The organism is Xanthomonas chitinilytica (genome assembly GCF_026107455.2).
Lineage (GTDB): Bacteria > Pseudomonadota > Gammaproteobacteria > Xanthomonadales > Xanthomonadaceae > Stenotrophomonas > Stenotrophomonas chitinilytica.
Genome location: NZ_JAPCHY010000009.1, coordinates 57672 through 173014, shown reverse-complemented (window position 1 = coordinate 173014; position 115343 = coordinate 57672). Strand labels below are relative to the sequence as shown.

At 69.1% G+C, this 115343-nt stretch carries 95 protein-coding genes and 2 pseudogenes (2 of these 97 cut by a window edge); 53 read left to right on the top strand and 44 right to left on the bottom strand.

The annotated features are described in order from the left end of the window. From OK345_RS11700 to dnaA, 5 genes are all read right to left on the bottom strand, one after another. Positions 1-752, bottom strand: the 5' portion of a protein-coding gene (locus OK345_RS11700; protein WP_265128155.1) for a CPBP family intramembrane glutamic endopeptidase. 103 nt of this gene lie to the left of the window's left edge; the window shows 752 of its 855 coding nt (coding positions 1-752); the start codon lies at positions 750-752; its stop codon lies off the left edge, out of view. 79 nt (positions 753-831) lie between these two features. Then, complete coding sequence (gene gyrB / locus OK345_RS11695) at positions 832-3270, bottom strand: DNA topoisomerase (ATP-hydrolyzing) subunit B (protein WP_265128154.1); 2439 nt, start codon at positions 3268-3270, stop codon at positions 832-834. Positions 3271-3386: 116 nt separating this feature from the next. Further along, positions 3387-4484 (bottom strand): DNA replication/repair protein RecF, encoded by a 1098-nt coding sequence (gene recF, locus OK345_RS11690; protein WP_265128153.1) that lies wholly within the window; start codon positions 4482-4484, stop codon positions 3387-3389. Between the two features lie 898 nt (positions 4485-5382). Further along, entirely contained in the window at positions 5383-6483 is a 1101-nt protein-coding gene (gene dnaN / locus OK345_RS11685) for a DNA polymerase III subunit beta (RefSeq protein WP_265128152.1), read from the bottom strand. A 275-nt stretch (positions 6484-6758) separates the two neighbouring features. Then, positions 6759-8090, bottom strand: coding sequence for a chromosomal replication initiator protein DnaA (gene dnaA / locus OK345_RS11680; protein WP_265128151.1), 1332 nt, complete (start codon positions 8088-8090; stop codon positions 6759-6761). 253 nt (positions 8091-8343) lie between these two features. Between dnaA and rpmH the strand changes: the two genes are divergently transcribed. The 6 genes from rpmH to OK345_RS11650 all read left to right on the top strand — a co-directional run bounded on the left by rpmH (position 8344) and on the right by OK345_RS11650 (position 16214). After that, positions 8344-8484, top strand: coding sequence for a 50S ribosomal protein L34 (gene rpmH, locus OK345_RS11675; RefSeq protein WP_265128150.1), 141 nt, complete (start codon positions 8344-8346; stop codon positions 8482-8484). Between the two features lie 5 nt (positions 8485-8489). Continuing rightward, positions 8490-8978, top strand: coding sequence for a ribonuclease P protein component (gene rnpA / locus OK345_RS11670; RefSeq protein ID WP_425510968.1), 489 nt, complete (start codon positions 8490-8492; stop codon positions 8976-8978). A 2-nt stretch (positions 8979-8980) separates the two neighbouring features. Then, positions 8981-10675 carry a membrane protein insertase YidC gene (gene yidC, locus OK345_RS11665; protein WP_265128148.1) on the top strand — a complete coding sequence of 565 codons (1695 nt, stop codon included), beginning with the start codon at positions 8981-8983 and terminating at the stop codon, positions 10673-10675. Between the two features lie 198 nt (positions 10676-10873). After that, a complete protein-coding gene (locus tag OK345_RS11660) occupies positions 10874-13477 on the top strand; it encodes a polysaccharide deacetylase family protein (RefSeq protein WP_425510967.1) in 2604 nt (867 codons plus the stop codon). A gap of 139 nt (positions 13478-13616) precedes the next feature. Continuing rightward, positions 13617-14963, top strand: a complete 1347-nt coding sequence (gene mnmE / locus OK345_RS11655) for a tRNA uridine-5-carboxymethylaminomethyl(34) synthesis GTPase MnmE (RefSeq protein WP_265128192.1) — start codon at positions 13617-13619, stop codon at positions 14961-14963. A gap of 174 nt (positions 14964-15137) precedes the next feature. Beyond that, positions 15138-16214, top strand: coding sequence for a glycerophosphodiester phosphodiesterase (locus tag OK345_RS11650; protein WP_265128146.1), 1077 nt, complete (start codon positions 15138-15140; stop codon positions 16212-16214). A 6-nt stretch (positions 16215-16220) separates the two neighbouring features. Here the strand turns inward: OK345_RS11650 and OK345_RS11645 are convergent, their stop codons facing one another. After that, entirely contained in the window at positions 16221-17003 is a 783-nt protein-coding gene (locus OK345_RS11645; protein ID WP_265128145.1) for a rhomboid family intramembrane serine protease, read from the bottom strand. A 94-nt stretch (positions 17004-17097) separates the two neighbouring features. Then, positions 17098-18057, bottom strand: coding sequence for a TerC family protein (locus tag OK345_RS11640; RefSeq protein WP_265128144.1), 960 nt, complete (start codon positions 18055-18057; stop codon positions 17098-17100). Between the two features lie 279 nt (positions 18058-18336). Between OK345_RS11640 and OK345_RS11635 the strand changes: the two genes are divergently transcribed. Further along, positions 18337-19506: a class I SAM-dependent rRNA methyltransferase gene (locus OK345_RS11635; protein ID WP_265128143.1), complete on the top strand. Its 1170-nt coding sequence runs from the start codon at positions 18337-18339 to the stop codon at positions 19504-19506. 245 nt (positions 19507-19751) lie between these two features. Then, a complete protein-coding gene (locus OK345_RS11630) occupies positions 19752-20996 on the top strand; it encodes a dipeptidase (RefSeq protein WP_265128142.1) in 1245 nt (414 codons plus the stop codon). A 236-nt stretch (positions 20997-21232) separates the two neighbouring features. Here OK345_RS11630 and OK345_RS11625 read toward each other — a convergent pair whose 3' ends face one another. From OK345_RS11625 to OK345_RS11610, 4 genes are all read right to left on the bottom strand, one after another. Continuing rightward, positions 21233-22666, bottom strand: a complete 1434-nt coding sequence (locus OK345_RS11625; RefSeq protein ID WP_265128141.1) for an amino acid permease — start codon at positions 22664-22666, stop codon at positions 21233-21235. A gap of 238 nt (positions 22667-22904) precedes the next feature. Next, positions 22905-23264, bottom strand: coding sequence for a DUF488 domain-containing protein (locus OK345_RS11620; protein ID WP_265128140.1), 360 nt, complete (start codon positions 23262-23264; stop codon positions 22905-22907). Between the two features lie 30 nt (positions 23265-23294). Next, on the bottom strand, positions 23295-23918 hold the full coding sequence (gene leuE, locus OK345_RS11615; RefSeq protein ID WP_265128139.1) for a leucine efflux protein LeuE: 624 nt from the start codon (positions 23916-23918) through the stop codon (positions 23295-23297). A gap of 18 nt (positions 23919-23936) precedes the next feature. Further along, on the bottom strand, positions 23937-24497 hold the full coding sequence (locus tag OK345_RS11610; protein ID WP_265128138.1) for a nucleoside 2-deoxyribosyltransferase domain-containing protein: 561 nt from the start codon (positions 24495-24497) through the stop codon (positions 23937-23939). A 62-nt stretch (positions 24498-24559) separates the two neighbouring features. On the opposite strand from OK345_RS11610, the gene OK345_RS11605 reads away from it, so the two are divergent. The 3 genes and pseudogenes from OK345_RS11605 to OK345_RS11595 all read left to right on the top strand — a co-directional run bounded on the left by OK345_RS11605 (position 24560) and on the right by OK345_RS11595 (position 27400). Next, positions 24560-26113 carry a DNA recombination protein RmuC gene (locus tag OK345_RS11605; RefSeq protein ID WP_265128137.1) on the top strand — a complete coding sequence of 518 codons (1554 nt, stop codon included), beginning with the start codon at positions 24560-24562 and terminating at the stop codon, positions 26111-26113. A gap of 75 nt (positions 26114-26188) precedes the next feature. Beyond that, positions 26189-26728 (top strand): annotated as a pseudogene (locus OK345_RS11600) (glutathione peroxidase); the annotation flags it as partial. An 18-nt stretch (positions 26729-26746) separates the two neighbouring features. Next, entirely contained in the window at positions 26747-27400 is a 654-nt protein-coding gene (locus OK345_RS11595) for a DUF2625 family protein (protein ID WP_306332096.1), read from the top strand. 244 nt (positions 27401-27644) lie between these two features. On the opposite strand, the gene OK345_RS11590 is transcribed toward OK345_RS11595, so the two are convergent. The 7 genes from OK345_RS11590 to OK345_RS11560 form a co-directional block, all read right to left on the bottom strand. Continuing rightward, complete coding sequence (locus OK345_RS11590) at positions 27645-28688, bottom strand: MlaA family lipoprotein (RefSeq protein ID WP_265128136.1); 1044 nt, start codon at positions 28686-28688, stop codon at positions 27645-27647. A 1-nt stretch (position 28689) separates the two neighbouring features. Next, positions 28690-28995: an STAS domain-containing protein gene (locus OK345_RS11585; RefSeq protein ID WP_265128135.1), complete on the bottom strand. Its 306-nt coding sequence runs from the start codon at positions 28993-28995 to the stop codon at positions 28690-28692. Next, on the bottom strand, positions 28985-29650 hold the full coding sequence (locus OK345_RS11580; protein WP_265128134.1) for an MlaC/ttg2D family ABC transporter substrate-binding protein: 666 nt from the start codon (positions 29648-29650) through the stop codon (positions 28985-28987). The genes OK345_RS11585 and OK345_RS11580 overlap by 11 nt, the downstream gene beginning before the upstream one ends. Next, positions 29647-30171, bottom strand: a complete 525-nt coding sequence (gene mlaD / locus OK345_RS11575; protein WP_265128133.1) for an outer membrane lipid asymmetry maintenance protein MlaD — start codon at positions 30169-30171, stop codon at positions 29647-29649. The genes OK345_RS11580 and mlaD overlap by 4 nt, the downstream gene beginning before the upstream one ends. Positions 30172-30236: 65 nt before the next feature. Further along, positions 30237-30986, bottom strand: coding sequence for an MlaE family lipid ABC transporter permease subunit (locus OK345_RS11570; RefSeq protein ID WP_265128132.1), 750 nt, complete (start codon positions 30984-30986; stop codon positions 30237-30239). Then, positions 30986-31774 (bottom strand): ABC transporter ATP-binding protein, encoded by a 789-nt coding sequence (locus OK345_RS11565; RefSeq protein WP_265128131.1) that lies wholly within the window; start codon positions 31772-31774, stop codon positions 30986-30988. The genes OK345_RS11570 and OK345_RS11565 overlap by 1 nt, the downstream gene beginning before the upstream one ends. Before the next feature lie 122 nt (positions 31775-31896). After that, positions 31897-33747, bottom strand: a complete 1851-nt coding sequence (locus OK345_RS11560) for a Na/Pi cotransporter family protein (protein WP_265128130.1) — start codon at positions 33745-33747, stop codon at positions 31897-31899. 120 nt (positions 33748-33867) lie between these two features. Between OK345_RS11560 and recC the strand changes: the two genes are divergently transcribed. From recC to OK345_RS11530, 6 genes are all read left to right on the top strand, one after another. After that, positions 33868-37278 carry an exodeoxyribonuclease V subunit gamma gene (gene recC, locus OK345_RS11555; protein ID WP_265128129.1) on the top strand — a complete coding sequence of 1137 codons (3411 nt, stop codon included), beginning with the start codon at positions 33868-33870 and terminating at the stop codon, positions 37276-37278. A gap of 112 nt (positions 37279-37390) precedes the next feature. Continuing rightward, positions 37391-41248 (top strand): exodeoxyribonuclease V subunit beta, encoded by a 3858-nt coding sequence (gene recB, locus OK345_RS11550; protein WP_265128128.1) that lies wholly within the window; start codon positions 37391-37393, stop codon positions 41246-41248. A gap of 514 nt (positions 41249-41762) precedes the next feature. Beyond that, the gene (gene recD / locus OK345_RS11545; protein WP_265128127.1) at positions 41763-43694 is read left to right on the top strand and encodes an exodeoxyribonuclease V subunit alpha; all 1932 of its coding nucleotides are present in this window, start codon (positions 41763-41765) and stop codon (positions 43692-43694) included. A gap of 96 nt (positions 43695-43790) precedes the next feature. Beyond that, positions 43791-44696, top strand: coding sequence for a hypothetical protein (locus tag OK345_RS11540; protein WP_265128126.1), 906 nt, complete (start codon positions 43791-43793; stop codon positions 44694-44696). A gap of 172 nt (positions 44697-44868) precedes the next feature. Beyond that, entirely contained in the window at positions 44869-45273 is a 405-nt protein-coding gene (locus tag OK345_RS11535) for an immunity 22 family protein (protein ID WP_265128125.1), read from the top strand. A gap of 285 nt (positions 45274-45558) precedes the next feature. After that, positions 45559-46011, top strand: coding sequence for a hypothetical protein (locus OK345_RS11530; protein WP_265128124.1), 453 nt, complete (start codon positions 45559-45561; stop codon positions 46009-46011). A gap of 306 nt (positions 46012-46317) precedes the next feature. On the opposite strand, the pseudogene OK345_RS11525 reads toward OK345_RS11530, so the two are convergent. After that, positions 46318-46590: pseudogene (locus tag OK345_RS11525) on the bottom strand (IS4 family transposase); the annotation flags it as partial. A gap of 852 nt (positions 46591-47442) precedes the next feature. Beyond that, positions 47443-48339, bottom strand: a complete 897-nt coding sequence (locus OK345_RS11520) for an AraC family transcriptional regulator (RefSeq protein WP_265128123.1) — start codon at positions 48337-48339, stop codon at positions 47443-47445. Between the two features lie 141 nt (positions 48340-48480). Between OK345_RS11520 and OK345_RS11515 the strand changes: the two genes are divergently transcribed. Then, complete coding sequence (locus tag OK345_RS11515; protein WP_265128122.1) at positions 48481-49236, top strand: SDR family NAD(P)-dependent oxidoreductase; 756 nt, start codon at positions 48481-48483, stop codon at positions 49234-49236. 147 nt (positions 49237-49383) lie between these two features. On the opposite strand, the gene OK345_RS11510 is transcribed toward OK345_RS11515, so the two are convergent. After that, positions 49384-50475 (bottom strand): alpha/beta hydrolase, encoded by a 1092-nt coding sequence (locus tag OK345_RS11510; RefSeq protein WP_265128121.1) that lies wholly within the window; start codon positions 50473-50475, stop codon positions 49384-49386. Positions 50476-50740: 265 nt separating this feature from the next. On the opposite strand from OK345_RS11510, the gene OK345_RS11505 reads away from it, so the two are divergent. The 4 genes from OK345_RS11505 to OK345_RS11490 all read left to right on the top strand — a co-directional run bounded on the left by OK345_RS11505 (position 50741) and on the right by OK345_RS11490 (position 54978). Further along, positions 50741-51289, top strand: a complete 549-nt coding sequence (locus OK345_RS11505) for a DUF1905 domain-containing protein (RefSeq protein ID WP_265128120.1) — start codon at positions 50741-50743, stop codon at positions 51287-51289. A gap of 114 nt (positions 51290-51403) precedes the next feature. Further along, a complete protein-coding gene (locus tag OK345_RS11500; protein WP_265128119.1) occupies positions 51404-52537 on the top strand; it encodes a serine hydrolase domain-containing protein in 1134 nt (377 codons plus the stop codon). A 157-nt stretch (positions 52538-52694) separates the two neighbouring features. Continuing rightward, a complete protein-coding gene (locus tag OK345_RS11495) occupies positions 52695-54218 on the top strand; it encodes an amidohydrolase family protein (RefSeq protein WP_265128118.1) in 1524 nt (507 codons plus the stop codon). Between the two features lie 223 nt (positions 54219-54441). Continuing rightward, the gene (locus OK345_RS11490; protein ID WP_265128117.1) at positions 54442-54978 is read left to right on the top strand and encodes a DUF2501 domain-containing protein; all 537 of its coding nucleotides are present in this window, start codon (positions 54442-54444) and stop codon (positions 54976-54978) included. A 51-nt stretch (positions 54979-55029) separates the two neighbouring features. Here OK345_RS11490 and OK345_RS11485 read toward each other — a convergent pair whose 3' ends face one another. The 3 genes from OK345_RS11485 to OK345_RS11475 are packed head-to-tail and all read right to left on the bottom strand — an operon-like array spanning position 55030 to position 56711. After that, on the bottom strand, positions 55030-55518 hold the full coding sequence (locus OK345_RS11485) for a nuclear transport factor 2 family protein (protein ID WP_265128116.1): 489 nt from the start codon (positions 55516-55518) through the stop codon (positions 55030-55032). A gap of 41 nt (positions 55519-55559) precedes the next feature. Beyond that, on the bottom strand, positions 55560-56294 hold the full coding sequence (locus OK345_RS11480) for an SDR family oxidoreductase (RefSeq protein WP_265128115.1): 735 nt from the start codon (positions 56292-56294) through the stop codon (positions 55560-55562). A 48-nt stretch (positions 56295-56342) separates the two neighbouring features. Then, positions 56343-56711: an Atu4866 domain-containing protein gene (locus tag OK345_RS11475; protein ID WP_265155037.1), complete on the bottom strand. Its 369-nt coding sequence runs from the start codon at positions 56709-56711 to the stop codon at positions 56343-56345. 101 nt (positions 56712-56812) lie between these two features. Here OK345_RS11475 and OK345_RS11470 point away from each other — a divergent pair, with 101 nt between their 5' ends. Further along, positions 56813-57715 (top strand): LysR family transcriptional regulator, encoded by a 903-nt coding sequence (locus OK345_RS11470; protein WP_265128114.1) that lies wholly within the window; start codon positions 56813-56815, stop codon positions 57713-57715. 325 nt (positions 57716-58040) lie between these two features. Here OK345_RS11470 and OK345_RS11465 read toward each other — a convergent pair whose 3' ends face one another. Together OK345_RS11465 and OK345_RS11460 are read right to left on the bottom strand one after the other, a co-directional pair. Next, positions 58041-60170 (bottom strand): catalase, encoded by a 2130-nt coding sequence (locus OK345_RS11465; RefSeq protein WP_265128113.1) that lies wholly within the window; start codon positions 60168-60170, stop codon positions 58041-58043. 365 nt (positions 60171-60535) lie between these two features. Beyond that, the gene (locus OK345_RS11460) at positions 60536-61453 is read right to left on the bottom strand and encodes an AraC family transcriptional regulator (protein WP_265128112.1); all 918 of its coding nucleotides are present in this window, start codon (positions 61451-61453) and stop codon (positions 60536-60538) included. 98 nt (positions 61454-61551) lie between these two features. Between OK345_RS11460 and OK345_RS11455 the strand changes: the two genes are divergently transcribed. The 5 genes from OK345_RS11455 to OK345_RS17760 all read left to right on the top strand — a co-directional run bounded on the left by OK345_RS11455 (position 61552) and on the right by OK345_RS17760 (position 64543). After that, positions 61552-62319, top strand: coding sequence for an SDR family oxidoreductase (locus tag OK345_RS11455; protein ID WP_265128111.1), 768 nt, complete (start codon positions 61552-61554; stop codon positions 62317-62319). Between the two features lie 7 nt (positions 62320-62326). Beyond that, positions 62327-62890 carry a hypothetical protein gene (locus tag OK345_RS11450; RefSeq protein WP_265128110.1) on the top strand — a complete coding sequence of 188 codons (564 nt, stop codon included), beginning with the start codon at positions 62327-62329 and terminating at the stop codon, positions 62888-62890. Between the two features lie 207 nt (positions 62891-63097). Beyond that, complete coding sequence (locus OK345_RS11445) at positions 63098-63478, top strand: hypothetical protein (protein WP_265128109.1); 381 nt, start codon at positions 63098-63100, stop codon at positions 63476-63478. A 272-nt stretch (positions 63479-63750) separates the two neighbouring features. Beyond that, positions 63751-64341 (top strand): hypothetical protein, encoded by a 591-nt coding sequence (locus tag OK345_RS11440; RefSeq protein ID WP_265128108.1) that lies wholly within the window; start codon positions 63751-63753, stop codon positions 64339-64341. Then, entirely contained in the window at positions 64331-64543 is a 213-nt protein-coding gene (locus tag OK345_RS17760; RefSeq protein ID WP_425510966.1) for a zeta toxin family protein, read from the top strand. The genes OK345_RS11440 and OK345_RS17760 overlap by 11 nt, the downstream gene beginning before the upstream one ends. Positions 64544-64552: 9 nt before the next feature. On the opposite strand, the gene OK345_RS11435 is transcribed toward OK345_RS17760, so the two are convergent. Next, positions 64553-65652 (bottom strand): IS3 family transposase gene (locus tag OK345_RS11435; RefSeq protein ID WP_265128107.1). Its coding sequence is split into 2 segments (ribosomal slippage): positions 64553-65394 and positions 65394-65652, totalling 1101 coding nucleotides; the frame shifts between segments, so codons are not numbered across the junction. A gap of 41 nt (positions 65653-65693) precedes the next feature. Between OK345_RS11435 and OK345_RS11430 the strand changes: the two genes are divergently transcribed. Beyond that, positions 65694-66953, top strand: coding sequence for an XVIPCD domain-containing protein (locus OK345_RS11430; protein WP_265128106.1), 1260 nt, complete (start codon positions 65694-65696; stop codon positions 66951-66953). A 25-nt stretch (positions 66954-66978) separates the two neighbouring features. On the opposite strand, the gene OK345_RS11425 is transcribed toward OK345_RS11430, so the two are convergent. From OK345_RS11425 to OK345_RS11415, 3 genes are all read right to left on the bottom strand, one after another. Further along, the gene (locus OK345_RS11425) at positions 66979-67884 is read right to left on the bottom strand and encodes an NAD(P)/FAD-dependent oxidoreductase (protein ID WP_265128105.1); all 906 of its coding nucleotides are present in this window, start codon (positions 67882-67884) and stop codon (positions 66979-66981) included. Next, a complete protein-coding gene (locus OK345_RS11420; protein ID WP_265128104.1) occupies positions 67871-68338 on the bottom strand; it encodes an Rrf2 family transcriptional regulator in 468 nt (155 codons plus the stop codon). The genes OK345_RS11425 and OK345_RS11420 overlap by 14 nt, the downstream gene beginning before the upstream one ends. A 119-nt stretch (positions 68339-68457) precedes the next feature. After that, positions 68458-70317 carry a DUF885 domain-containing protein gene (locus tag OK345_RS11415; protein ID WP_265128103.1) on the bottom strand — a complete coding sequence of 620 codons (1860 nt, stop codon included), beginning with the start codon at positions 70315-70317 and terminating at the stop codon, positions 68458-68460. A 193-nt stretch (positions 70318-70510) separates the two neighbouring features. On the opposite strand from OK345_RS11415, the gene folE reads away from it, so the two are divergent. Continuing rightward, positions 70511-71107 carry a GTP cyclohydrolase I FolE gene (gene folE, locus OK345_RS11410; RefSeq protein ID WP_265128102.1) on the top strand — a complete coding sequence of 199 codons (597 nt, stop codon included), beginning with the start codon at positions 70511-70513 and terminating at the stop codon, positions 71105-71107. 97 nt (positions 71108-71204) lie between these two features. Here the strand turns inward: folE and OK345_RS11405 are convergent, their stop codons facing one another. From OK345_RS11405 to OK345_RS11395, 3 genes are all read right to left on the bottom strand, one after another. Next, positions 71205-71798 carry a cysteine dioxygenase family protein gene (locus tag OK345_RS11405; protein ID WP_265128101.1) on the bottom strand — a complete coding sequence of 198 codons (594 nt, stop codon included), beginning with the start codon at positions 71796-71798 and terminating at the stop codon, positions 71205-71207. Between the two features lie 217 nt (positions 71799-72015). Further along, positions 72016-73659: a carboxylesterase/lipase family protein gene (locus tag OK345_RS11400; RefSeq protein ID WP_265128100.1), complete on the bottom strand. Its 1644-nt coding sequence runs from the start codon at positions 73657-73659 to the stop codon at positions 72016-72018. Between the two features lie 5 nt (positions 73660-73664). Then, the gene (locus OK345_RS11395; RefSeq protein WP_265128099.1) at positions 73665-74645 is read right to left on the bottom strand and encodes an alpha/beta hydrolase; all 981 of its coding nucleotides are present in this window, start codon (positions 74643-74645) and stop codon (positions 73665-73667) included. A gap of 146 nt (positions 74646-74791) precedes the next feature. Here OK345_RS11395 and OK345_RS11390 point away from each other — a divergent pair, with 146 nt between their 5' ends. From OK345_RS11390 to OK345_RS11345, 10 genes are all read left to right on the top strand, one after another. After that, positions 74792-75613, top strand: coding sequence for a 2-keto-4-pentenoate hydratase (locus tag OK345_RS11390; RefSeq protein ID WP_265128098.1), 822 nt, complete (start codon positions 74792-74794; stop codon positions 75611-75613). Positions 75614-75653: 40 nt separating this feature from the next. Continuing rightward, positions 75654-76655 carry a TRAP transporter substrate-binding protein gene (locus OK345_RS11385; protein WP_265128097.1) on the top strand — a complete coding sequence of 334 codons (1002 nt, stop codon included), beginning with the start codon at positions 75654-75656 and terminating at the stop codon, positions 76653-76655. Positions 76656-76667: 12 nt separating this feature from the next. Beyond that, positions 76668-77186, top strand: a complete 519-nt coding sequence (locus OK345_RS11380) for a TRAP transporter small permease (RefSeq protein ID WP_265128096.1) — start codon at positions 76668-76670, stop codon at positions 77184-77186. A gap of 3 nt (positions 77187-77189) precedes the next feature. Further along, the gene (locus OK345_RS11375) at positions 77190-78473 is read left to right on the top strand and encodes a TRAP transporter large permease (protein WP_265128095.1); all 1284 of its coding nucleotides are present in this window, start codon (positions 77190-77192) and stop codon (positions 78471-78473) included. 129 nt (positions 78474-78602) lie between these two features. Continuing rightward, positions 78603-80201, top strand: coding sequence for a family 43 glycosylhydrolase (locus tag OK345_RS11370; RefSeq protein WP_265128094.1), 1599 nt, complete (start codon positions 78603-78605; stop codon positions 80199-80201). Between the two features lie 43 nt (positions 80202-80244). Then, positions 80245-81303, top strand: a complete 1059-nt coding sequence (locus OK345_RS11365; protein WP_265128093.1) for a LacI family DNA-binding transcriptional regulator — start codon at positions 80245-80247, stop codon at positions 81301-81303. Between the two features lie 225 nt (positions 81304-81528). Beyond that, positions 81529-82377, top strand: a complete 849-nt coding sequence (gene kduI, locus OK345_RS11360) for a 5-dehydro-4-deoxy-D-glucuronate isomerase (protein ID WP_265128190.1) — start codon at positions 81529-81531, stop codon at positions 82375-82377. A 63-nt stretch (positions 82378-82440) separates the two neighbouring features. Continuing rightward, positions 82441-83196 (top strand): 2-dehydro-3-deoxy-D-gluconate 5-dehydrogenase KduD, encoded by a 756-nt coding sequence (gene kduD / locus OK345_RS11355; RefSeq protein WP_265128092.1) that lies wholly within the window; start codon positions 82441-82443, stop codon positions 83194-83196. Between the two features lie 118 nt (positions 83197-83314). Further along, positions 83315-83953, top strand: coding sequence for an RpiB/LacA/LacB family sugar-phosphate isomerase (locus OK345_RS11350; protein WP_265128091.1), 639 nt, complete (start codon positions 83315-83317; stop codon positions 83951-83953). 111 nt (positions 83954-84064) lie between these two features. Then, positions 84065-85234 (top strand): GDSL-type esterase/lipase family protein, encoded by a 1170-nt coding sequence (locus OK345_RS11345; RefSeq protein ID WP_265128090.1) that lies wholly within the window; start codon positions 84065-84067, stop codon positions 85232-85234. A gap of 345 nt (positions 85235-85579) precedes the next feature. Here OK345_RS11345 and OK345_RS11340 read toward each other — a convergent pair whose 3' ends face one another. The 5 genes from OK345_RS11340 to phhA form a co-directional block, all read right to left on the bottom strand. After that, positions 85580-86227 carry a DUF2894 domain-containing protein gene (locus tag OK345_RS11340; protein ID WP_265128089.1) on the bottom strand — a complete coding sequence of 216 codons (648 nt, stop codon included), beginning with the start codon at positions 86225-86227 and terminating at the stop codon, positions 85580-85582. Further along, a complete protein-coding gene (locus tag OK345_RS11335) occupies positions 86217-86864 on the bottom strand; it encodes an OmpA family protein (RefSeq protein ID WP_265128088.1) in 648 nt (215 codons plus the stop codon). The genes OK345_RS11340 and OK345_RS11335 overlap by 11 nt, the downstream gene beginning before the upstream one ends. Further along, the gene (locus OK345_RS11330; protein ID WP_265128087.1) at positions 86861-89263 is read right to left on the bottom strand and encodes a DUF802 domain-containing protein; all 2403 of its coding nucleotides are present in this window, start codon (positions 89261-89263) and stop codon (positions 86861-86863) included. Before OK345_RS11330 ends, OK345_RS11335 begins: the two co-directional genes overlap by 4 nt. Positions 89264-89273: 10 nt before the next feature. Next, entirely contained in the window at positions 89274-90008 is a 735-nt protein-coding gene (locus tag OK345_RS11325; protein WP_265128086.1) for a DUF3348 domain-containing protein, read from the bottom strand. A 264-nt stretch (positions 90009-90272) separates the two neighbouring features. Beyond that, positions 90273-91163 (bottom strand): phenylalanine 4-monooxygenase, encoded by an 891-nt coding sequence (gene phhA / locus OK345_RS11320; protein ID WP_265128085.1) that lies wholly within the window; start codon positions 91161-91163, stop codon positions 90273-90275. Positions 91164-91292: 129 nt separating this feature from the next. On the opposite strand from phhA, the gene OK345_RS11315 reads away from it, so the two are divergent. The 4 genes from OK345_RS11315 to OK345_RS11300 all read left to right on the top strand — a co-directional run bounded on the left by OK345_RS11315 (position 91293) and on the right by OK345_RS11300 (position 95687). Further along, positions 91293-91781, top strand: a complete 489-nt coding sequence (locus tag OK345_RS11315) for an Lrp/AsnC family transcriptional regulator (protein ID WP_265128084.1) — start codon at positions 91293-91295, stop codon at positions 91779-91781. 107 nt (positions 91782-91888) lie between these two features. Beyond that, positions 91889-93124, top strand: a complete 1236-nt coding sequence (locus OK345_RS11310) for an alginate export family protein (protein ID WP_265128083.1) — start codon at positions 91889-91891, stop codon at positions 93122-93124. Between the two features lie 358 nt (positions 93125-93482). Continuing rightward, the gene (locus OK345_RS11305) at positions 93483-94328 is read left to right on the top strand and encodes a hypothetical protein (RefSeq protein WP_265128082.1); all 846 of its coding nucleotides are present in this window, start codon (positions 93483-93485) and stop codon (positions 94326-94328) included. 150 nt (positions 94329-94478) lie between these two features. Then, positions 94479-95687: an XVIPCD domain-containing protein gene (locus OK345_RS11300; RefSeq protein ID WP_265128081.1), complete on the top strand. Its 1209-nt coding sequence runs from the start codon at positions 94479-94481 to the stop codon at positions 95685-95687. 201 nt (positions 95688-95888) lie between these two features. Here OK345_RS11300 and OK345_RS11295 read toward each other — a convergent pair whose 3' ends face one another. Then, a complete protein-coding gene (locus tag OK345_RS11295) occupies positions 95889-96437 on the bottom strand; it encodes a porin family protein (RefSeq protein ID WP_265128080.1) in 549 nt (182 codons plus the stop codon). A gap of 178 nt (positions 96438-96615) precedes the next feature. Further along, a complete protein-coding gene (locus tag OK345_RS11290) occupies positions 96616-97656 on the bottom strand; it encodes a patatin-like phospholipase family protein (RefSeq protein WP_265128079.1) in 1041 nt (346 codons plus the stop codon). Positions 97657-97784: 128 nt separating this feature from the next. Between OK345_RS11290 and OK345_RS11285 the strand changes: the two genes are divergently transcribed. Then, positions 97785-98342, top strand: coding sequence for a hypothetical protein (locus OK345_RS11285; protein WP_265128078.1), 558 nt, complete (start codon positions 97785-97787; stop codon positions 98340-98342). 52 nt (positions 98343-98394) lie between these two features. Here the strand turns inward: OK345_RS11285 and OK345_RS11280 are convergent, their stop codons facing one another. After that, complete coding sequence (locus tag OK345_RS11280; protein WP_265128077.1) at positions 98395-99414, bottom strand: TIGR00266 family protein; 1020 nt, start codon at positions 99412-99414, stop codon at positions 98395-98397. A 166-nt stretch (positions 99415-99580) separates the two neighbouring features. Here OK345_RS11280 and OK345_RS11275 point away from each other — a divergent pair, with 166 nt between their 5' ends. Beyond that, positions 99581-101842 carry a TonB-dependent receptor gene (locus OK345_RS11275; protein ID WP_265128076.1) on the top strand — a complete coding sequence of 754 codons (2262 nt, stop codon included), beginning with the start codon at positions 99581-99583 and terminating at the stop codon, positions 101840-101842. Between the two features lie 316 nt (positions 101843-102158). Here OK345_RS11275 and OK345_RS11270 read toward each other — a convergent pair whose 3' ends face one another. Further along, a complete protein-coding gene (locus OK345_RS11270; protein ID WP_265128075.1) occupies positions 102159-102398 on the bottom strand; it encodes a hypothetical protein in 240 nt (79 codons plus the stop codon). Positions 102399-102704: 306 nt separating this feature from the next. On the opposite strand from OK345_RS11270, the gene OK345_RS11265 reads away from it, so the two are divergent. From OK345_RS11265 to OK345_RS11235, 7 genes are all read left to right on the top strand, one after another. After that, positions 102705-104999 (top strand): TonB-dependent receptor, encoded by a 2295-nt coding sequence (locus tag OK345_RS11265; protein ID WP_265128074.1) that lies wholly within the window; start codon positions 102705-102707, stop codon positions 104997-104999. A 62-nt stretch (positions 105000-105061) separates the two neighbouring features. Further along, positions 105062-106333 carry a spinster family MFS transporter gene (locus OK345_RS11260; protein WP_265128073.1) on the top strand — a complete coding sequence of 424 codons (1272 nt, stop codon included), beginning with the start codon at positions 105062-105064 and terminating at the stop codon, positions 106331-106333. After that, a complete protein-coding gene (locus OK345_RS11255; protein ID WP_265128072.1) occupies positions 106330-107970 on the top strand; it encodes a carboxylesterase/lipase family protein in 1641 nt (546 codons plus the stop codon). The genes OK345_RS11260 and OK345_RS11255 overlap by 4 nt, the downstream gene beginning before the upstream one ends. Further along, the gene (locus OK345_RS11250) at positions 107958-109562 is read left to right on the top strand and encodes an AMP-binding protein (protein ID WP_265128071.1); all 1605 of its coding nucleotides are present in this window, start codon (positions 107958-107960) and stop codon (positions 109560-109562) included. The genes OK345_RS11255 and OK345_RS11250 overlap by 13 nt, the downstream gene beginning before the upstream one ends. A 150-nt stretch (positions 109563-109712) precedes the next feature. Beyond that, entirely contained in the window at positions 109713-110348 is a 636-nt protein-coding gene (locus OK345_RS11245; protein ID WP_265128070.1) for a TetR/AcrR family transcriptional regulator, read from the top strand. Between the two features lie 46 nt (positions 110349-110394). Continuing rightward, on the top strand, positions 110395-111285 hold the full coding sequence (locus OK345_RS11240) for an SDR family NAD(P)-dependent oxidoreductase (protein WP_265128069.1): 891 nt from the start codon (positions 110395-110397) through the stop codon (positions 111283-111285). 216 nt (positions 111286-111501) lie between these two features. Then, positions 111502-112671: a serine hydrolase domain-containing protein gene (locus OK345_RS11235; protein ID WP_265128068.1), complete on the top strand. Its 1170-nt coding sequence runs from the start codon at positions 111502-111504 to the stop codon at positions 112669-112671. A 426-nt stretch (positions 112672-113097) separates the two neighbouring features. Here the strand turns inward: OK345_RS11235 and bktB are convergent, their stop codons facing one another. Together bktB and OK345_RS11225 are read right to left on the bottom strand one after the other, a co-directional pair. After that, complete coding sequence (bktB, locus tag OK345_RS11230) at positions 113098-114276, bottom strand: beta-ketothiolase BktB (protein WP_265128067.1); 1179 nt, start codon at positions 114274-114276, stop codon at positions 113098-113100. Positions 114277-114858: 582 nt separating this feature from the next. Further along, a protein-coding gene (locus OK345_RS11225; protein WP_265128066.1) for a TetR/AcrR family transcriptional regulator crosses the window boundary here: on the bottom strand, positions 114859-115343 show its 3' portion. The gene runs 217 nt beyond the window's last position; the window shows 485 of its 702 coding nt (coding positions 218-702); the start codon falls outside the window, past its right edge; its stop codon occupies positions 114859-114861.

The following is a 115343-nucleotide window of genomic DNA, read 5'->3' as shown; positions in this document are numbered from 1 at the left end:
GCGAACGCGGCGCCCATGCCGCCGTAGATCAGCCACAGCTGCAGGATTTCCAGCGGACCGTTGCCGCTGCTGCCGGGAATTTCGTGCACCAGCGCAAACGCGGCGCTGCTCAGCACCATGCCCAGCAGCGGCCGGCCGGCGGCCCACAGCCGTCCGAACAGCACGCGCCGGAACAGCAGTTCCTCGTAGGCCGGCGCCAACAGCACCGCGAACACCACCAGGAACACCGGATACTGGCTGATGGCCTGTTGCATCAGCGGCAGGTTGGTCGGCAGCGGCTCGACGCCTCCCTGCTTGGCGAGCCAGCCGATCAGGCTGCTGCCGGTGAACACCGCCGCGGCGATCAGCAGGGTCCAGCCCCAGGTGGCAGGACGCCGGGCCGCGCGATGGGAGGCCTGGCGTTCGGCGGCGCTGGCGCGACGACGCCAGAAGTACAGCAGCAGTGCCGCCGAGGAGGTGGCGATCAGCGCCATCAGGATCTGCGCCAGCGCACCGGGTTGTCCCATCTGCGTGGCGATGTCGGCCGGGTCGACGGCGCCGCTGCCGGCCGCTTCGATCCCGATCATCACGCCGCGGTACAGCCCCCAGACGATGCCGCAGACGATGCTCACCCCCAGCAGGGTGACGATGCCGATGCCGAGGTCGATCCAGAAGCCGGCGACCGGCGAGGCGGTTTTCAGCGGTGGCGAAGCGGCGGGCGGAAACGGGGGCGGGGACGACAGCGGGGCAGGGGCCTGGGGCGGTACGGACATCGCGTTCCTGACATTGGGCGGAAGAAGGGGATGCACCGGCGCCACTCCCCGTGGTGCCGGTGCCTGCCGCCCGATTGTGTCAGATATCCAGGTTGGCGACCTTCAGCGCGTTGTCCTCGATGAAATCGCGACGCGGCTCGACCACATCGCCCATCAGCGTGCTGAAGATCTGGTCGGCGGCCACCGCGTCCTCGATCCGCACCTGCAGCAGGCGACGGGTGTCGGGATTGACCGTGGTGTCCCACAGCTGTTCCGGGTTCATTTCGCCCAGGCCCTTGAAGCGCTGGATCTGGCGGCCCTTCTTGGCCTCTTCCAGCAGCCAGTTCTGCGCCTGGGCGAAGCTGGTGACCTCGATCGACTTGGCGCCGCGGCTGATGCGCGCACCCTCGCGGATCAGCCCGTGCAGCAGCAGCGAGGACTGGTGCAGCGCCCGCAGCTCGCCGGTTTCGAACGCGGCCAGCGGCAGCACCTGGATCAGCTCCTCGCCCATGTGCCGGCGCTTGACCAGCACCGCGGCCGGACGCTGGTCGTTGGGTTCCTGCAGTTCCAGGCTGAAGCGCGGGGTGCCGAGGCTGCCCTGGTTCAGGCGCGCGGCCAGCGCCGGCAGGCCTTCGCCTTCGCCGGCCCGGCGCAGGTGCTCCAGGTCCATCGGAGTGAAGTCGACCAGCGCTTCGAGCAGCTGGCGGTCGTAGCGGTGGGCGTTGCGCTGGATCGCCTCCTGCGCGGTCGCGTAGGTCAGCAGCAGCTTTTCCAGGCCCACGCCCTCGATCGCCGGTTCGCCTTCGGCCGGGATCAGCGCCGCGTTCTCCACCGCGCTGCTGGCCAGGTAGGCGTCCAGCGCCGGATCGTCCTTCAGGTACAGCTCCTGCTTGCCCTGCTTGATCTTGTACAGCGGCGGCAGGCCGATGTAGACGTGGCCGCGCTCGATCAGCTCCGGCATCTGCCGGTAGAAGAACGTCAGCAGCAGGGTGCGGATGTGGGCGCCGTCGACGTCGGCGTCGGTCATGATGATGATGCGGTGGTAGCGCAGCTTGTCCGGGTTGTACTCGTCGCGGCCGATGCCGGTGCCCAGCGCGGTGATCAGGGTGCCGACCTGGTCGGAGGACAGCATGCGGTCGAAGCGCGCGCGTTCGACGTTGAGGATCTTGCCGCGCAGCGGCAGCACCGCCTGGTTCTTGCGGTTGCGGCCCTGCTTGGCCGAGCCGCCGGCCGAGTCGCCCTCGACGATGAACAGTTCGCTCAGCGCCGGATCCTTCTCCTGGCAGTCGGCCAGCTTGCCGGGCAGGCCGGCGATGTCCAGCGCGCCCTTGCGGCGGGTGAGGTCGCGGGCCTTGCGCGCGGCTTCGCGGGCGCGGGCGGCATCGACGATCTTGCCGGCGATGGCCTTGGCCTCGTTCGGGTTCTCCTGCAGGAACTCTTCCAGCTTGGCGCCGAAGGTGCTTTCCACCGCCGGCTTGACGTCGGAGCTGACCAGCTTCTCCTTGGTCTGCGAGGAGAAGCTCGGGTCGGGCACCTTCACCGACAGCACCGCGATCATGCCTTCGCGCATGTCGTCGCCGGTCAGGCTGATCTTGGCCTGCTTGGCGATGCCGTTCTGCTCGATGTAGTTGGTCAGGGTACGGGTCAGCGCGGCGCGGAAACCGGCCAGGTGGGTGCCGCCGTCCTTCTGCGGGATGTTGTTGGTGAAGCAGTACATCGTTTCCTGGTAGGCGTCGGTCCATTGCAGGGCGACGTCGACCACGATGCCGTTGGCTTCGCCGGTCACCGAGATCACGTTGGGGTGCAGCGGGGTCTTCAGCGCCGACAGGTGTTCCACGAAGCTGCGGATGCCGCCCTCGTAGTGGAAGTCGTCGCGGCGGCCGTCGCCGCGCTCGTCGACCAGGGTGATCTTGACCCCGGAGTTGAGGAACGACAGCTCGCGCAGGCGCCGGGCCAGGATCTCGTAGTGGAATTCGACGTCGCTGAAGATCTCCTGCGCCGGCTTGAAGCGCAGCGTGGTGCCGCGCTTGTCGGAAGGCTCCAGCCGCTTGAGCGGGTAGAGCGGCTCGCCCAGCGCGTATTCCTGCTGGTAGTGGTGGCCATCGCGCCAGATGTCCAGCCACAGGTGTTCGGACAGGGCGTTGACCACCGACACGCCGACGCCGTGCAGGCCGCCGGACACCTTGTAGCTGTTGTCGTCGAACTTGCCGCCGGCATGCAGCACGGTGAGGATGACCTCGGCCGCCGACACGTTCTCCTCCTTGTGGATGTCCACCGGGATGCCGCGGCCGTTGTCCGACACCGACACCGAGCCGTCGTTGTGGATCTTCACCACGATGTCGTCGGCATGGCCGGCCAGCGCTTCGTCGACCGAGTTGTCGACCACCTCGAACACCATGTGGTGCAGGCCGGTACCGTCATGCACATCGCCGATGTACATGCCCGGACGCTTGCGTACGGCCTCCAGGCCGCGCAGCACGGTGATCTTGCTGGAATCGTAGTTGCCGTTGTTCGGCGGGGTGTTCTGTTCTTCGGTCATTGCGCTCGCCGTTTGCTCCACAGGCCGGAGCAGTGGCGGAAAGACCGCCCCTGCTTCGAGGGATAGGGAATAGCGTCAAAATTATACCAGCCGGGCCCCCTCCCGCCCTGCGGCCGTCACTCCGGCCGCGAGATCCGCCCATGTTCCACGTGGAACCGGGCGACCCTGGCGGGTCCAGCCTGCAGCGCGGCGGGGACTTCGGTGGCGGTGATGAAGACCTGTGCGGCACTGTCCGCCAACCGCTGCAGCACCCGCTGCTGGTGATTGCGATCCAACTCCGAGCCCAGGTCATCCAGGGCGATGACCGGCCACTCCCCGCGCAGCGCGGCATAGTCCTCGGCCTGGGCCAGCAGGCAGGCCAGCGCGGTCAGCTTGGCCTGCCCGCGCGACAGCGCCTCGCGGCCGGGAAGCCCGGCAAACCCCACGCTCCAGTCGGCCCGGTGCGGCCCGACCGAGGTGTAGCCGGCCAGCCGGTCGCGCTCGCGCGCCAACAGCAGGGCATCGGCCAGCGGCAGCTCGTTGCGGCGCCAGCCGGGCTGGAACTCCAGCGACTGCAGCCCCAGCCCCGGTGCCAGCGCCGCGGCCAGGTCGACGGCGCGATCCTGCAGACGCTCCAGGTACTGCTGCCGGCGCGAGGACAGCGGCTCGCCGGCCTCGGCCAGTTCCCGGTCCCAGGCATCCAGCGCTGCGGCCGCACCACCTTGCTTCAGCAGGGCGTTGCGTTGCTTCAACGCCCGCATGTAGCGGCGCCAGAGACCGAGGAAGTCAGGTTCCACGTGGAACAACCCCCAATCGACGAAGCGCCGCCGGGGTTCGCCGCCGCCACTGACCAGCGCGTGGCTGCCCGGTTCGAAGGTCACCACCGCCAGCGCCGCGCACAGGTTGCCGAGCTGGGCGACGTCCTCGCCGTCGAGCCGGCCTTTCCAGTCCTGGCCACTGTGGCGGAGCCCGGCCCGCCGCCGCAGCGGGTTGCCCGCAGCCGCCTTCTCGTCCCATTCGACGAAGATCTCCAGCGCCTCACAGCCCTGCCGTACCAGCCCATCGCGCACCCGGCCGCGGAAACTGCGGCCGTAGGCCATCAGGTGCAGGGCTTCGAGGATGCTGGTCTTTCCCGCACCGTTGTCGCCGGTAATCAGGTTCATCCCCGGCTGCGGCGCCAGTTCCTCCGAATCGAAGCGGCGCAGGTGGTGCAGGGCAAGACGGACGATTTGCATGGAGTCGCAGGAAAAAGCGCAACACGCATCAAGCGTGCACAACCGCGCCGGGCCGCCAGCTTAAAGCATCGGCGCCCGGCAGGAGGGACCCACCTCGGCGATCGCTCCGCCTTCCGCTCCATCCGCCGGGAAAGCGCGATTCCGGAGCGGAACTCCCCTGAACAGCAGGGTGGAGCACAAGCTCTGGACAAGATGTGGACAGAAAAGCGACCTTCCTTTGCCCATAAAGTTGTCCACAGGTTTTCCCGGGCTTGCAGCCGGCTTTTCCCGGGGGTTTCAGCGCATAAAAACCGTTTTAAAACATACACATAATGCATTTCTACATGAAATCCACCCCTACCATCACCACCAAACCTTTGATTTTTTACTGATCTTAAGAGCTTTGGAAGCTGGGAAAAGCGCAGGCAAGAGGGTCCGAAACAGATCGCCCAGCAACCTCTGGCAGAGGAACTCCGCCTGCGCCATCCGGAGCGATCTTGAGGGGGAAAACCGCGCCCGACGTTCATCGAATGCAACGGCGGAAGCCGCCCCGAGCGAAGCCGCGCTCCCCGCAGCATGTCGCCGTCACCGCAGACCTCGGGATGCTGCATCCTCGCGGTTCCTGAAATCGGACGAGCAACGCAGGGAACTGGTACTCCCAACCAGGCATCGCTTCGAAGGGCACGACCCGGATGCCCCTGATGCATCTCAGGGTTCAACCCTGCGCCCGCGAGCTGCCCGGCCAGAATGCGGGTGTCCGGGAGCGAACATGTCCCAAGCGGGCATCGGGAAAATGATCGCGGGTTACGGAACCCGGCCAGGCTTCACAACCGTCCTCCGCTGCACAACAAAAAGCCCGGCCATGGCCGGGCTTGTGCTGCATCGATTCCGTGTTCCACGTGAAACACGACGCGGCCGGTCACAGCCGCAGCGGCATCACCACGTGGCGCGACTTCTCGCTGCTGGCTTCGCGTACCAGCGCCGAGGAGTTGGAATCGCGCAGCTGGATCACCACGTGCTCGTCGCGCAGCGCGGACAGCGCGTCCAGCAGGTAGTTGACGTTGAAGCCGATGGCCAGGTCGCTGACCGTGGTGTCGGCCTCGATCTCTTCCTGCGCCTCTTCCTGCTCCGGATTGTGTGCGCTGATCTTCAACTGGCCGGGGGTCACTTCCACCCGCACGCCGCGGTACTTCTCGTTGGACAGGATCGCCGCACGCTGCAGCGCGGCGCGCAGCACCTCGCGGTCGACCTTGACCTCGCGATCGGCGCCGATCGGGATCACCGCCTCGTAGTCCGGGAAGCGGCCATCGATCAGCTTCGAGGTGAAGGTGACATCGTCGCGCTTCATCCGCACATGGCTGCGGCCGACTTCCAGCTCGATCTCGCGATCGCCGCTTTCCAGCAGGCGCTGCAGCTCGGTCACGCCCTTGCGCGGCACGATGATCTGGCGCTTGGCGCCGGCGCTGTTCTCCAGCTCGGTCTCGCACAGCGCCAGGCGATGGCCATCGGTGGCCACGCAGCGCAGGGTCTTGTCGCGCAGGTCGAACAGCAGGCCGTTGAGGTAGTAGCGCACGTCCTGCTGCGCCATCGCGAACGCGGTGCGCTCGATCAGTTCCTTCAATCCGGCTTCCGGCACCGCCACCCGCTCGGTGGCCTCGACCTCGTCGACCGACGGGAAGTCGTTGGCGGGCAGGGTGGCCAGGGTGAAGCGGCTGCGCCCGGCCTGCACGGTGATCTTGTCGCCGTTCTGCGAGACGGTGATGCGGCTGCCGTCGGGCAGGGCACGGATGATCTCGAACAGCTTGCGCGCCGGAATCGTGGTTTCGCCGTCCTGGGCATCCTCCACTGCAATGCGCGAGACCATTTCCACTTCCAGGTCGGTACCGGTCAGCGACAGCTGCCCGTCCTGTACCTGGACCAGGAAGTTGGCCAGAACCGGCAGGGTCTGGCGGCGTTCGACCACATTGACGACTTGCGCCAACGGCTTGAGAAAGGCTTCGCGCTGCAGTGTGAAACGCATGTGGTTCCGTGCCCCTATGCTTTAAAAGATGTGGGTTAAATCAAAAGCTTGGTGGTGATGGTAGCGCCAGATTTGGTGCAAAACACATTCAAGTATTTGTATTACAAGGGTTTTTATGCCGCGAAACCCTCTGTACTACTGCCCCCCAAGCGGTGGGAAAAGCTGTGGATAGTTTTCGCCCCGTGGCGGCGGCCGTTCTTATCCACAGATTCTCCCGCATTTCTTCCCGAATGATGCACCGTTTTATCCGGTGACGCCTGTGCGGCGTGCGTGCATCATTCGCTCAGCTTGCGGATCAGCTTGTCCCAGTCCTCGCGCAGCTTGCCGTCGGTCTCCATCAGGGTGCGGATCTGGCGGCAGGCATGCAGCACGGTGGTGTGGTCGCGGCCGGCGAAGGCGTCGCCGATCTCCGGCAGGCTGTGCTCGGTCAGCTCCTTGGTCAGGGCCATGGCGACCTGGCGCGGCCGGGCCAGCGAGCGGGTGCGGCGCTTGGACAGCAGGTCCTTGATCTGCAGGCCGTAGTAGTCGGCCACGGTCTTCTGGATGTTGGGGATGCTGATCGCCTGCTGCTGCGCGCGCAGCAGGTCGCGCAGGGTTTCCTGGGCGAACTCGGTGGTGATGGCGCGGCCGGTGAAGTTGGCGCGCGCGGTCAGGGTGTTGAGCGCGCCCTCGAGGTCGCGCACGTTGGAGCGCATCTTCTTGGCGATCAGGAAGGCGACGTCGTCGGGAATCTCGGCGCCGCGCTCGCGCGCCTTGGCCAGCACGATCGCTGCGCGGGTCTCGAAGTCCGGCGGCTCGATCGCCACCGACAGGCCCCAGGCCAGACGCGACTTCAGCCGCGCTTCCAGCCCTTCGACCTCGCGCGGGTAGCGGTCGCAGGTCAGGATGATCTGCTGCTTGCCGTCGAACAGCGCGTTGAAGGTGTGGAAGAACTCTTCCTGGGTGCGGTCCTTGCCGGCGAAGAACTGGATGTCGTCGATCAGCAGCGCGTCCACCTGCTGGAACTGGCGCTTGAACTGGTCCATGGTCTTTTCCTGCAGCGCCCGGATCATCGCGCTGAAGAACTGTTCCGAACGCAGGTACAGCACCTTGGCGGCCGGATTGGCCTGGCGCATCGCGTTGCCGGCGGCAAACATCAGGTGGGTCTTGCCCAGGCCGGTGCCGCCGTACAGCAGCAGCGGGTTGTGCGCGCGGTCGCCCGGCTTCTGCGCCGCCTGGAATGCCGCGGCCAGGCCCAGCTGGTTGCTGCGGCCCTCGACGAAGTTGGCGAAGGTGTAGTGCGAATCCATGTTGCCGTTGAACGGCACCACCGGCGCGGCGGCAGCGGCCGCCGTGCCATTGGCAGGCGCGGCGGGGGCCGGTTCCGGTGCCCGCGGCCGCGAGCCGATTTCCAGCGCGACCTCGCTGCTGCCGGCGAAGTGGGCCAGCAGTTCGCTGATCCGCGGCAGGTAGCGCTCGCGCACCTGCTCGACGATGAAGGCGTTCGGTGCGTACAGCACCATGCTGTCCGGGCGCTGATCGGCCTGCAGCGGTTTCAACCAGGTGTGGACGTCTTCGGGCGGGAATTCCGCCTCGAGACGTTCGAGACAACGGGGCCAGGCATCCATCGGGAATAATTGCTCTCGGGCTGTCGACAGGGCGCACGAAGCCGCCGGGCCGCAAGCCGGAATCAGGGGAAATGGATGCGCCAGACTACCACCGCCGGCCGGGGGCGGGAATGCTTGTCCCGCGTTTATTCACAGGATCATCCACAAGCCGCCGCCATCACCGCACAACCGGCAACGAGACAACAGTTGACCGCAGGGGGGGAACCTCTATAGAATTTCCGGTTCTTTCCGTCCCATTCATACAGGTGCCCCCATGGCCACCAAGCGCACGTTCCAACCCAGCAACCTCAAGCGCAAGCGCGATCACGGCTTTCGCGCACGTATGAAGACCGCTGACGGCCGCAAGATCCTGTCGCGTCGTCGCGCCAAGGGCCGCAAGACCCTTAGCGCTTGATTGCTGTGCCGCTCCGTGCGGCAACCGCAATTCAGATCGTGAGCAGTTCCGGCCCGCGTAGGCGATTCCCTCGCTCTGCGCGGGTTCGTACGCGTGCCGAATATACAACGGTCTTCGACGGCGCACGCCGTGTGTCCGACCCGCTGATGACCCTGCACTGGCTGAAAGGCGATACGCCTGCGCGGCTGGGGCTGGCCGTCTCGCGCAAGGTCGACCCGCGGGCAGTGGGCCGCAACCGCATCAAGCGTGTGCTGCGCAATGCCACACGCCACGCCCGGCCGTGGATGGCCGGTGGCGATTACGTGGTGGTGGCCCGCGCCGCTGCCCGTGAGGCCAGCAACGAACAGATCCGCCAGGCCTTCGAACGCCTGCTGCGCCGCGCCGGCGCATTGCCCGCACCGGGCGCGGACGGCACAATGCCGCCGCCCGAGGGCACCGAACCCTTTCCATTGACCGCGCCCGGACCCCGTCCCGGCCGAGCCGAGCCTGCCTGACGATGAACCAGACCCGCGTATTCCTGATCTTTGCCTGGCTGATGGTGGCGGTGCTGCTGTGGATGGAATGGAACCGCGAGAAGAGCGCGCCGGAAGCGCCCACCGTCGCCCCCGAGCTGGCCATTCCCGCCGCCAACGACGCCGACCTGGCGCCGGGCGTGCAGGTGCCGCAGGCCACCGTGCCGGGGCAGGCGACGCCGGAACCGGCGCAGGTGGCGCAAGCCGCCGCCGGCGCACCGCGGGTCACCGTCACCACCGACGTGCTGCGCCTGGTGCTGGACGGCCGCAGCGTGCTCGATGCCGAACTGCTGCAGTTCCCGCAGACCAAGGACGCCGGCAGCCCGCCGGTGCAGCTGCTGACCGAGAACGCCGCCCACCCGTACAGCGCCACCAGCGGCTGGGCCAGCGGCAACGGCTCGGCGGTGCCGGGCGCGGCCGGCTTCCGGCTGCTGCAGCCGGCGACCGAACTGGCGCTGGGCGACGGCCAGCAGGAACTGCAGATCCCGTTCGTGTGGGACGGCCCGGACGGCGTCAGCATCCGCCGTACCTACACCGTCAGCCGCGGCGACTATGCCGTCCGGGTCAAGGACGAGGTGGCCAACAGCGGCAGCGCGCCCTGGAACGGCTACGTGTTCCGCAAGCTGGACCGGGTGCCGCCGACGATCAAGAAGGGCATGACCAACCCGGATTCCTTCAGCTTCAACGGCGCCACCTGGTACAGCCCGGCCGACGGCTACGAGCGCCGCGCGTTCGCCGACTTCCTGGATGACGGCAATCTCAACCGCACCATCACCGGCGGCTGGCTGGCGATGCTGCAGCACCACTTCTTCACCGCCTGGATCCCGCAGGCCGACCAGGCCTCGCTGTACCTGCTGGCGCAGAACGGCCCGCGCCACGTGATCGAGGCCCGCGGCCCCGGTTTCACCGTGGCCCCGGGGCAGACGGTGTCGACCGAGGCGCGGCTGTGGGTCGGCCCGAAGCTGGTGGACCAGATCGCCAAGGAAGACGTGAAGGGCCTGGACCGCGTGGTCGACTACAGCCGCTTCTCGCTGATGGCGGTGATCGGCCAGGGCCTGTTCTGGGTGCTGAACCAGGTGCACAAGCTGGTGCAGAACTGGGGCTGGGCGATCATCGGCCTGGTGATCCTGCTCAAGCTGGTGCTGTACCCGCTGTCGGCCGCGCAGTACAAGTCCGGCGCCAAGATGCGCAAGTTCCAGCCGCGCATCGCGCAGCTCAAGGAACGCTATGGCGACGACCGCCAGAAGTTCCAGACCGCGATGATGGAGCTGTACAAGAAGGAAAAGATCAACCCGATGGGCGGCTGCCTGCCGATCCTGATCCAGATGCCGATCTTCTTCGCGCTGTACTGGGTGCTGGTGGAATCGGTGGAGCTGCGCCAGGCGCCGTGGTTCGGCTGGATCCAGGACCTGACCGCGCGCGATCCGTACTTCATCCTGCCGGTGATCAACGTGGCGGTGATGTGGGCCACGCAGAAGCTGACCCCGGCGCCGGGCATGGACCCGATGCAGCAGAAGATGATGCAGCTGATGCCGCTGGTGTTCGGCGTGATGATGGCCTTCATGCCGTCCGGCCTGGTGCTGTACTGGGTGGTCAACGGCGGCCTGGGCCTGCTGCAGCAGTGGTGGATGACCAAGAAGCACGGCCAGGATCTGCCGGCCAAGGTCGAAGCCAAGTAAGCACGAAGGCCCGCCGCAAGGCGGGCCTTTCGCATGCGGCGATAGAATCGACCGGCATCCGCACCGTTCCTCCGCATTCCTCCGTTGCCGCACACGAGCCTGCCCATGCGCCGTCGCGTACGTTCCTGCCCAGCCCTGCTGCCCCTGCTTCTGCTGTCGTTGCTGGGACTGGCGGGATGCCGCGGCCCGGCCGCGGACATGCCCGGCGAAGCGGCGGGCGGGAAGCCGGCCGCGGTCGTCGAAGAGGATGCCGACGCGGCCGCGGTGCTGGCCGGGCTGCACCAGCAGCTCGACAACTACCGCCGCATCATCGTGCTGCTGGCCGACGAGGAGACGCAGAGCCAGAGCGCACAGGACCGCGCCGTTTCCGGGCACGTCGGCCAGCAGCTGTTCCACGACGGGCTGGAGCAGCGCGAGGCGCTCTCGCAGCAACTTGCCGCGGTGCTCGGCAACGGCCGTCCGCAGCGCTTCGCCACCCTCGGCGCGGTGCTGGACTACATCGAATCGGCGCCCGAGCTGTACGACGCCGACCGCCTGGCGTTCCGCGAGGTGCTGCGCGACCTGCACGAGCGCGTCGGCGCCGATTCCTCGCTGCCGGCGGTGAAGCTGCACCAGCGCATCGGCGAGGACCTCGACGCGCTGGACGAGATCGAGCGCAACTACAACCAGGAGATCACCCGCATCTTCAGCCGCTTCGACCGCACCCGCGCGATCGAGCTCAAGCGCGAGAAGTGGGACGACTACGTGGCGCACCTGCGCAAGCTCTACCAGCGCGAGGCGATCCTGCGCGACTACGGCGTGATCGAGCCGTACCCGATGTCGATGAAGGACAGCGAGCGCGAGATCTTCGGCCGCGACCTGCCGCGCAAGACCGTGGTGCTGACCTTCGACGACGGCCCGCACCGCGCCCATACCGACGAGATCGTGGCGATCCTCAAGCGCTACGACGTGCCCGGCGTGTTCTTCGAGGTCGGCCGCAACCTGGGGTCGCTGGAGGCCGACGGCGCGGTGAAGCTGGGGCCGATGGCCGGCATCAGCCGCCAGTTGATGGCCGACGGCTATGCGGTGGGCAACCACAGCCTGACCCACGCCCAGCTCTCGCGCACCAGCGGCGATGCCCTGCGGCAGCAGGTGATGGGCACCGATGCGCTGCTGCGCCACATCGACGACAAGCGCGCGCCGCTGTTCCGCTTCCCCTACGGCGCCCGCAACGCCGAGGGCCTGCAGCTGCTGGGCGAGGCCGGGTTGAAGTCGATCATGTGGAACATCGACTCGATGGACTGGGCCGACCCGGTGCCCGAATCGATCGTGCAGCGCGTGCTGGACCAGGTGGAGAAGGAGCAGCGCGGGATCATCCTGTTCCACGACATCCACGACCGCGCGGTCAAGGCGCTGCCGCGGATCCTGGACCGGCTGATCGCCGAGGGCTACCAGTTCGCCGGCTGGAACGGCCGCGACTTCAGCGTCAGCCGCGCGCGCGCCACCGCCACGACGGATACGACGGTCACCAGCGGCTACGAGAAGTCGTGGGCCATCGTCATCGGCATCGACGACTACGCCAAGTGGCCGAAGCTGGAATACGCCAGCCACGACGCGCAGGCCATCGCCGACACCCTGACCGGGCAGTTCGGCTTCCCGTCCTCGCAGGTGATCGTGCTGAAGAACCGCGAGGCCACCCGCAACAACATCCTGGCCGCGTTCCACGACCGCCTGGCCGATGGCCGCACGCAGAAGAACGACCGCGTGTTCGTGTTCTTCGCCGGCCATGGCGCCACCCGCCGGCTGGCCTCGGGCCGCGACCTGGGCTACATCATCCCGGCCGATTCGGACCCGGGCGAGTTCGCCACCGACGCGATCGCCATGACCGATATCCAGAACATCGCCGAGAGCCTGCAGGCCAAGCACGTGCTGTTCGTGATGGACGCCTGCTACAGCGGCCTGGGGCTGACCCGCAGCGGCCCCGGCTCGTCGGCATTCCTGCGCGAGAACGCGCGCCGCACCGCGCGGCAGATGCTCACCGCCGGCGGCGCCGACCAGCAGGTGGCCGACAGCGGCCCCAACGGCCACTCGGTGTTCACCTGGGTGCTGCTGCAGGCGCTGTCGGGCAAGGGCGACCTCAACGGCGACGGCCTGATCACCGGCACCGAACTGGCCGCCTACGTGGCGCCGGCGGTCTCGGCGGTGTCGCGGCAGACGCCGGCGTTCGGCAGCCTGCCCGGCTCGCAGGGCGGCGAGTTCGTGTTCCAGGTGCCGGACAGCCAGGAGTTCCTCAACGCCGACACCGCACAGCTCTCGGCCGACGCCATCGCCCTCAACGGCCGCGTGGAAGCGGCGCAACCGGTCGCTGCACAGAGTGGTGGCGAGGCCGCGCGACCGGTGACCGTGGCCGACCTGCAGGGCGGCCGCAGCACCCTGGTGCTGCCGGCGGCGGTGCCGGTGTCCGACCGCCAGCGTGCGCAGCAGGCCAACGACCGCGGCCTGCAGCTGTACCGCGAGAAGCGCTACGACGACGCGGTGGCGCAGTTCACCGAAGCGCTCAAGCTGCGCCCGGATTTCGCCCAGGCGGCGAACAACCTCGGCTTCGTCTACTACCGCCAGCAGCGCTATGCCGAGGCGGCGCGCTGGCTGGAGAACACGCTGAAGATCGACCCTTCGCGCGCGGTGGCCTACCTCAACCTCGGCGACGCCTACTTCCATGCCGGCGAGCGCGACAAGGCGAAGCAGGCCTATACCACCTACCTGGAGTTGCAACCGCAGGGCAGCGGCGCCAACCAGGCGCGCGCGCAATTGCAGAAGCTGTAGCGCATGTCGTGCGTCGGGAGGCGCATTTCCGCGCGACCGGACCAGGGCTGGACGGCCGGCCTCGGCGGAACCTGCACCGCCTCGCACCACCTCGATCACGCCGATGACACCCCCTGAAATCCCCGATGCGTTCCAAGCCATGAACAGCTCCACCTCCAACGACACCATCGTTGCCATCGCCAGCGGCGCCGCGGCCGGAGGGGTCGGCGTGCTGCGCATCTCCGGCCCGCTTTCGCGGCGGATCGCCAGCGGTCTGAGCTGCGCCGACCTGCGGCCGCGCCACGCGCATTACGCGCGCTTCCGCGATGCGCAGGGCGAGGTGATCGACGATGGCCTGGCCCTGTACTTTCCCGGGCCGCACAGCTTCACCGGCGAGGACGTGGTCGAACTGCAGGGCCACGGCAGCCCGGTGGTGTTGCGGCAGCTGCTGGCGCGCTGCATCGAACTGGGCGCACGCCAGGCCCGGCCCGGCGAGTTCAGCGAGCGGGCGTTCCTCAACGGCAAGCTCGACCTGGCCCAGGCCGAGGCCATCGCCGATCTGATCGCCGCCGGCGACGTGCGCGCCGCCCGCGCCGCCCGTCGTTCGCTCGACGGCGTGTTCTCGCGCCGGGTGGAAGAAGCCGCCGAGCAACTGGTGCTGCTGCGCATCCATGTCGAGGCGGCCATCGACTTCGCCGACGAACCGCTGGACACGCTGGGCGGTGCGCAGGTGCACGCCGGGCTGCAGCAGGCGCGTGCGACGCTGGAACGGCTGCGCATGGATGCCGAGCGCGGCCGCAAGCTGCGCGACGGCCTGCACGCGGTGCTGATCGGCCCGCCCAACGCCGGCAAGAGCTCGCTGCTCAACGCCCTGGCCGGCAGCGAACGCGCCATCGTCACCGACATCGCCGGCACCACCCGCGACACCCTGCGCGAGACCATCCGCATCGACGGCCTGGAACTGACCCTGGTCGACACCGCCGGCCTGCGCGAAGGCGGCGACGCCATCGAGCGCGAAGGCATGCGCCGCGCGCGCGAGGAAATGCAGCGCGCCGACCTGGCGATCATCGTGCTCGACGCGCGCGATCCGCAGGCCGGCCGCGCCGCCGTCGGCGATGCCGTCGCGCAGGTGCCGCAGCAGCTGTGGATCCACAACAAGTGCGACCTGCTGCAGGCCGTTCCGGCCGACGCCGGCGACGCGGTGCTCGTGTCCGCGGTCACCGGCCACGGCCTGGAGGCGCTGCACGCGCGGCTGCGCGAACTGGCCGGCGGCAGCGCCGGCGAAAGCGTGGACGGCGAGTTCTCCGCGCGCGCGCGCCACGTCGAGGCCATCGTCCAGGCGCTGGAACACGCCGCCGCGGCCGCCGCCGAACTGGAGCACGAACACCTGGAACTGGCCGCCGAGGAACTGCGCCTGGCCCACGACGCCCTCGGCGAAATCACCGGCCGCATGAGCGCCGACGACCTGCTGGGGCGGATCTTCTCCAGCTTCTGCATCGGCAAGTAACTACCTCCGCCAGCGCCGCTCGATGATCGCGACAAGAAGGGACGTTTTCCGCAAGGAATCGGCGTACCCGCACCACCCGCTTTCTTCGCTCCGTCACATCCGCACCGGACAATACCGCCTCGTTTCATTGCCGCTGCCGTGCGCGACAGCGGTGCATCAGGAGGAAGTTCGGTGTTGAAAGGTTTGGGAATGGCGGTGCTGCTGGGGCTGGGCGTGGCACCATCGCTGGCGATGAGTGCCGAGAACGCGCTACCCGCGGCCCGCAAGGCCGCCGTCTACGCCCATCGCGGCGCCAGCGCGCTGTTGCCCGAGCACACCCTGGCAGCCTACGCGCAGGCCATCGCCGACGGCGCCGACTACATCGAGCCGGACCTGGTGATGACCCGCGACGGGGTGCTGGTGGCACGCCACGAGAACGAGATCGGCAGCACTACCGATGTCGCGCAGCGGCCGGAGTTCGCCGACCGCAAGACCGTGAAGACGATCGATGGGGAGCGCATCGAAGGCTGGTTCACCGAGGACTTCACCCTGGCCGAGCTGAAGACGCTGTACGCGCGCGAGCGCCTGCCGCAGCTGCGCGGCACAGCCTTCGACGGCCAGTTCCGCATCGCCACGCTGGACGAGATCATCGCCTTCCTGGTGCAGCAGGCGGCGCGCGCCGGGCGCGGCATCGGCCTGGCGCCGGAGATCAAGCACGGCAGCCATTTCCGTTCGATCGGGCTGCCGATGGAGGACGCGCTGCTGGCGGCGCTGCGCGCGGACTCGTACACCAACGTGGCGCCGATCACGATCCAGTCGTTCGAGGTCGGCAACCTGCGCTACCTGCGCCAGCGCATCGGCCGCGATTCCAACATCCGCCTGCTGCAGCTGCTGGGCGAACCGCAGGAGCGGCCGGCCGATGCGCAGCAGGACTATGCGGCGATGATGACCGCCGCCGGCCTGCGCGAGGTGGCCGGCTACGCCGACGGCATCGGCCCGTACATGCGCAGCGTGATCCCGCTCGATGCGCAGGGACGCCTCGCCGCGCCGACCACGCTGGTGGCCGATGCCCATGCCGCCGGGTTGATGGTGGTGGCCTATACGTTCCGTCCGGAGAACGTCTACCTGGCCGCCGATTTCCGCCAGGGCGATGATTCTGCGCGCAATCCGGCCGGCTCGATCGCCGAGATCCGCGCCTACCTGGCCGCCGGCATCGATGGCTTCTTCGCCGACGATCCGGCGCTGGGGCGACAGGCGCTGGACGCGCCCTGAGCGGGATCAGTCCTCCGGCTGCGGCCGGGGACGCAGCGGCACCACCACCGGCCGTTCCGGCTCCTGTCCGCGTTGCCACAGCACCGGCACCTGCTGCGGGGAGGGCGGCTCCAGTTCCGGGTCGACGTCGGAGGCGCTGTCCAGTTCGTCGTCCTCTTCGTCCTCCCAGCTGTAGCGCCTGCGCGGCGGCAACGGGTCGCTCAGCCGGAACAGCAGCGCGGCGACGATGCCGGCCACCGCGCCGCCCATGTGCGATTGCCAGGACACGCCGGGTTCGTGCGGCAGCACGGTCATCAGCATGCCGCCGTAGAACAGCAGGCCGATCATGCCGGCGGCGATGGCCGCGCGGTCGCGGCGCAGCAGGCCCAGCACGAACACCAGGAACATCAGCCCGTGGGTGATGCCGCTGGCGCCGAGGTGACGGCTGCCGGGATCGCCCAGCATCCATGCGCCCAGGCCCGAACCCAGCCACAGCAGCGGGAACGCGCGCAGGCTGGCGCGCGGATACACGCTGCCGGCCAGCGTGCCCAGGATCAGCAGCGCCACCGCATTGGCGGCCAGGTGCTCGACCGAGCCGTGCAGCAGCGGCGCGCCGAGGATGCCCTGCAGGCCGGCCGTCTCCAGCGGCGCCACCGCCCAGGGCCGCCAGTCGAACCAGCCTTGCGCGGTGAACGTCGCCACCAGCACCAGCACGAAGCCCAGGCTCAGGTTGAACGCGCGCAGCACCCGTGCGCGGTCGCTGCGGGCGGGCGGAACGGTGGCGGTCGAAGAGTGCGTCGAGGAGTCCATGCACTTGTGGATAGCGGTGCCGGCGCCGATTGCAAGGGCGCCGGGGTGGGAGAATGCGGTGCGCGGGACGGGACAATCCGCCCCGCTCGCCGGTTCAGGCATCCTTGTCCGGGTGCGCCGGCCGCGCCAGGCTCAGCGCCACGGTGACGCCGATGATCGCCGCCACCACGCCCAGCGACAGCAGCACCGGGATATGGAACACCCCGGCCAGCAGCATCTTGAAGCCGATGAAGCCCAGCACCAGCGCCAGTCCGTACGGCAGCAGGTGGAAGCGGTCGGCCATGCCGGCCAGCAGGAAGAACATCGCGCGCAGGCCCAGCACCGCGAACACGTTGGAGGTCAGCACGATGAACGGGTCGGTGGTGATGGCGAAGATCGCCGGGATGCTGTCCACCGCGAAGATCACGTCGGTCACCGCGATCAGCACCAGCACCACGAACATCGGCGTGAAGTACTTCACCCCGTCCTTCATCACCATCATCCGGTTGCCGTTGTACTGCGGGCTGATGCGCAGGTGCCCGCGCATCCAGCGCAGCGCGGGGTTGCCGTCCAGGCTGGGTTCCTCGCCGGCGGCGAACCACATCTTCCAGCCGGTGAAGACCAGGAACGCGCCGAACACGTACAGCAGCCAGCTGAACTTGGTCAGCAGCACCACCCCGGCGAAGATCATGACCGTGCGCAGCGCGATGGCGCCGAGGATGCCGATCACCAGCACCCGCTGGCGCTGGATCTCGGGCACGGCGAAGTAGCTCATGATCAGCAGGAACACGAAGATGTTGTCCACCGCCAGCGCCTTTTCGATCAGGTAGCCGGTCAGGAACTCCAGGCCCACCCGGTTGGCCACCGCGGCGCCGGCGGTCTCGTTCAGGTACCACCACAGACCGGCGTTGAAGCTCAGCGCCAGCAGCACCCAGCCCGCGCTCCACCACAGCGCTTCCTTGAACGTCACCTTGTGCGGCCCGCCATGGCGCATCAGCACCAGGTCCGCCAGCAGCGCGGCGATCACCACGATCGCGAAGCCGCCCCACAACCACATGTTTCCTATCGTCTGCATGGGAATTCCCGTCGGAGAAAATGGATGCCTCAAGCCGGAGGGCGAGGGATCTGCAACGGAGAATCGGGGGATTCAGGGAGCAGACGCTTCGCCGGGCCGGCGAAGGTCTCGCTCGCAGCCGGCGGGCCGGCTGCCGTTGCACCGGAGCCTGCGGGCTCGAATTGACGGCGACAACGTATGGGAGCTACTCCCCTTCTGGCGGCGATTCTGCGGCCGTGGCCGGCTGCGGTCAAATCCGGGTCTCCGGCCCGGGGGCATGCGGCGGATACAATGACGGCCATGAATACCCCCCTTCCTGTTGTGCGTCTCAAGAACGCCTGGCGCTCCAGCCACCCGTGGATCTTCCAGAAACTGGTCGAAAAGCCGACCGTCCGCCCCAAGCCCGGCGCCATCGTCGACGTGGTGGGCGTGGACGGGGAGTGGATCGGCCGCGGCTTCTACAACGGCCATTCGCGCATCGCCGTGCGCATCCTGGAGACCCGCCAGGAGGTGCCGGTCGACGCCGGCTGGTTCGCGCGCAAGATCGCCCAGGCGGTGTCGCTGCGCCGTGACGTGCTCAAGCTGGATGCGGTGTCCGACGCCTGGCGCGTGGTGCACAGCGAGGGCGACGGCCTGTCCGGGCTGGTGGTGGACCGCTACGGCGACCTGGTGGTGGTCGAGTTCTTCGCCGCCGGCATGTTCCGCCACCGCGAATGGATCTACGACGCGCTGCGCGAGCAGTTCCCCGGCTGCCGTTTCCACAGCTTCGCCGACGAACACGTGCAGAAGCAGGAAAGCTTCGACTTCCACGGCAATACCACCACCGAAGCGTCGATCATCAGCGAATACGGGGTGAAGTTCCGCGCCGACCCGGCCGGCGCGCACAAGACCGGCTTCTTCGCCGACCAGCGCGAGAACCGGCAGTGGCTCAGCCAGCAGGTCGAGGGCAAGACGGTGCTCGACCTGTGCTGCAACACCGGCGGCTTCGCGGTGTACGCGGCCGCGCGCGGGGCTGCGGACGTGCTGGGCATCGACATCGATGAAGACGTCATCGCCATCGCCAAGGGCAATGCGCGCCTGAACAACGTGCGCCCGAAGTTCGTGCAGTCGGACATCTTCCCGTGGCTGCGCGATGCCGCCAACCGCGGCGACCGCTTCGACGTGGTGATCCTGGACCCGGCCAAGATGACCCGCGACCGCGACCAGGTCATCACCGCGCTGAAGAAGTACCTGGACATGAACAAGCTGGCGCTGGGCGTGGTCAAGCCCGGTGGCCTGTTCGCCACGTTCTCGTGCACCGGGCTGGTGTCCGAGGAGCAGTTCCTGGACATGCTGCGGCGGGCGGCGTACTTCTCCGGCCGCACCATCCAGATCCTCAAGGTGGCCGGCGCCGGTCCGGACCATCCGTTCATGGCCCACGTGCAGGAGTCGCGCTACCTCAAGGCGGTGTTCTGCCGGGTGCTGGACTGAGCAAACCTGGGACCCCCTTGTAGGAGCGACGTGAGTCGCGACGAGGCTTTCCCGGCTGCTCACAACCACAGGTAGAGCCGGAGGAGTTCCTGCGCAAGCTCCTGTCGCGACTCACGTCGCTCCTACAAGGAGAATGACGGGAGCCGGCCGCGACCCGCGAACGTGGTCCGGCCGACGCGCGGTGCTACCGTTTTGCATCGCGGTGGCGGTATGGTCGAGGTCTTTCCCCGAATACCGAGGTCCGCATGTCGTTGCGTCGCCTGTCGCTGGTGCTTGCGTTGGCACTGTGCGCCCCGTTGTCCGCCCAGGCGGTGGATTTCACCGATGCCGAACTGGCCCGCGCCAAGGCCCTGCAGCAACGCCTGCTGACCCTGGACAGCCACCTGGACACGCCGGCCAATTTCGCCCGTCCCGATTTCGACATCAGCCACCGCCACGACCACAACGCGCTGTCGCAGGTGGACCTGCCGCGGATGCGGGAAGGCGCGCTCGATGGCGGCTTCTGGGTGATCTACACCGGCCAGGGCGACCGCACCCCGGAAACCCTGCGCGCCGATCGCGATGCCGGCCTGCTGCGGCTGATGGACATCCACCGGCTGCTGGCCGCGCACCCGGAGCAGTTCGAACTCGCGCTCAACGCCGACGATGCGGCGCGGATCAAGGCCGCCGGCAAGCGCGTGGTGTTCATCAGCATGGAGAACGCCAGCCCGCTGGAGCACGATCCCAGTCTGCTCAGCCACTACCAGCAGGCCGGGCTGCGCATGCTCAGCGTCACCCACTTCGCCAACAACGGCTTCGGCGATTCGGCCACCGATCCCGAGGGCGCCGAGTGGAACGGCCTGAGCCCGGCCGGCAAGGCGCTGGTGGCCGATGCGGTCGCGCGCGGCATCGTCATCGACCAGTCGCACGCCTCCGATGCGGTGTTCGACGACCTGATCGCGATCATGCCGGTGCCGTTCGTGCTCTCGCACAGCTCGGCCAAGGCGGTGTACGACCATCCGCGCAACCTCGACGACGCGCGCCTGCGCCGGCTGGCGGCCGCGGGCGGCGTGGTCCAGGTCAACGCCTATGGCGGCTACCTGCTCGATCCGCAGGCCACGCCCGAGCGCAAGGCGGCCGAGGACGCGCTGGAGAAGCGGCTGGGCGGCTGGACGCACATGGACATGGCCGCCGGCGAGGAACTGGCCCGGGGCATGGCCGAGATCGACCGCCAGCATCCGGTGCGCAAGGCGACCCAGGACGATTTCTTCCGGCACCTGGAGCACATCCTCGGCGTGGTCGGCCCCGAGCACGTCGGCATCGGCATGGACTGGGACGGCGGCGGCGGCGTGACCGGGCTGGAAGACGTGAGCGACCTGCCGAAGATCACCGCCTGGCTGCAGCGCAAGGGTTACAGCGAGCAGCAGATCGCCGGCATCTGGGGCGGCAACCTGCTGCGGGTGATGCGCCAGGCGCAGGCCTACACCGCCAAGCACAACACCAGCCCGTGAAACCCGTCCTGTAGGAGCGACGTCAGTCGCGAAGCCGGCGACGCGTGACGCAGCGGTCGCATTGATATGAGGCGATGCCGAACAGCGGCCGTGGGTTGGCCAGGTTGTCGACATCGCCGTGGCCGGTTGCTGCCCCGGTCTCGCGACTGACGTCGCTCCTACAACGGCGGTGCACAGCGCAGCAACGCAAAAGGCGGGCCGAAGCCCGCCTTTTGCGTTTCCAACAGGGTTTGGCCTCAGCTCCTGCCCAGCACCGCGTTGCGGCGGCTGTAGGCCACGTACACCACCAGCCCGAGCACGTTCCAGGCCAGGAACCACAGCTGGGTGCTGCGCGGCAGGCTGAAGAACAGGTACAGGCAGCCGCCGATCGCGATCGGGCCGACGATCCACGCCAGCGGCGTGCGGAACTTGCGCTCGCGTCCCGGTTCGCGCCGGCGCAGCACCAGCAGGCACAGGCCCACCGCGGTGAACGCGGCCAGGGTGCCGGCATTGGCCAGCGCGGCGATCTCGTCCAGGCGGGCGACGCCGGCCAGCGCGGCGACCAGCACCGCGGTGAACACGGTGATGGTGACCGGGGTGCCGGTGCGCGGGTTCACCTTGGACAGCCCGCGCGGCAGCAGGCCGTCGCGCGACATCACGAAGAAGATCCGGCTCTGGCCGTAGAAGAACGCCAGCAGCACCGTCGGCAGCGCGATGATCGCCACGATGCCGATCACCAGCGCCGCGGTGCCGTGGCCCAGCTCGCGCATGATCAGCGCCAGCGGCTCGGCGCTCTTGCCGAACACGGCGAAGCTCATCGCGCCCACCGCGGCCAGCGCCACCAGGATGTAGATCAGGGTGCAGCCGATCATCGAGCCGATGATGCCGATCGACAGGTCGCGGCCGGGGTTCTTGGTCTCCTCGGCGGCGGTGGAGATCGCATCGAAGCCGTAGAAGGCGAAGAAGATGATCGCCGCGGCCGCCATCACCCCACGCTCGACGCCGTCCGCTCCCATCGACTTGGGGAAGCCGTAGGGCATGAACGGCTGCAGGTTGGCCGGGTCGAAGGCCGGCAGCGCCACCGCGATGAACACCCCCAGGGCGATCAGCTTGAACACCACCAGCACCGCGTTGACCGTGGCGCTCTCGCGGGTGCCGGCCATCAGCAGCCCGGCCACCGCGAAGGTGATCAGGATCGCCGGCACGTTGAGGAAGCCGCCTTCCACGTGCGGGCCGGCGGCCAGCGCCGCGGGCAGGGTGACGTTCCAGCCGAACTGCTGCTGCATCCATTCCAGGAAGCCGACGAAATAGCCCGACCAGCCCACCGCCACGGTGCTGACCACCAGCGAGTACTCCAGGATCAGGCTCCAGCCCACCACCCAGGCGATGGTTTCGCCCAGCGCGCTGTAGCTGTAGGTATAGGCGCTGCCGGCGGCCGGCATCATCGTCGACAGCTCGGCGTAGGCCAGCGCCGCGCAGGCACAGACCAGGCCGGCGATGGCGAAGGACAGCAGCACCGCCGGGCCGGCCTTGTCGGCGCCGACGCCGATCAGGGTGTAGATGCCGGTGCCGACGATGGCGCCGATGCCCAGTGCGATCAGGTGCGGCCAGCTCAGGGAGGGAACCAGGCGCCGGCCGGCTTCGTGGACGGTGACTTGGTCGATGGACTTGCGCCTGAGCCAGGATTGCATGCGGGCCTCGCGGGTCGTCGTGGTTTGGGAAAGGGGCCGAGTTTCGCCGAACGCAGCGCAGCAAAGCCAGAAATTCCCGCGGTTTCCACAGGGTTTGGCGATGGCCGCTGGCCACGGTGGAGAATTCGGCACAAAACGGCCGGAGCAGGGCCGGGGGCTGCGAGGGAGCACCGTAGGTGTGGGGCTTGCCCCACACGGGGTTTTCCCGATGAAGCCCGGTACGGGGCAAGCCCCGTACCTACGGCGTGCGGCGCGGATGCGACAGCAGGTACTCGCGCAGCGCGACGGCCTGGTTGTGCTCGATGTCGCGGGCGCCGTAGACCAGCGTCACCGGGCCGGCGGCGATGGCGTCGCGCAATGGCGCCAGCCGCCGCGGATGCGCGGCCAGTTCCTGCCCGTAGCGCCGGCGGAAGGCGTCCCAGCGTTCGGCCCGGTGATCGAACCATTGCCGCAGTTCGTTGCTGGGCGCCACGTCCTTGAGCCATTCGGCCTTCAGGGCCTCGCGGCTGACTCCGCGGGGCCACAGCCGGTCCACCAGGAAACGCCGGCCATCGCCGGCGACGGCGGGTTCGTAGGCGCGTTTGCAGTGGATCGTCATTCCGACCTCCGGACAGGGCCGGAAAGCGCGTCAGCCGTCCAGTCCCAGTCGCAATCCGAACCCGAGCAAGCATACGCCGACCGCGCGCCGCAGCCACCGGCCGAGCCGCGGATGGCCGGCCAGGCGCCGTGCGATCAACTGCCCGCCGAAGATCAGCAGCGAGCACCAGGCGATGCTCGACAGCGCGATCAGCGCCGCCATCGTCGCCAGCGTCACCACACTGCGCGGCGTGGCCGGGTCGATGAACAGCGGGAAGAAGGCCATGTAGAACAGGATCGCCTTGGGGTTGAGCACGCCCACCAGCAACGCCTGGCGGAACCAGCGCCGCCCCTGCCGCAGCGATGGCGCGGCGGCGGCCGCCGCGGGTTCGCGCAGCAACTGGATGCCGACCCAGCCCAGATAGCCGGCGCCCACGCAGCGCAGTGCCGCGAACAGCGCCGGATGCGCCTGCAGCAACGCTGCCACCCCGGTGGCGGCGGCAGCGATCAGCAACTGGTCGCCCAGCATCAGCCCGGCCAGGGTGGCGTAGCCGGCACGGACGCCGCCGCGGGCGGTGGCGGTCAGCAGGGTGAAGGTGCCCGGCCCGGGCAGCATCAGGAACAGAAGGACGGCCACCACGAAGGTGCCCAGGTCGTTGATGCCCATCCACGGCATGGCGTCGTTCCGGCGGGATCAGGGCGCGCGCTGCGCGGCCAGGCGCTGCTTCACCGCGGCGACCAGCGCCGGCAGGTCGTCGTAGCGCGGCACGCCATAACGGTCGCCGGTGATGTCCAGGTTGCCCTTGCGCCAGAAACCGGCCGGCGCGGCCACCAGCAGCTTGCCCGAGCGGGCATACAGGCCGAACTCGAGCAGGGTGATCGGGCTCTGCGTGCCCGGCGCGAAATACATCAGCACGATGTCGGCCTGTTCCAGTGCAGCCAGCTCCCATTCCACCTGGCGGCGGAACTCCGGCTCGTCGGCCTCGGCGCGCCAGGCCGGGTTCCAGTCGCTGCGGCGCGGATTGAGCAGCAACACGTCCTCGTCGGCCAGCGCCTGCCGCACCTGCTGCTGCCAGTCGCCGGCCTTGCCCATCTCGATGCTGCCGGCCAGGAACACCCTGGGCCGCGCGTCTCCTTCCGGAATGGCGGTGGGCGCGGTGATGGTCTGCGAACCGGCCGTTGCCGCCGTGAACGGCAGCAGCTGCAGCAGGCCCGCCAGCAGCAATGGCAGCGGCTTCATGGCAGGGGAAGGCATGGGGGCCCACATGATCGCAGATGCGGCGCAGCCGATGAGACGCAGGGGGCTACACTTTCCCCATGCAAATCGAAACCCTGATCCTGGCCGGCCTGCTGCTGGCCGTCATCGTGCTGTTGGTGTTCCTGTTCCGCCGCACCGGCGGCAATGGGGGGGCCGAGGCGCTGGCCCGCGAACTCGATGCCGAGCGCCAGCGCGCGAACAGCGCGGCGGTCGAGGCCGGGCAGCTGCGAGGCCGGCTGGAATCGCTGTCGGCCGAGATCGCGCACGAACGCGGCCAGCAGGCCGAGCAGGCGCGCGCGCTGGCCGCGTTGAACCAGCGTGTCGAGCGCGAGGCGACGCAATCGGCCGAGGCCGAGGTGCGGCTGGGCGAACGCGATGCGGCGCTGGCCGCGGCGCGGGCGCGCATCGCCGAGCTGGAGGAAGCGCTGGAGCGCCAGCGCGAAACCCTGCACGCGGCCCAGGCCGGCAACGCGCGGCTGCAGGCCGAGCTGCAGCACGCACGCCAGGCCCAGGCCGAACTGCGCGAGTGGGTCGGCGCGGCGCGGGAAAACCTGTCGGCCGCCTTCACCGAGCTGGCCGGCAAGGTGTTCGACGAGAAGGGCCAGCAGTTCGAGAAGAACGTGCGCCTGGCCACCGGCCAGTCGCGCACCGACATCGAGGCCATGCTCAAGCCGTTCGCCGACAAGCTCGGCGAGTTCCGCCAGCGCGTGGACACGCTGTACGGCGAGGAAGCGCGCGAGCGCGCCAGCCTGCTCGGTGCGGTGGGCGAGCTGAAGACCCTCAACCAGGACATGGCCGCACAGGCCGCGGCGCTGACCAGCGCGCTGAAGGGCAGCGCCAAGGTGCGCGGCGACTGGGGCGAGCTGATGCTCGACAACGTGCTGCGCGGCTCCGGGCTGGAGGAAGGCGTGCACTACGAGCGCCAGGCGCATGCCACCGACGACGAGGGCGCCAGCCTGCGCCCCGACGTGGTCGTGCGCTTCCCCGACCAGCGCAGCGTGGTGATCGACAGCAAGGTCAACCTGATCGCATGGCAGGAGGCGATGAACGCGGCCACGCCCGAGCAGCAGGACGAAGCGCTGCGCCGCCATGCCATCGGCCTGCGCCAGCACGTCAAGGAACTGGGCGACAAGAACTACCCCAAGGCCATCGGCGGCGACGCGCTGGACGTGACCATCGCCTTCGTCCCGATCGAAGGTGCGTTGTCGGCCGCGCTCGGCGTGGACATGGACCTGCAGTCCTACGCCTTCGACCGCCGCGTGGTGTTCGCCTCGCCGAACACGCTGATGGCCCTGCTGCGCGTCACCGAGCGGTTGTGGACGCGCGACAAGGTGCAGCGCCAGGCGCTGGAAATCAGCGATACCGGCGGCAAGGTACTCGACGCGCTTTCCGCCTTCCTCGCCGATTTCGATGGTGTTGGCAAGAAGCTGGAAGACGCCGGCAAGGCCTTCGCCCAGGCCCGCAACCGCCTCACCGACTCCCCGCAATCGCTGTCCAACCGCGCCCGCCGGCTGGCCGAACTCGGCAGCAAGGCGCGCAAGGCGCTGCCGCCGGAGTTGCAGCCGGAGACGCTGCGCTCGCTGGCCGCGGAGGACGACGAAAGCCCGACTTGATGGTGCCTCCCTCCCTGCGGGAGAGAGCTGCTCCAGAGAGGTTTATGCCCACCGTTTGCCCCATCCCAAGGAACCATGATGACCGCTCTCCAGAACATTCCCCTGACCACCATCGACGGCGCCCCGGCCACGCTGGGCGACCATGCCGGCAAGGTGCTGCTGGTGGTCAACGTCGCCTCCAAGTGCGGCCTCACCCCGCAGTACGAGGGGCTGGAAAAGCTCTATCGCGAGAAGAAGGACGCCGGGCTGGAAGTGCTGGGTTTCCCGGCCAACGACTTCAACGGCCAGGAGCCGGGCAGCGAGGACGAGATCAGGCAGTTCTGCTCGCTGACCTACGACGTGACCTTCCCGATGTTCGCCAAGATCGCCGTCACCGGCGAGGCCACGCACCCGCTGTACCGGGCGCTGATCGCGGCGCAGCCGGCCGCCACCGGCGAAGGCCCGATGCGCCAGAAGCTGGTCGGCTTCAACATCGAACCCAACCCGGCGCCGGGCATCCTGTGGAACTTCGAGAAGTTCCTGGTCGGCAGGGACGGACAGGTGATCGGCCGCTTCGCGCCGGACGTGGCCGGCGACGATGCGCGCCTGCGCGAGGCGGTCGAGGCCGCGCTGGCCGGGGGATCGGGGCCGGGCATGGGGTCCATGCGTAGCGTGGAAGAGCTGATCGACAACGAGGATCCGGGGATTTCCCTGATCCGGGAATGGGTCGAGGCTTCGGACATTCCCTGCAGGATCCTTCCCCCCTCCGATGCCCGGGGCGAGGTCCTCTCCAGGCTGCAGGTGACGACACGGTCCCCGTTGGGGGCCGTGGCCCACGACACCGGCGGAATCCTGATCCAGAACGGCTGGGTCCGCTTCCTGGGTTCGGGGCACGAGGCCCTGCCGCGAAGGCTGGACCGCTGGAACGAGGGGCGCCCGGACGGATACCTGCTGATCGCGGACGATGCCGTCGGAGGGTTTTTCGCCCTGAATGGCGGTGCCCTCGGGAACGATCCGGGGCAGGCCTACTACGCGGCCCCGGACGATACCGGCTGGATCGCCCTGGACATGGGCTATGCGGAACTGCTCGGTTCGCTGCTGACCCGGCGGATCGACGATTTCTACCGGGACCTGAGGTGGCCGACCTGGCAGGAGGACCTGGCCGGCCTGCCGCCGGACAGGGCGTTCGTCTTCTATCCGTTCCTGTGGTCGAAAGAAGGCTCGGTCGGGTCCAGCCACCGCTCCACCGCGCCCGTCGAGGAAATCTACGCGCTCAGGAAGGAGCTCGTCGGGCAGTTGCGTGCGTGACGGCCCATCCCGGTCGCCTTGGCCGGGCACGGGAGATGTTCGGGGGATGTTTCCGATGCCCGGGTGGTGTCGGCGATGCGGAAGGATGCGGGGCGCAGGATCCGGGGCGGCGGCGGGGTCGTTGGTGCCCCGATGGTCGCGAGCGTTTCGAGTGGCACAAGGCGGCCCATGGGTGCGCTGGAAGCGCCACGAAAAAGCCCGGGCATTGCCCGGGCTTCGCCCTGTTCCGCCAACGTGGTGCGGATCAGTTGCCCCAGTCCGGCATCGGCATCGCGTCGACCGGGATGGTGGTGTCGTCGCGCAGGTAGTCGGGCAGGTCGTCCTGGTGTTCGCCGCGGCGGCCACGCAGGTCGCGCTCGATCTGGTAGCTGCGGCGCTGCAGCCAGGCATCGCGGGTCAGCGCGTATTCGTCCACGGCGCTGTCGCGGATGTCGTCCAGCGCCATCAGCTGGGTGCGGGCATCCACCAGCTGCAGGCCCTGCAGGCCGATGCGGACCTTGTCGGACTCGATCGTGCGGATCGGCGACAGCGGCATGTCGCCGGCCAGGCCGAGCACGTCGCGCACGGTGCGCGGGCCGAAGAACGGCAGCTCCACGTAGCGCGACTGGCGCCAGCCCCAGGCGCCCAGGGTCTGGCCGAAGTCCTCGTTGCGGCGGGCGACCATCGCCTTGCTGGCCGGGTCGAACAGGCCGCCGACGCCCAGCGTGGAGTTCATCAGGAACCGGCCCAGCGTGTCCCAGGCGTCGCCCGGGCGGCCCTGCAGCAGCTGGTTGGTCAGGGTCAGCGGCGAGCGCAGGTTGCTGAAGAAGTTGCTCACGCCGGTGCGGGCGAAGCGCGGCACCACCTTGACGTAACCGTGGGCCAGCGGCCGGGCGATGCCGCGATCGACCACGTCGTTGAAGCGGTGCACCTTGCGGTTGTACTTCTCCCACGGATCGTAGGCCGGCGGGGCACCCGGGGCGCCGCTATCGCCGTTGCCCGCGGTGGCCGGGTCCGGGCCGCCGTAGAGCGCGGCGAAATCGTCCTCGGCCTCGGTCGGAGCGGTGCCGTTGCTGTTGCCGTCCACGGGCGTGGTCGAGGGGATGGCTTCGGCACTGGCAGCTGCCGCGGTGTCGGTCACGGCACCAGCAGCGGCGGCGTAGGCGTCGATCGGAGCGTCGCCATCCGCCGTCGCTTCCGCGGGAGCGATCCGGGAGGTGGCCGGGGCGCTGTCGCGCGCGGGCTTGCCCGCGCAGGCGCTTAATGCCGCCGCCAGCAGGATCAGGGAAAAGGTGCGTACGACGTTCATGTCAGCTCGCGGCAGGGGATGCGGTGAAACGCAGGGTGGGGGAGAGCCGGTAGGCGGCGCACAGCTCGGCCAGGCCCGGCGGCGAGCCGGAAAGGCGTTCGCCGCCTTCCGGCAGTTGCGCGGCCAGTTCGGCCAGCAGTGCCAGGCCGGCGCTGTCGATGCCGCGCACCGCGCCCAGGTCCAGCGTGCGGGCGCCGGCCAGCTGCTGGCGCGCCGCCGGCCACAGGGCGACGGCGGCGGCGCGGTCGAGCACGCCGCTGAAGCGCAGCGTGTCGCCGTCGCGCTTCAGCGCGGCGTCAATTGCCACGGGGCGCCTGTCCGGCCTGCATGCTGCCGCTGCGCAGTTCGGCGGCAACCTGCGCGATCGACTTCTGCCGCAGCGGCGTGTCGAACTGGTTCTTGAAGGTCTGCACGTAGGAGATGCCCTCGATCATCACGTCGAAGATCTTCCACTGGCCGTCGACGTTGCGCATCAGGTACTCGACCGGGGTCGGTTCGTTGCCGGCGCGCACCAGTTCGGTGGACACCTTCACCCCGCGGTTGCCGGGCAGCGGCGATTCGCCGCGCAGGCGGAAGCTGGGCTTGCCTTCGATGTCCAGCAGCGCCGAGCCGTAGCGCTGCATCAGGTTGTCGGCCATCGCGTCGGCGAACAGCTTGACGTCGCCGTCGGAGGCGCCGCGGCCGTGCACGCCCAGCACCAGGCGGGCGGCGTACTCGCGGTCGAAGCCCTTGTTGAGCTCGCCGTCGATGAAGCTGCGTAGCGCCGCCGGGTTGCCGCGGAACTCGGCGCGGCGCTGTTCCAGCGTGGTCAGGATGCGCGAGCTGGCGTCGAGCACGGTCTTGCTGGCGGCGCTCTGCTGGGAGCTGGCGGCCGCGGCCGGACGCGTCTGCGCCAGAGCGAGCGAGGGAGCGGCGACGAGCAGCAGGGAGGCCAGGGCGGCGGGAAGCAGTTTCGTTTTCATGGTTGCGGTTCCGTTGCGGGCGCGTCCGCGCCCGGGGCGTCGTCGGCGGCCGCGGCATTGCCGCCGGCGCCGCCGAACATGTACTTGCCGACCAGCTGGATCAGATCCACCGCCGGTTGGGTGAAGACGATTTCCTCGCCGGACTTGAGCACGTCCGGGTCGCCGCCCGGCTGCAGGCCGATGTAGCTCTCGCCCAGCAGGCCGCTGGTGAAGATGCCCGCCGAGGTATCCGCGGGCAGATCCTTGAACTTGCCGTCCAGCGACAGGGTGACGACCGAATCGTATTTAACCGGGTCCAGCTGAATATCGGCCACCTGCCCGACCACCACGCCGCCGATCTTGACCGGCGCCTGCGGGCGCAGCTGGCCGATCTGGCTGAAGCGGGCGACCAGCCGGTAGTCGCCGCCGCCCAGGCCGAAGCGCTGGTTGGTGGAGGCGACCGCCAGCACCAGCAGCGAGGCCAGTGCCAGCAGGAGGAAAGCGCCGACGGCAAATTCGAGTCTGGGTCCGCGGATGGCCATGGTTGTCTACCTGATCGATTCGTTCGTGGCACCGCGCAGGCGCGGGCCGGAAAGGGGAGGAACGGTTACTGGAACATCAACGCCGACAGCACGAAGTTGAATATCAGCACCAGCAGCGAGGCGTTGACCACCGCGCGGGTGGTCGCCACCGAGGTGCCTTCGATGGTCGGCTCGGCATGGAAGCCGACGTAGGAGGCGACCAACGCGGCGGTGCCGCCGAAGATCGCCGACTTGAGCATCGCCACGCCGAAGTCGTCCCAGAAGTCCACGCTGCCCTGCAGCGCCGACCAGAACACGCCGTTGTCCAGGCCCAGCACGTGCACCGCTTCGAAGTAGCTGGCGCTGATCGCCAGCGAGCAGAAGATGCCGGTCAGCAGCGGCACGGTCAGCACCGCCGCCCAGAAGCGCGGCGCCACCGCCTTGGCCACCGGGTCGATCGCCATCAGCTCCAGCGCCTTGATCTGGTCGGTGGCGCGCATCAGCCCCAGTTCGGCGGCGATCGAGCTGCCGGCGCGGCCGATGAACAGCAGCGCGGTCAGCACCGGCGCCAGCTCGCGGTACAGCGACAGCCCCAGCAGCGTGGACAGCGCGTCGGATGCGCCGAAGGTGGTCAGCGTGCGGTAGCCTTGCAGGGTCAGCACCAGGCCGACGAAGGCGCCGCCGACGGCGATGATCGGCAGCGAGCGCGCGCCGATCTTGTAGATCTCGCGGGTCAGCTCGGCCAGGAAGTCGCGCGTGGGCAGCGAGCCGCGCAGCACCGTCAGCGAGAACAGGCCGGCGCGGCCGAGCGAGCGGGTGGCTTGGACGAACGGCATCAGGCGACCCTCGTGCGCGGTGCGGCATCGAACGGGATGGGACCATCGGGCTCGCCGTGCAGGAACTGCCGCAGCAGCGGGTCGGCGCTGGCCTGCAGCTGCGCCGGGGTACCGGAGAAGACGATGCCGCCGTTGGCGATCACCACCGCCTGGTCGCAGATCGGCAGGGTCTCGTGCACGTGGTGGCTGACGATGATGCTGGTCAGGCCGAGGCTGTGGTTGAGCCGCTGGATCAGGCTCATGACCATGCCCGAGGCGATCGGGTCCAGCCCGGTCAGCGGCTCGTCGTAGATCATCAGCGGCGGGTCCAGCGCCAGCGCGCGGGCCAGCGCCACGCGCCGCGCCATGCCGCCGGACAGCTCGCGCGGCCAGGCGTCGGCGGCGGCCAGCAGGCCCACCGCGTGCAGCTTCATGTCCACCAGCCGCTTCAGCAGCGGCGCCGGCAGGCGGGTGTGGGCGCGCAGCGGCAGCGCCACGTTCTCGGCCACGGTCAGGTCGGTGAGCAGGCCGTTGCCCTGCAGCAGCACGCCCACGCTCTTGCGCATCTCCAGCAGCGCGCGGCTGCCGTGCGGGATCTCATCGCCGAACAGGCGCACGCTGCCGGATACCGGCCGCAGTTCGCCGGTCAGCGCCGCCAGCAGGGTGGACTTGCCGCTGCCCGAAGGCCCCAGCACCGCGGTGATGCTGCCGCGCGGCACGTCCAGCGACACGTCGCGCAGGATCGTGCGCCCGCCGCGGTCGATGCGGACGTCCGACAACTGCACCAGACTGGTCTGGGAAGAGGACATGGCGGCCTTTAACGGAAAAGCAACGGGCTAGCATTGTAGGGCCGACCTGAACAAAACCGAACCCGAGCGTTCACTAATCATGGCATCGCCCCGCCGCAGCGGGAACGCCACCGGCCGAACGCTCAGTCTTCCGCATGCACGCGATCGGCCGCGGACGCCGCCATCGCGGGCGCCGCCGGTTGCGCCAGGCGCCGCAGCTGGCGCAGCGAACCCGGCTCGTCGGCAAAGGCCATCGCCTCGCGCAGGCTGCGGTAGATGCGTTCGGCATAGCCCTGGTCGTTGAGCAGCGAACCGGCCTGCAGGCCGTCGAGCAGGCCTTGCCGCACCTGCGCGAACAGGCGCTGGCGGAACCCGGCGGCGAACCCTTCGGCCTGCCGGTCCAGCACCTCCAGCCGTTCCTGGCGGGCATCGCCGTCCGGCAGGCTGGCGCCGATCGCGCGCAGCGCGCAGACCTGCCGGAACAGGTGCCGGCGCAGGTCCACATAGGCGGTGCGCTGCGGCGAGTCCGGCTCGCGCAGGCGCGGACCCAGGTTCTTCTGCAGGTGCTTGGCGCTCTTGACCGCGTCCACCAGCTGCAGCGCGGCCATCTGGCTGCCGGCCCAGAAGCGCTGGTGTTCCTCGTCCAGCGGCAGCTCCAGCCGGCCCATGAAGGCCAGCAGGTCGCCGTAGACGCCCTTCACCTGTCGCTGGTAGAGCGCCTCCGCGTCGGGACCGGCCGGGGCGGCGTCCAGCTGCGGGTCGTCGCATGCCCCGGATTGCAGCCTGCCCGGCGGCAGTCCCAGCGCCTGGCAGATCACGTCCAGGCTCGATTCGCCCAGGTGCCGCAGTTCCAGCGCCACCGCGGCGGCGGCGGCATCGGCCGATTCCAGCGCCTGCTCGCTCAGGTGGCGGGCGCGCAGGCGCTCGCCGCCGGCCGGGGTGTCGGCAGCGATGGCCGTGGCGACCGCCGGTTCGCGGCGGTCGGGCAGCCAGCGCGTCAGCCAGCGCGCCAGGGTGGCCTGCCACGGCCAGAACAGCGCCACGCCGCCGGCATTGAACAGGGTGTGGAACAGCGCCAGCTGCAGCAGCGGGTTGCCGCCGAAGCCGACGAGGCCGGCCAGCGCCTTCACCACCCAGGTCAGCGGCACCAGCAGCACCAGCGCCGACAGCGCGGTGACGGCGTTGAACAGCACGTGCGCCAGCGCCAGCCGCTGCCCGCTGCGGTTGCCGCCGAGCATGCCGACGAAGGCGGTGCTGACGCTGCTGCCCACGTTCGAGCCGATGGCGATGGCCAGGCTCTGCTCCAGTTGCAGCTGGCCGCCGGCCAGCGCGGCCAGGGTCAGCATCAAGGTGGCGTGGCTGGACTGCAGGATCACCGTCGCCACCAGTCCGCCGAGGGTGAACAGCAACACCCCGGCGACCCCGCCGCCCTGCACCGCGGCCATGTCCAGGCCGCCGCCGAAGGCCTCGAAGCCGCCCTTGATCTGGTCGATGCCCAGGAAGATGAAGGCCACGCCCAGCACCACCCGCCCGGCCGCCTTGCCGGTGGCGCCGGTGAAGCCGGCCAGCACGCCGAACACCAGCAGCGGCAGCGCCAGCGGCGACAGGCTCAGGTTCTGCCCGGCCAGCGCCAGCAGCCAGATGCCGCTGGTGGCGCCGAGGTTGGCGCCGAAGATGATGGCGATGCCGCCGGCCAGCTGGATCAGCCCGGAGCTGATGAAGGCGATGGTCAGCAGCGACACCAGCGTGCTCGACTGCAGCAGCGTGGTGCCGCCGATGCCGAACAGCAGGCCCTTGGCCGGGGTGCTGGTGCTGCGCGCCAGCAGCTGTTCCAGCTTGCCGCCGGCGAGCTGGCGCAGGCCTTCCTCCAGCAACTGCATGCCGAACAGGAACACCGCCAGCCCCGCGCACAGATGCAGCCAGCCGTCGTTGCGCCAGAACGACCAGCCCAGCAGGGCGGCGGCGGCCAGCGCCAGCAGCAAGCGGATGTTCAAGGTCGCGGCGCCCCGGGTCGGAAATGACCGCGCATTATCGGCGCAGCGCGGCCGCAGCGGCAGATGCACGCCATCCGCCGGTCTCCGCCGTTGCGACCGCGCTCCGGCACAATGGCGACGATGCCCGCCGCCGCCCCGCCCGATTTCCGCCTGTATCCCTCCAACGCGCTGGATACCCTGGCCGCCCTGCTCGCCGAGGAACTGCGCCGGCCGGTGCCGGGGCAGCCGCTGCTGGCGCCGGAGGTGGTGCTGATCCCGCAGGTGGCGATGCGGCGCTGGCTGCAGTCGACCCTGGCCGCCGAGCATGGCGTCGCCGCCAACCTGGAATTCCTCACCCCCGGCGAGTTCGTCGCGCGCGCGCTGGAGGCCAACCTCGGCCCGGCCGCCGACGACCTGGACATGGCCACCACCCAGTGGCGACTCTACGAAGCGCTGCAGGCCGACCTCGGCGGCGACCCGGCGCTGGCGCCGCTGGCTGGCTACCTGGCCGACGGCGACGCGCTCAAGCCGTGGGCGCTGGCCGGCGAGCTGGGCAACGTGTTCGAGAAGTACCAGGCCTGGCGCCGCGACTGGCTGCTGCGCTGGGAAGCCGGCGCCGATGCGGACGACCCGCAGGCGCGGCTGTGGCGGCGCATCGCCGGCGGCCGCCAATACCGCGCGCGCCGCATCGGCCAGTACCTGGACCGCTACGCGCGGGCGGACGCGCCGCTGCCGCAGGGATTGCCGAAGCGGCTGTTCGCCTTCGCCATCCTCAATGTCTCGCCGGACGTGCTGCGCGTGCTCGCCACCCAGGCGCGGGTGGGCACGCTGCACTTCTACCTGCCGACCCCGACCCGCGGCTACTGGGGCGATCTGCAGACGCTGTGGCAGCGCCGCCGCGAGGGCGGCGCGGTCGGGCTGTTCGCCGACGAGGTGCAGGAGAACCCGCTGCTGCAGGCCTGGGGCGCGGCCGGGCGCGACTTCATGGCGCTGGTCGGCGACCACGAGGTGGTGCATCCGCTTGCCGAGATCGACGTCCATGCCGATCCGCTCGAATCCGGGCGGCGGCCGCTTGCCGACGGCGGGCTGGGCGACAGCCTGCTGCGGCGGATGCAGAGCGACCTGTACCGGCGCAGTGCGCCGCGATCGTTGCTGGCCGCCCCCGACCTGCACGATCCCAGCCTGCAGGTCCACGCCTGCCACACCCGCCTGCGCGAACTGCAGGTGCTGCACGACCAGCTGCACGCATTGCTGGAAGACCCGCGCTTCGACCCGCCGCTGCAACCGCGCGAGATCGCGGTGCTGGCGCCGGACATCGACCCCTACGTGCCGTACCTGGACGCGGTGTTCGGCGGCCACGGCAGCGACGACGCATTGCCCTATGCGCTGGCCGATGCCAGCCCGCTGGCCAGCGAGCCGCTGGCCGAAGTGTTCCTGACCCTGCTCGGCCTGCCGATCTCGCGCTTCGGCCTGCACGAGATCCTCGACCTGCTGGCCAGTGCGCCGGTCGCCGAGGCGGCGGGATTGGACGAGGCCGCACTGGAACGCCTGCGCGGCTGGCTGCACGCCGCCGGCGCGCGCTGGGGCCTGGACGCCGGCCATCGGCGCCAGCACCAGGCGCCGGCCGACGACGCCTACACCTGGCGCTTCGCGCTGGACCGCCTGCTGCTCGGCCATGCCAGCGGCGCCGAGGACGACATCGACGGCGTCGCGCCGTGGCCGCAGCTGGAAGGCAGCGCGCTGGCGGCGCTGGACACGCTGCTGCGGCTGCTGCGGGTGCTGGAACGCAGCCAGGCCGCATTGGCCGAGGCGCTGCCGCCGGCACAGTGGCGCGAACGCCTGCTCGGCCTGCTCGAGGCCCTGCTGCCGGCCACGCCGTCGGCGCCGCGTGCGCAGCGCGCGCTGGAACGGCTGCGCAGCCTGATCGACCAGTTCGCCCGCGACGCCGAACGCGCCGGCTACGCCGGCAGCGTGCCGGCCGAGGTGGTGCGCGCGCACTTCGCCGCGGTGCTGGGCGAGGCCGACACCCGCGCGCCGCTGCTCACCGGCGGCATCAGCTTCGGCCGCATGGTGCCGATGCGGCTGCTGCCGTTCCGGGTCATCTGCCTGCTCGGCATGAACGACGGCGACTTCCCGCGCCGCGACCCGGCCGCCGGGCTCAACCGGCTCACCGCCGAACTCGGCAGCGAACACCGCCGCCCCGGCGACCGCTCCACCCGCGAGGACGACCGCTTCCTGTTCCTGCAGCTGTTCGCCTCGGCGCAGGAGGTGTTCTACCTCAGCTACCTCGGCGCCGACGCGCGCGACGGCAGCGTGCGCGAGCCGTCGGTGCTGGTCAGCGAGCTGCTGGCGGTCGCGGCGCAGTACCACGCCGAGCCGAAGGCAGCGGAAACACTGGTGGTGCGGCATCCGCTGCAGCCGTTCGCCGCCGCCGCGTTCGGCGGCTCGGGTGGGGACAGCGGCGTGGACGGCGCCGACCCGCGCCGCTTCAGCTATCGCCGGCAGTGGCGGCCGGCGGTGGACAGCCTCACCGGGCAGCGCCAGCCGCTGGCGCCGTGGGTGGCCGGCGACCTGCCCGCGGACGACGCGGCGCTGCCGGCCAGCGTGTCGATCGACGACCTGCGTCGGCTGTTCGCCGACCCGGCCGGACAGTTCCTGCGCCACCGCCTGGGCATGCGCCTGCCCGACCCGGCCGGCGAGGACGGCGACCTGGAGCCGCTGCTGGCGCCGACCCGTGGACTGGAACGGCACGACCTGCAGCAGCGGGTCTTCGAGGCCGCGCTGGCCGGGGACAGCGACGGCCTGTACCAGCGCCTGCGCGCGCGCGCGCTGCTGCCGTCCGGCCCCCTGGGCCGGCGCCAGCTCGACGAACGCCTGCGCCAGATCCGTCCCTACGCCGAGGCATTCGCGCAGTGGCGTGGCGAGGCATTGGCCGAATCGCGCCGGCTGCAGGTACGGATCGACGGCATCGACGTGCATGGCCGCCTGCCCGGCTGGTACGCGGCCGGACTGGGACGGGTGCAGGTCGGCGCGCCGAGCGGCCGCGCGGCGATCCGCCACGGCCTGGAATGGCTGCTGCTGCGCGCCGCCGGCGAGCGCGCGCCGTACGTGCGCTTCTTCGAGCACGACGACGGCCTCGGCCCGCATCCGATGGACCCCGAGCCGCTGTCGCAGGCGCAGGCGCAGGCGGCGCTGGCCGAGCTGCTGCGGCTGTACCGCCACGGCCTGCAGGCGCCGCTGGCATTCGCGCCCTACAGCAGCTGGAAGTACCACCAGGCCGCGCTCGGCGACGACCTCGACAAGGCGATCAAGGAGGCCGCCGGGCAATGGCAGGCCGACTTCGGCTGGAGCGAATCGGCGACCCCGGAACTGCGCCTGGTCAACCGCGGCCGCGATCCGTTCGCCGACCCGCGGCACTTCATCGACTTCGCCAGTACCAGCCACCGGCTGTACTCGCTGCTGGAACGCGGCAGCGCCGGTACCGCGCTCGATCCCGCCCGATTGGCCGAGAGCTGGCGCCACTGGCACGGCGCGCAGGAGGATGCGGAATGACGATCGCGACACGCGTGCTCATCGCCGCTGCCGACCCGGCGGGCCTTGCGCCCGCTCGGCGCCCCCGGCACTGCCTGCCGGAGCATATGGAATGACCGCGCCGGATGCCTCCATGCCGGCACCTGCCGGCGATCCGTACCTGGGCCTGCCGCTGCACGGCGTGCGCCTGATCGAGGCCAGCGCCGGCACCGGCAAGACCTTCACCCTGGCCACGCTGTTCACCCGGCTGGTGGTCGAGCGCGGGCTGCGCATCGGCCAGATCCTCGCCGTCACCTTCACCGAGGCGGCGACCCAGGAACTGCGCCGCCGCATCCGCGAGCGCCTCGCCCTGGCCGCAACCCTGGTCCCCGCCCCCCCCGTAGAGCCGAGCTTGCTCGGCTCGGGCATTCCCGGTAGAGCCCCAGCCGAGCAAGCTCGGCTCTACGGAAAGCAGCCGGGGGCCACCGACCGACCCGCCGTCGAATCCCCCGATGCCGCCCTGACCCGGCTGATCCTCGAAGCCCACCTGGCAACCGCGCAGGAATCCCCCGACGCCCTGCGCCGCCGCCTGCAGCAGGCGGTGGAGGAAATCGACCTCGCCGCGATCTTCACCATCCACGGCTTCTGCGCGCGGGTGCTGCGCGAGCACGCGCTGGAGAGCGGGCAGACCTTCGCCGCGCCCGAGCTGCTGGCCAACGACCGCGAGCTGCTGGCCGAAGTCGCCGCCGACCTGTGGCGTGCGCGCGCCGCCGATGCCGCGATGGCCGAGGACCTGGTCGCGCTGTGGCCGGGCGGGCCCGACGCGCTGGCGAGCGACCTGCGCGAACTGGTGCGGCAGCCCACGCTGCTCCCGACCGCGACCACCACGACCAGCGACGAAAGCGCCGCGTTGCTGCAGGCGTTGCAGGATGCCGGCAGCGCCCTGGCCGCCGCGTTCCAGGCACACGGCATCGCGTTCTTCGAGGCGCTGGCCGCCGCGATCGACGGCGGCGTACTGAGCAAGGTCAGCTACAAGCCCGGGTGGCTGGCGTCCCTGTGGCACTGGTTCGAGGACTTCGCCGCTGCGCCCGCGCTGGCGGGTCCGCCACACGCCAAGCTGCCCAAGCTCACCGCGCCGGAACTGAGCGCCGGCACCAACAAGGCCGCGGCAGGGCGCACCCCGACCTCGCCGATGAGCCACGAGATCGATGCCTATCTGGCCGCACTGGCGCGGATCGAGGAATGGCGCAGCCGTCGCCGCATCCGCCTGCTGCATGCGCTGCGCGACGATGCCGCGGCACGGCTGGCGCTGCTCAAGCGCCAGCGCCGGGTGCAGACCTACGACGACCTGGTCGATGGCGTGGCGCAGGCGCTGGAGGGCCCGCAGGCCGATGTGCTGGCGCAGCGGCTGCGCGCGCAGTACGCGATCGCGCTGGTGGACGAATTCCAGGACACCGACGACCGCCAGTGGTCGATCTTCTCCACGGTGTTCGGGCCGGATTCCGGGGCGTCGGCTCCGGATGCCGGTCGCGAGCACCCGGCCACCGGGCATAGCCCGGCGGCGCTCGAAAGCGCGCGAACCAGTGGTTCGCAGGCGCGCTTCCTCGCCCTGATCGGCGATCCCAAGCAGGCGATCTACGGCTTCCGCGGCGGCGACGTGCAGACCTACCTGGCCGCGGCGGCCACCGCCGAGCGCGCGCCGCCGCTGGACCACAACTTCCGTTCGCGTCCCGGCGTGCTGGCCGCGCTCGATGCGCTGTACGCGCAGGCCGGCTACGCCGAAGCGTTCCTCACCGCCGGCATCGCCTTCCACCCGGTGCGGCCGGGCACCCAGCGCAGCGATGCCGACCTGCAGCGCGACGGCGCCACCGCCCCGGCGCTGACGTTGTGGCGCGCACCGGAACCGCCGCCGCCGGCGAAGGGCAAGCCCAAGCCCTGGAGCGCCGGCCGCGCGCGCGAACTGTGCAGCGCCGCCTGCGTGGCCGCGATCCGCGACTGGCTGGCCGCCGGCCGCGCCGGCACCGCCACGATCTCCGGTCGCCCGGTGCAGGCCGGCGACATCGCGGTGCTGGTGCGCAGCCATGGCGAGGCCACCCGCATCCAGCAGGCGCTGGGCGCGGCCGGCATTCCCGCGGTGGCCGCCGGCAAGCAGAGCCTGTTCGCCAGCGACGAGGCGCTGGAACTGCTGGCGCTGCTGCAGGCATTGCTCGATCCGGGCGACGATAGCCGCCTGCGCGCGGCGCTGGCGACGGTGCTGGTCGGCGAGGACGCCGCCGCCATCGCCACGCTCGAACACGACGGCGACCGCCACCGGCGCTGGCAGCAACAGGCGCTGGACTGGCGCGAGCGCTGGCAGCGCGGCGGGCCGCTGGCGCTGATCGGCGACCTCGGCGCGGCGCACGCGCAGCGCCTGCTGGCGCTGGTCGACGGCGAGCGCCGCCTGACCAACTACCTGCAGCTGGCCGAACTGCTGCAGGAAGCCGATGCCCGCGCGCTCGGCCCGCACGGGCTGGTCGACTGGCTGGCGCGGCGCATCGCCGGCGCCGACAGCAACGACGAGACCCAGCTGCTGCGGCTGGAATCGGACGCGCGCCGGGTGCAGATCGTCACCCTGCACAAGTCCAAGGGCCTGGAGTACCCGCTGGTGTTCCTGCCCTATGTCGGCATCGGCCGCAGCGACAAGGGGCCGGGCCGCCACTGCGTGGTGCACACGCCCGGAGCCGGCCGCCAACTGCACTGGAACACGTCGAAATGGAGCGGCGGCAAGGACGATCCGGCCTGGAGCGCGGCCGAGGCGGCGTGGAAGCAGGAGCAGCGCGCCGAGGATGCGCGCCTGCTGTACGTCGGCCTGACCCGCGCCGAGCACGCGCTGTGGATCGCCACCGGTCCGTTCCACCAGCACGGGCGCACCGCGCTGGCCGGCATGGTCCGCGATCCCGATGCGCTGCAGGCCGCCGCCGGCGCCGCCACGGTCGTGCTCGACGCCACGCCCCCGCCCGGCCACCTGCCGCGCCTGCCGCCTGCCGACGAAGGCCGGGTGCCGCCGGCGCGGATACCGCAGCGGCGCGTGGTGCCGGACTGGTGGGTCTACAGCTTCACCCAGCTGGCCAACGCTGACAGCGGTGCCGCAAGCGGCGCCTCGGCCGATGCCGGCGTCGCCGCCGATCCGATGGCCAGCGCCACGGTCGTCGGCGGCGGCGGCAGCGACGAGCCGTCCGCGAGCGAGGCGGCGGCACCGGCGGAAGCCGAGCCGTTCGACCCGCGTTTCGCCGGCAACCGCTTCGGCGTGGTGATGCACGACGTGTTCGAGCGCTGCGACTTCGCCGCGTGGCGGCACTGGCGTCCCGGCCAGACGGCGCCGGACGGCCAGGCCGCGGCGATCGTCGAAGCGCTGCAGCGCGGCGGCTACGTCCAGGACGAAATCGCCGACGGCGTCGCCATGCTCACCCCGCTGATCGGCAACACCCTGACCGTAGCGCTGCCCGAAGCCACCTGCCTGGCCGCGGTGCCCGAACACGACCGGCGCAACGAAATGGAATTCCACTTCGCGATGCGGCCCACCCGCGTCGATGCGCTGCTGGCGCTGCTGCACCGCCATGGCGTGGTCGGCGAACGCCAGGCCTTCGGCGCGCGCCAGCGGCTGGAAGGGCTGATGACCGGCCTGATCGACCTGACCTACCACCATGACGGGCGCTGGTACGTGCTCGACTACAAGTCCAACCGGCTGCCGGGCTACGACGCCGACGCGCTGGCGCGGGCCATGGCCCACAGCGAGTACGAACTGCAGGCGCTGATCTACACCGTGGCGCTGCACCGCTGGCTGCGTTTCCGCCTGGGCGAGGGCTACGACTACGCGCGCGATTTCGGCGGCGTGCGCTACCTGTTCTGCCGCGGCCTGGACGCCGCGCGCGACCCATCGCCGGGCGTGCATGCCTGGCGCTTCGATCCGGCGCTGGTCGACGGCGTCGACGCCCTGTTCGCCGGTCGCGCGCTGCCGGAGGCGGCGGCATGAGTGCAGCCGCACAGCCTGCCTTGTCCAAGACACGTTCCGCACCCCGGAATCCCGCTGTCGTAGAGCCGAGCTTGCTCGGCTGGGGCATTCCCGATAGAGCCTCAGCCGAGCAAGCTCGGCTCTACCCCGGCGCCGGACACGTCATCAGCAGCCTCGATGCCATCGCCATCCCCGTTCGCCAGCGACCTCGGACCGCCGCAGCGGGAGTCTCACCCCTGACCCCATTCGATGCCCTTCGATGGTGTCGACGCGTTGTCCGGCGGCCGCGCGCTGCCGGAGGCGGCGGCATGAGTGCAGCCGCACAGCCTGCCTTGTCCAAGACACGCTCCGCGCCCGGGAATCCCGCTGTCGTAGAGCCGAGCTTGCTCGGCTGGGGCATTCCCGATAGAGCCCCAGCCGAGCAAGCTCGGCTCTACTCCGGCGCCGGACACGTCATCAGCAGCCTCGATGCCGCCACCGCCGTTCGCCAGCGACCTCGGACCGCCACGCCGCGGGCGCATCGGAAGCCTCGCCCATGACCCCGTTCGACGCCCTCCAGCGCAGCGGTTCCCTGCGTACGCTCGACCTCGCCTTCGCCCAGACCCTGCAGCGGCTGGCCCCGGATACCGGCGCCGAGGTGCTGGCCGGCGCCGCCCTGGCCTCGCTGGCCGTGGCCAGCGGTCATGCCGGCCTGGACCCGGCGCGCGCCGGCGTGCTGCTGGACACCCGTGACGGCCCGCCGCCACCGCTGCCGGCCCCGGCCGACTGGCAACGCGCGCTGGCCGCCTCGCGCTGGGTCGCCCAGCCTGCGCCGGAGGAGCCCGCCGCTGCCGACTGCCCGCTGGTGCTGGAACACGGCCTGCTCTACCTGCGCCGCTATCGCGAGTACGAGCGCCGGCTGGCGCTGGGCCTGCGGCGGCTCGCCGCCCAGTCGTTGCCGACGTTCGATGCCACCGCACTGGCGCCGCTGTTCGCCCGCTTGTTCCCACGGGCGGCCAGCGGCGACGACCGCCAGGCCCAGGCCGCGGCACTGGCCCTGCGTCGCGCGTTGTTGCTGGTCACCGGCGGTCCCGGCACCGGCAAGACCACCACCATCGCGCGCCTGCTGCTGCTGCGCATCGCCCAGGCGCAGCTGGCCGGCAGCCCGGCCCCGCGCATCGCCCTGGCCGCGCCGACCGGCCGCGCCGCCGAACGCATGGCCGAGAGCCTGCGCGCAGCCGTGGCGCGCGCACTCGACGACGGCGTCGACCCGGCCCTGGCCGAAGCGCTGCCTGCCGGTGCCAGCACCCTGCACCGCCTGCTCGGCGTGATCCCCAACCTGCCACGCTTCCGCCACGACCCCGACAACCCGCTGCCGTTCGACCTGATCGTGGTCGACGAAGCCTCGATGGTCGACCTGCCGCTGATGTGCAAGCTGGTCGAGGCGGTGGCCGACGGCACCCAGCTGATCCTGCTCGGCGACGCCGACCAGCTGCCGTCGGTCGAGGCCGGCGACGTGCTCGCCGCGATCCTGCAGGCCGCCGGCCCCGGCGATGCGCTGCAGGCGGACGACGCGCAGGCGCTGCAACCGCTGCTCGGCCAGGTCTGCACCGACACCCACGCCGCCGGCGCGCTGGCCGGGCATCGCGTGCACCTGCTGCGCGGCTACCGCCAGGCCCAGGGCTTCGAACTGGCGCCGCTGGCCGACGCCGTGTGCGCCGGCGACGCCGAGCGCGCGCTGGCCCTGCTGCGCGGCGGCGAACTGGCCGGCGTGCATTTCCACGAAGACGTCGACGACCCGCTGCAGGCGCGCCGCGAGGCATTGCTGGCGCACTGGCGCGCGCTGGCCGACGCCGAAGACCCGGCCAGCGCCCTGCTCGACGCCGGCCGCCTGCGCCTGCTCACCGCCGTGCGCGCCGGCCCGCAGGGCGCACGCGGCCTCAACGCCCGCATCGAGCAACTGCTGGCCGAGAGCGGCAGCGGCGCCCGCCGTCTCGGCGCCGCCTCGCCCTGGTTCCACGGCCGCCTGCTGCTCGTCACCGAGAACAGCTACCGCCACGGCCTGTTCAACGGCGACGTCGGCATCTGCCTGAGGGACGAAAGCGGCGCCCTGGTGGCCTGGTTCGAAGGCGAGGACGACGGCCAGGTCCGCGGCTTCCACCCCGCCGCGTTGCCGGCGCACGAAAGCGCCTTCGCCATGACCGTGCACAAGGCCCAGGGCAGCGAATTCGACGAGGTCTGGCTGCAGCTGCCGGCGCGCGACGCACGCGTGCTCAGCCGCGAGCTGGTCTATACCGGCCTGACCCGCGCGCGGCGTACGTTGCATCTGGCCGGAAGCGAGATGGTGCTGCGCGCGGCACTGGCGCGGCATGCGGCGCGGATTTCGGGGTTGGCCTGGAGGTTGGGCTTGCGAGAAGGCGAAGGAATGTCCCCCGAGCAAGGTGCCGATGAGTCGCTGGGCAAACCTGAGCAGGGCACATTGTTCTGAAAAAGAAGGAACGGGATCGAAGAATAAGGGGGGAAGAGCAGGGTTTTTCTATGACTCAACTTTGTCCCCTGTTCCCGCAAAGTAATGGAGCGCTTAATGGCTGGACACTGGACACGCACCTTCTCCTTCGTTACAGGTGCCGTACGATTTTCTGATTTGTCGTACATCGCAATGAGCGCCGATGAACTCGAAAAGGCGAACTACCCACACACTGATTTCGTCGAGTGGGATGCCGGTGATTGGCGTGACGGAGGGCGTACGTTGTGGCCAATCGCAGGAATGGCCATTGCACAAGAACCATTGCAGCAGATGTGCGCCGTTGGCATCCATGGCGAGGTTCTGCTGATGGGAAGCGGGGACCGACATGACGAGCAGATAGGAACAGGCCCGGATCTGATCAAGGTTCGGGGCCCGCTGCGCGGCGTACGCACCATCGGCGAGCATGTCTATGCCGTGGGATTGAACCGCCAGGTCTGGCGCCGGGACGGTGCCCATCAATGGATTTCGATGGATCAGGGAGCACAGCCGACTGGAGGCAACAAGGAGGTCGTCGGCTTCGAGGCGGTAGATGGTTTCTCCGAATCGGATATCTATGCCGTGGGATGGGGTGGTGAAATATGGCACTACAGCGGTACATGGGGCCAGAAACAGAGCCCCACCAACACGGTGCTGACACGGGTACTCTGCGCAGGCAATGGAATCGTTTATGCGTCCGGCCGCAAAGGACTTCTGATCCGGGGCCGGAACGACAGCTGGGAGGTCGTAGATCACGGAAGCATGATCGACGATATCTGGGATCTGGCCTGGTATCGGGAGAAGTTATATCTTTCGACGATGCATGGGGTGTTCACGCTCGACCGGAACGGGCTCTTGCCTGTGGACTTCGGCGAAGGCGTGCCCGATAGCTGCTACCACCTGAGCGCTGCAAACGGTGTGCTGTGGTCTATCGGCGGCAAGGATATTATGGCGTTCGACGGCAGCCACTGGGCGCGTATAGATTGACGATTGAAGCAAGGGTCCGAGCGCAATTTTCCACGGCGCGACTCCAACCCCTGTTTCTCCTGTTCCTATGAGCGGCATGACGACTGAATCCGTGGCTGGTGAGGAAAACAGGGGGCAGGGAAAACAGGGGGCAGAGTAGGATTTTCTGTTGAAACTAAGAAGGTGCTCATAAATGCCAGACGAAACCAGAAATATTCATGTGTGGGTAGGAAGCAACTTTTCGCAAGAGGAAGAGTACATGAGCTATTTTGAGATCGACCACTCTACCGGAGGTGATTTTGATGATCCAAGTTACAAGATCTGTGGCTTCTGCAAAGATATCGGAACCGTGTGGTACGACGAGGACTTCATCGGCATCATTCCTCGACGCGATCAGGAAGTTTCTCTAGATGATATTTTAGTTGAAGCCGCTATAGATGATGATGAGCTACCTATAGCCAAAGCTCGCTGTGATGCCTTGGGTATCAGGAAAGCCAATGCAATCTTCTGGTATCAGGATGCCGACCTTGAACTTGAAAAACCAATCAAGGAGAACTATAACGGATTGAAATATTTAGGTGCATTTAAAGAAAGTTAAGAGAAAGGAGAAGACAGGGTCAATTGGTGCCAGAATCTCAGAGGGCTGAGTCGTCAAGAACGTCGACGCCTGACCAATGAGATTCCGGAGAACCGCAATCCGGCCCTTATCCCGGCGCTTCGAAAGCCCCTGCAGAGTAGCGGCGAGCTTCCCAAGCGCTTCAGCACAAGTGAAATTTCGTCAACGTTGGCGGTCGGTATCAGGGATGCACTCGGCGTGGATATTAGTCTGCTCGGTAGCGGCACGGTACAGACTTGCGCCATTGGCCTGTATGAGGAGCCCTGAGTGAACCAGGATCTGGATTTCCTGACGATACTGCGTCGACATTTCCCGATATTCATCGGTACTTTCTTCCTGGCACTGTTTTCTCTGGCAATAAGCCAAATCTTGCTGCTCGAAGTCTATCCACCCAGACTGGAAGACTATGGTATCTACATGGTGCTGGGCAGCACTGGAATATCGCTCTACCTGTGCGCAGCCAACTTTCTGGTCATACGCGGCCGCCCTTGGGCGGTATGGCTGGTCGTGGCCGCTATGGCAGTCTGCATGCTGGTGGTCATGGGGCACTGGGGCAGGCGCGCCTCCGACCTGCTGTATTCCATCGGCCTGTTACTGCCACTGAGCACTCTGCTGATGCTCAACAGCAAACGCTATCGCGCCATGCTTGCGGCCATGGTGGAAGTACGTGGTCAGCGCGCGGCGTGGCGTCAGCGCTACAAGAAAAAACGCCAGCGCTAGCCCAAGCGGGAGTCGGCGAAGAGGGAGAAAAACGGCGACCCTGTTTTCTCCTGTTTTCTTATTGGAACCAGGCGTGAGGTTTTCACGGAGATGCGTGACTCGAATAACTGCGAGTTGGAGTATTTTTCACGCAATCGTTCCAAGGGCGTGAAACGGGGGGGGGCTTGCCGCGATCCCGGAGATTTTATTGGTCCTGCTGAGAAGTCAACATATTTTTAAGGGGTCAGCATGAAAGACTTGGAAATTGTGCAGCCTGACTTGGCAGAGAAGGAAACAGGGGTCAGGGTCTAAGGTTTCCCCACGTTTTTAAACCATCAGCGCCATCTGATCCAGGGTCGCTGACGGCAGTGACCGCATGCGTTCCAGCCATCTGGAGACGGGCTCCAGCGGCCATCGTCTGACCAGCGCTTCGCGGCCTGTGCGCATCGTCGAGTAGAGTTTGCGCGTTGTTCGATTGGGCAGCAGCCAGTACGCGGTGCCCGTCGCCTCGCAGCCCAGCCCAGCAAGCCAGCTGACGAAGCTGGCCAAGGTGCTCACCAGCAGCAGGATCTGCAGGCGGGAAGCCCCGGGTCGGAGTAGAGTTTTATCCGTGGTTTGACTCTGACCCCTGTTCCCCATCATGGCCCGACAGCGCCGTTGATGCTCCGTCCCCTGTGTTCCCCGAAAGTTAAATTCCTGAATTCATAGGTCCGCTGGCAATGCTTGTGGGCTGGGAAGCCCCGGGTCGGAGTAGGGTTTTATCCATAGATTGACTCTGACCCCTGTTTTTCGCCTGTTTTCCGTTATTTGTGCGACTGCAATCACGGTCAATGCAATTAAATGATGGTTGGATAAATGCAAGCCATCGTGTGTGGAGGTGTCTATGGTCCGTTTTGGAGTGCTGGCGTTTCTTGCTCTGATAGTAATGCCTGCACAAGCTGCTGGAAGGCTTGAGGCAAAGCTGGTTGGCCCCAACGCAAAGACATCTGACTCAATCGTCATCGTGGATTTAAGGAATACAGGCGATTCGGACTTGGGCTTGGTGAGCACAAGTATTCCATGGGTGAACGCAAGTGGCCGCCTCACAAATAATTTTTTTAGAATAACTGATGCCGATGGGAAGGAGGCAACTTATCGCGGTATTTTTGTGAGTTATGACCATGCGGCAGGTGATGAATACGAAACTCTAGCCAAGGGGCGCTCTAAAACAGTTCCGGTTGATCTGTCCGTGAACTATGACTTGGTTCCTGGTAAGAATTATCAGGTGTCATTGCGCGCGCATGTGTATTATATAAACAGGACGGCATCGCAACTCGGATCTGTGGGGGACGATATGCTGCGGTCGTTGCAGTTGGAGAAAGAGTTGACGCCAATCGAATTCACCGCCCCCGCAAAAGTTTCTCCATTCCAAGCTGGTGCTGCTGAGGAAAACAGGGGTCAGGGTGGATTTCTCTATGACTCGACTCCCGCTCCTGCCTTCGTCACAACCGCGCGGGTATCCGCCACCGGCGGGCGGCCGAACAGGCGTCCGTATTCGCGGGTGAACTGCGGCACGCTCTGGTAGCCGACGGCGTAGGCGGCGCTGCTGGCATTGCTGCCCTGCGACTGCATCAGCCGGCGCGCTTCGATCAGGCGCAGCTGCTTCTGGAACTGCAGCGGCGACAGCGAGGTGATGGCCTTGAAATGCTGGTGGAAGGCCGAAGCGCCCATGCCGGCTTCGGCCGCCAGCCGCTCGACCGGGATCGGCCGGGCGTAATCGCGGCGCAGCAGCTTCACCGCACGCGCAATGCGCTGGACGTGGCCATCGGGCCAGCCCAGCTTGCGGATGGCATCGCCATGCCGGCCGGCCAGCAGCCAGTAGTGCATTTCGCGCACCAGCTGCGCCTGCAGCACCGGCAGCGATGCGGGACGGTCGAGCAGCTTCATCAGGCGCAGCGCGGCGTCGGCGGTTTCGTGTTCGGTCGGATCCACGCGCACCGGGGTCGGGTCGGCGGCGGTCTGCGGCGCCATCTGCGCGACCAGGTCGGTGATCACCGCCGGCTCCAGTTCCAGCACCAGCGAGTAGTACGGTTGGGCGACGCTGGCGCGGGTGATCTGGCTGACGGTGGGCACGTCGGCGGTGACCAGCAGTGAATCGCCGGCTGCGAAGTCGAACACCCGCGTGCCGGTGGCCACGCGCTTGGCGCCCTGCAGCACCATGCAGGCCAGCGGGCGCTGCACGTCGTGCATCAGCGCGCTGGGGACGGTGGCGCGCACCACCATCAACCCGGGAATCGCGGTGGGTACCGGCCCATGCTGGTCGGCATGGGCGTCGGCGTGGCGGCGGACAGCATCGAGCAAGGCGGTCATGCGGCCAGCGTAGCGCTTCGGCAGGTGGTGGGGCGATGACGCGGAGGATCGGGCAAGAGCCGGCGAGCTTCCGGCAACCCGCCGGGAGCTGCGCGGCCGATCCTTTGCGCAGCTTCCCACGCCCTGGAAAAGGAACCCGACATGTCCAGCATCACCCTGATCACCGGTGCCAGCCGCGGCCTGGGCCGCAATACCGCTCTCCACATTGCACGCCAGGGCGGCGACGTGCTGCTGACCTACCGCAGCAATGCCGAGGAGGCGCAGGCCGTCGTCGCCGAAATCCGGGCGCTGGGTCGCAGGGCGGTCGCCCTGCAGTTGGACACCGGCGAGGTGTCCGCCTTCCCGGCCTTCGTCGAGCAGGTGCGCGCCGCGCTGGCCGACACCTGGCAGCGCGACCGCTTCGACCACTTGGTCAACAACGCCGGCCACGGCGACGTGGCGCCGTTCGCCGACACCACCGAGGCGCAGTTCGATCGCCTGGTGAACGTGCATTTCAAGGGTGTGTTCTTCCTGACCCAGGCATTGTTGCCGCTGCTCGCCGACGGCGGCCGGATCGTCAACCTGTCCACCGGGCTGACCCGCTTCGCCTATCCCGGCTACGCGGCGTACGCGGCCACCAAGGCCGCGGTCGAAGTGCTGACCGTCTACCTCGCCAAGGAACTGGGCAGCCGGGGCATCGCCGTCAACACCGTGGCACCGGGCGCGATCGAAACCGACTTCGGCGGTGGCGCGGTGCGCGACAACCCGCAGGTCAACCAGCAGCTCGCCAGCATCACCGCACTGGGCCGCGTGGGCGTGCCCGACGACATCGGGCCGATGATCGCCAGCCTGCTCGGCGAGGCCAACCGCTGGGTCAACGCGCAGCGGATCGAGGTCTCCGGCGGCCAGGCGATCTGAGGCTGCGCGGCATTGGCGGCGGCACGAAGCCGAGTGCCGCCGATGTCTTTCCGATGGCAACCGGCGATCGTTCCGGGTTCGTTCCGAAACAGGCGTCTGCGGTTCCTGGATTCAGGTGCATGTTCCCCGCCCCTGGGGCTGGGTTCCCTAGGGCGCCACATCTCCAACCCGGGCCGCAATCGGCCGTGCATGCAGTACCAGCGACACCAGCACTTTCCCAGGCTCCTCGCTCAGGATCTCGTGCGCCGAGTTCTCGAACCATACGAAGTGTTTCTGCGGGGCGCGCACCTTCTGGAACCAGTCGTGGGCGACGGTGGAGTTCACGGTCCTGTCGTGGCGCCCGGCCAGGACGATGAGCGGGCACTCCAATTCGGTGATCCGGCCCAGGTCCAGGGCGACAACGGGCTCGAACAGGAAGTCCTGCGAGTAGCCGTTGCCGTCGAATATGCGCGGGGCCTCGTCGTCCGTGTAGTCCGGGGAGAGTCGGGCGGCGATGCCGTCGATCTGGTGGGTTCGATAGGCCATGACGCCGCCGAAGAAGTCGGACCATTTCCGCTCGACCGCGATGTCCGCCAGCGGGATCGGCTTTCCCGGAGCCGCATAGGGCGCTATCGCTTCGAGCTCCGCGATCGCCTGCTCGTTGCGCGCTTTCCGTGCGGCGTCGAGCGCGAATGCGTATCCCCTGCGCTCGCTCTCGGGCACGTCCGCGGCCTGGCCGACGCCGATGTACGCGTGCAGCCACTCGGGCTTCCGGCGGGCGAATTCGAGTCCGATGTAGCTTCCCCACGATGTGCCGAGCAGGAAGACCTTGTCCTTGTCCAGCTCCCGGCGAAGCCATGCGACCATTTCCCCGGTGTCGTCGATGAAGGTGTCCGGCTTCATCGTCGGAGCCACCGCTTCCGGGTCGTTCAGGAGATGGGTCTTGCCGGAACCGCGCTGGTCCCAATGCACGACGGTGAAGTATTCCTCCAGCGCGCGCGTGTTCCACCACGCCATGGGCATCAGGGGGAAGCCCGGCCCGCCGTGGAGGATGAGGAGCACCGGATTCCTGCGGTCGGCGCCGCGGATGCTGACGAACTGGTCGATGCCACCGATCCGGACGGTCTCGTTCCGCTCGATGCCTTCGGGCGTCACGATGCGCCGCAACTCGCGCACGACCCCGGTGGCTTCGGCCCTGTTGCGGGGTTTCGGGCCGGAAGCCTCCGGCTGCATCGCGGCAACGGCCGGCGGGGTCGCCATGGCCGGTCCGCACATGGACGACATGCCCAACAGAAGGGCGAGAGCGCGGCAGGGAGACAAGGTCGGATTCCTCTTGCGGGCGGGCGATTCGTGCCGGTCGGCGGCGCCCCGGAGCAAGCGGGCGATGCCTGCGAGGCTGGCCGACGATAATCGATAACGGTGCCGGGTTCACTTGGCGGGAGAGGGCGCGGTATTCCGGGACACCGCCGACCGGCAGCAACCGGCCGCATCGTGGCCGATCCAGGGCGGTGCTATCTTCCGCGCCATGGGCAAGGTCACCGGCAGGATCCGTTTCGAAGCAAAGCTGCTGCGGCCGGCGGCGCCGAAGGGCGCGGCCTGGACGTTTCTGGTGCTGCCTGCGCAGGCGAGCGCGAAGCTGCCGACGCGCAGCATGGTCACCGTGGACGGCACGCTTGCCGGCCAGCCGTTCCAGGCCACGCTGGAGCCGGACGGGCAGGGCAGCCACTGGCTCAAGGTCGACAAGACGCTGCGCGAAGCGGCCGGGGTTGCCGCGGGCGATACCGTCGCGCTGGAGATCGCACCGGTGACGGAAGAGCCCGAGCCCACGGTGCCGCCGGACATCCGCAAGGCGCTCGCCGCCGATCCGGCTGCCCGCGCGACGTGGGACGACATCACCGCGGTGGCGCGGCGCGACTGGATTGCCTGGATCACCTCGGGCAAGAAGGCCGAGACCCGGGTCAAGCGCATCGCGGTCGCCTGCGACAAGCTCGCCTCCGGCAAGCGCCGCGCCTGCTGCTTCGACCGCTCGGGCATGTACGGCAAGTCGCTCAGCGCGCCGCAAGCGGCGGAATAGCGGTCGGCGGCGCTTCCGCCTTTTGCCGCATGCCCGTGACTCAAGGCATGCGACAACCCGGGGACGCGATCAGCATCATCGACCGTACTCCGCGCCCAGGGAAACGCCAGCTCGATGGAATCGTCGCATCGTCGCATCGCACTGCTCCCGTTGCTGTTGCTGCTGGGCGCCTGTTCCTCCGCTCCCTGCCGCGCTCCTTCCCCTTCCGTGCAGATGGTCGACGAAGCTGTCGGCGGCCTCGGCCAAACACTGGATGCCTTGCTTGCCGACGAACACGCGGATGGCGCATTCGAAGGCGTGGCGCTGGTGGCGCAGGGCGACGAGGTCGTCCTGCGCAAGGGCTATGGATGCCGGGACCGGAACCGCAAGCGCCCCGCGACCCCGGAATCGATCTCGGACATCGGCTCGGTCGCCAAGACCTTCACCGCCGCCGCGATCCTGCGCCTGGAAGCCGCCGGCCTGCTTTCGGGCGACGACCGGATCGAGCGTTTCTATCCCGATGCGCCGCTCGACAAGCGGGCGATCACGCTCAGGCAGTTGCTGGTCCACACGTCCGGTCTGGAGGACTTTCACGCCGACTCGGATTTCGAGCCGATGACGCGCGACGAGGCCGAGGCGCGCATCCTCGCGCTTCCGCTGCTGTCCGCTCCCGGCGCGAAGGAGGCCTACTCGAACGCCGGCTACACTCTGCTCGCGGCAATCGTCGAGCGCGCCTCCGGCCAGTCGTTCGACGCCTATGTCCGGCGCGAACTGCTGGTTCCCGCCGGACTCGCCGACACCGGCTGGTACGGCAGTCCCCATATCGATGCGGAGCGCCTTGCACGCGGCTACGGCGGCGAGCGCAAGGGACGGACGACGTTCGAGCGTGAGCTGACCTGGGCGCTGGCCGGCGGCGGCGGAATGGTCTCGACGGTCGACGATCTGCACCGCTGGTATCGCTGGCTGGCGACCGGCCGGCTGCTCGACCGCGACCCGGCCCGGATCTTCGCGCGTGCCGGAGAAGGACGCTGGTCGGAGGGCAGCTGGCGCAGCATCGCCATCGGCGATGCGCAGGCGGTCGAGATGGGCGGCAGCACCGATTTCGGCTACACCGCCAAGATCCAGTATCTCGCGCAGGCCGACACCCTCGTGGTGCTGTTGTTCAATGGCTACTCCCGCAAGTACGGCCCCGGCACGCATCATGCGATCGCCAACCGCGTCCTCGTCCCGGCCATCGTGGCGGGCGGGAATAACCGCATGCAGCCCTGATCCGGATGGAATCGGGGGCCGGGGAAACAGGGGTCGGGGGGAAACAGGGGTCGGAGTCGGGCTGTGGAAAACCCGACTCCGGCCTCGGCTTTCCTGCAGGGTAAAGGGCGGATCCCGCTTTCCATTCCGTCTCTCCACGTTCACGGCTTCACCCCGGTTGGACCCGGCCCTAGACTGTCGCAACGAATACACGGGGAAGACGAAGATGCGTTTCCTGGTCGCGCTGATCGCCACGGGCCTGTGTCTGTCTGCCTGCACTTTCGGCCCGGAGGAAGGCAATACCGCCACCCCCGCCGGCACGCTGGTACGCAACGTCATGGTCGCTTCACCCGAGCGCGACGCCGCCTACGGTCCGGTATCGGTGCGCATCGCCGGGAATACCATCGTCGAGATCGCTGAGGACATTCGTCCCCGGCGCAGCGACGCCATCATCGAAGGCGCCGGCCGCTACCTCAGCCCGGGCCTGATCGACAGCCACGTCCACATCGGCGATATCCCCGGCCTGCGCCCGCAGGACGAACAGGCCCACCCGGAGCTGGTCGAAGCGGCCCGCGCGCAGATCCCGCGCTCGTACCTGTTCCACGGCTACACCACGGTCATCGCGCTGGGCAGTGGCAAGGCGCCGGTCGACGCGTGGAACGCCCGCGAACTCCGCCCGCAGGCCTACTTCTGCGGCGCGGCGCCCATACTCGACGGCTATCCGACCAACTACGCGCCGGTACCGGAACGCTACGCCCTGGCACCGGACTATCTGCACGATCCCTCGCGCAGCGAACCTCTTCCGCCCGGCGTCGAGCCCGCGTCGCACACGCCCGAAGCCGTCGTCGCCCGTATTGCCGACAGCGGCGCGCTGTGCCTGAAGGCCTACTACGAGACCGGCTTCGGCCAAGCCCGGAACCTGCCCGTGCCCAGCCCGGAGCTGATGCAGGCGCTGGTGGCCGCCGCCCACGCGCGTGGGCTGAAGGTGTTCCTGCACGCCAATTCGCAGCAGGCGCAGGCATTCGGCCTGGCGAACGGCGTGGATGGCTTTGCCCACGGCCTGTGGCACTGGGACGAGCGCGATGCGACCGAAGTGGGCGGCGAACTGGCCATGCAGCTCGACCGCACCATCGACGCCGGCATCGCCCTGCAGCCAACCATCCAGGTGCTGTACGGTGAGGGCGAGCTGCTCGACCCGGCTTTCCTGCAACGTCCCGGCCTGGCCGATGTCTACCCGCAGGCACTGCTCGATTTCTACGCCAGCGCCGAGGGCCGGTGGTTCGGCGACATCCTCGCCGCGCACGTCTACAGCGACGGTTGGACGCCGGACATCGGCCTGGTATTACGGGTGAAGCATGCCTTGCGCCATTTCGCCGGGCACGGCGGGCGCCTGCTGTTCGGCACCGACACGCCCAGCGCGCCTACCTACGCCAATCCGCCCGGTCTCAACGGCCGTTGGGAGATGGACCGCTGGGTCGAATCCGGCATCGCCCCGCGCGCGATCTTCCGCGCGGCCACGCTCGGCAACGCGAGTTTCTTCGGCCTCGACGATACGATCGGCAGCGTAGCCGTTGGCAAGCGGGCCGATCTGCTGCTGCTCGGAGCCGATCCGTTGCAGTCCGTCGAAGCCTTCGACCGGATCGAAACCGTTTTCGTCGACGGCCAGGCAGTGACGAGAGCCGAGCTGTCTGCCAGGTTCTGACCGGAACAGCGGTACCCGCATGGTGCGGAGAATGGAGGCAGGGGAACCGCCGGCTCGAATCGGCCGACTTGGGCGATTCGATACCCGATGGCTGTCAAAGTGGCTGACGACGGAGGGGGGACATCGTCGTCGCGCCGACGGCCCGCCGGCGCGTGGCGAAGCGTGATTATGATGGTCAGCGCGCCGCAGGTCCGGCGCCTCCTTTCGCCCGGAGATACTCCACATGAATCTGCGTCCCCTCATCGTTGTCGCCGGCCTGCTGGTCGCGGTCGGTACCGCATCCGCCGTCGATCTGAAGGGCCTCAAGAAGTCGCTCGGCGAAGGCTCGTCGACCGGGCAGGACAGCGAGAGCCTGTCCAGTCTCCGCTCGCTGGGCGATTCGCTGGGCGAACTGTCGCTGCCGGCCATCAGTGGCAATACCGCGGGCAACGCGGCAGGGGTGCTGGAGTACTGCGTCAAGCGCAAGTACCTGTCCGGCAATGCCGTGGCGTCGGTGAAGGACAAGCTGCTGTCGAAATACGGCCTGGGCGACGCGAAGGCGGCCGAGCAGGACAGCGGTTACCAGAGCGGCCTGCAGGGCATTCTGCAGGGCGATGGCGGCAAGTCCTTCGACCTGGATTCGGTGTCGGACAAGCTCAAGGACAAGGGCTGCGCTACGTGCTGGACAATGCCGGCAAGCTGGTCTGAGCCCACCGGCGGCGAATGCGTGGTGGACGCCCCGACCCATGCTGGAGCAGGAGGTGTGCGGCGGAGCCGGTAACCGCAAAACCGCGGGCTGACAGGTCGGTGCCGGCGGGGTTTCGCATGTAGATCAGCGCATCAATGCGTCCAGTGCCCAGGTATCGAGGAAGGCGACGGCACGGACGATCCTTCCCTCCTCCAGTTCCAGATACCAGGCATAGCGGTTGCTGTAGGTGCCGCCGTCCCGCATGGCCGCGGTGCCGTTCCAGATCACCACCACCGCGTCGCCCTGCGCGAGGAGATGCGTCACCTCGGGCGTGATCGGCGTGGCCAGGCGCGCCTGGATCGGCTTCACCGCGCGTTCCATGAAATCCTGCCGCGAACGGTAGACCCCCGAGACCGGGCTGGAACCGGCCACCGTCCATTCGACATCGTCGGCCAGCAGGTCGAACACGCTGCCATGGCCGTCGCGCCAGGCGTCGAAGGCCGCGCGCACCCGCGCGGCGTTGTCGGCGGCCGCTGCCGAAGACGCGGCCGTGGCCTGCGCGACCGGCAGCAGCGCCGCGAATCCCAGCAGCGAAGCGGCCGCCAGGCGCAGCGGAAGCGGGACGAGGGTCATGGACGGTTCCCTGCGTGGGATATGCGAAAGGGAGTCCGCGCTCATGCCGGGTGCGCCAGCGGGCGCACCACGATGTCGGTGGTGTCGACGTCGGCCGGCTGGCCGATGGCGTGCGCGATGGCGTTGGCGATCGCCTCGGGCTTGAGCGCGACCTTGCGGAAGTCGCGGATCGCCTCGGCGGTTCCGGCATCGGTGATGGTGTCGGCCAGCTCCGACTCGACCACGCCGGGATAGACGCAGGTCACCCGGATCGTGTCGCTTTCCTGGCGCAGGCCATCGGAGATCGCGCGCACCGCGTACTTGGTGGCGCAGTACACCGCGGCGGTGGGCATCACGTACAGCCCGCCGATCGAGGCGATGTTGACGACGTGGCCGCTGCCCTGGGCCTGCATCGCCGGCAGCACCGCGGCGATGCCGTGCAGCACGCCGCGGATGTTGACGTCGATCATGCGGTCCCATTCGTCGACCTTCAGCGCGGCCAGCGGCGACAACGGCATCACCCCGGCGTTGTTGACGATCGCGTCGATGCGGCCGAAGCGCTCGAGCGCGTGGCCGGCGAAGGCCTGCACGTCGGCGCGGTCGGTCACGTCCAGCGTGCGCGCCACCGCGGTGCCGCCGGCGGCGGCGATCGCGTCGGCCAGCCGTTGCAGCCGCTCGCCGCGGCGGGCGCCCAGCACCACGCGCGCGCCGCGTGCGGCCAGCACTTTCGCCACGGCCTCGCCGATGCCGCTGCTGGCGCCGGTGATCAATACGACCTTGCCCTGGATGTTGCTCATGTCGGGATTCCTCGGATGGATGAAGGGAACGGGGAGCGGACGCGACGCTCAGGCGTCATCGCGCGGCGCGATGGTCTGCCCGCCGGCGGGCCGCTCACGGCGCAGCCCCATGCCGGCGTGGTACAGCACGCCATCGACGAACTCGCCGTCGGCGCTGAAGCCGGTGTCGTCCACGTAGTCGATGCGGTGGCCGGCGATCGCGCAGCGGCCCCGGCAGGCGCTCTGCCGGCGGCCGCGGGCCTCGTCGCAGCGGCCGTTGGCCAGCAGCTCATGGCGGATGCGGCCGTCGTCGGTGACCCACATGCCCAGGTAGGGGGCCGGTTCCGGCATCGCCGGCCCGGCGTCGGCCAGTGTGGAGGCGAGGACGACGCTCCGAGCGTGGTGACGCGGCAGGGAGGGCGGGAAGCGGGGCGGCATGACGGGGTTTCCGGTGCGTGGGGCCGGAAACCACGGTAGGCGCCGCTCCCTGTCGAGAGAATCCCGCGCATGCTGGACGCATTGGTTAGACTCGCTAACCAATGCAGACCGACCTGGACCTCAACCTGCTGCGCGTGTTCCTGGCCGTGGCCCAGGCGCACAACTTCCGCGCCGCCGCCGACCGGCTCGGCGTCACCCGCTCGGCGGTCAGCCAGGGCATCCGCCGGCTGGAGGACGGGCTGGGCGTGGCGCTGGTGCAGCGTTCCACCCGCAGCGTGCGCCTGACCGAGGCCGGCGAGCGCCTGCACCGGCAGGTGGCGCAACCGCTGTCCACGCTGGGCGCGGCACTGGACGCGGCGGTCGACGATGGCCCGCCGCGCGGCCTGCTGCGGGTCGCCGTCACCTCGATCGCCGAGCGCTTCCTGTCCGGGCCGCTGGTGGCGACCTTCGTCGAGGCCCATCCCGGGATCGTCCTGGACGTGACCGTCACCGACGGGGAGTTCGACATCGTCGCCGCCGGCTTCGATGCCGGCGTGCGCCTGGGCGAGGTGATCGAGCAGGACATGGTGGCGGTGCCGCTCACCGGGCCGCAGCGCGAGGTCACCGTGGCCGCGCCGGCCTACCTCGCGCGGCACGGTGAGCCGACGCATCCGCGCGAGCTGGCCGCGCACCGCTGCATCGGCTGGCGGCCGGCGCCGGGCGTGGCGCCCTATCGCTGGGAATACGTCGAGGACGGCCGCGCGTTCGACGTGGCGGTGAACCCGCAGGTCACCACCAACGACATGCTGCTGATGCTGCGCACCGCGCTGGCCGGCGGCGGCATCACCTTCGGCATCGAGGAGACGTTCCGCCCCTGGCTGGACAGCGGCGCGCTGGTGCCGTTGCTGCAGGATTACCTGCCGCCGTTCCCCGGCTTCTACCTGTACTTCCCCAACCGCCACAACCAGCCGCCGAAGCTGCGCGCGCTGGTCGAACACGTGCGCGCGTTCCGGGACGCGGGCTGAGCGACCAACCGAGGACGGGAGCCTGGGCGGTGCATGCGGCTTCATGCCGTGTACCCGTGCGTGCGGCCCGCACGGCCCGTGTCACGGCGATGCGGATCGCGCTTGGCGAGGCGCCGCCGAAGGCAACGGAGCCGGGCACGCCGCCCGGATGGAATGAGCCTGCGATGACGGGGACAGGCCATCCGCCGCTGGCGGGCAGCGATACGGCCCGGACCGGTTCATGACGCGGCCAACGGCCCGGCCGGTTCGCGCGCAACCCGCTGTCGGCGGGGCAGTCGGGCGCAGGCCCGGCATGCCGGGCCTGCGTCCTGCGGCATCGAGCGGCCTACGCCAGCGTCCGCACCTTCTTCTCCCGGCCCCATTGCCGGGTCTTGGCCGCTTCGATGAAGGCCCGGGTGTCGGCGGCGTCGACCACGCCGGCATCCTTGCCGATGCCGCCGGCCTTGAGCACGGCCTGGGCGCCGGCATCGAAGGCGATGGCCTTGAGGTGGCCGAAGGCGTCGCGGACGAAATCGACGGCGGCCGCTTCCTTCGCGAGGTTCTTGCCGGCCTCGGCCGAGAGCACCACGGCCACCGCGTCGAACACGACCGACGGGGTGCCGGCGAGCTGGCCGTCGGCGGGCTGGCGCTTGCCGTCGGACAGCCTGGCCCCGCCCAGTTTCGGGGCGACGATCCTGACCGTCGCGCCCGCGCCTTCGGCGGCCTTGTGCAGCGTCTTGAGCGTGGCCGCATCGGAGCCGTCGTCGATCAGGATGCCGACGCTGCGGCCTTCCAGCGTGGGCTTCATGCGGTCGATGATGCGCAGCGCCGGTGAGGGCGGCATGTCGCGCGGTTTCACCTTCGCCTCGGGCGCGGGCGGCAGCTTGTCCAGGCCCAGGCCGTCGGCGACGCGGCGGGCCAGCGATTCGTCGATGTGGCGCAGGTGGCCGACGATGGCCTCGCGCACGTGGGCGGTCTCGACCTTGGACAGCTCGAACACCAGCGCGCTGGCGATGTGCGCCTGTTCCGGCGCGCTCTGGCTGCGGAAGAACAGCCGCGCCTGGCTGTAGTGGTCGGCGAAGCTCTCCGGGCGCACGCGGCCCTTGGCGCCGTCGTCGACGGTGGCGTGGCTGCGGAAGCCGGCGGGCGTGGCGCGCGGGCTGTCGGCCTGCAGCGAGCTGGGCTCGTAGTTCACCCGGCCCCTGGGCACCTGCATCTGCATGTGGCCGTCGCGCTGCAGGTTGGCGAACGGGCACTTGGGCGCGTTGATCGGGATCTGGTGGAAGTTCGGCCCGCCCAGCCGCGAGAGCTGGGTGTCCAGGTAGGAGAACAGCCGGCCCTGCAGCAGCGGGTCGTTGCTGAAGTCGATGCCGGGCACGATGTTGGCCGGGCAGAAGGCCACCTGTTCGGTCTCGGCGAAGAAGTTGTCCGGCCAGCGGTCCAGGGTCATGCGCCCGATCACCTGCAGCGGCACCAGCTCCTCGGGAATCAGCTTGGTCGGGTCGAGGTGGTCGAACGGGAATTTCTCCGCCTCCTCCTCGGTGAACAGCTGCACCGCCAGGTCCCAGGCCGGGAAGTTGCCGGACTGGATGGCCTCGAACAGGTCGCGGCGGTGGAAGTCGTTGTCGGCGGCCTGCAGCTTGACCGCCTCGTCCCAGACGGTGGACTGGATGCCCAGCAGCGGGCGCCAGTGGAACTTGACGAAGGTGCTGCGGCCTTTGGCGTCGAGCAGGCGGAACGAGTGCACGCCGAAGCCCTCGAGGGTGCGCAGCGAGCGCGGGATGGTGCGGTCGCTCATCGCCCACATGATCATGTGCATGGTCTCGGGCGTCAGCGACACGAAGTCCCAGAAGGTGTCGTGTGCGCTGCCGGCCTGCGGGAAGGCGCGGTCGGGCTCCATCTTCACCGAGTGCACCACGTCGGGGAACTTCATCGCGTCCTGGATGAAGAACACCGGGATGTTGTTGCCGACCAGGTCCCAGTTGCCTTCCTGGGTGTAGAACTTGACCGCGAAGCCGCGCACGTCGCGCGGGGTGTCGACCGAGCCGGCGCCGCCGGCGACGGTGGAGAAGCGGGTGAACACCGGGGTCTTCTCGCCGACCTCGGTGAGCAGCCTGGCGGTGGTGTAGCGGGCCAGCGACTTCTTCAGCACGAACGTGCCGTGCGCGGCGCTGCCGCGGGCGTGGACGATGCGCTCGGGGATGCGCTCGTGGTCGAAGTGGGTGATCTTCTCGCGGAGGACGAAGTCCTCCAGCAGGGTCGGACCGCGCGGCCCGGCCCTGAGCGAATTCTGGTTGTCGCTGACCGGAATGCCCTGGTTGGTGGTCAGCACCGGATGGGTGCCGCCGGCGTGCTGCTGCAGTTCGTCGCCCTGGCCGCGGCTGTCGGCGGGGGCCTGTTTCTTCGCGGAGGCGGAGGCGGTCTTGCGGGCGGTGCGCTTGCTGGGCGAGGCGGTGGCTGGCGTCTTGCTGGCCATGGCGGACTCCTGGGCACGGATGGTCGTCTAGCCTGGAACCTGCATCGTGATCGCAACGTGCAATGCGCGTGTCGCGAATGTCATGTGTATCGAAGGCATGGTTGCCTGCGGTTCGATGCGCATCGCGCCACCCGGGCCATCGGCATCGCGCGCTGGCCGGCGGGGCAGCGACGGGATCGCTGGCCGATGCCATGCAACGGCACGGATTGCCGAACCGCCGCGGTGTCTGCCTGGTGCCTCCCGGGGCGATGGCCGCGCATCGCGCCACGCGCAGGCTTCATGCCGGACAGGACGACAGCAGGTGCGTCCGCATTCCATCGAACCTTGGTGAATGCAGGAGGGGAGCGACGACGGCGCCGTAACCGTCAGGCCGGGGATGCTCCTTGCCGGCGTTCGCGCAGGTAGCGGCCCGGCGGGCAGCCGATATGCCTGCGGAAGGCGGTGCTGAAGGTGCTCGCCGAGCCGTAGCCCACCCGTTCGGCGGTCTCGGCGATGCCGACGTCGCCGTGGCGCAGCAGGTCCCGGGCCAGGGCCATGCGCCAGGTCTGCAGGTATTCCATCGGCGGCATGCCCACGGTGCGCGCGAAGCGGTCGAAGAACGCCGAACGCGACAGCGCCGCGGTGCCTGCCAGCCGTGCGACGGTCCACGGATGGGCAGGCTGTTCGTGCAATTGCCGCAAGGCCGGTGCCAGGCGCGCATCGGCCAGGCCGCGCAGCAGCCCGGCCGGTGCCTCCCGCTCCGATGCCGAACGCAGCGTTTCCACCAGCAACAGCTCCACCAGGCGCGTGAGCACGACCTCGCGTCCCGGCCTGTCGGTGCCCGCTTCCTCGCCCAGCAGCGTGACCAGCTGCGACAGCCGGCCGGCGCCGCGCACGTGCGCCACTGTCGGCAGCAGCGATGCCAGCAGGGCGGGGTCGGGGGCGTCGAACAGGAACCAGCCGCCGAGCAGGCGGACGTCGGGCGGCCCGTCCTGGGTGCCGTGGCGGATCTCGGCGGTGGGTGCGGGCGCCTGCTTCGGGTCGATCCGCGTGGGCGTCGCCGGTTCCAGGCCCGACAGGGTGAAGCCCGGCGTCGCCGGCAGCAGCACGAAGTCGCCTGCTTCCAGGGCGAGCGGCGGGTGGCCGTCGACCGCCAGCCGGCAGCTGCCTTGCAGCACCGCGCAGAAGCTCGGTTCGCCGAACTCGGAATAGCGCACCGTCCAGCGACCGGCGCCGCCGATGCCCTTGGAGAACACCGCGCGGGGCCGCAGCAGCCGTACGACGTCGGAGAGGGGATCGCTCATGGCCGGACTCTCGCAAACTAATAATGGACTCTACTGCGTAGAGAGTCCGGAAATGCTGGCCTATCGTGGACCCCGGATCAACCCACGGAGTCCTCACCATGAAAACCGTCCTCATCACCGGCTGTTCGTCCGGCTACGGCCTGGAAACCGCCTGCCACTTCCACGCCCAGGGCTGGCGCGTGATCGCCACCATGCGTACGCCCCGCGCCGGGCTGCTGCCGGACGACGAGCGCATGCGCCTGCTGGCGCTGGACGTCACCCGTGCCGACAGCATCGCCGCGGCGCTGGAGGCCAGCGGTCCGATCGACGTGCTGGTCAACAACGCCGGCGTCGGCCTGTTCGGCGCGTTCGAGGCCACGCCGATGGCGACGGTGCGCGAGGTGTTCGAGACCAACACCTTCGGCACGATGGCGATGGCGCAGGCGGTGATTCCGCAGTTCCGCCGCCGGCGCGCGGGCACGATCGTCAACGTCACCTCCAGCGCGACGCTGGCGCCGATGCCACTGGTGGCGGCCTACACCGCGAGCAAGACCGCCATCGATGGCTTCACCGCTTCGCTCGCGCACGAACTGGGCGCATTCGGGATCGCGGTGAAGCTGGTCGAACCCGGCTACGCGCCGACCACGCGCTTCACCGCCAACGGCGAACAGCGGATGCGCGGACTGATACCCGAGCCGTACGCGCCCTACGCGCAGGGCGCGTTCGCAGCGCTGACGCAGGTGGCCGCGGTGACGCGCGAGTCCGACGTGGCCGAGGCGGTATGGCGGGCGGCGACGGATGCCACCGGCACGCTGCATTTCCCGGCAGGCGCGGACGCCGTCGCGCTGGCGCGCAACGGAGTGGCGGCCGCCACCGGTGCGCCGTAATCGACGAATGCCTGTTTACGATATGGAAGGTCATGGCCGCTACGTCCCTGAAGGCGCGCGCGATGCGATCTACAAGACGCTGCCGGCAAGCCTGGATACGATAACCGTGCGCGAGCTTGGGCCGTTGCCGCCGGAGGGGTTCCCTGTCCAGGGAAAGCGCAAGCCCGATCTGCCGCGCCCGGCCCCGCCATCCCCTCAAGAGGTTGCCATGACTCCAGACGATTACTCTCGGTCGGACATGCGGAAGACGACACCGCCTGTTCCTGAAGGCCTGTGCGAAATGCTCAAAGACTATCCGGGCCATATCGAACGGTTGCAGGAGGCGCTGGTCACCGTTATGGCGAAGCCCTCGAATACCCCACCTCTTGAGCGGGCTGTTTGGGCACTTGAGGGTCGATTGGAAACCTTCATGTTTGAAGCTCGGGATGAATTGAAATTGGCCGAGGCAAGTGGAGATGCAGAAAGAATTGCTCGAGCCAAGGAGAAAGAAAATCTGATGCTCCATGGTCGTATGGCGGGGACGATATGGGGGATGAGGAATTTCGACGATTATTTTGATGGAATAAAATAAGGAGGCTCTTGTGGAGTGTGGCAGGATAAGCTTCCGGCGGACATTTGCGAGCGTATTTTCGTGAGCAAGTGTTGGCTCGAAAGGATTATTTGCATGCAACCCCGCAGGAGCTTCCGAAAGCAATCATTCTTGCGGGACGGCCCGGTCCAGGAAAAGCGAAAGTCCGATCCGCCGCGCCCGAAACAACCATCCCCTCAAGAGGTTGCCATGACCACAGACGACCACTCCCAGCTGGGCATGCAGAAGTCAGAGCCTCCCATCCCCGAGGGGTTGCGGGAGATGCTCAAGGACTATCCGGACCATATCGAACGCTTGCAGGAGGCATTGGTCACCGTTATGGCGAAGCCCTCGAATACCCCACCTCTTGAGCGGGCTATTTGGGCACTTGAGGGTCGATTGGAAACCTTCATGTTTGAAGCTCGGGATGAATTGAAATTGGCCGAGGCAAGTGGAAATGCGGAAAGGATTGCTCGGGCCAAGGAAAAAGACATCCTGATGTTTCATGCCAGCTCGTACGGAAACTGGAAAAGCAAGAATCTTTTGGATTATTTTGAATTTCCTGCGATAGGCGCCAGTCATGACGAATGATTCGGATAGGCTGCCGGAGGAAGCATATGACCGCATTTTTCGTGAAAAAGTATTGACTGGCCCTGATTTCACGAAGGCCATCGTCCTCGGTGGGCAAACTGGCGCGGAGAATGGGGGGCGGCGAGTGTTGGACGAGAACCCGAGATGCTGTCCATCCCCGATTTCGCACAGGCAACGTCACAAGGGCTTTCCCGAGTCATCATTCCGCCGGGTAGCCTGGAAGGACTATTCTTGCCGTTGAACAGCCTTGGTCATCCCGTCTCCCCCTAGCCATGAGCAAAGACCGAAACGCTCCCGATTCCGCCTCGTCATGCCGCCGCGATGTGCTGCACGACCTGCAACTGCTGCGCGACGTATCCATCATCAATGCCAGAACCGTGCGCGAGCTTGGACCGTTGCCGCCGGAGGGGCTCCCGGTCCAGGAAAAGCGCAAGCCCGATCTGCCGCGCCCGGCACAACCATCCCCTCAAGAGGTTGCCATGACCACAGACGACCACTCCCAGCTGGGCATGCAGAAGTCAGAGCCTCCCATCCCCGAGGGGTTGCGGGAGATGCTCAAGGACTATCCAGAACATCTCCAGACGCTTCAAAAAGACTTGAATAGAGTGGTTTCCAACCCACTCAAAGGAACGCCTGTATTGGAGCAGGCCATCTGGGCCTTGGAAGGTGCATTGGAAACCTTCATATTTGAAGCTCAGGATGAATTGAAATTGGCCGAGGCAAGTGGAGATGTGGAAAGGGTTGCTCGGGCCAAGGAGAAAGACATCTTGATGTTTCATGCCAGCTCGTACGGAAACTGGAAAAGCAAGAATCTTTTGGATTATTTTGAATTTCCTGCGATAGGCGCCAGTCATGGAAAATAATTCGGATAGGCTGCCGAAGGATGCATATGACCGCATCTTTCGTGAAAAAGTATTGGCCGATCCAAATTTCACGAGTGCAACACCACAGGAATTCCCCAGGGCCATCATCCTCGGTGGGCAACCCGGCGCGGGAAAAGGGGGATTGGCTCGGAGGGCGTTAGACGAGTTCGGTGGAAACGCGACGTCCCCCCGCTTTCAGTAGCGGGGCGATTTAGAGTCCGGGGTGGATGGTAGCCGATGCCAGTTGCTTCGCGTAGGCGCTCGGTGTCAGCCCGCCCAATGCCTTCTTTGGCCGCTCCTCGTTGTATTCCCGGCGCCAGGTTTCGATGACGGTCCGGGCGTGCAGCAGGTGGGTGAACCAGTGTTCGTTGAGGCACTCGTCGCGCAGGCGGCCGTTGAACGACTCGACGTAGGCGTTCTGGTTCGGCTTGCCCGGTTGGATCAGGCGCAACTGCACGCCACGCGCGTGCGCCCAGGCGACCATCGCCTTGCCGCAGAACTCCTTGCCGTTGTCGGTGCGGATCACCTGCGGCAGCCCGCGCGAGCGCGCCAGACGGTCGAGCACGCGCGTCACGCCAAGTCCTGAGATCGCACGCTCCACCTCGATCGCGACCGCTTCGTGGGTGGCGTCATCGACGATCGTCAGGCACTTGATGGCGCGCCCGTCGGCGGTGCGGTCGAACACGAAGTCCATCGACCACACCTGATTGGCCTCACTCGGCCGCACCAGCGGCTGGCGCTCGCCCGGCAATATCTTCTTGCGCTTGCGCCGCCGCACCTGCAGCCTCGCTTCCTGATACAGCCGTTCAACGCGCTTGTAGTTCACGAGCAGCCCCGCTTGCCTGAGTTTGAGGTGGATCATCCCGACGCCGTAGCGTTTGTGCCGCTGCGCCAGCGCCAGGATCCGCGCCCGCAGTTCGACATTGCGGTCCGGACGCGGCGCATAGCGGTAGGCGCTGGCGCTCATGCGCACCACCGCCAGCGATCGTCGCTCGCTCAGTCCCTTGCCCACCAGATGCCGCACCAGCTCGCGCCTGGCCGGTGCGGTCACCACTTTTTTCGCAGGGCGTCCTTGATCACGTCGTTCTCGAACATCTGCTCGGCCAGCAGCTTCTTCAGCCGGGTGTTCTCCGCCTCCAGCTCCTTGAGCCGCTTGGCCTCCGGCACGCTCATGCCGCCGAACTTGCTGCGCCACAGGTAGTACGAGGCTTCGCTGAAGCCGTGCCGGCGGCACAGGTCCTTCACCGCCACGCCGGCTTCGGCTTCACGCAGGAAGCCGATGATCTGCTCTTCGGAAAAGCGCTTCTTCACGTCCAATCTCCGTCTCGTTGGGGATTGGACTCCAAATCGCCGTGCTACTCAAAACCGGGGGGACGTCGGTGATCGAGGCGAACATCGCCAGTGGCCCGGCCGCCATCGCCGCCGACTACCAGCAGGCCTACCGCCGCAACGGCTGGAGGGATTTCGGCGAAATGCCCCAGGCCGTGCATACCGCGCTCGACCCGGACACCCTGCAGGCCGCGAACGGCCGGCAGTACCGACGCGATGCGCAGGGGCAATGGCGGCACGACGACGAAACGGCGCAGGGCAATACCGCCCTGGAACTGGAAGCCACCCGCACCGCGCTGCAACCGGCCCTGGCCCGGCACGCCGAGGCGATGGCGGCGATGCCCGGGCGCGATGCGACGGACGAGACGCGGCAACGCGAAGCGGTGCTGTACCAATACCGCCTCTCCGGCACGGAGCTGAAACCCGATTGGCAGGAAGCAGTGATCCTGGCCACGCAGCGCACGCGCCAGGAACACGGCCTGGCGCCGGGCGGCATGACCCAGTTGCAGCCCAATGCGCAGAACCAGATCGCCGCCGACAGCCCCATCGCCCATCTTCAGGCCGATGCCGGGGATGTTGGCCGCATCGTGGCGGTGACGAGCACCCAGGACGTGCTTCGCGCATTGGACGACGTGCGCGCACGCGGGCATGGCGAAGTCGCCCCGCCCCAACCTTCGTCCGGGCGGCCGGCCGAAGCCGCCACCGCGCCGGAACGGGACGTGCGGACCCAGGCGCCGCGCGAAGCCGGGCCGTCGCAGGAGTCACGGATCGTACGCACCGCACCGACGCAGGCGGTCGATGCCACGGCCGCGCATGACCTGGCGCCGGATTCCCCCGGCCACATCGGCCACAAGCCGTTGCTGCGCATTCGCGAGCTGGTGCGGGAAGCCGAGGAGAAGGGCCAGATCGGCTTCGGCAACGAGCAGGAGCGGGAACGATTCTGCCGCGCGGCGCTCGCCGCCAGCTGGGACAACCGCGATACGAGCCGGCAGCTGTATCCACAGCGCCAGGACGGGGCATTGAAGGAAGCGGAGCTCTCCCGCATCGACCATTTCGTCGTCGGCACGAAGGGCTACGCCTTCCTCGTCCAAGGCAGCATCGACGATCCGGCCAGCAAGCGCGTACCGTTCGACATCGAACAGGCCAAGCAGACGCCGGTGGAAGCCTCGGACCGGAAGCTGGAGGCCGCCACCCAGGAGGTTCACCAGCAGCAGGACCTGCAACGGCAGCAGGAGCTGGCGCGTGGCGCCGACGAGCAGGCCAGGAGCGCACTGGTGCGCTGAGCGCGCTGCGCCTAGGAGGGCGCGCTCATCCGAACAGCAGGGTGCGGTGCGCCGAAGCGCCGGCCTGGGCGCCATCGCCCACGGCGAACGCCACGCTGTGGGCGCCGCGCGCGGCATCGCCGCAGGCGAACACGCCGGGCACGCTGGTGGCCTTGGCGGCGTCGGTGCGGATGAACGCGCCCAGCGGGCCGTACTCGAACTCGCATCCCAGTGCGTGCGCCAGCGGGCTGTTGACCCGGGTCCGGGTGGCGACGAACAGGCCGTCGAACGCGATCCGGCGGCCGTCTTCCAGTTCGACCGTCGCGACGTCGCTGACCCGTGCGATCCGCGCCGGCTCGACCGCGACCTGGCGCGCGGCGAGCGCCGCCTGCTGCGCCGCGTCCGGCGTGAACGCCTGGTTGGTCAGGAACGTGGTGGTGCCCCAGTCGGGCAGCATCAGCGCGTGGTGCATGGAGAGTTCGCCGACGGCGATGACGCCGATGCGGCCGCGCTCCAGTTCGTAGCCGTGGCAGTAGGGGCAGTGGAACACGCTGCGGCCCCAGCGCGGCTGCAGGCCCTCGATCGGCGGCAGCTCGTCCTCCACGCCGGTGGCCAGGACCAGGCGGCGGGCGTTCCAGCGCGCGCCGCTGTCGTCCGCGACGACGAAGCGGTCGATCCCGCCGTCGGCATGGGTGGCGCTGGCCTGCTGCCAGCGCACGTTGGGGTAGGCCAGCACCTGTGCGCGGGCGTCGGCGGCGATCGCTTCGGGCGGGCGCCCGTCCTGGCCGATCAGGCCGTGCGCGGCGGCGGCGAAGCGGTTGCGGCGCACGCCGGCGTCGATGACCAGCACGCGCTGGCGCGCGCGCGCCAGCATCATGGCCGCGGAGAGCCCCGCGTAGCTGCCGCCGACGACGACGGCATCGAAGGTATCGGACGGTTCATTGCGCTGCATGGTCCTTGCTCCCGCAGGGATGTTGGGATCGACGCCGCATGCGGCGGCCGAACGAGGCGGCCAGGTCGGCGAGGGTGACGCGGCCCAGGCGCTCGACCAGCAGCGCCTCGGCGCGGCGGAAGGCGTCGTCCAGGGCTTCGTTCACCGCCTGCTCGACCAGGCATTCGGGCTGCTCGATGCGATGGCCCATGGCAAAGACGGTCGGCTCGCCCACGGCGTGGTAGACGTCCAGCAGGGTCACCGCATGCAGGTCGCAGGCGAGGGTCCAGCCGCCGCCATGGCCCTTGCTGGACGCGACGTAGCCGCACTCGCGCAGGCGCGACAGCACCCGCCGCACCACCACCGGGTGGGTGTCCAGGTAGCCGGCCAGCACCTCGGAGGTCAGCGGGCGGCCATGCTGGGCCATGTGCAGCAGCACGTGCAGCACCGAGGACAGTTTGCTGTCGCGTTTCATGTAACTTACGGTATTACATGAAAGGGCGCGGTGCAAACCGCCCGCAACGCAGAAGGGCCGGGTATCGACCCGGCCCTTCTGCGTTGCGCGGCGGTGGCGGAAGACGCCTGGCGGCCGCCTCAGCCCGCCTTCTTGTCGGCGATCCAGCGGTCCACACGCTGTTCCAGCAGGTCCAGCGGCATGGCGCCGCCGCCGAGCACGGCGTCGTGGAAGCCGCGGATGTCGAAGGCCTCGCCCAGCTCGGCCTCGGCCTTGGCGCGCAGCTGCTGGATCTTGATCATGCCGATCTTGTAGGCGGTGGCCTGGCCGGGATTGACCAGGTAGCGCCGCACTTCGGACTGGATGGCGGCCTGCGGGATGGAGCTGTTCTGGCGGAAGTAGTCCACCGCCTGCTGCTCGGTCCAGCCCTTGGCGTGCAGGCCGGTGTCCACCACCAGGCGGATCGCGCGCCACATCTCCGACATCAGCCGGCCGTACTCCGAATACGGGTCCTGGTAGGTGCCGGGCATCTCCTTGGCCAGCCATTCCGAGTACAGGCCCCAGCCCTCGGTGTAGGCGGTGGTGAACTGCTGGGTGCGGAAGGTCGGCACGCCGGTCAGCTCCTGGGCGATGGAGATCTGCATGTGGTGGCCGGGCAGGCCCTCGTGGTAGGCGATCACCTCCAGTTCGGTCTTCGGCATCGCCTTCATGTCCGACAGGTGCGCGTAGTAGATGCCGGCGCGCGAGCCGTCCGGGGTACCGGGGTAGTAGTGCTGGGCGGCGCCGTCCTGCTCGCGGAAGGCTTCCACCCGGCGCACCACCAGGTCGGCCTTGGGCAGCAGGCCGAAGTATTCGGGCAGGTGCTGCTTGATGTTGTCGATGGCGGCGGTGGCCGCGTCGATGTAGCCCTGGCGGCCCTCGTCGGTGTTGGCGAAGCGGAAGCGCGGGTCGCTGTCGAGGAACCTGAAGAACGCCTGCAGGTCGCCCTTGAACTCCACCTGCCGCATCAGCGCTTCCATCTCGCCGCGCAGCCGCGCCACTTCGGACAGGCCGAGCTGGTGGATCTCGTCGGCGCTCATCGCGGTGGTGGTGTTCTCGCGCAGCTGGTAGGCGTAGTAGTCGGCGCCGTTGGCCTGGGTGCTGCCCACGCCGGAGGCGTCGACGGCGGCCTTGGGCAGTTCCTCCTCGGCGAAGGCGAGCACGCGCGCATAGGCGGGTGCGACGTTCTGCAGCAGCGCGTCGCGCGCCTGCTGCTTCAACTCGGCGGCGCGTTCGGCGGTGACGGCGCCCTTTTCCGCCAGTGCGTCGGCCTTGGCCTGGGCGTCGGCCCACAGCGCGCTGTCCTTGCCGTCGTCGAACGGCGCGCCGCCGACCACCTTGCGCGACTGCTCGATCACGCCCTCGTAGGCGAACCGCGGCGGGCGGATGCCCTGCGCGGCGGAGGCGCGGGCGCGCTCGAGCAGCTGGTCGAACAGCACCGGCAGCTTCTGCAGGCGCGAGACGTAGGCCAGGTAGTCCTTCTCGTCGTCGACCTTGTGGAAGTTGATCAGGAAGGTCGGCGCCATGCTGTGGATGCCGCTCATCTGGTCGAACGGGTAGCGGTTGCCCAGGAACAGCCGGCCGTCGCGCTCGCTTTGGTACTGGCGCTTCCACAGCTCCCAGGACAGCTGCGCTTCCGGATCCAGCTTGTCGCGGTCGAAGCTGGATTCCATCTCCTTCACCGATGCCTCGAGCCAGGCCAGGCGCTTGTCGATGCCGGCCTCGGACATGTCGTCGAGCTGGTCGTTGAGCTCCTTGCGGCCAAGGAAGGTCAGCTGCGTCGGGCTGAACTGCAGCAGTTCCTCGTACTGGCTCTCGAACCAGGCGTTCAGGCGCTCGGATTCGCTCTCCGCCTGCTGGGCGGTGCCGGCGGCGTCGCCGCCGGACGGCTGCGGGGAACAGGCGGCCAACCCCAGGGCAAGGGCCAGGGCGAGGGTGCTGCAGGCGGGCAGTCGGCGCATGGAGACGCTCCTTGGTAGACGAAGCGCCGATTGTGCCGGACAAACCGCCATCCCGCTGCCGCACGGATGCCGCGCAGCACGGTGGCAGCGCGCAACCGGGCCGATGGCCGCGCCCGCGCTGTAGCGGCCGGACATGCCCCGGCCGGGTCCGGCTGGTAGCATGGCGCCCCCCGCAATACAGGCGCAGTCCGTCATGGCCGATTCCAAGAACCCGCCCGTCACCCAGGCCCAGGCCGAGGACGCCGTGCGCACGCTGTTGCGCTGGGCCGGCGAGGACCCGGCCCGCGAGGGCCTGCTGGATACCCCGCGGCGGGTGGCCGAGGCCTATGGCGACTGGTTCAGCGGCTACCGCGAGGACCCGCGCGGCTACCTGGAGCGCACCTTCGAGGAAGTGGCCGGCTACGACGAGCTGATCGTGCTGCGCGACATCGAGTACGAAAGCCACTGCGAGCACCACATGGCGCCGATCATCGGCCGCGTGCACGTGGGCTACCTGCCGGCCGGCAAGGTGGTGGGCATCTCCAAGCTGGCGCGCGTGGTCGAGGCCTATGCGCGCCGCTTCCAGGTGCAGGAGAAGATGACCGCGCAGATCGCCCAGTGCATCCAGGACGTGCTGCAGCCGCTGGGCGTGGGCGTGGTGGTGGAAGGCGCGCACGAGTGCATGACCACCCGCGGCATCCACAAGCGCGGCGTCAGCATGGTCACCTCGAAGATGCTCGGCAGCTTCCGCGAGGACGCGCGCACCCGCGCCGAATTCCTGCGCTTCATCGAAGTGGGCGGCAAGCGCTGATCCTGCGCGTGGCGGGTCGCCAAGGCATCGCGTGCGATGCCCGCTGCCGTTCCTTCGCAGGCGGCCAGTGCATGCCGTCGCCGGCCCGGTGCAGCGTTCAGCAATCGGCTTCGGTCTGCAGCTGCCGCTCCTGGCAGCGGTACCAGTCGTCGCGTTCGGGCAGGAAGATCGCGCAGCGCTCCATCGCCGCCTGGTAGACGTGCACCGATACCGCCAGGGCGTCGTCGCTGGCGTTGTGCAGGATGTGGTACTCGTGCGGCGGGATCAGGCTGCCGGCGCTGCCGCGGGCGGCGGCCACGGTGCTGGCGGGGCGGAAGCGGGCGCGGTCGCCGCTGCGTTCCAGCAGCGCGTACTGGGTGACCTGCAACCGGCCCTGCCAGACGCCGTCCACGCACCACAGCCCGCTGTGGTCGTGCAGCGGCGTGCCCTGGCCCGGCGCCCAGCTCATCGCCACCACGCTGTAGCCGTGCTCCGGGCTGCGGTACAGCTCGCGGCGGGCGTAGCGCTCGGCGCGCGGCCGGCGCACGCAATCGGGCAGTCGCACCTGCGGGTCGTCGATCAGCTCGGTGAGGGTGCGCCGCAACGCCGCGACCACCTGCTCCGGATCGCCGGGCGCCACCGCCGCGTCGATCCGCGCCACCAGCGTCTCGCGGCCCGGGAAGTCGGGGAACTGCAGGACATCGTCGTTCATGGCCCGAGTTTAGGTCATGGCGGTTAACGGCCTGTTCCGCGTATCCGCGGGAAGGGCGCGGCGATGAAATGGCATCGCCGCATGGCGCCGCAGCGCATGCCATATGCCATCGCATCGATGCGATGGCCTCCGTCGTGGTACCGGCTCCCTGTTCGCCGGCGCGGCGAACGCGCGTCCGGCGCGATGCGGAAGAGGAGCGGCCGCATCGCCGGCTTCTTCAGAACGTGCCGCGCTGGACGAAGGGCGCCTGCCGATAGAGGCGGCGCTCGCCGCCGCGCGGGTCGTCGGTCAGCGTGGCCGGCGCGTCGAACAGCAGCGTCTGCCGCCGCGGCAGCGAATACGGTTCCCAGCGCGGGATGCCGGGGTGGTTGGGGTCGCCGTGGCGGGCGAACGCCAGCAGCGCATCGCTCATGGCCCCGGCCATGCGTTGCGCCTCGCCGCCGTCGCCGGTGCGCGAACCGGGCTGGCGGTGGTTGTCGAACACCAGCGGGATGTCGAGCGTGTGGAAAGCGCGCAGCCGGTCCGCTTCGCCGCCGCGGTCGTACCAGTCCAGCTGGTAGGCCCAGGTCGGCGCGGCGGCGGCCGGCTGGCGCGCGCGCGCCTCCAGTTCCTCGACCGCGCCGCGCCACGAGCGGCCGGCGGTGGTGGCGGCGAAGAACACCTCCGTCGGGGTGTAGTGCGGGTACAGCCGCCGGTATTCGGCGATCACCACCGACGGCAGCAGGTCGACGTATTGCTGGGCCTCCAGCTTCGCCGGCAATTCCTCCCAGTCCAGCGCGAAGTTGTCCGGGTCGTTGCCGAGGAAGGCGCGGGTCTCGTCGCGGGTGTTGCCGATCACCAGCGGGATCCCGGCCGACTGCGCCGGCGCCTGCGGCCAGAACGGATGCACCGGCAGCGACCGCGCATCCAGCACCGGCCCCAGGTACAGGCCGGTGTCCTCCACCGGCGACGGATCGCGCACGCGGGTGGCTTCCAGCAACTGCTGCGCCGGCAGCGCGAGCAGCGCCCCGGCGTCACGCACGCCCAGGTGTTCCAGCACCAGCCGCGCGCGCTGGGTGGCCGCGCGCGGACCGGCCGCGGTCACCTGCTGCCCGCTCATGGTCCAGGCGCGGTGGAACAGTCCCTTCGCCGCCGGCATCGCCATCAGCGTGGCGATCTTGGCGCCGCCGCCGGACTGGCCGAACACAGTGACGTTGCCGGCGTCGCCGCCGAACTCGGCGGCGTGCTCGCGCACCCAGTGCAGCGCCTGCACCAGGTCGAGCTGGCCGACGTTGCCCGAATCGGCCAGCGCCGGCCCGCCCAGCTGCGCCAGGTACAGGTAGCCGAACAGGTTGAGGCGGTGGTTGACGGTGACCACCACCACGTCGCCGCGCCGGCACAGGTTGCCGCCGTCGTACAGCGGGTCGGCGCCGGAGCCGTTGTTGTAGCCGCCGCCGTGGATGTAGACCAGCACCGGCCGTCGTCCGCCGTCGCGCAGCGCCGGGGTCCAGACGTTGAGGTACAGGCAGTCCTCGCTGCCGGGACCGTCGCGGCCGGTCTGCGGCGCGGCGCTGCCGTAGTCCAGTGCGTCGCGCACGCCGCGCCAGGCGGTTTCGCGCAGTGCCGGCCGGAAGCGGCGCGCGGCGGTATCGGCGCCATAGGGGATGCCGCGGAAGACGTGGATGCCCTGCTCGCGCTGGCCGCCGATGCGGCCGCTGCGGGTGCGCGCCAGCGACGTCGCCGGCGCGGCGTGGACCAGCGGCGAGGCGGCCACGGCCAATCCGGCGCCCAGCCGGGCGGCGGTCAGCAGGAAGTCGCGGCGGCCGCCATCGTCGGGCAGTCCGGCAGTGGCCGGGACGGGGTGGGACAGGGGCTTGGGCATCGGTGTCACTCCATGGGCAGGGCGTGGATCCAGTCCAGCGCCAGTCGTGGCCACGCCGCCACGGTCAGGCCGGCGGTGCCGCGCACGCCGAAGCCGTGGCCGCCGCGCGGGAACAGGTGCATCTGCGCCGGCACTCCGGCGCGCTGCAGTGCCTGGTAGAACAGCAGGCTGTTGCCGACCGGGACCGCCGCGTCGTCCTGGGCATGCAGCAGGAAAGTGGGCGGAGTGCTCGATTCGACGTTGTTTTGCATCGAATAGCGGCGAACATCGTCGATTGGCGGATCATCCCCAAGCAGTTGCCGGCGCGAGCCCGGATGCGCGTCCGGCCCTTCCAGGTCGATCACCGGGTACACCAGCAACTGGAAATCGGGGCGGGCATCGAGCCGGTCGGCCGCGTCCAGCGGTGGATGCAGCTGCCGCGCGAAGCCGGTGCCCAGGCGCGCGGCGAGATGGCCGCCGGCGGAGAAACCCATCGTCCCCACCCGCCGCGGATCGATCCCCCAGCGCCCGGCGCCGGCCCGGATCAGCCGCAGCGCGCGCTGGGCGTCGGCCAGCGCGGCGTCGCGGTCGCGGTGGCCTTCCCCCGGCAGCCGGTAGCGCAGCACGAACAGCGTCGTCCCGCCCTGGTCGACGAACGCCGGCAGCAGTGCGCTGCCTTCCTTGTCCAGCACCACCCGCTGGTAGCCGCCGCCGGGCATCACCAGCAGTGCGACCCCGCTGGGCCGGGCCGGCCGGTGCACGGTCATGCACGGTTCGCTGATGCGCTCGGCGTAGCGGTCCGGCAGCCGCGGGTCGTGGCTGCGCTCGACGATCCGCAGCGGCTCCGGCAAGCGTTCGTCGCCGGGGGCGAGCCCGCCCGGCCACAGCGGCAGGCAGGCGCCGTCGCTGCCATCGGCATCGGACGTCGGGGTGGCCATGGCCGGGCCGCACAGGGCCAGGGCCAGCAGGGTGGCCCGCAGGCCGGTGGAAAGCAGGGTGGCGATCATCGGGTTTCCGGGCGTGGCGCGGGGCAGGGCGGCGCGGCAGGGAACGGTTCTGTCGCAGCGCACATTGCCAATGACACCGGTTTACCATATACAGCCTTTCCAGCTACTGTCGATGGGCAGTGCAACAAGACACCCAGGAGATGCGCTTGAGCAACGATCAAGGCAAACAGGAACTGCCGCCGGCCGACGCGGCTGAAATCGCCCGGCAATTCGTCAGCGCCCGCCAGCAGGGCCGTTCATTGCCGGAATTTCCCGGCCGGATTCCCGAAGATCTGCAGGCCGCCTACGGGGTGCAGGATCTGGCGATCGCCCAATGGGACGACCGCGTGGTCGGCTGGAAGGTCGGCTACATCGCCGCCGAGCGCCGCGACCATTCCGGCGACGAGCGCCTGCTGGGACCGATCTTCTCGCGCAAGCTCTGGAATGCTACCGGTGCCATCGTCGATATCCCGGTCTATGCCGGCGGTTTCGCCGCGGTAGAGGCCGAATACGTGCTGCGGCTCGACGCCGATGCCCCGGCCGACAAGCTGCACTGGACGCCGGAGGAAGCCGCACAGTTGCCGGCCACCCTGTTCATCGGCGTGGAAGTGGCCAGCAGCCCGCTGGCGACGATCAACCAGCTCGGCCCGCGGGTGGTGGTTTCCGACTTCGGCAACAACAACGGCCTGATCCTGGGGCCGGAAATCCCCGGCTGGCAGACGCTGGACGAATCGGCGCTGCGGGCCGAGACGCTGATCGAAGGCCGCCGGGTCGGCAGCGGCGGCGCCTGCCTGTTGCCGGGAGGCCTGCGCGCGGCGTATGCCTTTGCTCTGGGCCGTTCGGCGCGGCGCGGCCGGCCGCTGAAGCGGGGCGAGCTGATCGCCACCGGCAACGCCACCGGCATCCACGACATCGCCGTGGGCGAGCAGGCGCAGGTCCGCTTCGGCGGCCATGGCGAGATCGTTTGCAGGGCCGTGGCCGCCGGCTGATCCGCCGCGGCCACGACAGGAACCGCGCGGGAGGGCGCAGATGGTTACTCGAAGAGGTTTTCTGGCCGGGGGCATCGCGGCGCTGTCGGCACCGCTGCTGTCGGCCTGTTCGGGCCGCGATGCGGCCGGCGCCGGCCGCCACGTGCTGACCGCCACCGACGTGCACGTGGCCGACTATCCCACCGTCACCGCGGTGCAGTGGATCGGCGAGACCCTGGAACGCGAGACCGGCGGCCGGGTGAAGCTGCGCCAGTACCATTCCGGCCAGCTCGGGCGCGAATCCGAGGCGATCGACATGGCGCGCTTCGGCGCCATCGACATCACCCGGGTCTATTCCGGCGCGCTCAACAACGCGTTCCCGCTGACCCAGGCGCTGTGCCTGCCGTACGTGTTCGACTCGGTGGCGCACATGCGCCGCGCGCTCGACGGCGGCGTCGCCGAGGCGGTACTGGCCGGCTTCGGGAGCCGCGACCTGGTGGGGCTGGCGATCTACGACTCGGGCGCGCGCTGCTTCTACAACACCAAGCACCCGATCGTCTCGCCGCAGGACCTGCACGGGCTGAAGCTGCGCGTGGCCAACTCGGACATCTTCATCCAGCTGATGCGCCTGCTCGGTGCCAATCCGACGCCGATGTCGCTGGGCGACACCTTCTCCGGCATGGAGACGCACATGATCGACGGCGCCGAGAACAACATGCGCAGCTTCCATTCCAGCCGCCACTTCGAGGCCGCGCACTACTGGTCGCAGAGCGAGCATTCGTACGCGCCGGACGTGCTGCTGATGTCGCGCCGCAGCTTCGATGCGCTGGCCCCGTCCGACCGCCAGCTGCTGCTGGAGACCGCGCGCGCCTCGGTCGGGGTCATGCGCGAGCGCTGGGACGCTTCGGAAAATGCCGCGCGCCAGGCGGTGGCCGACTACGGCGTGAAATCCAACGAGGTCGACATGCCGGCCTTCCGCGAAGCGGCCCGGCCGCTGCTGGAGCAGTACCTCGGCCAGCCCGGAATCGCATCCCTGCACCGTCGCATCCGCGACTTCGCCTGAGGCCCGACGCGAATGTCCCAAACGACCCACACTCCCGCGCCGACCGGCGTCCAGCGGCTGCTGGCCGTGCTCGCCGACGTCGCCATCCATACCGCCGTGGCCGCCCTGCTGGGGCTGGTGGTGGTGCAGGCCTGGCAGGTGTTCGCCCGCTACGTCATCAACGACTCGCCCAGCTGGACCGAGCCGGTCACGCTGCTGCTGCTGAGCACGGCGATGAGCCTGGGCGCGGCCGCCGGCGTGTATACCAACCGCCATTTCGGCTTCTACCTGCTGCACGACCACGTCAGGCCGGGCGTGCGCCGCTGCATCGACACGATCGTGCCGCTGGTGATCGCCGCCATCGGTGCGGTGCTGGCGTACTGGGCGGCGATCCTGCTGGTCGACGGCCTGCACATCAAGGCCGCCGGCGCGCCGATGCCGCAGAGCATCAACTACCTGCCGCTGTGCGTGGGCGGCGCGCTGATGGCGGTTTTCGCATTGAACCGGCTGGTGCTGTCGCTGCGCCCGGCCGCTGCCGAAGGAGTCCGCTGAGCCATGGGTATCGCAATCCTGTTCGCCGTCTTCGCGATCCTGCTGCTGATCGGCGTGCCGGTGGCCTACGCGCTGGCCGCCGCGGCGCTGGCCACGCTGCTGTACCTGGACCTGCCCAGCATCGTGCTGGTGCAGCAGGTCTCGGCCGGCACCGGCTCGGCCTCGCTGATCGCCATTCCGCTGTTCATCTTCGCCGGCGAGATCATGATGCGCGGCGGCATCTCCGAGCGCCTGATCGCGCTGGCCTCGTCGCTGGTCGGGCGCATGCGCGGCGGCCTGGGCCAGGTGTCGATCCTGTCCTCGCTGTTCTTCGGCGGCGTGTCCGGTTCGGCCATCGCCGACGTCTCCGCGGTGGGCGGCACGATGATCCCGCAGATGGTCAAGCGCGGCTACGACCGCGACTTCGCGGTCAACGTCAGCATCACCGCCGCCCTGGTCGCGCTTCTCGTGCCGCCCTCGCACAACCTGATCCTGTTCTCGGCCGCGGCCGGCGGCGGGCTGTCCATCGCCGACCTGTTCGCCGCCGGCATCGTGCCGGCGCTGCTGATGACCGCGGCGCTGATGGTCACCGGTTACGTGGTGGCGCGCCGCCGCGGCTACGGCGTGGAAGTGTTTCCCGGGATCCGCGTGGTGCTGCTGCGGCTGGTCTCGGCGTTGCCCGGGCTGGGGCTGGTGGCGCTGATCTTCATCGGCATCCGCGCCGGCATCTTCACCGCGGTCGAGAGCGCGGCCATCGCCGTGGTCTATGCGTTGCTGGTGACCACGGTGCTGTACCGCCAGCTGCGGCTGCGCGAGTTCCTGGAGACGGTGACCCATGCCGCGCGCAGCACCGGCGTGATCCTGTTCGTGATCGCCACCGCCGCCGTGTTCGGCTGGCTGCTGGCCTACCTGCAGGTGCCGTCGGCCGCGGTGGAGTTCCTGCAGTCGTTCGCGCACAGCAAGACGATGGTGCTGCTGATGATCGTGGTGATGCTGCTGCTGCTGGGCACCTTCATGGACCTGGCGCCGATGATCCTGATCTGCACGCCGATCTTCCTGCCGGTGGCGCGCGCCTACGGCATCGACCCGATCCACTTCGGCCTGGTGCTGGTGCTGACCGGCGGCCTGGGCCTGGTGACGCCGCCGGTGGGCTCGGTGCTGTTCATCGGCACCGCCATCGGCAAGATCAGTGTCGGCGAGAGCATGCGCACGATCTGGCCGTTCTGGTTCGCCGGGCTGGGCGTGCTGCTGGTGGTGGCCTTCTTCCCGCAGCTGTCGCTGTGGCTGCCGCAGCTGCTGCGCAGCTGAGCGCGGCGGCCGTCCCGTTCCCGTGTAGGAGCGGCGTCAGTCGCGAGGGGGCTTTACCGGGAAGGCCACTTCGCGACTGACGTCGCTCCTACAGAAGCCAAAGCCAAAGAACCACCCGGAGGAAACGCGATGCGGAAATGGAACCTGTGGTTGCTGCTGGCGGCGCTGGCCGCGTCCTGGCTGCCGGCGGCTGCCGCCGCGGCCGAACCGGCGGCGCGGCCGGCGTGGAAGCGCGGCATCGAGAACCAGCGCCAGGCCGATCTCGGCGATGGCACCTTCCTCAACCCGGTGCTGGCCGGCGACCGTCCCGATCCGTCGGTGCTCAAGGACGGCGACGACTACTACCTCACGCTGTCCTCGTTCGATGCCTATCCGGGCCTGCCGATCTGGCATTCGCGCGACCTGGTCAACTGGCAGCCGCTCGGCCACGCCGTCACCCGCAACGTCGGCTCGATCTGGGCGCCGGACATCGTCAAGCACGAAGGCCGCTACTACATCTATTTCCCTGCCCGCCGCGGCGGCACCGAGGGTTTCAGCCGCAGCAACTTCGTGGTCTGGGCCGACGACATCCGCGGCCCCTGGAGCGAACCGGTGGAGCTGGGCCTGGGCAGGTACATCGACCCGGGCCACGCGGTGGGCGAGGATGGCAAGCGCTACCTGTTCCTGTCGGCCGGCGACTACGTGCAGTTGTCCGATGACGGCCTGAGCGTGGTCGGCGAACCCCGGCACGTCTACGACGGCTGGCGCTATCCGGAGAGCTGGGACGTGGAAGCCTACGCCCAGGAAGGACCGAAGATCAGCTTCCGCGACGGCTGGTACTACATGACCACCGCGGTGGGCGGCACCGCCGGCCCGCCGACCGGGCACATGGTCATCAGCGCGCGCTCGCGCTCGATCCATGGGCCGTGGGAGAACTCGCCGCACAACCCGATCGTGCGCACGCGATCGGCCAGCGAGCCGTGGTGGTCGCGCGGCCACGCCACCCTCGTCGAAGGTACCGACGGCCGCGACTGGATGGTCTACCACGGCTACGAGAACGGCTACTGGACGCTGGGCCGGCAGATGCTGCTGGAGCCGATCGAGTGGACCGCCGATGGCTGGTTCCTGGCCAGGGGCGGCGACCTGGGCCAGGCGCTGGCCAAGCCGGCCGGTACTGCGGTGCAGCATGGGATGGCGCTGTCGGACGAGTTCACCGCCGGCAAGCTGGGTCCGCAGTGGTCGTTCTTCGACCCGGGCGAGGACGAAGAACGGCGCCTGGCCTTCGGCAAGGGCGTGATGAGCCTGCAGGGCAAGGGCCAGACCCCGCGCGACAGTTCGCCATTGACCGCCATCGCCGGCGATACTGGCTACCAGTACGAGGTGGAGCTGGAGATCGAGCCCGGGGCGGTGGGCGGGGCGCTGCTGTTCTACAGCAGCCGGCTGTATGTCGGCGTGGGCAGCAACGGCGAGGAGTTCATCATGCACCGCTACGGCGAGGAGCGGCCCGCCCGGCTGCAACCCAGCCGGACCGGGGGCAGGCTGTGGCTGCGGGTGAGCAACGACCGCCATATCGTCACCTTCCATTCCTCCAAGGACGGCAAGACCTGGAAAAAGTATCCGGTGCAGATGGAAGTCTCCGGCTACCATCACAATGTCGCGGGACAATTCCTGGCGCTGAGGCCGGCGCTGTATGCGGCCGGCTCCGGCAAGGTCCACTTCCGCCACTTCCGCTACCGCGTGCTGGATTGAGCGCGCGGCCCGATACGACCCTGCACTAGACGGTTGGAGAATCATGTCCCTGCGCAACAAGACCGACGCCGAGACCGCCCCCAAGACCCGGGGCAAGGCCGCAACGATCAACGACATCGCGCGGCTGTCGGGCGTTTCCAAGAAGACGGTCTCGCGCATCATCAACAACTCGCCGCTGGTGCGTAAGGACACGCGCGAGAAGGTCGAGGCGCTGATGCGCGAGGTCGGCTATGCGCCGGACCCGCTGGCGCGCGGACTGGCGTTCCGGCGCTCGTTCCTGATCGGCATGGTCTACGACAACCCCACCGCGCAGTACATCGTCGACATGCAGTACGGCGCGCTCGACGCGCTGCGCGGCTCCAGCTTCGAGCTGGTGGTACACCCGTGCGATACCCGCAGCCCCGGCTACATCGAGGGCGTGCGCCGCTTCGTGCAGCAGCAGAAGCTGCACGGGGTGATCCTGGTGCCGCGCGCCTCCGAAGACCAGGCGCTGGCCGACATGCTGGAGGAGATCGGCTGCCGCTTCACCCGCATCGCCTCGCTGCCGCTGGACGACACCTCGCAGATGGTGATCACCCACGACCGCGACGGCGCCGCCGAGGCCGCCGACTACCTGCTGTCGCTGGGTCACCGCGACATCGCGCTGATCACCGGCCCGTCGGCCTACCGCTCGGCGCACGAACGCACCGCCGGTTTCATCGAGGCGCTGCAGCAGCGCGGCATCGAACTGCCCCCGGCGCGCATCATCGAGGCCGGCTATACCTTCGAGTCCGGCGTGGCCGCGGCCGAGAAGCTGCTGCTGGGCAAGCAACGCCCCACGGCCATCTTCACCGGCAACGACGAGATGGCCGCCGGCGTCTACAAGGTGGCCATGCGCGCCGGCATCAACATCCCGCGCCAGCTGTCCATCGTCGGCTACGACGACAGCCCGCTGGCCTCGCGGCTGTGGCCGTCGCTGACCTCGGTGCGGCGCCATACCCGTGACACCGGGAGAACAGCGGCGGCCATGCTGATCCAGCCCGAAGGCCAGAGCGCGCTGCCGATGGCCAGCGTGCGCCCGCACCTGATCGTGCGCGATTCCTGCCAGCCGCCCGAGGATTGAGGCGGGAACCGTGGGTCGCCGCCGGGATCCCGCAGGAGCGACGCCAGTCGCGACGGGGCTTTCCCGGTAATGCCCGGTCGCGACTGGCGTCGCTCCTGCAAGGGCGCGCAGGAGCGGCCAATGTGCCGTCTCCGCCCACCTTGCAGCGCAAAATGACACCGGTTTCCATAATTGGCTAGAATGCCCCCAGTCCCGCTGGCCGCCTTGCGGCTCCTGGAGGTCACCATGTACCAGAAGACCTACTACGCAACCCATCCCGGCGTGGTGCACGGCGCCAGCAACGATGAGCTGCGCGATCTGTACCTGGTCGACCAGCTGTTTGCCGCCGGCCGGATCCGCCTGAACTACACCCACTACGAACGCTTCGTGATCGGGGGCGCGGCGCCGGTCGACGGCCCGGTGGCGCTGCCCCGGCAGACCGAGCCGGCCTCGGCCGCCGGCCATCCGTTCCTGGAGCGGCGCGAGCTGGGCGTGATCAACGTCGGTGCCGGCGCCGGCACGGTGACCGTGGACGGCACCGCCTACGCGCTCGGCCCGAAGGACGGCTTGTACGTGGCGATGGGCAGCGAGGAGGTGGTGTTCGCCTCGGACGATGCCGCCACCCCGGCGCGGTTCTACCTGGTCTCGACGCCGGCGCATGCGCGTTTCGAGACCCGGCAGCTGTCGATCAAGGACGCCGTGGCGCTGGAGCGCGGCGCGCTGGAAACCAGCAACGAGCGCACCATCTACCAGTACATCGTGCCGGCCACCTGCCCGTCCTCGCAGCTGCTGCTGGGGCTGACGGTGCTCAAGCCGGGCAGCGTCTGGAACACCATGCCGCCGCACCTGCACGACCGTCGCAGCGAAGTCTATTTCTACTTCGACCTGGGCCAGAACGACCGCGTCTACCACTTCATGGGTCAGCCGGAGGCGCAGCGCCACATCGTGATGCAGAACGACGAGGCGGTGGTCTCGCCGCCGTGGTCGATCCACATGGGCGCCGGCACCAGCAACTACGCCTTCATCTGGGCGATGGGCGGCGAGAACCTGGACTACACCGACATGCACGTGCTGGACATCTGCCAGCTCAAGTGACCGCACCGGCGCGGCGCGCCGGCATCTTCAAGCACCCGAACCACCGCTAGGGAGAGGAACATCATGACGAATCCATTCAGTCTCGAAGGCAAGGTCGCACTGGTCACCGGCGCCAACACCGGCCTGGGCCAGGGCATCGCGCTGGCGTTGGCCGCGGCCGGCGCCGACATCGCCGGCGCCGGCATCGTGCCGGCCGACGAGACCGCCGCGAAGGTGCGCGCGCTGGGCCGCCGCTTCCTCAACATCGAGGCCAACCTGATCAGCATCGAGCCGGTCGAGCGCGTGGTGCGGGAAACCGTCGAAGGCCTCGGCGGCCTCGACATCCTGGTCAACAACGCCGGCCTGATCCGCCGCGCCGATGCGGTGGAATTCAGCGAGAAGGACTGGGACGACGTGATGAACGTCAACATCAAGTCCGCGTTCTTCATGAGCCAGGCCGCCGGCAAGCACTTCATCGCCCAGGGCAGCGGCAAGATCATCAACATCGCCTCGATGCTGTCGTTCCAGGGCGGGATCCGGGTGCCGTCCTACACCGCGTCCAAGAGCGGCATCGCCGGCATCACCCGGCTGCTGGCCAACGAGTGGGCCGGCAAGGGCGTGACCATCAACGCCATCGCCCCGGGCTACATGGCCACCGACAACACCGCCCAGCTGCGCGCCGACGAGGACCGCAGCAAGGCCATCCTCGACCGCATCCCGGCCGGCCGCTGGGGCAAGCCGGAAGACCTGGGCGGCGCCGCCGTGTTCCTGGCCTCCAGCGCCTCGGACTACGTCAACGGCGCCATCATCCCGGTCGACGGCGGCTGGCTGGCGCGCTGAATCCCGACGCGTTCTTCTCCCGCCCGAGGGGGAAGAGCCCGCCCCCGCGCAGGCGGGAGCGGGCAGGTCCCATCTCCATCCGCCGCAACGTTTCCAATCCACGCAAGAGAGTGTCGCAATGAAAATCGCATTGATGCAGGAGTTCAGCCAGGCCGCGAAGAACCCGGTGGTCCTGCAGCAGCTCAACGACGTCGCCGCCGCCCAGGGCCACGAAGTGTTCAACGTCGGCATGGACGGCGACAACGACCATCGCCTGACCTACATCCACCTGGGCATCTGCGCCGCGCTGCTGCTGAACGCCAGGGCGGTCGACTTCGTCGTCGCCGGTTGCGGCACCGGGCAGGGCGCGCTGATGTCGCTCAATGCGTGGCCGGGCGTGTACTGCGGCTACTGCATCGAGCCGACCGACGCCTTCCTGTTCGCCCAGGTCAACAACGGCAACGCGCTGTCGCTGCCGTTCGCCAAGGGCTATGGCTGGGGTGCGGAGATCAACATCCGCTACATCTTCGAGAAGGCCTTCGCCGGCGAGCGCGGCCAGGGCTATCCGGCCGAGCGCCGCGAATCGCAGATGACCAACGCCGGCATCCTGGCCCAGGTCAAGCAGGGCGCGTCGAAGGATTTCGTCGCCGGCCTGAAGTCGATCGACCCGGAACTGGTCAAGCAGGCGGTCGGCGGCGAGCGCTTCCAGAAGGCGTTCTTCGACCACGCGCAGGACGCCGAAATCGTCGCCTATGTGAAGGGTGTGCTGGGCAAGTAAGCCCGCCTGCACCGCTGCAGTGCCCCCACGGGCAGACAAGGGCGCCCGCTGGCGCCCTTGTCGTTTGCAAGCCCGTTCCATCCGATCGCTCCCGCCGAAGAGCAACCCGCCATGAAACGCCCCGCCCTTTGCCTGCTGAGCCTGTGCGCGACCACCGCGACCGCGGTGGCTGCCGAACCCGCGCACCGGGTCTTCATCGCCGCCGATTCCACTGCGGCCAGCTATGGCCCGGACCGCGCGCCGCAGGCCGGTTGGGGCCAGGCGCTGCAGAGCTGGCTGGACCCGGCGCAGTGGCAGGTGCGCAACCACGCCGTCGGCGGACGCAGCGCACGCAGCTTCATCGACGAAGGACGGCTGGAGGCGATCGCCGCGGAACTGCGGGCCGGCGACGTGCTGCTGATCCAGTTCGGCCACAACGACGCCAAGTTCGAAGACCCCACCCGCTACACCGACCCGGACCGCGACTATCCGCGGTTCCTCTCGCGCTACATCGCATTGGCGCGCGGGAAAGGCGCCACGCCGGTGCTGGTCACCCCGGTGGCGCGGCTGCTGTACGACTTCGGCGCGCTGCTCGACACGCACGGGTTGTACACGCAGGCGGTCAAGCGCGTGGCCGCCGAACAGCAGGTGCCGCTGATCGACCTCAACGCCAGCTCGATGGCGTGGATCCGCGCACTGGGCGAGCAGGGCGCGCAGCCGTACTTCATGTTCGTGCCCGGGCAGGGCAAGGCCGACGGCACCCACTTCAGCCTGGCCGGTGCCACCGCCGTGGCCTGCCAGGTGATGCGCGGCTGGGTGCAACTGCAGCCGGAAATGGGCGCCGCGCTGAAGCGCGACATCGACTGCGGCGCGATCGACGTGCCGCTGGCCGCAACGACGAATGCCCCGGCAGGCCCGCCGCCGCCGCGCGTTCCCGCGGCCGAAAGCCCCAACCCGCACGGTTCGCAGGTGATCCGCGAGCAGGATATCGCCCGCGAACAGCCCGGCCCGCACGGCGGCGCCGGCCCCACCACCGCCTACTCGTTCTTCGCCGATGTCGGCGACCTGCCGTTCGTCATGCGCAAGCGCGTACTGCACAAGGGCGCGGGCATCGGCCTGCACCCGCAGCACAAGGACGAGATCTACTACATCGTCAGCGGCACCGGCCTGTACGTGCTCGATGGCCAGCAGTACCCGGTCGGCCCCGGCCACGCCCTGCTCACCCGCGCCGGCAGCAGCCACGCCCTGCAGCAGACCGGCGACGAGGACCTGGTGGTGATGCTGGCGTATCCCGGCCGGTGAACATCGTCTGGCTGCCGGATGTCTGCAGGCGTGCATGGGTAAGGAAGCCGGACAGGACGAGGGCGTACCCTGGCAACGCACGCGTTTCCGGCGTCACGTCCGTGGCCGCTGGAATCAAGCGCGCATGGCTTCGATGGCGGTCGCCGCCACGACGGCCCGCTGTCGGGTGCCGCTGCGGTGGCAGTCGATAGCGCGACGACGGAAGCCGGCGACCGCATCGTCGCCAGCAGGGGATGCGTCGATGGTCGTGCCCGGGAAGCCGCCGAGTGAGCGTCGGCCGGACCCGCAGGCGAGGGGAAACGTGGCGCGATCCGGTCGGGCCGGCGATCCTTCCGCAACGGGCCGCTATTTCTTCCTGCGGCCGCTGCTCCTGCGCCCACCCGCGCCCCGTCCGGCATCGGCTCCGTTCGCAGGAGGAGTGCCGCCCAATTGCTCCAGCCACGCCAGCCCATCGACGTACGCGATGAAGTGCTGCAGGTAGGCGGGAGAAAGCGCCTGCATCAGTGCCATGGCGCGGTAGGCGAGCACGCTGGAATGGAGGGGGCCGGCGTCGTCGGGCAGCGAATCCAGGCATTGGCGCAGCAGGCTGTCGATGCGGATGCGGCTCCACAGTTGCTGGAACTCATCCAGTTCCGGCATCGCCGGGGCCGGGGCGCCGGGGGCGATGCCGCCGTTCCCGGCATCGATGGACTGCGCCTGGAGCGGTCCGGTAACGCGTGGCGTCGTGCGCAGCTGGTCCAGCAGCTGCTTCAACGGACTGTCGCTGCTGGAGCGGGCCGCCACCGTGCCAGACCGTTCCGCGAGCACGTTGGTGAAGGCATCGACCAGTTCCGCCAGCCGCGCATCCAGTCGTTGGCGCACCTGGCCCTGGTGGTTTCCGGTATGCCGGGCCAACGCGGCGATCAGCCCGAAGCGCAGCGGATCGATGCGGTCGGCGCCCTGGGCGCGCCATGCATCCAGCTGCGCCTGCAGATCGGCCGGCTTACTGGGCATCGGCCTTGTCATCGTGCTTCGGACGCGGGATCGGTGCGATCTCCACGCGACGGTTCCTGGCCCGGCCGGCTTCGTCGGCATTCGAGCTCACCGGCTGTTCGGCACCGAACGCCGCCGCGAACACCGCTGCTGCCGGTACCCCATCGGCGATCAACGTGCGCGTCACGGTAAGCGCGCGCGCGGCCGAAAGCTCCCAGTTGTCGGCGAAACGGCCATTGGTCGCGCGTATCGGCTGGTTGTCGGTGAAGCCGCTGACCATCAGGATCTCCTCGCGCGCGGCCAGGTATTCGCGCAGCGGCCCTGCGATGCTTTGCAGCAGTTCGCGGCCTTCCGGCTGCAACTGGTCGGAGTTGAGCGCGAACAACACGCTGCCGCTGATGCCGATGCGGCCGTTGATGATGGTCACGCGCCCGGCGGCCAGCGGTGCAGCCAGCGCCTGCTCCAGCGTCTTGAGCTTCCGTGCGTCGGCCTCGCGTTGCCTGACCTCCTCGTCCAGTCGGCTGGACAGCGCCAGCTGCACGCCGATCACGCCGACCAGGATCAATACGAACGTGCCCAGCAGCACCGCCATCAGGTCGCCGAAGGCAGCCCAGATCGGCGCCGCCGATTCGGCTTCGAACTCGATCTCGTCGCTCATGCCGTTTCGGCCCCGACCGAGGCTTCCCGACCGGCGAGCTGCTGCAGTTCGCCGATGATCTGCTTCTGCGACAGCAGGCTCAGGTCGACGACCTCACGCGCCTGCGCCACGTAGTAGGCCAGCTGTTCGTCGCTGCGGGTCAGCGACTTCTCCAGCGCGGATTCGATGGCCAGCAGGCGCTCGTTCAAGGCATCGGTCGATTGCCCGAACAGCTGCACCGCCGCGGCGAAGGCTTCGCCCAGGCTCGCCACCTCGATCGCGCCGCTGGCGACCTGCGCCGCCACCGAGCCCAGCTTGCCGGTTTCGGCTTCGACGTGGTCGGTGAAGCGGGTGCCGACGCGCTCCAGGAGATCGGCCGAGGTGCCGACCAGCGCATCGACCGCGGTCCGCTGTTCGGTGGAGGCATGGTTCACCGCGTCGAGCAGGGTTTCCAGCGTGGCCAGCAGGCGGCTGCGTTCCTCCAGCATCGCGGTGTCGCGGACCATGCTCTCGGAGAGCTTCTGGCGCAGCTCGGCGACGACTTCGGCGGCGGCCTTCGGTGCTTCCGACGCCACCTGCACCAGCCGGGAGATCTCGGCGATGGTTTCGCCGGCATGCGCCTGCGCCTGCGCGGTGATCTCCTGCGCGGTGCGCGCGAGGGTGTCGCAGATGTCCTGCTGCCGCTGCGCGACCTGTTCGCCGCTGCGTTCCCAGTTCGCGGCCAGCGCGGCCGTCGTCGCGGCGAAGGCGTCGCTCCACTGCGCCAGACGCTGCTGGTCGCGCGCTTCCAGCGCCGCCTGCAGTTCGCCATGGGACTGCTGCATCGTGTCGAGCAGCGTGGCGGTGCGTTCCTCGAAGCTCCCGGCCGCGGCCGAAAGTGCCTGTGCGGTGTCGGACATCCCGGCGATGGTGTCGCGCGCCTGCGCCTGTATCTGCGCCGACATTTCGCCGGCGGTGCGCGCGAGGGTGTCGCAGATGTCCTGCTGCCGCTGCGCGACCTGTTCGCCGCTGCGTTCCCAGTTCGCGGCCAGCGCGGTCGTCGTCGCGGCGAAGGCGTCGCTCCACTGCGCCAGACGTTGCCGGTCGCCCGCTTCCAGCGCCGCCTGCAGCCCGGTGTGCGCCTGCTGCATCACGCCCACCAGCGAGGTGGCGCGGTCCTCGAAGGCGGCGGCCGCGGCGGCGAGCGCCTGTTCGTTGCGGGCGGCGAGCTGCGCGTTGAGCGCTTCCTGGCGGGACAGCGCGCCGTCCCATGCGTCCGCGGTGTGCTCGGCACTCGCATCGAGCCGCGTGGAGACGGCCTCCAGCAGGCCGCTGGAGCGCTGCTCGAAGGTGTCGGCGAACTGCTCCAGCGAGCGGCGCAGGTCCTGCGCGAGTTCGCCGTTGGAACGCTGCTGTTCGGCCACGGCCGCGTTCCAGCTGGCGGCCGCCGCGGTGGTGCTGTTCTGGAAGCCGGCATCCAGCGCGTGCAGCTGCTGCTGCACGGCCCGGTCGACGCTGGCGTGCACCGATGCGGCTTCGCGGGCGAGACCGGCCAGTGTGGTTTCCACCAGCGGCTGCAACGCCGAGGCGACGGCCTGCGCGCTTTCGACCACGCCGGCCTTCAGCGACTGCTCCAGCGACGCGGCCAGCCGCGCCTGGGCGGCATCGGCGCGGGCGTGGAATTCCTGCTGGCCGGCCTGCAACTGCTCACCGGCGACCTGCTGCTGCTGTTCGAGGGTGGCCGTCATCGCCTGCAGCCGCTCGACCAGGGTCGGCATCAACGACGTCTGCTGCTGCATGAGCAGGAAGGTCTGCTCGCGCTGGTAGGCGTGCGAATGCGAACGCAGGCTGGTCGCGATCTGCGCATCGAGCCGCTGCACGGCCTGCAGCCGTTCGCGCCGGCACAGGGCGGAGAGCAGGCCGAGCATCGCCGAGCTGGCCACGCCGGCGATCGAGGTGCCGAACGCGAACGCCAGGCCCTTGACCGGTGCGCCGAGCGAGCCGCGGATCGCCTCCAGGTCGGTCGCGCTTTCCAGCGCCAGGCCGGTGCCGCTGAGGGTGGCCATCATGCCCAGCAGCGTGCCGAGCATGCCCAGCAGCACCAGCAGGCCGACGAGATAGGGCGTCAGCGCGGGTGCCGGCAGCGCCGTGCGTTCGCCCTCGATGCGCAGGCGCACCGGGCTGCGCAGGCCCGGGTGCAGGCGATCGAGCCAGTCGCCCAGGTTGTTCTGCGCCGCGGCGGTGTCGGCAAGCGCGTGCACCAGCGTGGCGGTGGCCTGCCGGTAGCGATGCAGCTCCAGTGCGCCGGTGGCGTAGCAGAGGCCGATCACCAGGGTGACGGCGAGGCCCAGCGGGTTCGAACCGAGGTAGCCCACGCCGATCCAGCACACGGCGAGCAGGCCTGCGAGGAACACGACGGGATTGAGGATGTTTCTGAGCATGACGGTCCAGTTATCGGGTACGAAGCGCTGCGAGCAGGCCTTCGATCGGTTGAAAACGAAAATCCAGTTCGGCCAGCAGCACGCTGCGCATGTCCCGGCGGAACGTCTCCAGCCAGGCGGGAGACGGCTCGGCCACCGGCGCATCGGCCGGGGCACCCTGCGCGGCTTCGCGGAGGCGGTCGAAATGCGCTTCCAGCAGGCCGGGCACGGCGGCCAGCAGCCGCTGTTCGCGGGGACTGAGCGTCATCTCCATGACCGCATCCAATTCCGCAAGCCGGGCCATGTCCGCCGATTCCCGCGCGAGCAGGTCGCGCAGGCGGCCCCGCAGGCGGCCGGTGGCGGTCAGCATCGCCCGCTGCATCGACAGGTAGTGCTGGCGGAAACCGGTGGAATCGATGGTGGGCTCCGCGGCGCCCTCGCCAGCGGGCAGGTGCGTACCTCCGCGTTGTCCCGGGCCGGAAGGTTGCGGGCCGGCGGCGATGGCATCGGCCAGCGCGGCGCGCGCGCGTGCGCACTCGTCCTCCTCGGCGCTGTCGAAGCCGGGTGCATCGGCGCCGGCTTCGGCCACCGGCAACCTGCCGTCGAGCGCCCTGGACAGGGCGATGGCGCGGTTCCAGTCGATCCATTGGCTCAACCGGTCCGACAGCGGGTGGCGGGAAGCCGGGATGTCGGCGTCGGTGAGGCGGGCGAGCAGGCGAATGAATGCCGGGCCCGGAACAGACGCCCGTGGGGGAGCTTTCGCCATTCTTGTGGTTAAAAATTGGCCAGTTTACACGCGAATGGAAGGCCCGGCCCGGTCGCCGGCAAGCGGCCGGAGCAGGGACGCGAAGCTGAATGCCGCCCGGTCGCGTGCCGCCGCCGTTCCCGGGAGAGTGCCGGCGATGCTCCGGCGGGTTGCCGCAGGTGGTGCGCGGGCATGGCAGCCGGCGGGTGGGCGCCCCCTGGCCGGGAAGCGGGAAAGCCGCCTTCCGGCGGCCTTCCGTTGTGCGCCGCCGGCAGGTGCCCCCGGCTACACGTCGCCGTCGGTGGCCCAGCCCTCGCCGCTGCCGTGCTGGAACACGCGGTCGCCGTCCTGCACCCCGCCGGCCGGCAAGTGCGGCTGCTGCGCCAGTTCGGCGTAGATCGGGGTGAAGTCCGGCGAGGTCGCCCGCATCAGCTGCTCGAAGCTGTCGATGACGAAATAGGTCTTCTGGAAGGTGTCGATGCGGTAGCGGGTGCGCATGATCCGTTGCAGGTCGAAGCCGATGCGGTTGGGCGCGGCCGATTCCAGCGAGTACAGCGACTCGCCCTTGGACGAGACGATGCCGGCGCCGTAGATGCGCAGGCCGGCCGGCGTATCGATCAGCCCGAACTCCACCGTGTACCAGTACAGCCGGGTCAGGTTCTGCAGCGCGTCCGGGCCGATGGCGTGGGCCTTGACCCCGCCGCGGCCGTAGGCGGCCATGTAGTCGGCGAACACCGGGTTCATCAGCAGCGGCACGTGCCCGAACAGGTCGTGGAACAGGTCCGGCTCGGCGATGTAGTCGATCTGCTCGGGGCGGCGGATCCACCAGGTGACCGGGAAGCGGCGGTTGGCCAGGTGGTCGAAGAAGTCCAGTTCCGGCAGCAGGCCTTCCACCCCCACCAGGGTCCAGCCGGTGGCCGCGCCCAGCACCTCGTTGAGCTGGTCGAAGCGCGGGATCATGTGCTCGCTCATGCCCATCTCGTCCTGCGCGTGCAGGAACTCGTCGCAGGCGCGGCCCACCAGCAACTCGCGCTGGCGCTGGTACAGCGTGCTCCAGGTGGCATGGTCGTCGCCGCTGTAGCTGTCCCAGGGCTGTTCGACCACGGCAGTGGTGTAGACCGGCACGTAGCCCTTGTCGGTCTGCTGGTGTTCGACGCGGCGCGGGGTGGCTTCCATGGCGGCAGCTCCGGGTGAAGGGAAGCAACTGATGGTAGGAAAGTGCGCGCGCAACAGGATTGCGAAGTTGCGCGCTTTCGCCCCGAACGCGCAAGATAGTTGCGCCTACCTGATGTTGCGGAGCAACAAATGCTCGAGTCCACGGCTTTCGACCGCACGGATCTGCGCCTGCTGGCGGAAATCCAGCGCCATGGCCGCGCCACCAACGCCGAACTGGCCGCGCGGGTGAACCTGTCCGCCTCGGCCTGCCTGCGGCGGGTGCAGCGGCTGGAGGCCGAGGGCGTGATCGCCGGTTACGGCGCGCGGCTGGAACCGCGCCGGATCGGCCTGGGCCTGCAGGCGTTCGTGCGGGTGCAGCTGGAGAAGCACGACCAGGCCGCCATCGGCCATTTCGCCGAGAACGTGCAGGACTGGGACGAGGTGGTGGCCTGCCACGCCCTGACCGGCGACATGGACTACCTGCTGCACATCTACGTGCGCGACCTGGACCACTTCTCCGCGTTCCTGCTGGACAAGCTGCTCAACGCCGCCGGCGTGGCCGACGTCAACTCCAGCTTCGTGCTGCGCACGGTGAAGGAGTTTCGCGCGCTGCCGCTGTCGCAGCTCGAACGCGGCTGACCGGCGCGGCAGCGGGGCCGCCTTGATCGCGCGGTCTTGACCGGGGTCATGGTGGTGCGTGCGGCAGGTGCGGACGATGGCCGGCAGCCCCGCACCGAGAAACCCGCATGTCGATTCCTTCCTCCCTCCATCGTGCATGGCCGCTGCTGCTGGCCGCCCTTCCGCTGCTGGCCACCGCTGCAGAGCGCGGCACGCCGCTGCTGGACCTGCGCTACCGCTACGAGCACGTGGACCAGGACGGCTTCGCGCGCGATGCCGACGCGCATACCCTGCGCGCGCGCCTGGGTTATCGAAGCGCGCGCTGGCATGGCTGGTCGGCGCTGGGCGAAGTCGATGGCGTGGTCCACATCGGCGGCGAACGCTTCAACGACACCCGCAACGGCCGCGGCCGCTACCCGCTGGTGGCCGATCCCGACGGCGTCGGGATCAACCAGGCGCTGCTGCGCTACGACGGCGGACACGGCAGCCTGCAGCTCGGCCGCCAGCGCATCAACCTCGGCAACCAGCGCTTCGTCGGCGGCGTGGGCTGGCGCCAGAACGAACAGACCTACGACGGGGCGATGGCCGAATGGATGCCGGCCGCGCGCTGGAAGCTGGCCTATGCCTACATCGACGACATCAACACGGTGTTCGGTCCCGACGACACCACCCCGGCCAGCATCACCGCGCCGGCCGGCATCCACGGTCACAGCCACCTGTTGCAGGTGCAGTTCGCGCAGTCACCGGCGCTGACGGCCAGCGGCTACCACTACCGGCTGGGGCTGGACAACATCGCGGTGGCTGCCGGCGCGCCGCTGGGCACGCTGTCCAGCCGCACCACCGGCCTGCGCCTGCAGGGTGTGGCAGCTGCCTTCGGCTATGCGCTGGAACATGCGCGGCAGGTCGATGGCAGCGGCAACCCGTGGTCGCTGGACAGCCGCTACTGGCTGGTGGAAGCCAGCTACACCCATGCCGGGGTGAAGTGGAAGGCCGGCTTCGAGACGCTGGGCGCGGGCAAGGGCGGCACCGGCAACCATGCCTTCCAGACACCGCTGGCGACCAAGCACGCGTTCCAGGGCTGGGCCGACCAGTTCCTGACCACGCCGGCCGATGGCCTGCGCGATGCTTATGCGGGATTGGCAATGCCGCTGGGCGGCGGCGAATGGCAGGCGTGGTATCACGACTTCCGCAGCGACCGTGGAGGCTATCGCTACGGGCGCGAGTTCGACCTCTCCTATGGTCGCGCCATCCCCGCCGTGAACGGGTTGACCGGCCTGGTCAAGCTGGCCAGCTACCGCAGCAGCGACGGCACCCATACCAAGGACACCGACAAGCTCTGGCTGCAGCTGCAGTACGCCTACTGAGCGCGGCCGCCTTCACTGCCGCACGTGCTAGCCGGAACCGGCTGCGTCGCCGGCGATGGCGTCGCCCGGTTTCGATGTCGCCGGTCATCGCCATGGCTGCCGTTGGACAGGGCATGCCGCGCATGCCGTCGGTTCCCCGTGCCGTCGCCACCGCCGCGCAGGCATGAAAGGGCCTGCGCGCTGGTCCGGCGCGGGGCCGCCGTCTCCGCGGGGGCACATGAAATGACGAAGGGCGGCACGGACGGCTTCACCGCTGGCTGAGCCGACGCACGGATTCTGGCGGATGCGACGTGCTTCCTCTCCTTCGCCGCGTGCATCGTCTAAAGTTCCGGCCCACACGCGTCATTGGAGGATGCAGATGAGGCTACCCGGAGGGCAAGGCGCAGCGCTTGTCCTGCTGTTGCCGCTGGCCGCCTGCGCAAAAGCGCCGGAGGTGGAGACCACCCGGACCAACGAACAGGGATGCACGCGGTTGCGCAGCGTCGGTCCGCAGGACCCGTTCCAGGACCCGGCCCCGCTCAAGCAGGCCTGCATCGGCCCGTACCTGCTGGAGATCCCGCAGAACTACTTCTACAACCAGATCGGCACCGAGCACGACGGCAGCTTCTCGCTGGCACTGGAGTACCCGTCGCTGGAGCCGTTCAAGCCCGGCGAGCGGATCGGGCTGACGGCCGACGTGGCGACGCGCACGGTTGCCATCGACTATGACTTCATTGATCGTATCGACGTGCGACAGGCGTTGCGTAATGCCTATACGCCGATGGACTTCGAGCGGGATGATCCTGCCGAGTCAATGGAGGGAAGAATCGAGGGTGAGCCGGTCTATGGACTGATTCCTTATTACGCGGATTTGCCACGTATACGGGACTACTACAGATCACGGGATTTCGCGGATACAACCCCAGTTATGCAGGCGCGTTGGCATACCGACTGGTTCGTCACGCGGGACGGGAATGGGGAAGTCGAGCGGATCATCAAGTGCACTTCACGTGAAGTGACTGAATCGGGAATCGATTACCGTGATGGAAAGATAATCAAGAATAAAATCCATGAGCTTCCCGAATGCGATCATTTTTTCATCCTTCCGGAGCAGAGCATCCGGGTGAAGATCAACTACATCCGGGTGGCTCTGGAAGAGTGGCAGCGTATTGAGCAGCATGCACATGATCTGCTGGCTGCTCATCTCAAGAATGGAAACCTATAAGCAGGAGGCGCGATTGCTATGGCAGGTTTGACGGCACAAGAGATGGAAATGTTGAAGTTTTACTCTGCGAAGGGTAATCGCGAGCTTTAATTCAACTACCTTGCGCAGAAGGAAGGCAACGACGGCTACGGCCTATTGGCCTTGGGAGTCGTGCGCAACGACAACGCTCCTGGCGCCACCGCGAACATCTTCGCCGACAGCCAGGCGCGCGACGACGGCGTGAGGATGAGCGAGCGCGACTGGCAGGCGTTCGGTGTGGAGCTGATGCGGAATGACTTTGCATTAAGGCAACAGCAGGTTGACGCTGGCCGTCCTGATCTTGCGTTGAACCTGCCGGTCAAGGATGTACAGGCATCCCACGACCCTACCTTCAGGCGGCGCGAGATCAACCCCGACGCCTGGACTCCACGCCAGTTGCTGGAAGCCGCCCGCCGCCACGGCGGCGAAGCCGAGGCGGAAAAGGTCTGGTCGATGATGCTCGACAACGCGGCGCTGGGCGTAAAGCGGGGCGCGCAGACCACCGATGCGCTATCCCGCCAATACAACGATGCCGAACTGAGTGCGAGCAACTACTTCGTGGCGATGGGGCTTGCGCGGAAGAGCGCGGGCCTTTTCCCTACGCCCAATACGGACCCCGACCGCATCGAGCATGATGGGAAGACCTATACCTTCCACGCCCAATCCGGTAGGTGGCTCGGGCCGGCTCCCATCGAATCGCGCATACCGGTTCCGTTGCCGGTGTCCGATCCGGCGTTGATCGAGTCCTTGAACGACACCCGTGAGCTGCGCCAGGAAAGGCAGCAGTTGCGGGAGCAGTTCCATCCAGACGATCCCAATCGCCAGCGGCCGATCATGGCCAGCCCCTGGCTGTTGTCGGATGCGGCACCGGAGCGGGGTGAGGAAAACCCGTCGCCCCAGGTGGCGCATTCCAGTGACCCCACTCATCCCGACCACCCGCGCCACGCCCTGCACCAGCAGTGCGTGGCCGGTGTGCAGGCGCTGGACGCCAGCATGGGCCGGCAATGGGACGAGCGCAGCGCCTGCATGGCGGCCAGCCTCACCGCGCTCGCCGCGTCCAAGGGGCTGGAGCGGGTCGACCAGGTGGTGCTGAGCGGGCACGGGACCGAAGCCAGTCCGGGGCAGTACGTGTTCGTGGTGCAGGGGGATCGGGAAAACCCGGCGCACCAGCGTGCGCACATGTCCACCGACCAGGCCGTCGGCACGCCGCCGGAGCAGTCCTTCCAGCGGCTGGCGGCGCTGGACCAGGAGCATGCGCAGGAACGGGGACTGCAGGCGCAGCGCGAGCAGAACGTCCAGCAGGACGTCCAGGCCCGCAGCGGACCGGCGATGCACGCCTGAGCGGGCCTTCGCTGGGGACGATTGCCGGAGGAAGCGATCGGATGCCGTCGCCGTCCTCTTCCTCCCGTGGACGGCGGGCATCGGGGCGGCGCCGGTGTCCGCGGTCGCCGCGGAGCGATTGGCCGCCGCCGCGGCAGGGGAATGCCGCAAAGGAAAACGGCCGCGCAGGGCGGCCGTTTCCGGTTCATCGCGTGGCGCGGATCAGAAGCGCCATTCGCCGCCGACGCTGAACGTGTCCACGTCGACGTCCACGCCGTTGAACGAGCCCTGGCGGCGGTCGTAGTTGAGGCTCATGCCCCAGCGGCGGTTGAAGTCGTAGCCGACGTTCACGCCGTAGTACGCCTTGGTCGAGCTTTCGTCGTCGATCACGTCGAAGGTGTCCTCGCGCACCTGCGCGGTCAGGCGCGCGATGCCGACGCGGCCACCGACGAAGAAGCCGGTGTCGTTGGCGCCGAAGTGCTTCTTCGCCGCAACGCCCAGGCCCATGGTCACCAGGTCCAGCTCCTGGTCGTGGCCCAGGTACTTGTTGTAGAGCGAGCCGATGTGGCCTTCGACGGCGAAGTTGGGGGTGAACCAGTAGCCGCCGCCGACAACGCCGGAGACGTCGTCCTCGCTGTCGCGGTAGCCGCCGTAGCTGACCTTGGTGTCGCTGATGCCGAGTTCGGCGCGCACGAAGCCCTGCCCGGCCAGGGCGGAGGTGGAGAACGAAGCCAGGGCGAGGGTGCCGGCGAGAATCAGGATCTTCTTCATTTATTCATCCGTAAAAAATGTCGCCCGGACGGGCGGACGGCACGGTGCGCGTTTCCGTCAGGTTTGTCAATTTTTCGTTAAACAGAAGATGGGCAGCTCGGCTCGCTGGACTGCGGCTGTCCCGCCAGAACGGGGTTACACGATGCCGGGGCGGGGCCCGCGGACTGCGGGCGGACTTTCAGCGGCTGCCGGTCGCGGCGCAGCTGTCGCGACGCAGCAGCTTGCTTACCGAGCCCTGTTGGGCCAGGCACTCGGCCTGCGCCCGGGCGGCGTCCTGTGCGGCCTTTTCGCGTTCCTTCTGCTGCGCCTGGGCCAGCCACTGCTGCTGCAGCTCGGCGATCCTGGCGCGGATCTGCGGCATCGCCGCCATCGCCGCCTTCTCGCCTTCGAGGATGGCGCGGCCGCGCTGCTCGAAGTCGGTCGCGCCGATGTCCAGTACCTGCGGGCGGATGATGACGTCGGCGCGCGCCAGCTCCTGCTCGCCCAGGCGCTGGCCCATGATCGCGATGGACTGGTTGACGATGCCGAGCATGCCGGTCGGGGTGGTGCCGGTGGCCTTGCTGGAGATGTCCACGGCGATGACGAAATCGGCGCCAAGCTGGCGCGCGGCGTCCACCGGCACCGGGCTGACCACGCCGCCGTCCACGTAGTGCGCCTTGCCGATCGGCACCGGCTCGAACACGCCGGGGATGCTGCTGGAGGCGCGTACCGCCTGGCCGACGTTGCCGCGCACGAACACCGCGCGATCGCCGGTCTCCAGCTGGGTGGCCACCGCCGCGAACGGCTTGTGCAGCTTCTCCGCCGGCTTGTTGCCGACCTGGGCGTTGACGTAGTCCTGCAGCTTCTGGCCCTGCACCAGCCCGCCGGAGAACAGGCGCACGTCGCGGATGCTGGCCTGGTCCAGCGCCACCGCCTTCTGCTGCATCTCGAAGGCGTCCATGCCGCTGGCGTACAGCGCACCGACCACGCTGCCGGCGCTGGTGCCGGACACCACCACCGGTTCGAAGCCGTTGGCCTCCAGCATCTTGATCACGCCGATATGGGCGAAGCCCTTGGCCGCGCCGCCGCCCAGGGCGATGCCGATCTTCACTGGCCTAGCCTGCGGCGCCACCGGCTGGCCGGCCACGGGCGCTTGCGGGCGGGTGTTGTCGCCGCCGCAGGCGGCCAGCAGGCCGAGCAGGGCAAGGGGCAGCAGCAGGCGCGGACGCAGCGGTTTCATCGACGAGGGTCGGTTCGGGAAAGGGCGCAAGCATACCCGCTGCTGGCACAATCGCGGACCAACGACGGCGGCCCGCCATGCCCGGCGCAGCCGCCGTTGCCATCATCGTTTTCATGGAAGGAGACCGCGTGCGCGGATCCCGGCGCGACACCTGGCCCATCGTCCTGTTTTTCGCCTTCCTGCTGTTGCTGTTCGCCGTGCCGCACACCTCGGCCTGGTTCGGCCTGGTGCTGCTGGTGCCGTTCCTCGGCGCCCTTGCCGTGGCCACGGACATGCTGCAGGTGGCGATCCGGCGGCGGCAGGCGGCCCGGGCGCTGGCGCGGCAACCGCCGCTGCGCCCGCTGCATGGTCACGAGCGGGCGGCGCTGGAATGGTTCGGGCAGCCGGAGCGGATCGGCTGGCGGATGCCGCGCGGCAACGTGGTGGACCTGGCGGCGGCGGTGCGCGAGGCCGGCCGCGCGCCGTTGGTGCGGCAGTTGCAGGGCGCCTACCGGGTGCGGGTCCGTCGCCGGCACCACGACCGCCACGACTTCATCGGTGAGGTGGAGGTGCTGATGCTGCCCGGCGCGGACCGCGCGGTAGCCGCGAGCAACCGCGCCGAGGTCCTGCTCTGCGGCGACGTCGCCGTGGTGCTGTCGCTCAACGGTCGCTGGAACGTGCGCGACGCGCGCGCCCTGCTGCGCTGAGCGCGACCCGGCGGGCGCCGATGCGCCGCGCCGGGTCCGCCGCCGGCCGTGCTCAGAAGCGGTTGTCGCCGTCCAGGATGCGGCCCAGGCCGCCCAGTACCGAACCTTCGCCGCGACTCTGGCCGCCGCCCTGCGGCGCCGCGGCGAACATGCGTCCGGCCAGCCGCGAAAACGGCAGCGACTGCAGCCAGACCTTGCCCGGCCCGGTGAGGGTGGCCAGGAACACGCCCTCGCCGCCGAACAACATGCTCTTGATGCCGGCCACGCGGCGCACGTCCATGTCCACGCCGGCGTGGTAGGCGACCACGCAGCCGGTGTCCACGTCCAGGCGCTCGCCGGCGGCCAGCTCGCGTTCGACCACGCAACCGCCGGCATGCACGAACACCCAGCCGTCGCCTTCCAGCTTCTGCATGATGAAGCCCTCGCCGCCGAACAGGCCGGTCATCACCTTGCGCTGGAAGTGCACGCCGATCCGCACCCCGCGCGCGCCGGCCAGGAAGCTGTCCTTCTGGCAGATCAGGCGGCCGCCGTGCTCGTCCAGCTTCATCGGGATCACCGTGCCGGGATAGGGCGCGGCGAAGGCGACCCGGGCCTTGCCGTGGCCGGTATGGGTGTAGAGCGTGGCGAACAGGCTCTCGCCGGTGAGCACGCGCTTGCCGGCGCTCATCAGCTTGTCCATGAAGCCGCCGCCGGCACCGCTGTGCGAGCCGTCGCCGAACACGGTGTCCATCTGCACCGCCGCATCCTTGAACATCAGCGCGCCGGCCTCGGCGATGGCGCTCTCGCCCGGGTCCAGTTCGATCTCGACGAACTGCATCTCGTGGCCGACGATGCGGAAATCGATGTCGTCCGCGCGCTGCTTGCCACCGCCGGGAAGCGGTGGCGGCGCCGGCACCGCCGGACCGGCGCCGGCCGCCAGCTCCGGCACCTCGGCCAGCGGCTTCCAGCCGCTCATGCCCTCGCGCCAGGCCAGGGCGCGCGGATGCGCCTGCGCATGGCGCCGGGCGGCAGCGTCGTCGAGCGGGCCGGTGCGGTCGGCCTGGCCGGGAATATGGAAATACCACTGGGTCATGTGGGCGTACCGGCTGGATGGGGTGCCCAAGTCTAGTATCGACCGCGGACTTCACGCCCCTGCCAGCCGCCGTGTGCGATGAACCGGGCTGATTTGCCCTGGCGATGGTGTACTGCAACAATTTTCTGGTAGTCGCCGGTCCCCCTTCCCAACAAAGCCCAACGCCATGTCCCCGAACCGCACTGCCCGCGGCCGCTTCCCGGCCGCGCATCCGCTCGTCGTCGCCCTCGCCGCCCTGCTGCCGCTGACCGCCGCCGCCCAGGACGCTCCCGCCACCCGCGACCCGGTCGCCCTCGATACCCTGCAGGTGACCGCACAGCGCCGCGTCGAGAACGCCAAGGACGTGCCGGTCTCGATCTCGGCCATCCAGGGCGAGAAGCTCGACGTGCTCGGTTCGGCCGGCGACGACATCCGCTTCCTGTCCGCGCGCGTGCCCAGCCTGAACATCGAATCGTCCTACGGCCGCGCCTTCCCGCGCTTCTACATCCGCGGCCTGGGCAACACCGACTTCGACCTCAACGCCTCGCAGCCGGTGTCGCTGGTGTACGACGACGTGGTGCAGGAAAGCCCGCTGCTGAAGGGCTTCCCGCTGTTCGACCTGGCCGGCGTGGAAGTGCTGCGCGGCCCGCAGGGCACGCTGTTCGGCCGCAACACCCCGGCCGGCGTGGTCAAGTTCGCCTCGGCGCGCCCGTCGCAGGACGCCGACGGCTACCTCAAGGTCGCCTACGGCAGCTACGACACCTGGAACGTGCAGGGCGCCTACGGCGGCCCGCTGACCGACAAGTGGTCGGCGCGCGTGTCGGCGCTGTACCAGCGCCGCGACGACTGGGTGACCAACACCTACGCCGATGGCCCCAGCGACGGCTTCGAGGGCTACGACGAGGCCGCCGCGCGCGTGCAGTTCCTGTACGAGGGCGAGGACTTCGAGGCGCTGTTCAACCTGCACAAGCGCAAGCTCAACGGCACCGCGCGGCTGTTCCGCGCCAACATCATCCAGCCCGGCAGCAACAAGCTGGTCGAGGATTTCGACCGCGACGAAGTGGCGGTGGACGGCGTCAACTTCTCCGAACTGGAAACCTGGGGCGGCAGCGCGCGCCTGCAGTGGAACCTGGGCAGCGTGACCCTGCACTCGGTGACCGGCTACGAGACCGCCGAGTCGCTCAACCGCGGCGACATCGACGGCGGCTACGGTGCCAGCTTCCTGCCGGTGTCCGGCCCGGGCTTCATCCCGTTCGCCGCCGAATCGGCCGACGGCCTGCCGCACCACCGCCAGTGGACCCAGGAGTTCCGCGTCGAATCCAACGAATGGGGCCGCTTCGACTGGCAGGCCGGCGTGTTCTACTTCGACGAAGACGTCACCATCGACAGTTTCAACTACGACTCGCTGACCCCGGGCAATCCGCAGACCGGCCATGCCGTGCAGCAGCAGCGCAACAAGGCCTGGGCGGTGTTCGCCTCCGGCGATTTCGACGTGACCGAGCGCTTCAAGCTGCGCGGCGGCCTGCGCTACACCCAGGACAAGAAGGACTTCACCGCCAGCGTGCTGCAGGCGGTGCCGTTCGGTACCCCGGTCAGCGGGCCGTACCTGGCCGAAACCGACGTCGACGACGTCAGCTGGGACCTGAGCGGCGTCTACCAGCTCACCGACAACCTCAATGCCTACGCACGCGTGGCCAAGGGCTTCCGCGCACCGTCGATCCAGGGCCGGCTGGCCTTCGGCGGCGTCTCGCAGGCCGATTCGGAGAAGGTGATCTCCTACGAGGCCGGCATCAAGGCCGACCTGTTCGACCGCCGCGCGCGCCTGGGCTTCAACGTGTTCCGCTACGACGTCGACGGCCAGCAGCTGATCGCCGTGGGCGGCGCCAGCAACACCGCCACCCTGCTCAACGCCGACAAGACCATCGGCCAGGGCTTCGAGCTGGACCTGGAAGCCTACCTGGCCGACAACGTACTGCTGACCCTGGGCAGCAGCTACAACGACACCGAGATCAAGGACCCCGGCCTGGCGGTGGCGATCTGCGGCGGCGGCTGCACCATCACCGACCCGACCACGGTCATCGACGGCGGCACCTATGCGCTGGTCAACGGCAACCCGCTGCCGCAGGCGCCGAAGTGGATCCACAACCTGACCCTGCGCGCCGGCTTCCCGGTGGGCGATGCCAGCGAGATCTACGTCTACACCGACTGGGCCTACCGCAGCCCGGTCAACTTCTTCCTGTACGAATCGCCGGAGTTCCGCAGCCGTTCGTCGCTGGAGGGGGGGCTGCGCGTGGGCTACAACTGGGGCTACGGGCAGTACGACGTGGCGGCGTACGGGCGCAACCTGACCAACCAGACCCGCGTGGTCGGTGCGATCGACTTCAACAACCTCACCGGGTTTCTCAACGAGCCGCGTACCTACGGGGTGGAGTTCACGGTGAAGTTCTGATCGCCGATCGTGTCCTGGGCGATGGAAAAGACCGGCGTCAGCCGGTCTTTTTCCTGGTTCTTCGTCCAAGCGGGGAAAGGAAGGCACGTGATCGGTCCGACCAGGCTCCAGGGCCGCAGTTGGGGGGCATACGGCCATCCATCGCGACTGACGTCGCTCTGCTGCAGGAGCGACGTCAGTCGCGAGCTTTTCCGACAGGTCCTGGAGTGTGCTCCTGTCGTAATGGGGCGGGAGCAAAAGCAAAAGCTTTCGCGCCCCAAGGGGCGCGAGTTACTTTCTTTGTTCGTGCAGAGAAAGGTAGCCAAAGAGGCGCTTTTCAACAGGCGAATGGCTGCTCAAGCACGCCCTGTCCTCGCGGCTCCGCGCTTCGCGCTCCGCCACTGCGGAAGGGAACCCGGTAAAGCAGCAACAGCAGCAACAGCAACAGCAACAGCAACAGCAACAGCAACAGCAACAGCAACAGCAGGGCTATCCCGGTGACTGCTTGTCTCCGGGGGGAAGCGCTTGCCTGCAACGCACTTTCCGGCCGTACCTTCAACAGCGCTTCTTCGGTCATGCAGTCCCGCTGGCGTGTTCGCCGCGTGCGCGTGCCGCGGCGATCTCCTTGGGTGCGGCGAGGTGGTGCGGAGGTCGGGTTGCCGTGCAGGTGCGCCACGACGGGGCCCATGCCGCGGCCGGCGCGGCGGTGCCTGTGGACCGCCCGCCATCTGCGGGCCGGAACCGTCTTGGGCCGGGCTTTTCGAAAAACATTCACACGCAAGTGAGTGAGTATTGACACGACTTCCGCTACAGCGCAGTATCGGCCCCCGAAACGTCTTGCTGAGTCAGTACTTCTGGGAGGGGGTCTGTTATGGGAAGTCGTATGATCGCGGCCGCATCGATGGCCGCGCTGTTTGCCGTACCCATGTCGGTCCTGGCGCAAGCCACGGCCGAGGTGCTCGAGAACCAGGCGCGGGAGGGGCAGGTGCAGGAAACTGCCAGGGCCCAGGAACTGGATACGATCATCGTCACCGCCACACGCCGCAGCGAGCCGTTGAAGGACGTGCCGCTGAGCGTATCGGTGATGTCGCAGGAAGAACTCGACGCCAAGGGCATCGTCGGCTACGAGGGCCTGGCCTACGAAACGCCGGGCGTGGTGCTCAACCGCGCCAGCGCCAACTTCAACAACTTCACCGCCCGCGGCATCGCCACCAATGGCTATGGCGCCGGCCTGCAGAGCACGGTGGCGATCTACGTCGACGAGCTGCCGATCTCGGCCAACGGCAACTCGACCATCCTCGATCCCAGCCTCTACGACGTGGAGCGGGTGGAGTTCCTGCGCGGGCCGCAGGGCACGCTGTTCGGTTCCGGTTCGCTGGCCGGGGCGCTGCGCATCCTGACCCATGCGCCGGACCCCAACCTGTTCGAAGGCTCGGTCCAGGCCGACCTGGGCGTGACCGGTTCCGGTTCGCTGCGCCAGCGCTACAACGCCATGCTCAATATCCCGCTGGTCGAGGACACGATGGCGCTGCGCGTGGTCGGCTTCTCGCGCAACGAGGAGGGCTACATCGACAACATCGGCACCGGGGTCAGGAACGCCAACGCGCTGAAGAGCTGGGGCGGCCGCGCCACGCTGCTGTGGGAGCCGACCGACCGGCTGTCGGCACAGGTGCGCGTCTCGCGCGAGGAGAGCACGCCGGAGGATTCGTCGCTGGTCAATCCCGACCTCGGCGAGGACACGCGCCGCTCGGACCGGCCGGACAGGTTCTCCGGCACGATGACCAACTACAACCTCACCCTGGGCTACCAGTTCGACGGGGCGAAGCTGACCAGTTCCTCGACGTGGTCCGACTACGAGTCGCTGTTCAACGTCGATCTCGCCGGCACCTACGACCAGGCCTTCGCCTTCGCGCTGGACGGGCCGGGCGAGAACCGGACCTTCGTGCAGGAGGTGCGGCTGGTGTCCGACAGCAACGGCCCGCTGGACTGGGTGCTGGGCGGCTTCCACTACAAGCGCGACCGCGACGTGTACTTCGGCTACCGCTCCAACCAGGACTACCTCGCGCAGAGCGGCATCACCGGCCTGCCCGACGAGTACTACCTGCGCTACCACACCTATGACGTGACCCGCGAGCAGGCGCTGTTCGGCCAGTTGACCTACCGCTTCACGGAGGATTTCTGGGCGACCCTCGGGCTGCGCTACGGCAGCATCCAGGCCCAGGGCTTCACCCGCGAGGGGGGCTACAACAGCGATTACCTGACCCTGGCCTACTACTGCAGCTTCTTCAACGTCTGCGGCCTGCCGGTGACGATCACCCCGGTCGAGGCGGCGACCGGCGCCAAGGCCAGGGAGACCGGCCCGTCCTACCGGCTCAGCGCTTCGTGGCGGCCGGTGCCGTCGATCACCACCTATGCGGCGGTCGCCACCGGCTTCCGCGCGCCGGTGGTCAATGCCCGCGCCGGTTCGGTCAGCACGCTCGACCCGGACGACCTGGTCATTCCCTACGGCGCCGATTCGGACAAGCTGACCAACTACGAGCTGGGCATGAAGGGGCGCTGGTTGAACGGGCGCATGGCGGCCAACCTCGCGCTCTACTACATCGACTGGAGCGACATCCAGGTCCAGGCCAACCGCGTTTCCGACCAGGTGCAGTTCGTCACCAACATCGGCGGCGCCTACAGCCGCGGCCTCGAGTTCGAGCTGATGGCGATGCCGGCGCTGGGCTGGACGATCGCGCTGAACGGCGCCTTCAACCAGGCCCGGGTGGACCGGCTCACGCCGGCCGAGGCGGCGATGTCCGGCGCGGTGAAGGATGCGCGGCTGTCCGGCCCGAAGTTCAGCGGCTCGGCGACGGTCAACTACAGCTTCGACCTGCCGCGCAACGCGGAGGGCAACGCGTCATTGGCGGTGGTGCACGTGGGGTCCCATCCCAACGCGTTCCCGAACGTGCCGGGCCAGCCCGGCGTGGTCAGCCCGACCTACGACTTCACCGATGCCTACACCGTGGTGAACGCGAACCTGGCCGCGGCCTTCGGCAACGCCACCGTCGGCCTGTACGTGGAGAACCTGTTCGACGACCGCTCGGTCAACTACGTCCATCCGGAGGCCTTCCTCGACGGCCGCTACGGCGTGGTGCGGCCGCGCACGGTGGGCGTGCGCCTCGGGTACACGTTCTGATGGCCGGCCCTGCTCCCGTTCCGCTCGCACTCCCGGGCGCGCCTGCCGCGCGCCCGGGAGCGGTGGCCTGGCTGGTGTTGGCGGTGCTGTGCTTCGTCTACGTGCTGAACTTCCTGGACCGGCAGCTGCTGTCGATCCTGGCCAAGCCGATCCAGGACGACCTGGGCGTGAGCGATGGCCAGCTCGGCCGCATCGGCGGGCTGTACTTCGCGATGTTCTACTGCATCCTGGCGATCCCGGTGGGCTGGCTGGCGGACCGGACCAACCGGGTCAGGGTGCTGGCGTTCGCCTGCGCGCTGTGGAGTGCGGCCACCGCTGCCTGCGGCATGGCGTCCAACTACCCGCAACTGGTGCTGGCGCGGATGATGGTCGGCATCGGCGAAGCCGGTGGCGTGCCGCCGTCCTACGCCATCATCTCCGACTACTTCCCTTCCGGTACGCGCGGCACCGCACTGGGCCTGTTCAACCTCGGCCCGCCGATCGGGCAGGCGCTAGGCGTGGCCTTCGGCGCATCGATCGCGGCGGCCTATTCGTGGCGGCTGGCGTTCGTCTGGGTCGGCGCGATCGGCATCGTCACCGCGCTGGTCGTCTGGCTGTTCGTGCGCGAACCGAAGAAGGGCGGGCTGGACGCGCCGGCCGAAAGCCCCGGTGCCACCGCGGTCGCCGCGCAGCAGAAGCCCGGCTTCCGCGAAACCTGCAAGGCGTTCTTCGCCAGTCCGGTGCTGCGCGGCATGGCGCTGGCCTGCGGCGCGACCCAGTTCGTCACCTACGCCATGCTCAACTTCACCGTGCTGCTGCTGATGCGCGAGAAGGGCATGACCCTGCAGGAAGTGGCCGTGTGGTACGCGCTGGTGATCGGCCTGGGCACGATGGCGGGCATGGTGCTGTCCGGGCGCCTGATCGACCGCTTGTCGCGGCGTTCCAAGACCGCCTACGCCTACCTGCCGGCCATCGGCCTGGCGTTGGCGCTGCCGTTGTTCGTCGCCTTCGTCTGGGTGGACAGCTGGCGGCTGGCGCTGCTGTTCCTGGTGCTGCCGACGGGGCTGAACTATTTCTACCTGTCGCCGGCGGTGACGCTGGTGCAGGAGGAAGTCCGGCCGGACCAGCGCGTGCTGTCCGGGGCGCTGCTGCTGCTGGTGATGAACCTGATCGGCCTCGGCCTGGGGCCGACCTGGCTGGGCGCGGCCAGCGACTTCTTCCGCGCCAGCCATCCGCACAACTCGCTGCAGATGGCGTTCTACACGCTCATCCCGTTCTACGTGCTGGCCATCGCCATGTTCCTGTGGCTGGCGCGCAGCATCCGTCGCCAGGCATCGCAGGAGGCAAATCCATGATCCGCAACTTCATCCGCATGCTGGCCGTTTCCGCAGCCCTGTGCGGCGCGCAGGCGTTGGCGGCACCGGTGGCCGAAGCGCCCGCCGGTGCGCTGAAAGGCGAAGCGCTGGCGGACGGCATCCACGTCTTCCGCGGCATTCCCTACGCGCAGCCGCCGCTCGGCAAGCTGCGCTGGCGGCCGCCGGTGCCGGCCGCGCAATGGAAGGGCATACGCGATGCCACCCGCTTCGGCCCGGCCTGCATCCAACCGCCGTCGCGTCCGGGCAGCATCTATGCGCCGGGCGAGCCGTTGCCGACCAGCGAGGACTGCCTGTCGTTGAACGTGTGGGCGCCGGCCGATGCCAGGGACGCACCGGTGTTCGTGTGGATCCATGGCGGTTCGCTGACCGCCGGCGCCGGCAGCGAGCCGATGTACGACGGCGCACGCCTGGCCGCGCAGGGCCTGGTGGTGGTGAGCATCAACTACCGGCTCGGCGTGCTCGGCTACCTGGCGCATCCGCAGCTCAGCGCCGAATCGGCCGATGGCGTGTCCGGCAACTACGGCCTGCTCGACCAGGTCGAGGCGATGCGCTGGGTCCAACGCAACATCGGCGCCTTCGGTGGCGATGCGGGCAACGTCACCATCGCCGGCGAATCGGCCGGCGCGCTCAGCGTCATGTACCTGATGGCCGCGCCGGACGCGCGCGGGCTGTTCCACAAGGCCATCGCCCAGAGCGCCTACATGATCTCGACGCCGGCATTGCGCGAGACGGTGCATGGCACGCCGTCGGCGGAGGCGTCGGGGCTGGAACTGAGCCGCAAGATCGAGGTGCGCGGGCTGGTGCGCCTGCGTGCGACGGACGCGCAGGAGCTCACCGTCAAGGCCGCCATGTCCGGCTTCCTGCCGCTGGGCAACGTGGACGGCAAGGTGCTGCCGCGGCAGCTGGTGGACGTGTTCGACCGCGGCGAACAGGCGCCGGTGCCGGTTCTGGCCGGCTTCAACGAGGGCGAGATCCGCTCGCTGCGTTTCCTGTTGCCGCCGAAGCCTGCCGACGCCGCGGCCTACGAGACCGAGATCCGCAACCGCTACGGCGAGCTGGCCGGGGCGATGCTGGAGCGCTATCCGTCGGCGGACCTGGATGCGGCGCTGCTGGCCATCACCCGCGACGCGATGTACGGCTGGACCGCCGAGCGGCTGGTGCGCAAGCAGGCCGCGCTCGGCCAGCCGTCCTACCTCTACTACTGGAACCACGGTTATCCGGCGGCCGACGCGGCCGGCCTGCATGCGTTCCACGCCAGCGAGCTTCCCTACGTGTTCGGCACCGCGGCGCGGACGCCGCCGCACTGGCCGAAGATCCCGGACACGGCGGAAGAATCCGCCCTGTCCGGGGCGATGATCGGCTACTGGGCCGCGTTCGCGCGCGACGGCGTTCCGTCCGCGACCGGTCAGCCCGGATGGCCGGCCTATGGCGACGCGCGCGCCTACATGGCCTTCGACGCCGGCCCGCTGCCGGGCGAGCACCTCAAGCCGGGCATGTACGAGCTGGTGGAAGCGGTGGTGTGCCGCCGCCGCGCGCAGGGCGGGCTGCCCTGGCACTGGAACGTCGGCGTCGTCGCCCCGCCGCTGCCCGAGGGGGTGGCTGGATGCCAGCAGTGATCCACGGCCAGATGCAGGACTATGCGCTGACCCTGGACAAGTTCCTGGAACACGGCGCCAAGTGGCACCCCGGGGTGGAAGTGGTCACCGCATGCGGGGGCGGCCGCGTGGAGCGGATCGGTTATGCCGCGCTGGCCAGGCGCAGCCGCAAGGCCTCGGCCGCGCTGCGTGCGCTGGGCATCGGCGCCGGCGACCGCGTCGCCACCCTGGCCTGGAACACGCAGGCGCACGTGGAAACCTGGTTCGCGGTGATGGGCATGGGCGCGGTCTGCCACACCTTGAATCCGCGCATCAGCGAAGCGCACCTGGCGGACATGCTGCTGCAGTCGGGCGCGCGCGTGCTGGTCGTTTCGGCCGACCTCGCGCCGCTGGCCGGCCGCATCGCCGCGCGGGTGGACGCGGTGGAACGCGTGCTGTCGATCGACGGCGCGGCGGCTGAAGACGACGGCGCGCGGGCCATCGAACCGTTCGACGCGTTGATCGGGCAGGCCGAGGGCGAGGTGCCGTGGGGCGGCTTCGACGAGCACGCGCCGTGCGGGCTGTGCTTCACCTCCGGCACCACCGGCGCGCCGAAGGGCGTCACCTATACCCATCGCGGCGTGTTCCTGCACACCCTGCGCGCGCTGCAGGTCGACACCATGGCGCTGTCCGCGCGCGACAGCGTGCTGCTGGCGGTGCCGATGTTCCATGCCAACGGCTGGGGCGTGCCGTTCGCCACGCCGGCGGTGGGCGCGCGGCTGGTGCTGCCGGGCCGGCACCTGGACGGCGCCAGCCTGGCCGCGCTGATCAATGCCGAATCGGTCACGGTGGCGCTGGGCGTGGCCACGGTCTGGCTGGCCCTGGTCGAGCACCTGGAAGCGACCGGTGGGCAGGTGCCCACGCTGCAGCGGGTGATCGTCGGCGGCGCGCCGATGGCGCCGGCGCTGATGGCGCGCATCGAGCAGCGCCTGGGCGTCAGCGTGCAGACCAGCTGGGGCATGACCGAACTGTCGCCGACCGGCACCGTGGCGCCGCCGGACGACCCGCAGCGCGCCGCGCACCTGTCCGGGCGCCCGTCCATCGGCGTGGACCTGCTGCTGACCGACGCCGAAGGCAACGCGCTGCCCGAACAACGCGGGGTGGAGGGGCACCTGCGCGTGCGCGGGGCCAGCGTGGTGCAGCGCTACTTCGGCCAGACCCGGCCGGCGGTGGATGCCGATGGCTGGTTCGACACCGGCGACCTGGCGCGCATCGACGGCGACGGCAACCTGGTCATCACCGGCCGCGCGAAGGACCTGATCAAGTCGGGCGGGGAGTGGATCAATCCGGGGGAGATCGAAAGCATCATCGGCGAGCAGCCCGAGGTCTCGCTGGCGGCGGTGATCGGCCGCGCGCACCCCCGGTGGGGCGAGCGCCCGATCCTGCTGGTGGAGCTGCGCGAGGGCTGCACGCTGCCCGATGCGGCGCTGCTCGACGCGCTGCGCGGCCGGGTCGCGTCGTGGTGGTTGCCCGATGCGGTGGTGCGGGTGGAACACATGCCTTTGGCAGCGACCGGGAAAATTGACAAAATGCGCCTGAGAACCGAATACGGCGCCGCTGGCGGGGTTCAATGAACGCGATGCCGTCGAGTCGCGTGCGCCGGGCGATGCACTGGAGGCGCAAAGGTGTCAAAAGACACAGTATCCCGGCCTGGACGCGGGAAAAAGAACCCGCCGGCCGGTACCCGGCCCAAGCGCCCGACCAAGGCGGAGCAGCGCGCGGAGATGACCGAGCAGATCCTCGACGTCGCCGAGCAGCTGTTTTCGCAGCACGGCCTGTATGGCGTGACGCTCAAGGACGTGGCCAGCCGCGTCGGCGTCCACCACACCCTGCTCAACTACTACTTCACCGACAAGCAGACGCTGTTCGACGCGGTGATCGCGCGCCGTGCCGGCGTCACCAGCGGGCTGCGGATGCAGGCGCTGGACGAGTACGAAGCGGCCAGCGGCGGCAAGCCCACGGTGGAGGGCGCGCTGCATGCCTTCCTCGATACCGACCTGGACCTCTACATCCAGGGCGGCGAGAACTGGAAGAACTACGGCGCACTCAGCGCGCTGGCCTCGAACACGTCCTACGGCGCCGAGCTGATGGACCGGCACTTCGATCCGGTGGTGCTGCGCCTGATCGACCTGCTGAAGAAGGCGATGCCGGACTGCGCCGAGGAGGACATCTTCTGGGGCTACCACTTCGTCACCGGTGCGCTGATGCTGACGCTGGCGCGCACCGGCCGCATCGACCGGCTGTCCGGCGGCCTGTGCCAGTCGGACGACTACGACGCGGTGAAGTCGCGCATGGCCACCTTCATGGCCGCCGGCTTCCGGCAGATATGCAAACCACGGGGAGGCCGCAAGGCCCGCTGAGCGCGGCCGGCTCCCCATCGTCATCGAAAGCAAGGGGAGTCGAACAATGGCAATGCCGCTGAAGGGCCGCGTGGCGGTCATCACCGGAGCGGGAGGCGGCCTGGGCCGCCAGCACGCGCTCTACCTGTCGCGCAAGGGCGCCCGGATCGTCGTCAACGACCTGTCGCCGGAAGCCACCGAAGCGGTGGCCGCGGAGATCCGCGCGGCCGGCGGCGAGGCCCTCGCCATCGCCGGCTCGGTGACGGACGAAGCGGCGGTGGCGGCGATGGTCGCGCGCACGCTTGGCGACTGGGGCCGCATCGACATCCTGGTCAACAACGCCGGCATCCTGCGCGACAAGAGCTTCGCCAAGATGGAGCTGGGCGATTTCCGGCTGGTGCTGGACGTGCACCTGATGGGCGCGGCGATCTGCAGCAAGGCGGTGTGGGAGGCGATGCGCGCGCAGCAGTACGGCCGCATCGTGATGACCACCTCGTCCTCGGGCCTGTACGGCAACTTCGGCCAGGCCAACTACGGCGCGGCCAAGATGGCGCTGGCCGGGCTGATGCAGACGCTGGCGATCGAGGGCGGCAAGTACGGCATCCGGGTCAACTGCCTGGCGCCGACCGCGTACACGCGGATGATGGAAGGCATCCTGCCCGAGGAGCAGTTGCAGGCGCTCGATCCGGCGCTGGTCAGCCCGGCGCTGCTGCCGCTGGTGGTGGAGGACGCGCCGACCCGCGCCATCGTCTGCGCCGGCGCCGGCCATTTCGCGCGCGCCTACGTCACCCTGACCGAGGGCTGCTACATCGGCGCGGGCGAGGACGCCGGCGAGCGCCTGATCGCCGCCTGGCGACAGGTGTCCGACCCGGCCGGGCAGATCGTGCCGGACTACGGCTTCACCCAGGCCGAGCGCGAGGTGGCCAGCGCGCAGGCGCACGCGGGCGCACTCACCTAGCGTCATGGGCGGCCATGCATCCGCTGCAAACCCCGTGAAGGCGGGAATCGCGCTTCGGCGGAGGCATGGCCGGTCGTCCGGCTCTTGCCGTCGGCACTGGATTCCCGCCTTCGCGGGGGATGACGGTGCTCTCCACCATGGTCGAACGGGGGCTTGCCCATGATCCACCGTCGTGAGTTTCTGAAAGTCGGCGCCGCAATGGCCTTGGGCGGCCTCATGCCGCCGCTGTTTGCGGCCGGCGACAGGTTCGATCCGGTCATTGCGCGCCTGCGCGGGTTGGTCGAGGACGGCCAGCTGCCGTTCGCCTCCATCCGCATCGCGCGGCGCGGCACGATGCTGGCCGAAGCGCACCTCTCCGGCAGCGAGAGCATCGGCCCGGACAGCCTCTACCGCATCTATTCGATGACCAAGCCGGTGGTCGCCGCCGCCACCGTGCTGCTGGTCGAGGACGGCCGGCTGGCGCTGGAAGATCCGGTAGCGAAGTACGTGCCCGAGTTCGCCGACCTCAAGGTGGCCGCCGGCGCGCTGGACGCGCTGGAACCGGCGCGGCCGATGACGGTGGCGCACCTGCTCACCCACAGCTGCGGCCTGGTCAACAGCTGGGGCGATGCCCGGGTCGCGCCGCTGTACCGCGAGGCCGGCCTGGTCGCCGCCGCGTGGATGTACGACCCGGCGGTCGGCGGACTGGAAGGCTTCGCCAGGCGCCTGTCCGCGCTGCCGCTGGAGTTCCAGCCCGGCTCCGACTGGGTCTATGGCTGCGGCCTGGACATCGCCGGGCTGGTGATCGAACGGATCAGCGGCCAGTGCCTGGGCGCGTTCCTGAAGCGGCGCATCTTCGACCCGCTGGGCATGGCCGATACCGGCTTCTTCGTGCCGGAGGAACATGCCGGTCGCCTGGCCGGCCTCTACAACGCGCGCGACGGCGGCATCGTGCGGGTCGCCGACGGCAGCGAACGTTCGCCGCTGAAGCGGCCTTTCGCCGATGCCGGCAGCGCCGGGCTGGTGTCGACGCTGGAAGACTACGGCCGCTTCGCCGACATGCTGGCCAATGGCGGCGCGCGCGGCGACGTGCGGGTGATGAGTGGAGCCTCTGCGCGGTTGCTGATGACCCCTCATGGCGCGCAGGAAGCGCTGCTGCCGGCGCTGCAGCGCTTCGGCAGCTACGCGCCCGGCAGCGTCGGCCAGGCGCTGGGCGGCATCACCCGGCTCGACGACCGCAGCGGGCCGGGTTCGGCCGGCGAATACGCCTGGGGCGGCGCGGCCGGCACCGGCTTCTGGGCCACGCCGGGGCCGGGCCTGTCGGTGACGCTGATGACCCAGTTGATGCCGGCCGCCGCCGTGCCCGCGCGCGACGTGCTCAGGCCACTGATCTACGCCGCGCTCTGAAAGCCCCTCTCCCTGCGGGGCGAGAAGGCGCGGCTGGCGCGCCAGCCGTGGAGCATCCACGCCATTTGCGTGAGCCGGGAGTGCGAGGCGCCTCTTCCTTCGGGAGAGGGTTCGGGCGGAGCCTCATGCAGTCAGGCGGATCGAACCGCAATGCCCTGATGGTTTCCCGGGCGGGCGCGTGGCGACGCACTCGTCGTCGCCGCCTGCGATGATCGCCTGCGGCGCATCCTCATCCGGCGCTTCGCGCCACCCCGCTCCACGCTCCGGCGCCGCGCAACGCACAGGGCGTTCGAACGTCCACGCGCCAAGGCGCGAGGACAGCACGTCCTCACTCCGCAGGGAGAAGGAAACAGCATCGAGTCCTGTTCGCCGGCGCAATCGCTCCCGGTTCGGCACGGCTGTCCTGGCCGCGACGCCGTGGGTGGGTCAGGCGCGCTCGAAGATGGCGGCGATGCCCTGGCCGCCGCCGATGCACATCGTCGCCAATCCATAGCGGCCGCCGCTGCGCTGCAGCTCGTGCACCAGCTTGACGGTGATGATCGCGCCGGTCGCGCCGACCGGATGGCCCAGCGCGATGCCGCTGCCGTTGGGATTGATCCTGGCCGGGTCGAAGCCGAGCGCGTCGGACACCGCGCAGCACTGCGCGGCGAAGGCCTCGTTGGACTCGATCACGTCGAGGTCGGCGACCGACAGCCCGGCCCGCGCCAGCACCGCCTGCACGGCCGGCACCGGCCCCATGCCCATGTACAGCGGCTCTACGCCGGCATGCGCATAGGCCACCAGCCGCGCCATCGGCGTCAGCCCGTGGCGCGCGACCGCCGCGCCGGTGGCCAGCACCAGCGAGGCGGCGCCGTCGTTGATGCCGGAGGCATTGCCGGCCGTCACCGAGCCGTCGGGCTTGAATGCCGGGCGCAGCGCGGCCAGGTCGTCGAGGGTGACGTTGGCGCGCACGTGCTCGTCGCTGCGGAATTCGGTTTCCTTGCCGCGCCGGCCCACCTTCACCGGCACGATCTGGCCGTCGAAACGGCCGTCGGCAATGGCGGCGGCGGCGCGCCGGTGGCTTTCCAGCGCGGTGGCGTCCTGGCGCGCGCGGTCGATGCCGTGGCGCTGGGCGACGTTTTCGGCGGTGATGCCCATCAGCACCTTGTCGAACGGATCCTTCAGGCCCTCGTTGAGCCCGTCCACCAGCACCGCATCGCCGAGCTTGCGGCCCCAGCGGTGGGTGGGCAGGTAGAACGGCGTGCGGCTCATCGATTCGGCGCCGCCGGCCAGCGCCACCTCGCAGTCGCCCAGCAGCAGCGCCTGCGCCGCCGAGACGATGGCCTGCAGGCCGGAGCCACACAGGCGGTTGACGGTCAGCGCCGGTGTTTCCACCGGCAGCCCGGCTTCGAGGGCGACGATGCGCGCCATGTAGGCATCGCGCGGTTCGCTGGGCAGCACCTGGCCATAGACGGCATGGCCGACGGCATCGGCGGGAATCCCGGCGCGGGCGATGGCCGCCTTGGCGGTGGCCACGCCGAGCTCGGAGGGTGGGACGTCCTTGAGCGAGCCACCGAAGGTACCGATGGCGGTACGTACCCCGGAGACGATGAAGATGTCGGTCATGGCCTTGTTCCTCGGCAGTGGGAGCGGTTTGTTGATGTCGATGCCGGCAGGTCGTCGCGCACCGCCATCCGGTGGAGCCGGGGGCGGTGCTGCGGCAGTCCGTGCGCGGAGAACCGGCGCGCGACGCCGTGCTGGTCGCGGTGGAAGGGCGTGTCGAGCGGCCGCGGCGGGGCATCCGCTGCCTGCGTCAGCGCGCAGGTGGAACGGGCTTGCCGGGAATCGCCGCCGGGTGCGCCGGTGGCTGCGCCCGCGCAGCCACCGCTGGTAAGCACGGTGGCGCCCAAGGCGTTGCCGGTGGCGATTCCCGGCCAGCGCGCATCCAGCGGCATCGACCGGTGCGCAGGAGAACCGCGGTACGGCGGTGGCGCCGTGCTGGCTGCATTCGATCGGCATGGAATGTCCCCGGGGCCGGGCAGGCGGGCCGCATGCGCGGCGGAAGACCGCACCTGTTGCTTACCCATTGAATGATTATTTTACCGAATGTTCAATGGATGCCGGCGACGTGACCTTCGCGCCGGTGGCGGGGGATGGAGAGGTGCCGTATCCGGCAGGCAGCGGCCGCCTGCGCGCCGGGCGTTCCGCTCAGCCGCGGCGTGGCGCCTTGCGTGGTGCCGCCCCGGGCGGCGGCGGGCCGGCAGCGGCGCGCGTGCGCCGTGGTGCCTGCAGCCTGTCGGCCGGCTCGCTGCTGAGCATCCGTTCCAGCAGGTCGCTCATCAGCGCATTCAACTGAGCCTTGGACCAGTCGCCGTCGGGCTTGTACCAGCGCGGCACCCAGCCCAGGGCGCCGAGCAGGGCCAGCACCGCCAGCTTCGGGTCGCACGGCACGATGCTGCCGTCCTTGATGCCCTCGCGGACGAAGGCGCGCAACGCATGCTCGAAGCGCCGGCGCTCGGACTTCACCGCCTGGAAGTCGTCGGGCGACAGCGAGCCTTCCTCCAGCACGGTGACGGCCACGCTGTGTTCGCCGATGAAGTCCTGCAGCAGGTCGGAAAGCGCGAGCCTGAGCTTCTGGCGGCCGTTGCCACCTTCGCGGCGGGCGCGTGCGAGGTTGGCGAACGCCACTTCCA

What these genes read in the sequence shown, in the direction of transcription:
- OK345_RS11580 (WP_265128134.1), bottom strand. Translation starts at nt 29,650, where the DNA reads ATGAAAACGAAACTGCTTCCCGCCGCCCTGGCCTCCCTGCTGCTCGTC.
- kduD (WP_265128092.1), top strand. Translation starts at nt 82,441, where the DNA reads ATGACGAATCCATTCAGTCTCGAAGGCAAGGTCGCACTGGTCACCGGC.
- OK345_RS11330 (WP_265128087.1), bottom strand. Translation starts at nt 89,263, where the DNA reads ATGCTCAGAAACATCCTCAATCCCGTCGTGTTCCTCGCAGGCCTGCTC.
- OK345_RS11275 (WP_265128076.1), top strand. Translation starts at nt 99,581, where the DNA reads ATGTCCCCGAACCGCACTGCCCGCGGCCGCTTCCCGGCCGCGCATCCG.
- OK345_RS11315 (WP_265128084.1), top strand. Translation starts at nt 91,293, where the DNA reads ATGCTCGAGTCCACGGCTTTCGACCGCACGGATCTGCGCCTGCTGGCG.
- OK345_RS11570 (WP_265128132.1), bottom strand. Translation starts at nt 30,986, where the DNA reads ATGCCGTTCGTCCAAGCCACCCGCTCGCTCGGCCGCGCCGGCCTGTTC.
- OK345_RS11535 (WP_265128125.1), top strand. Translation starts at nt 44,869, where the DNA reads ATGCCAGACGAAACCAGAAATATTCATGTGTGGGTAGGAAGCAACTTT.
- yidC (WP_265128148.1), top strand. Translation starts at nt 8,981, where the DNA reads ATGAACCAGACCCGCGTATTCCTGATCTTTGCCTGGCTGATGGTGGCG.
- OK345_RS11605 (WP_265128137.1), top strand. Translation starts at nt 24,560, where the DNA reads ATGCAAATCGAAACCCTGATCCTGGCCGGCCTGCTGCTGGCCGTCATC.
- OK345_RS11270 (WP_265128075.1), bottom strand. Translation starts at nt 102,398, where the DNA reads ATGACCGAAGAAGCGCTGTTGAAGGTACGGCCGGAAAGTGCGTTGCAG.
- leuE (WP_265128139.1), bottom strand. Translation starts at nt 23,918, where the DNA reads ATGCCGTGGATGGGCATCAACGACCTGGGCACCTTCGTGGTGGCCGTC.
- OK345_RS11395 (WP_265128099.1), bottom strand. Translation starts at nt 74,645, where the DNA reads ATGATCGCCACCCTGCTTTCCACCGGCCTGCGGGCCACCCTGCTGGCC.
- OK345_RS11365 (WP_265128093.1), top strand. Translation starts at nt 80,245, where the DNA reads ATGTCCCTGCGCAACAAGACCGACGCCGAGACCGCCCCCAAGACCCGG.
- OK345_RS11500 (WP_265128119.1), top strand. Translation starts at nt 51,404, where the DNA reads ATGGAATCGTCGCATCGTCGCATCGCACTGCTCCCGTTGCTGTTGCTG.
- OK345_RS11340 (WP_265128089.1), bottom strand. Translation starts at nt 86,227, where the DNA reads ATGCCCAGTAAGCCGGCCGATCTGCAGGCGCAGCTGGATGCATGGCGC.
- mnmE (WP_265128192.1), top strand. Translation starts at nt 13,617, where the DNA reads ATGAACAGCTCCACCTCCAACGACACCATCGTTGCCATCGCCAGCGGC.
- OK345_RS11290 (WP_265128079.1), bottom strand. Translation starts at nt 97,656, where the DNA reads ATGAAACCGCTGCGTCCGCGCCTGCTGCTGCCCCTTGCCCTGCTCGGC.
- OK345_RS11305 (WP_265128082.1), top strand. Translation starts at nt 93,483, where the DNA reads ATGAGGCTACCCGGAGGGCAAGGCGCAGCGCTTGTCCTGCTGTTGCCG.
- phhA (WP_265128085.1), bottom strand. Translation starts at nt 91,163, where the DNA reads ATGGAAGCCACCCCGCGCCGCGTCGAACACCAGCAGACCGACAAGGGC.
- OK345_RS11590 (WP_265128136.1), bottom strand. Translation starts at nt 28,688, where the DNA reads ATGAACGTCGTACGCACCTTTTCCCTGATCCTGCTGGCGGCGGCATTA.
- OK345_RS11625 (WP_265128141.1), bottom strand. Translation starts at nt 22,666, where the DNA reads ATGCAATCCTGGCTCAGGCGCAAGTCCATCGACCAAGTCACCGTCCAC.
- OK345_RS11620 (WP_265128140.1), bottom strand. Translation starts at nt 23,264, where the DNA reads ATGACGATCCACTGCAAACGCGCCTACGAACCCGCCGTCGCCGGCGAT.
- OK345_RS11445 (WP_265128109.1), top strand. Translation starts at nt 63,098, where the DNA reads ATGACCACAGACGACCACTCCCAGCTGGGCATGCAGAAGTCAGAGCCT.
- OK345_RS11480 (WP_265128115.1), bottom strand. Translation starts at nt 56,294, where the DNA reads ATGAGCAACATCCAGGGCAAGGTCGTATTGATCACCGGCGCCAGCAGC.
- OK345_RS11415 (WP_265128103.1), bottom strand. Translation starts at nt 70,317, where the DNA reads ATGCGCCGACTGCCCGCCTGCAGCACCCTCGCCCTGGCCCTTGCCCTG.
- OK345_RS11375 (WP_265128095.1), top strand. Translation starts at nt 77,190, where the DNA reads ATGGGTATCGCAATCCTGTTCGCCGTCTTCGCGATCCTGCTGCTGATC.
- OK345_RS11515 (WP_265128122.1), top strand. Translation starts at nt 48,481, where the DNA reads ATGTCCAGCATCACCCTGATCACCGGTGCCAGCCGCGGCCTGGGCCGC.
- recD (WP_265128127.1), top strand. Translation starts at nt 41,763, where the DNA reads ATGACCCCGTTCGACGCCCTCCAGCGCAGCGGTTCCCTGCGTACGCTC.
- bktB (WP_265128067.1), bottom strand. Translation starts at nt 114,276, where the DNA reads ATGACCGACATCTTCATCGTCTCCGGGGTACGTACCGCCATCGGTACC.
- OK345_RS11420 (WP_265128104.1), bottom strand. Translation starts at nt 68,338, where the DNA reads ATGAAACGCGACAGCAAACTGTCCTCGGTGCTGCACGTGCTGCTGCAC.
- OK345_RS11640 (WP_265128144.1), bottom strand. Translation starts at nt 18,057, where the DNA reads ATGCAGACGATAGGAAACATGTGGTTGTGGGGCGGCTTCGCGATCGTG.
- gyrB (WP_265128154.1), bottom strand. Translation starts at nt 3,270, where the DNA reads ATGACCGAAGAACAGAACACCCCGCCGAACAACGGCAACTACGATTCC.
- OK345_RS11335 (WP_265128088.1), bottom strand. Translation starts at nt 86,864, where the DNA reads ATGAGCGACGAGATCGAGTTCGAAGCCGAATCGGCGGCGCCGATCTGG.
- recB (WP_265128128.1), top strand. Translation starts at nt 37,391, where the DNA reads ATGCCGGCACCTGCCGGCGATCCGTACCTGGGCCTGCCGCTGCACGGC.
- OK345_RS11370 (WP_265128094.1), top strand. Translation starts at nt 78,603, where the DNA reads ATGCGGAAATGGAACCTGTGGTTGCTGCTGGCGGCGCTGGCCGCGTCC.
- OK345_RS11295 (WP_265128080.1), bottom strand. Translation starts at nt 96,437, where the DNA reads ATGAAGAAGATCCTGATTCTCGCCGGCACCCTCGCCCTGGCTTCGTTC.
- OK345_RS11455 (WP_265128111.1), top strand. Translation starts at nt 61,552, where the DNA reads ATGAAAACCGTCCTCATCACCGGCTGTTCGTCCGGCTACGGCCTGGAA.
- OK345_RS11405 (WP_265128101.1), bottom strand. Translation starts at nt 71,798, where the DNA reads ATGAACGACGATGTCCTGCAGTTCCCCGACTTCCCGGGCCGCGAGACG.
- folE (WP_265128102.1), top strand. Translation starts at nt 70,511, where the DNA reads ATGGCCGATTCCAAGAACCCGCCCGTCACCCAGGCCCAGGCCGAGGAC.
- OK345_RS11660 (WP_425510967.1), top strand. Translation starts at nt 10,874, where the DNA reads ATGCCCGGCGAAGCGGCGGGCGGGAAGCCGGCCGCGGTCGTCGAAGAG.
- OK345_RS11440 (WP_265128108.1), top strand. Translation starts at nt 63,751, where the DNA reads ATGAGCAAAGACCGAAACGCTCCCGATTCCGCCTCGTCATGCCGCCGC.
- OK345_RS11280 (WP_265128077.1), bottom strand. Translation starts at nt 99,414, where the DNA reads ATGACCCAGTGGTATTTCCATATTCCCGGCCAGGCCGACCGCACCGGC.
- OK345_RS11450 (WP_265128110.1), top strand. Translation starts at nt 62,327, where the DNA reads ATGCCTGTTTACGATATGGAAGGTCATGGCCGCTACGTCCCTGAAGGC.
- OK345_RS11490 (WP_265128117.1), top strand. Translation starts at nt 54,442, where the DNA reads ATGAATCTGCGTCCCCTCATCGTTGTCGCCGGCCTGCTGGTCGCGGTC.
- recC (WP_265128129.1), top strand. Translation starts at nt 33,868, where the DNA reads ATGCCCGCCGCCGCCCCGCCCGATTTCCGCCTGTATCCCTCCAACGCG.
- OK345_RS11475 (WP_265155037.1), bottom strand. Translation starts at nt 56,711, where the DNA reads ATGCCGCCCCGCTTCCCGCCCTCCCTGCCGCGTCACCACGCTCGGAGC.
- OK345_RS11385 (WP_265128097.1), top strand. Translation starts at nt 75,654, where the DNA reads ATGGTTACTCGAAGAGGTTTTCTGGCCGGGGGCATCGCGGCGCTGTCG.
- OK345_RS11235 (WP_265128068.1), top strand. Translation starts at nt 111,502, where the DNA reads ATGCCGCCGCTGTTTGCGGCCGGCGACAGGTTCGATCCGGTCATTGCG.
- dnaA (WP_265128151.1), bottom strand. Translation starts at nt 8,090, where the DNA reads ATGGATGCCTGGCCCCGTTGTCTCGAACGTCTCGAGGCGGAATTCCCG.
- OK345_RS11325 (WP_265128086.1), bottom strand. Translation starts at nt 90,008, where the DNA reads ATGGCGAAAGCTCCCCCACGGGCGTCTGTTCCGGGCCCGGCATTCATT.
- OK345_RS11635 (WP_265128143.1), top strand. Translation starts at nt 18,337, where the DNA reads ATGAATACCCCCCTTCCTGTTGTGCGTCTCAAGAACGCCTGGCGCTCC.
- mlaD (WP_265128133.1), bottom strand. Translation starts at nt 30,171, where the DNA reads ATGGCCATCCGCGGACCCAGACTCGAATTTGCCGTCGGCGCTTTCCTC.
- OK345_RS11345 (WP_265128090.1), top strand. Translation starts at nt 84,065, where the DNA reads ATGAAACGCCCCGCCCTTTGCCTGCTGAGCCTGTGCGCGACCACCGCG.
- OK345_RS11470 (WP_265128114.1), top strand. Translation starts at nt 56,813, where the DNA reads ATGCAGACCGACCTGGACCTCAACCTGCTGCGCGTGTTCCTGGCCGTG.
- OK345_RS11630 (WP_265128142.1), top strand. Translation starts at nt 19,752, where the DNA reads ATGTCGTTGCGTCGCCTGTCGCTGGTGCTTGCGTTGGCACTGTGCGCC.
- OK345_RS11310 (WP_265128083.1), top strand. Translation starts at nt 91,889, where the DNA reads ATGTCGATTCCTTCCTCCCTCCATCGTGCATGGCCGCTGCTGCTGGCC.
- OK345_RS11425 (WP_265128105.1), bottom strand. Translation starts at nt 67,884, where the DNA reads ATGCAGCGCAATGAACCGTCCGATACCTTCGATGCCGTCGTCGTCGGC.
- OK345_RS11380 (WP_265128096.1), top strand. Translation starts at nt 76,668, where the DNA reads ATGTCCCAAACGACCCACACTCCCGCGCCGACCGGCGTCCAGCGGCTG.
- OK345_RS11255 (WP_265128072.1), top strand. Translation starts at nt 106,330, where the DNA reads ATGATCCGCAACTTCATCCGCATGCTGGCCGTTTCCGCAGCCCTGTGC.
- OK345_RS11595 (WP_306332096.1), top strand. Translation starts at nt 26,747, where the DNA reads ATGGGGTCCATGCGTAGCGTGGAAGAGCTGATCGACAACGAGGATCCG.
- OK345_RS17760 (WP_425510966.1), top strand. Translation starts at nt 64,331, where the DNA reads ATGGAAAATAATTCGGATAGGCTGCCGAAGGATGCATATGACCGCATC.
- OK345_RS11610 (WP_265128138.1), bottom strand. Translation starts at nt 24,497, where the DNA reads ATGCCTTCCCCTGCCATGAAGCCGCTGCCATTGCTGCTGGCGGGCCTG.
- OK345_RS11465 (WP_265128113.1), bottom strand. Translation starts at nt 60,170, where the DNA reads ATGGCCAGCAAGACGCCAGCCACCGCCTCGCCCAGCAAGCGCACCGCC.
- dnaN (WP_265128152.1), bottom strand. Translation starts at nt 6,483, where the DNA reads ATGCGTTTCACACTGCAGCGCGAAGCCTTTCTCAAGCCGTTGGCGCAA.
- OK345_RS11250 (WP_265128071.1), top strand. Translation starts at nt 107,958, where the DNA reads ATGCCAGCAGTGATCCACGGCCAGATGCAGGACTATGCGCTGACCCTG.
- OK345_RS11505 (WP_265128120.1), top strand. Translation starts at nt 50,741, where the DNA reads ATGGGCAAGGTCACCGGCAGGATCCGTTTCGAAGCAAAGCTGCTGCGG.
- rpmH (WP_265128150.1), top strand. Translation starts at nt 8,344, where the DNA reads ATGGCCACCAAGCGCACGTTCCAACCCAGCAACCTCAAGCGCAAGCGC.
- OK345_RS11645 (WP_265128145.1), bottom strand. Translation starts at nt 17,003, where the DNA reads ATGGACTCCTCGACGCACTCTTCGACCGCCACCGTTCCGCCCGCCCGC.
- OK345_RS11240 (WP_265128069.1), top strand. Translation starts at nt 110,395, where the DNA reads ATGGCAATGCCGCTGAAGGGCCGCGTGGCGGTCATCACCGGAGCGGGA.
- OK345_RS11485 (WP_265128116.1), bottom strand. Translation starts at nt 55,518, where the DNA reads ATGACCCTCGTCCCGCTTCCGCTGCGCCTGGCGGCCGCTTCGCTGCTG.
- OK345_RS11540 (WP_265128126.1), top strand. Translation starts at nt 43,791, where the DNA reads ATGGCTGGACACTGGACACGCACCTTCTCCTTCGTTACAGGTGCCGTA.
- OK345_RS11265 (WP_265128074.1), top strand. Translation starts at nt 102,705, where the DNA reads ATGATCGCGGCCGCATCGATGGCCGCGCTGTTTGCCGTACCCATGTCG.
- kduI (WP_265128190.1), top strand. Translation starts at nt 81,529, where the DNA reads ATGTACCAGAAGACCTACTACGCAACCCATCCCGGCGTGGTGCACGGC.
- recF (WP_265128153.1), bottom strand. Translation starts at nt 4,484, where the DNA reads ATGCAAATCGTCCGTCTTGCCCTGCACCACCTGCGCCGCTTCGATTCG.
- OK345_RS11510 (WP_265128121.1), bottom strand. Translation starts at nt 50,475, where the DNA reads ATGGCGACCCCGCCGGCCGTTGCCGCGATGCAGCCGGAGGCTTCCGGC.
- OK345_RS11520 (WP_265128123.1), bottom strand. Translation starts at nt 48,339, where the DNA reads ATGACCGCCTTGCTCGATGCTGTCCGCCGCCACGCCGACGCCCATGCC.
- OK345_RS11245 (WP_265128070.1), top strand. Translation starts at nt 109,713, where the DNA reads ATGACCGAGCAGATCCTCGACGTCGCCGAGCAGCTGTTTTCGCAGCAC.
- OK345_RS11565 (WP_265128131.1), bottom strand. Translation starts at nt 31,774, where the DNA reads ATGTCCTCTTCCCAGACCAGTCTGGTGCAGTTGTCGGACGTCCGCATC.
- OK345_RS11350 (WP_265128091.1), top strand. Translation starts at nt 83,315, where the DNA reads ATGAAAATCGCATTGATGCAGGAGTTCAGCCAGGCCGCGAAGAACCCG.
- OK345_RS11460 (WP_265128112.1), bottom strand. Translation starts at nt 61,453, where the DNA reads ATGAGCGATCCCCTCTCCGACGTCGTACGGCTGCTGCGGCCCCGCGCG.
- OK345_RS11400 (WP_265128100.1), bottom strand. Translation starts at nt 73,659, where the DNA reads ATGCCCAAGCCCCTGTCCCACCCCGTCCCGGCCACTGCCGGACTGCCC.